Source organism: Bifidobacterium sp. M0353 (assembly GCF_016100645.1).
In the GTDB taxonomy this organism is placed as follows: domain Bacteria; phylum Actinomycetota; class Actinomycetes; order Actinomycetales; family Bifidobacteriaceae; genus Bombiscardovia; species Bombiscardovia choladohabitans.
The window spans coordinates 1,115,947-1,231,289 of the sequence record NZ_JACFSB010000001.1; the positions used below are offsets into that span (position 1 = coordinate 1,115,947).

Sequence of the window (115,343 nt, forward strand, 5' to 3'; positions counted from 1 at the left end):
TTTAAACGAGAGACAAATACCGTGCTCTGTCTTACACCAAAATTGGGTCTGACGTAGTTCAAGCTACTGCCCTTCTTCCTTGTAGCCTACGGAACCACATCGGTCTTCATCAATAGTCTGAATTACTCCACCTCATTCGGGAGGAACCCGACAGCCAACATAGGTCTGCTGGCATTCTTCAACATGCTGCCGGCCCTGCTTATAGCTGTAGTTGGATACGGGTATTTCTTCGTCACTGGAGTCAACGGCCTGTTCGGTAACAACACACAGATACCGGATTGGATGCTGACACCCTTGGTCCCGCTGGCTGTCATGCCTCTGGTGTCCCGGGCGATCTACCGTCACACCAGAAATCCCTATCTGGGTGGCATCATTACCGCGATCATTGTCACCGTGATGACCTGCATCAACTCACAGATATCATTCCCCGCCTGACGGGGAGACCACACCTAACCTAAGTCCTTCCTGCCCCTGTCTACAAGCAAAACTTCGACAAGGACAGGGAGGATCAACTTATTGGACCACCAGTTCACTCGGCGTTGCCGAAGACCTGGTTGCGCAATTCGTTGCGCTGGGTCTCGTACTGGGTGAGCTGACCAAGAAGGTCGAACTTCTCCTGACCGTCGGGCAACTGATTCATCCGGTGCCTGGCCGAGGCAATCAGCCGCATGTATGTGGCGTCCAGCAGTCTTGCCAGCAGCTCGGAGGCATACTGACGCTCCTCCGGGCTAGGCTGCTTCAGCTGAACATCCGCGTCCTCGGAGCCCACGCCCTGATTGTCCCCGTTGTCACTTTTCTTGGAGCCCGGTCCTGTGCCCCTCTGCCTATCCTCATGCTTATCCAAATTCAGCGGCAAGGGCATGACGGCCAGCTCGTTGATGGCTGACTCCAGCATGGGCCCGCCTGCCTTGGTCAAATTATGCATCCACAATCCCTGGGGCGTCTTCCTGTCGGGCAGCCCTCCGGCGGCCTGCACAGCCCGATAGAGCGAGCGGAAGATCGGAACCTCGAAACTGTCCGGACTCAGCTGGCCGAAGGCATCCGACCCGACCGCTCTGGGAATCTGGATAAGCACGCCCATGAACTGCTGCTCGCAAATGAAGACCGAATCATCGATGTGATGATAGCCCTGTCGGAGGGCATCCTCACGCTGTACCCTGCGGCGTCGCATGGCATCGTCACTGCCATGGCCCGCGCGACCCTCCGATTCGCCCGCACCGCGGTGAGGAGTGCGGACCGCATAAGCATCCTGGTCCTTCACATGCAGCTTGCGACGGGCCCTGTTGACCTCCTGGCGCAGCAGATCCAGATCCACGCCGATTTTTCTGGCGGTCTTGCGGGTATAGGCCCCCACCAGGGAGCGATCCCTGATCTGGGCCAGGATGGGTGCAACGGCCTTGACCGCACCCATCTGTCCGGTGGTGTACTGGGTGTCGAACATGGCCACAGCGGTGTCGATGACGAAGTCGTACAGCGGTCGGGCATGCTCCACCAGGGATCGCACGGCCTCATCGCCATATTGGATGCGCAGATCACAGGGATCCAGATTCTCCCGGGCCACCGCCACGAAGGTCTGCGTCAGAAAGCTCCCGTCAAGGCCGAAGGCGTGCAGGGCGGCCTTCTGTCCGGCTGCATCCCCGTCGAAGGTGAAGACCACCCGGGAGCCTTGGACCGGCCCCACCAGCTGGATGGCGCCAAGGGCGTCGTCGGAGATGAGCCGGCGGACGATCTTGGCATGGTCCTCGCCGAATGCGGTACCGCAGGTGGCTACAGCCGTGTCGACGCCGGCAAGGTGACAGGCCATGACGTCGGTGTAACCCTCAACGATGACAACCTGCCGCTTTTTGACGATGGCGTCCTTGGCCAGATCGATGCCGTAGAGCACCTGGTTCTTGCGGTAGAGCTGGGTGTCAGGCGTGTTGATGTACTTGGCGTTGATTCCGTCGTCCTCGTAGAGCTTGCGAGCGCCGAAGCCCAGGGTCCGGCCCGTGGAATCCCTGATGGGCCAGGTAACCCTGCCCCGAAAGTAGTCGTAGACTCCCCGCTGCCCCTGCCTGGCCAGCCCGGCATCCAGCATCTCCTGCTGGGTGAAACCCTTGGTGGACAGGTGGCGAACCAGGTTGTCCCATCCGCGTGGGGCGTATCCGCAGCCGAAATGGGCGCTGTCAGCCTGGGAGAAGGTCCTGCCCGCCAAGAGCTTTCGCGCGGCCAGCGCCTCCTTGCTCATGATCTGCGAGACGAAAAACCGCTGGGCCTCCTCGTTGGCCTCCAGCAACCGGGAACGTTTGGACCCGCGACGCTTGTCCTGACGGGAGTTTTCGTAATGCAGCTCGATCTGGTACTTGTCAGCCAGGATCTCGACGGCATCGCCGAACTCGACGTTCTCCTCCTGCTCAACATAGGTGAAGACATCGCCGCCCAGACCGCAACCGAAGCAGTGCCAGACCCCCATGGAAGGACGCACCGAGAAGGAGGGCGACTTTTCGTCATGGAAAGGGCACAGGCCCATGTAAGTGCCGGAACCGGAGGGCTTCAGGGTCACGCTTTCGGATACGATCTCATACAAATCGGCCTTGGCTCTGACCTTCTCGATGTCTTCCTTCTTGATCATTCCGGACATGACACCCAGCCTACCGGGCCAGGGCGATGTGTTGCGCCCGGCATAAATGCCGCTGGCCTAGGGGCAGACCAGGGAATGCAGGGCCAGCGCCGAACCGTCGGTCAGGGAGGCCACCTGGTCGATGGCCACCCTCAGACGCTCCGCATCCGAACCCGCCTGGCGCCAATCCTCCAGGAAGACATCCTCCAAGGCATCAGAGGGGGCTGGCGAGTCGGCCATCATCACCTCGACCAGGTCGGTCACGATTTTCAGCTGCTCAGCGTGGAAGGGCTCCTTCTCACGAGGAGCCATGACGAAGTAGACAGCGATCCCCTTCAAGGCCACAATCTCATAGGAGGTCCGGGGAGGAATGACCAGCCCCGCCGAGTACCTGGTCAGAGGACCTTGGCCGTGGCGGCTTCGGGTGGCCTCCTCTACAGAGTCGGCAAAGCGGCCAATCAGATAGCTGGTTGTGTTCTTCAAAGTAGCCAGGGCCCGGCGTGAACCATCGAAGCCCGTCGGCAACATGCCACGGACAGCCTCCAGGGCTCGGACCAGCTGGTCGGCATCCCAGCGGTCGCCATACCAGGATCGGGCGGCCCGGACCACGCCATCGATGATTCGAGGCTCAGCCAGTCGCTCAGGCATGAAGGAGCCGACTACGATGGCATCCTCCACGTCGTGGACGCTGTAGGCGATGTCATCAGCCAGGTCCATGACTTGGCACTCCATAGGCGTGCTGGCCTGAGGCGCCCCCTGCTTAAGCCAATGGAAGACCTCCCGGTCGTCGGGATAGACGCAGAACTTGGCGGTCCTCTCCCCCTTGGGATGAGCCGAGGCCTCGGCCAGGGTCCAGGGATATTTGACCGCAGCGTCCAGGGCGGCCCTCGTCAGGTTGACTCCTGCTGAACGTCCGTCCGGATGGAAGACCTTGGGCTCCAGTCTGGTCAGCAGTCGGAGGGTCTGCGCATTGCCCTCGAACCCCCCAATATCCGAGGCCAGCGAGGACAGGGCACGTTCGCCGTTGTGGCCAAAGGGCGGATGACCCAGGTCATGGGCCAGACAGGCGCAGTCCACCACATCGGGGTCGCAGCCCAGCATGGTCCCAATCTGCCGACCGATCTGGGCCACCTCCAAAGTATGGGTCAGCCGTGTGCGGGCAAAGTCGTCAGTGCCGGCGACCAGGATCTGCGTCTTGGCCCCCAACCTACGGAGCGCCGAAGAATGGACCAGACGCGCCCGATCCCGTTCGAAGGGAGTCCTGCCGCTGGTCTTTGGAGGCTCTGGAGCCCACCGTTCCTGATCCCGGGCGGAGTAGCCCTCGGCCAGCAGGCGGGATCCGCCCTCCTCGTCAGTGCCCATCAGGCCCGTCCGCTCCGTTCAGTCCAGATTGTCCACGACCACCACTTCAGTGGGCACATTGCCCGCCGTGGCCTTGGAGTAGGGGCAGAGCTCTTGGGTGCGTTCCACCAGGCGGGTGGCCAGATCACGATCGACGCCGGGCAGGCAGACCTCGATCAGAGCCTTGATACCGAAGGACTCGCCTTGGTCGCCAAGGGAGATATGGGTACGTACCCTGCTCTGGGCCAGCTTGGTGGCCGGCACGCGCAACTCCTTGCCGGCCAGTCCCATGGCTCCCTGGAAGCAGGCGCCCCAACCGATGGCGAAGAGCTGTTCGGGGTTGGTGCCCTGGCCCTTGCCCCCCATGGCCTTGGGTGTGTCCAGGTCCAGGGAGAGATCGGGCTCGTGGCTGTCCGCATGGCCCTCACGGCCACCGGTGATGTCAGCTACGGCTGTGTATGAGATATTGCTTGGTTCATTTCCTGAATATGTAGTCATAACCTCATCTCACCACTTATATTGCCCCTTGACAAGGCCCCAAGCCTGGGTTCGACCTGTGATAGTGGTCTCAAAATCGTGGTCTTAAAGAATCGATTCAGAGGCAATCAGGTGCAGGTCGGAGGGGTTGACCACCTCATGCACGCCCAGGTAGAGCCGTGGAATCCTACTACGCAGGCAAGTGAAGACCTCATAGCTGATGGTGTCGGCGGCCCGGGCCCAGTCATCAGCAGTTGGCTCAGCCCGATTCTCCCCCTGGCCTGGCCCAAAGAGAACAACGGTATCGCCCTCGCGCACTCCCAAGTCAGAGGCCATGCCTTCTAGATCAAGTACACACTGGTCCATGCAGACCCTTCCAGCGACGCGAACCAACCTGGGCCCTTGAAGAGTCATCAGACGGACGGGGCCGCCCAAGTGGTCCCGGCCTATAGCACCCTCCCGGTCGAAGCCCGAGGCTGACCGATGGATTCCGTCGGCGTAGCCCAGGGGCATGATGGCCGTGCTTGTCGGCTGCTGTGTCAGATAGGTGCGTCCATAGGATACGCCATGACCGGCCGGCATGTCCTTGACGGTGCCGAGCTGGGCCTGAAGGGTCATTGCCGGACGCAGACCATAATCGGCCGAAACCCCCATGGAGGGATCGGGCTCGTATCCATACAGGCCGATGCCCGGACGGGTCAGGTCGTAACGTATCCCGGGACGGGTGAGTGTGGCGGCGGTATTGGCCAGATGCCGGATTTCGGGTTTCATACCTGCGGCCGTCATCCTATCGGAGAACTCCTCGAAGAGGGCGATTTGCTCGTCAGTGGACGACACGAACTCGTCCACGCCAGGCATGTCGGCCACCGCCAGGTGGCTGAAAAGCCCCACAGGCTCCAACAGACCCTGGGCGGCCAGACGGGAGAGCTCGCGCAGGGCATCCCCGAAGGTTTCGGGAGTAAAACCGTTGCGTCCGAAGCCGGTGTCCACCTTGATGTGGACGCGGGCAGGCCTGCCGACCTGATCTGCCGCCTGCGCCGCCATGTCCATGGTCTTCAGGGAACCAACACCCAGGTCGATGTCAGCCTGAATCAGCTGATCGAAGGGGGCGCGATCCCCGTTGAACATCCAAGACAGAATCCGGGAACGGTCGGGGCCGATGCCTGCACGACGCAGACGCAGGGCCTCGCTGGACTGGGCCGTGCCCAGCCAGGTGGCCCCGCCAGCCAGTGCAGCCAGGGCAACAGGGATGAGCCCATGGCCGTAAGCATCGGCCTTGACCACACCCATGACTGCAGCACCGGGGTTCGTGGAATGAACCAGCTTAACCAGGGTGGCCATATTGGCCTTCAAGGTCCGCAAGTCCACGATGATCTGCCCAGGATAGGCCCGAAGAGCTTGCTCGTAATGCCGCTGGCCCTCGGGCCCGGAGAACTGCCATGCCGGTGCTGCACTCAAAGTCATGGCTCCATTGTGCGACGGCGCTGCGACGGTCGGTACCCGCCCTCAGACAGTTACCAAGCGCTTGGCAGCCCTTTCGCGCTCAGCCAGGTCAAGGGGACGATCGTGTCGCTGGTAGGCCACCCGCACGTTCTCGATCTCCTTGTTCTCGGGCATGATGATGTTGCCGCAGCGGGTGAAGCCGTGAGTCTCCAGGATGTGCTGCATGGCATAGTTCTTCAGTCCCGTATCGGCGCGGATGTTCTCGTACCGGCGCATGCTCCAGTCAAGCAGGTCCCCGGCCGCGTGACGCCCCAGTCCCGAGGCAGCCACCCGATGGATGGTGGTATAGGGCCGGTCGTCAAGCCAGCTGCCATCAATGACCTTATAATCGGGTTCCGGGTCATGGAAGAGAGCAAAAACACCGATGATGCGCTCGTGACTGCCCTTATGCTCGTCCAACTCAGGTTCAGGGTAGACGGGATCCTCAGGGATTTGATCCATACCAGCTGCATCGTCAACCAAGAGCATGGTGTGACCCCCGGCGATGTCCTCGCGGATGCGTTCGGGCAGGGGGTACTTGTCCCCCCACTGACGGGGGTTGCCGGTCTCGGCCATCCGCTTTCTGGCGTAGGCGTAGACGGGCATGATCGCCTCAAAGTCGTCCATGGTGGCATGACGGATCCAACGTGCAGTTTCCATCGCGTACCTGCTCACTGTGGCTACCTCTTTCTCGACCGATGCGGCAGGGGCAAAACCCGCCCCCGCGATTGCCGAAGTACGAGTGTATCCATCAGGAAGCTGTCACGAAGTGAGTACGCATTGAGCGAATCGGGGAATAGTTTGGGCTATTGTGCGGTCTCTTGAACCCGACTTTCCGAGCGCAGATGACGGGCACGGGTCAGATTGACCACGCTGTGTCGGCTGACCAGTCGAGTTGGCATGACCACATGCCGCTGGAACTCCTTGCCTTGGCGTGCATCAAGAATCATTCCCACCGCCATCCTGGCCATCAAATCAAATGGCTGGTCCACCGTGGTAAGTGAAGGCATCAGATAAGCGGATGGATAGACGTTGTCGAATCCGACCACAGACAGGTCCCGCCCGGGCTCCAGTCCACGTTCGCGCGCTGCTCTGTAGATATTGACGGCTGTCAAGTCGTTGCATGCCAGAATCGCAGTCGGACGATGAGCACGGTCCAGCAGATCACAGGCAGCTTGGTACCCTCTGTCAGGCAGATAGTCTCCCTGCTGAACCATACCCGACGGCAGGCTGGCACCGATGGCTGCCAGTGCTGCTCGGTATCCTGCAAGTCTGGCTTGCGCGGATTGCACATTCGCCGGTCCAGCGATGACGCCTATGCACCGGTGTCCGGCGTCCAGAAGACATTTGGCCGCTTGGTATCCGCCAGTCCAATTGTCGAGCGTTATGCTCATGTCCTCATCGCTGACCAAGTCCACCGGATCGACCGCCACCAAGGGGATGCCCCTTGCTTTGAGCACGTTCTTGCCCTCCTGGTCTATGGAGGACATCTGAGTGATCACACCCAGCGGGTTTCGATCAATGATTCCCCTCAGACATTCCTCGGCACGCCGCTGGTGGTCAGTCTGTGTCACCGTCAGAGCCAGACCGGCATCCAAAGCCCACTTTGAGGCATAGCGTATCATCTCGATGGTGCCATTGTTGGCGATATAATCCACCACAAGTTCAATGGTCTGGGCGATTTTGGTACTGACGAGCGGATGCGCATAGCCCTGATCGGCTAAAGCCTTTTCGACTCTCCGACGGGTTTTTGCCGCCACACCCGGTCGACCGTTAATCACCTTGGAGACGGTCGACGCTGAGATGCCGAGCTGCTCGGCTATAGCGCCGACGTGCGGATTGCCGGGTTCCTGTCTGGCCATGTGCATCCTTTCCATTACCCACTTATCGTAACCAACGAAGCTGCAATAGTACCCACGCTGGATTTAGAATTTTTATATTCTTAATTTTCAAATTTCTATTTCTGCGCCTATACTGACGTATACGTTCACAAGATTGGCAAAGGAGCCACGATGAGTACTATCACTGCGGTGAAAACGTATGACTTTCGTTTTCCCACTTCTCTGACCCTGTCAGGATCGGATGCCATGAACAAGGACCCCGACTATTCAGCCGCCTATGTGGAAATACACACCTCGGCTGACGACGGGATCAAAGGCTGTGGTTTGGTCTTCACCATCGGACGGGGCAACGATGTTGTTTGCAGAGCCATAGATTCCATAGGAGAGACTCTGCGCGGCCTGGAGGTTGAACGTCTGCTGGACAGCATGGGTCTTGCCTGGGATTTATTGGTTCATGATTCACAGCTGCGTTGGCTGGGACCCGAAAAGGGAGTCGAGCACATGGCCATCGGCGCACTGCTGAGCGCCCTTTGGGATATGAAAGCCAAAAGGGCGAGAAAACCCCTATGGCTGCTGTTGGCAGAAATGGACCCCGAAGACCTGGTCAACACCCTGGACTTTAGATATCTGTCCGATGCCCTGCGCCCCGAAGAGGCCATAGACATCCTCAAAGATGGGCAATCCGGTAAGAAAGGGCGCATCGAGGACATTCGCCAGCACGGATACCCCGGCTACTCAACAGCACCAGGATGGCTTGGCTACAGCGACGAAAAAATGGTGGAGATCGCCAAACGGGAGACTCAAGAAAAGGGCTTCAAGCAAATCAAGCTCAAAGTAGGCCAGAACCTCGATGATGACATACGCCGCCTGGGACTGGCCAGGGATGCCGTCGGCCCCGACATCCGCCTGGCCGTCGACGCTAATCAGGTCTGGGATGTCCCTCAAGCCATTGATTGGATCAACCATTTCCATGACTTCGACCTGGCTTGGGTCGAAGAGCCCACCAGCCCCGACGACATCATCGGCCACGCAACCATTGCCAGGGCCATCAATCCCATCCCCGTGGCAACCGGTGAACAGATGCAGAACCGCATCATGTTCAAGCAATTCCTGCAGGCCAACGCCTTCGGCATCATGCAGATCGACGCCACCAGAGTGGCGGGCCCACAGGAGATAGTTCTCGAATACCTGCTGGCCCGTAAGTTCCACAAGACAGTCTGCCCCCACGCTGGCGGGGTCGGACTGTGCGAGATGGTCTGCCACTTCGCCATGTTCGACTACGCAGCCGTCTCCTGTACCACACAGGGTCGGATGATCGAATACGTCGACAACCAGCATGAATATTTCGTGAACCCCGTGCGTATCAGCCAGGGCATGTATCAGGCACCGACCGCTCCCGGCAATGGGGCTGAGATGACCGTGGAGACTGCACAGCGCTACCTCCACCAGGAATGACTTCAGGCACCGTCAATCAAAACTCGGTCCAATCACTGGACCTCAACAAATCAACCATCCATATAGACAAAGGAGTTCTCATGGATCTGCATCTCAAGAACAAGGTATTCATCATCACCGGTGGCTTCAAGGGCATCGGCAGGGGCATCACTCTGCAACTGGCCCAGGAGGGCGCCATAACCGCAGTCATAGACCGTGACGAGTCAGCCAGGGGCCAGTTCTGCAAAGACATCGAGGCCTATACCGATACCTATCGGACTTTCATCCTGGATCTGAATGACACCGACGGCATAGCCCCCATTGTGGAGCAGGTGCACAAGGAATTCGGCCATATCGATGGCATAGTCAACAACGCTGGAGTCAACGACAACAAGGCCTTGGAGACTACTGACTGGCGGGAGTTCGAACATTCCGTGCATGGCAATCTCACCCACTACTACGAACTCATGCATGCCTCTTGTGCCTACCTCAAGGAAAGCCACGGGTCCGTCATCAACATCACCTCCAAAACCGCTGTGACCGGTCAGGGCAAGACCAGCGCCTATGCGGCTGCCAAGGGCGGGATTCTGGGCCTGACCAGAGAATGGGCTGCGGCTTTGGTCCACGATGACGTACGAGTGAACGCCATTGTGGTCTCGGAATGCTGGACCCCGCTCTATGCTGACTGGATCAAGACCTTTGGCGATGAAAAGGCCCAGCAGGCCCGCCTGTCGGTCATCACAGACAAGATTCCTCTGGAGCATCGCATGACCACACCAGAGGAAATCGGGAACACCGCCACCTTCCTACTCTCCGATCGCGCATCACACACCACCGGCCAATGGGTGTTTGTCGATGGCGGATACGTCCACCTGGACCGGGCACTGAATTGAGCTCTGACATGGAAAATACAAATACGCAAAACAAGGGCGGCTCCAAAGCCACCGTGGCCATAACCCTGGTCATCGGACTCTTCTTCATCTGGGGACTGACCATGAACCTGGTCAACGCCCTCAACAGTCCGTTCAGCAACTACATGGAACTGAATAGCACCCAGGCGTCACTGCTGCAGGTGGCCTACTACGGAGCCTACTTCATCATGGCCATCCCAGCTGGAATCATATCCAAGCGATTCGGCTACAAGGGCGGGGTCATCTCCGGACTGATACTGTTCGCGGTTGGAGCATTCATCGTGGTGCCGGCCACAAATATGGCCAGCTACGGACTCTTCCTGTTCGCCATGTTCGTGGTAGCGCTGGGAGCCTCCTCTCTGGAAACCAACTGCAACCCCTACGTCACCAAGTTGGGCGACGAAAAAGGCGAATCCTTCAGACTCAATCTGGCACAGAGCTTCAACGGCGTCGGCAACGTTGTGGGACCTCTGATTCTGGGCGGAGTCCTGTCCAAAACCCTGACCCCAAAAGATCCAGGCTTTGAGCAAGCCAAGGTCAAGTTCCTGTCTGATACCAGAATGATCTATATCGTCATAGGCATCGTCCTGCTGCTGGTGTTGGCTGTTTTCATCGTCTTCAAACTGCCAACACCCCCTGGCGATGACGAGCAGGAAGGGAACACCGGCACCGATTCGGGCACCTCAAGCCTGCTGAAACGCCCTTACTTCGTACTGGGCGTGGTAGCCGAGTTCATTTTTATCGGTTTGCAGGTGGCGGGCATGGCCATGTTCTCCGCTTATGCTCTCAAGCATTGGGGCGCTGGCATCACCGCCGGCCTGGCCGCCACACTGTTGGCATTGCTGTCGCTACTGTTCACCCTTGGCCGGTTCCTGACCACTCCGTTGATGACCAAATTCGATGCCGGCAAGATACTGGGCATCTATATGTGCATCACTGCCGTGCTGATGGTTCTGGTATTCCTGGGTCTGGGACGATTCTCGGTCATTTGCTTCCTGATCGCCTATCTGTTCATATCGATCGGCTACCCCACGATCTTCTCGCTGACGCTCAAGGGCATCAGAGGCAACGACGCCAAGACCGGATCTTCGGCGCTGGTCATGAGCATCGTCGGAGCGGCTCTGATTCCACTGCTGCTGGGTGTCATCCAGGATGCCATGGGCATCGAAATCGCCATGCTGGTGACCGTGCCCGGATTCCTCTACATCGCCTGGTATGCCTTCCGTGGGTGCCGTATAGGCCTTAAGCAGGGAGCCTGATATGACGAGACAATTACAGGTCATTGATGCTCACTTCCATATGTGGGATCTTGAACGGCAACATCTACCTTGGCTGGACGGGATGCCATCACTGAACCGGAGCTTTTCTCTTCATGAGCTGGAAGACGAGTACGGGCAGTTGGGAGTGGAATTTTTGGGCGGAGTCTACGTGGAAGTTGACTCGGATGACCCCTTATTAGAGGACCGCTTGGTCTATGAGGACAATGACCCGAAAATCCTTGCCCGAATGCTAAGAGCCCAGGTAGGCCCCTATACGAGGGTGCCCATCAATGCTACGGGCATCAGAGAGCCGTTGCATACTGACTCTGCCCCGCGCGGCCGTTGCATGGAACCCTCTTTCATCGCCGGGCTCCACGCCATGGCTGATAAGGGCCTGCCTTTCGAGCTATGCAACAGGGGGGCAGAACTGCCGGACATGGCTCAGGCATTCTCTCAGGTTCCTTCCCTGACTGTCATCATGGACCATATGGGCAATATGCCCGACTTGTCGCCGGCCTGCAAAAAAGCCATGCAGGCCATGGCAGCCCTGCCACACTGTTATATCAAGGTGTCAGGCGACTTGCCGGTCAATCGAGACATCGTCGCCTTCGTCAGGGACACATTTCCCCCGGACAGGATCCTTTATGCCTCCAACTGGCCGGTAGTCACCGTGCACTCCTCACTCAGGGAACACTGGCAACTGATGCTGGACACCTTTGGCCCTGATGAGGACTTCTTCAAGCACAATGCCATGAGGGCCTATGGAATCGATGCCGATATGCTTACTGTGGAAGGGTGAACATGAGCACATCATCAGCCAAATTCGAGGGAATTTTCTGCCCGTCGATAACCATCAGCGACGATCAGGGAGCCATCGACACTGACCTGTGGGGACGACACCTGAACCATCTGATCCAGGCTGGCATTGATGGGGTGCTTCTGTTTGGAAGCATTGGCGAATTTTATGCCTATGATCTTCAAGAGAAGCACTCAGCCCTGCAATTCGCTGTCGACCATATACGAGGGCGCATGAAGATCTTCGTCGGGGTAGGCGATACCGACATGGACCGGGTCATGGAGCTGACTAGGTTTGCCGGACGAATCGGCGCCGATGCCGTGGTGGCTGTCAGCCCCTATTATTTCGGCCCTTCGGAACCGACCGCTTACCGATATTTCACCAGCATCGCCCACGCCTCGGCTGTACCGGTGATCCTCTACAATTTCCCGGCTCGTACAGGCAACGACTGCTCTCCGGAGTTGGTCGCGAAACTGGCCCAGGAATGTCCGAATATCGTTGGTATCAAAGATACCGTGGACACGATCAGCCACACACGTCGAGTCGTATCGGCAGTCAGACGTGTCAGCCCTGAGTTCTCGGTGTTCTCCGGATTCGACGAATACTATATGGTCAATCGCATCTGCGGAGGCAACGGTGTTTTATCGGGCCTGACCAACGTGGAACCGGAAACCTTCGTGGCCATGCATCAGGCCTATCAAGAGGGTGATTACCAGACTGCGCTCGACAAGGCCCGACGCATCAACCACCTGATGGCGATTTACGACACTGCGGATTTGTTCGTGTCGGCCATCAAGGGGGCCGTGCGACTGCAGGGTCTACCCATCAGCACACGCATCCGAGAACCGGCTATGCAGATTGATGACGACCAGATGAAACAGATCGAGACCATACTGCGCAGTTGAGATTTCACCTGTTGCATCGAACGGGGCCTGAGAAAAGGAATTTACCCTTCCTCAGACCCCATTGTTTGTCTGTCAGCGCTCAGACCAGCTTGCGTTCGTAAGGATCGGAGCTGATGCCGGCTGCTACGATGTCGCGGCTCCACTGCTTGGCCGAGAAGAGCGAATGGTCGCGGTAGTTGCCGCAGGAAGTGATCTCGGTGCCAGGCACATCATCCCAGGTGGCCTTTTCGGCGATGAACTCCAGCGACTCCTTGAGAGCCTTGGCCACATCCTCGGTCGAATGACGACCCCAGGCAAGCAGGTGGAAGCCCGTCCGGCAGCCGAAAGGCGAGCAATCGATATAGCCGGGGATGCGCTCGCGCAGAAGTACGGCGATGGTGTGCTCAATGGTGTGCAACCCGGCAGTCGGAATGGCGTTCTGGTTGGGCTGAACCAGGCGCAGATCATAGTTGGAGATGATGTCTCCCTGGGGGCCCTTCTCCTCGTCGATCAGACGAACGTAGGGCGCCTTGACCTTGGTGTGATCCAGCTGGAAGCTCTCCACAATAGGTTTGTCAGCCATTGTTATTTCCTTTCCTGTCGGGCGCCCGGTATGAAAGGCAACCTTGATGAAGTCATGTATATCTCATGGTAGGCCGACCTGCCTATCAGATCAGGCAGCGCCCATGACCACATTCGCTCCTTTTCTGGCCGAGAACTGGGAGATGACCCCCATGAACTGAGGTCCATACTGCTCCAGCTTGTGCTGTCCCACCCCGTTGACGGCCAGGAAGGTCGCATCATCGGCGGGCCGAAGGCGACACATATCGCGCAGGGCCTTGTCGGAGAAGACGATGTAGGGAGGCTTGCCGATCTCGCGGGCTATGCTGGTCCGCAGTGCGCGCAGTTTCTGGAAAAGTTCCTCATCCTCTGGGCTGGCATCGCTTGCACCGGCCTGCTCGAGACCGTCATCGTCGAGTGTCGAAGAAGTCCCGCCACCAAAGACTTTGCCTGAAGCACTCGGACGTTCCGTTCGTTTGATCTCATAATGAAAGTCCGGACTGACCGTCTGCGCGGCCTTGGGCCCGAAGTGGACCATGGGCAGCCGTCCTTCGGTGATGTACAGATACCCGTCCGAGGCCATCTGGTTGAGCACGTCGCGGATTCGCGCCTCTGGAACCTGGGCCAGAGCGCCATAGCTGGGGCACCGATCCAGCCCTCGTCGAAGAAGGTCCTGCGAGCGTGAACCCCGGAGGATCTGGGCGATCTTTCCGGAGCCGAACCCCTGATTCACATCATGCACGCACCTGCTGATGGCACGGGCCACATCGCTGACGTCGATGGTCTTAAAGGTGCTCAGACAGTTGGAACAGTTCCGGCAGCCGCCTCTGCCCGTGTCGGGATGCCCGACCGGGACGGATTTACCCTTGTCGGCCTCGGCAGGAGAAAGGCCCGCGGCAGCCTGGTCCACCTCCTCACCAAAGTACCGCAACATGTACTGGTGAAGGCAACCCGTGGTCCGACAGTAGCCAATCATGACATTGAGCAGACGCCGGTGTTCGGCCCTGACCGCTTCGGCCTGTTCACCGGTCAGTCTGTCGTTGCCGTTGTCCATGTCCAGCAGGCGCCTGCGGGTGACGATGTCGCTCTCGTTCCACAGCAGTGAGCATCTGGCGGGCTCGCCGTCACGTCCCGCCCTGCCAGCTTCCTGGTAGTAGGCCTCGATGCTCTCGGGCATGTTGTGATGGATGACATAGCGCACGTTGGACTTGTCGATGCCCATGCCGAAGGCGTTGGTGGCCACGACCACCTGCACCTTGTCGTTGACGAAGTCCCGTTGCGCCTGCTCCCTGTCCTGGGCATCCATACCAGCGTGGTAGCTGACAGCGCTGACGCCGGCCTTGAGCAGATCATCAGCCAGGGCTTCGGTCTCCTTGCGGGTGGCGCAGTAGACGATGCCTGAGTCATCGCCGTGCTTCAGGGCATACTGGACCACCCAGCGATTCTTGTATTTGCTCTCCAGCTTGATCACATCGAAGAAGAGGTTGGGCCTGTCGAATCCCGTCACCGCCACGTAAGGGTCGTTCAGGCCCAGCATGTGTACGATGTCGCGCCGAACCTTCTCTGTCGCCGTAGCAGTGAAGGCCGCCACCGTGGGCCGGTTGGGCAGGGATCCGATGAAGTCGCCGATGCCCAAGTAGGCAGGGCGGAAGTCCTGACCCCACTGGGATACGCAGTGGGCTTCGTCCACAGCCAGCAGGGAGATCCTCGTATGCTGGGCGAACTCCCTGAATCTGGGGGCATCCAGCCGCTCGGGAGCCACGTAGAGGATCTTGCTGCGTCCCTGGGCGGCCTGAGCCAGGGCCAGGGACTGCTCATCCATATCCTGGGTGGAATTGACGAAGGAGGCCTGGATGCCGGCATCCTCCAGCCCGTCCACCTGGTCCTTCATCAGGGAAACCAAGGGGGAGATGACGATGGTCTGACCGTCCAGGAGGGTGGCAGGTATCTGATAGCAGATGGACTTGCCGGCACCGGTCGGCATAACACCCAGGCAGTCCTGCCCATTAAGGATGGCCTTGACCAGATCCTCCTGACCCGGGCGAAAGGACTCATACCCGAAATACCGCTTCAACGCCTGTCCTGCATCCTGGATGTCCACCATGGTTCCCCAGTCTATTGCCCCGGCAGGAGTCAAGCAGTGGGCGAACGACCATGTGGTCGATCGTCTCCGAGCTTCACGATTCCCCGGTAGCCAATCCAGAAGGTCGTATCCTTGGATCACGGGCAGCTATCGATGACTGGTATTCCGATCGCCTGACAAAGACGGATACCTACAGGGTTGCAGCTGCCAGCAACTGCCGGGTATAGGACTGCCTGGGATGATTGAGGATGGCTTTCACCGGACCCTCCTCCACCACCTTCCCCTGGACGAGCACCATGACCCTGTCTGCTATGTGCTGGACCACGCCCAGATCATGGGAGATGATGATCATGGACATGCCACTTGACGAATCACTCCGCTGCCTGGACTGGGTCATGATGGATTGAAGGGTATGGAGGATCCCGACGCGTGCCGAGACATCGATGGCGCTCATGGGCTCATCGGCCAAGAGTATCCGGGGCTTGACGATCAGGGCCCGGGCTATGGCCGCCCGCTGAGCCTGGCCGCCTGATAGATCGGAAGGATAAGCCGTCATGAGCCTGTCGGGGTCAAGCTGAACCGCTGACAAGACCTTGGCCACCTGATCGGCAAGACCCGTCCCATCCTGACGACGATGCCATAGGTGCCCGCTCCCCCTGCGTCTGGCAGCCAGAAGAGGCTCAGCGACTGACCGGCCAATGGTCCACCGGGGATCCAGGGAGGCAAAGGGATTCTGAAAGACCAGAGCAGAGTCCCGGGCAAGCGCCTTGGCGGCCGGAGAACCGTAGAGAACCGGTCTGCCCTGATACATCACCTGTCCGCCATCAGGCCTCAACTGCCCTAGAAGCAGGCGGGAAAGCGTGGTCTTCCCTGAACCGGACTCCCCTATGATCGCCAGGCACTCCCCTGGCAGGAGGGAGACATCGATTCCGTCAACCGCGGCCTTTCGAGCCATGCCGCTTCCGGCGGGAGCATAGACCTTGGTCAGGCCCTTCCCGACCAGGATCGGGTCGACCTGTGCACCATCAGTCGTTCTCATGCTTGCCTCCATCCGCGCGCAGCGTCAATTCTCTGGCCGCCCTCACCAGGGTCCTGCCCTGTGGACTGGATGGGTCGCGCAGAATGCTCTGCGTCTGCCCGCTTTCCACCACTCGGCCCGCGTCAAGGATGTAGCAGTAATCAGCAACCCGGGCCAGGACGGAGAAGTCATGGGTGATGAACAGGAGGGAGGCCCCGCTCTGGTCGACCAGGGAGACCAGCAAGTCCACAATCTGCCGCTGGGTGATGGCATCCAGGGCTGTGGTGGGCTCGTCTGCCAGTATCAGTCTGGGCTTGGTGACGAGGGCCGTGGCTATAGCCGCCCGCTGCTGCTGGCCCCCGGACAGCTCATGCGGATAGGAGCCAGCCAGATCCGCATCCAAACCGACCTGGGCCAACATCTCCATGACCCGTCTGTGCCTTTCCTGGGCACTCAGGCGGTAGTGGCGGCGGAGAGGGAGCTCCACCTGGCTGTAGACCTTCTTGACCGGGTTCAGGGCCGTGGAAGGATTCTGAAAGATCATGCCCATCCGGGAACCGCGCAGGTCCGCCAGGGACCGGTCATCGGAGCCGAGAATCTGAAGCCCGTCCACCAGAATGGAACCGGACAGGGAGGCCGTCAGCGGTACGGTGCCCAGGACGCTGCGGGCGATCATCGACTTTCCGGAGCCTGAGGAGCCGATCAGGCCGACCCGTTGTCCATCCGCCACCCTGAGGTTCACCCGGTCAAGAATGGTGCGACCACCGATGGACAGACCTAGGCCGTCAATAACCAGCGACATCATCGACCTCCTTCGCCTGTATGGATCGCATTCTCGACGTGATGACCGGAGTCATCCGATTGCGCAGACGTTTCCTGGCGCTCCCCAGACCGGAGAGCCGACCGTCCGGCGGCAGCCACGGCGGCCCTGAACCCGGGGTTGGTGACCGGATCGATGGCATCACGCAGGGCATCACCGAACAGGTTCAGCGCCACCACCACCATGGTGACCACCAGGCCTGGCCAGAGCACGGTCAGCGGAAAGACGTTGATGAACTTGACCGAGGTGGTCAGCGAGTGCCCCCAGGAGGGCAGGCCGGAGGGGACGCCAACCCCAAGGTAGGTCAACCCAGCTTCAGCCAGAACGGAGGTCCCCGCCGACATGGAAAGCTGCACGCACAGGACCGGAATGACATTGGGCACCAGGTGCGTGCAGAAAATTCTGAAGGACCCGACCCCGCTGTGCCGGGCGGATTGCACATAGTCTGATTCCGCCGCCAGGAGCGCCTGGGGCCTTACAATCCGGGCCAGGTTGAGTCCGTAGCCGAATCCGCAGGCCACGACGACCACGGCGATGCTGGGTCCCAGGGGGACGGCCAGAATCAGGGCCAGCAGAACCGTAGGCAAGGAAATCAGGGCGTCTACCAGGACCACGACCGTCTGCGATACTCCAGAACTGCGCGAGACCATGGCCATGACCAGGAGAAGCCCCAATACGCCCGACAGGATGACCGCCAGAAGGCTGATGACCAGGTTGGTTGCCGACCCCGCCATCAGCCAGGAGAGGATGTCTGCTCCGGTACCATCCGTTCCCAGAAGGTGGGCGCGGCTGGGGGCCTGCCAGATGCGGTACCCGTCGGTGGTCCAGATAGGGACCGGGGTCCAGAACCTGGAGACCAGGGAGACCAGGATCCATATGGCCAGAACAATCAGCGAGTACCGCCCCGAGCCCTTGCACCACATGCTGGCCAGCACCACCCGCATCGGCCCGAAGAATCCCAGTCGGCCGGGGAAGGCGGCCTTCAATCCCAAGCGAGGCCTGTCTGTATGCTCCCAGCTCATCAGTCAGCCGCCTCCTGCCTGGCCACACCTCGAAAACGCGGATCGATCAGCCTATGGACAACGTCCACCAGCAGTCCCAGGAAGAGGAAGAAGGCCGCCAGAAGAAGTAGCTCGGACTGAACGGCCGGAAGATCCCGGTTGCCCACGTCAGTGACCAGCATGGAGCCAAGTCCCGGCAGGGCGAACAGGTTCTCGCTGACCATGACCCCGGTGATCATCTCGGCCATGGTCAGCCCAATCACCGAGACCAGCTGGGGGGAAGCCAGCCGCAGACCGATCCGCAGGGCGGCCTGGGTTCGGGTCATCCCGCAGGCCATGCCCATGTCCACATACCCAGAAGAAAGCATGTCGCCCAACAGAGAGCGGGTGTACCGCATGATGCCGGCGCCCACGATGATTCCGGTGGACAGAGCAGGCAGAATCAAAGCCGCCAAGGCCTGCCCAGGCTGAGCCCAGCCGAGAGCAGGAAAGCCCTGGGAGGGCAGCAAACCAATCAGGCCGCTTCCCTTGGCGAAGAGCATGATCAGCAGCAGTCCTGACCAGAGGGCCGGTACTGATCCGCCCACGATGGCTGCCATGTGACTGAAGGACTGCATCCGCGGCGAGCGCGCCAGGGCGGCTGCGCAACCCAGGGGGATGCCCAGCAGCAGGGCCACGCCCAGTCCCAAAAGAATCAGCGGGAAGGTGATCTGGGCCCGGATACCCACCTGGGAGGCGATGGAACGGTTGGTCAGAATGGACCTGCCCAGGTCCCCTTGCAGAAAGCCGCTGATCCAATCCAGATACTGCCGGGGATAGGAGCGGTCCAGGCCCATCTGCCGACGCAGCCGGTCGACCCGCTCAGGCGGGGCATCCAGCCCGGCCATGACGGCGGCCACATCCCCTGGCAGGATACGCAGGGCCAGGAAGATCAGCAGGGAGATGCCGATCAGCGCCAGGATGAAGAGCACCAGGCGCCGCATCAGGAATCTGGCCATGGTCATGCCCGCCTATAAATCACGTCGGACAAGGGCATGAGGGACTGGTTCAGGTCGACCGGGAAGCCCTCCAACCCCGTCCGCCAGGCCGTGGTCACCCGGTAGTTGAAGAGCCAATCCGCCGCCGCATCGCTGCTGACAATCCGTGCGGCCTGGGCCAGAAGCCTGCCGGAGTCATCGGCGGAGGTCGTGGCCATGGCCTTCTGGTAGAGATCCTGGACCTGACGATTGTCATAGTTGTAGTAGTAGTTAGGGTTGGCCCACTGATGGAAGTCGTGGCTCTCGCCATGATCCACCAGAGACAGGTCGTAGTCCTTGTTGGCATGCACGTCCTGCAGCCAGACCGAGAACTCCACCACCCTGACGTCCAGGTCGATGCCCACCTGACGCAGCTGCGAACGCAGCTGATCGCCCAACTCGCTGCCATAAGTGTTGGCGTAGGTCAACCGCAGCTTGAGCCGGTGCTCGGGACCGTACCCGGCCTGGGCCAGAAGCCGCCGTGACTGCTCCGGATCGTGGGGGTAGAGCCCGGTCAGATCCCGATAGCCGGGATCCAGGGAGGGTATGGGGCCGCCTAGGGCCCTGTCCGATCCTCCCCGGGATGCAATCAGCTGCCGATGGTCGATGGCATGGCGGATGGCCTGCCGCACCCGCGGGTCGGATGTGGCGGCACCCTTGCCGTTCATGGCCAGGACGTACTTGTCGGTGTCGTCGCCCGCCTTGACCTGGAAGTCGGGGTTCTCGCGGAAGGGACTGGCCAGGTTCTCGGTGATCGGAGCCAGCACCTGCACATCCCCGCTGCGCAGGGCGTTGACGGCGGCGTTGTCGTCATTGAGATAGCGGATGACAATTGTTGGCGTCTTGGGCTTGTCGCTGCCCCAGTAATGCGGATCGGCCTTGAGGGTGACCGAATCGTTTGGCCGAAAGTTTTCCAGCAGGTATGGGCCGGATCCCACGGCCTGGGTCTTCATGTCGTAATGAGCCCGCTGGTCAAGGACCAGGCCGGCCCGGCCGCTCAGCTGCCAGAGCAGATCCTGGTAGGGCCTGGAAAGCGTCAGGCGCACCGTCAGCGGATCTGCGGCCTCAACGCCCTGGAAGCCCTCCAGCATCTCGCTGCCCTGATAGTGGCCTTCCATGAGCCCACGAATGGAGTCAACCACGTCCTGGGCCCGAAGAGCATGACCGTTGGAGAAGCGGATGCCCTCATGCAGGTGGAAGGTGTAGACCAGGCCGTCCTCGGAGACATCCCAGGTCCTGGCCAGGCCCGGACGCACCCGGTTCCGGGAATCCCGTGACACCAGGCCCTGATAGACGTTGCCGATCAGAAGCTGATCCAGCGCTGTGCCCGACTGGTTGCGGATGTCCAGATTGGTGGGAGCCAGCTTGAGCCCCACCGTGACCGTATCCGCCACGATTCCTCCCTGAGCCGGACCGGCGGATCCACGATGTCCGGTCCACAGGGAGAGAGCCAAGGCCAGAGCCAGCAGGAGGCTGAGCAACTTCCAGGGCAGGGTGTTGCCACCCGACCTCATGGGCCTGATTCTGGCGTTGAGTTCGGGATCGGTGCTGGGTCCCGGCTCCTGGGCCGCGTCTGTATCTGTTGCGGTCACGCTGCCGTGGGCATGCGTGCCGTGTCGATCTGCATTCATTGACGAATCCTTATGCTGCGGTTGACCGCCGTTCTGGTCGATCACCGCCCACCAGCATACTCCCTGAAGCCATCACCTGGGCTTATGCGCTTAGCATGGATTCGGAAAGCGCCACGCGCCCGGACGACGGCAGGGAGGAAAAGACATGCTGCTGGCCATCGACATCGGCAATACCAACATCGAGGTCGGATTCATGGAGGGCGACCGGGTCGCCGCCTCCTACAGACTGACCACAAGGATCGATCACACGGCCGATGAGTTCGGGCTTCTGTTGGGACAGCTCATGGCCCTGGCCGGCTACAGGACTGCGGATGTGCAGGATGCCATCATCTCCTCAGTGGCTCCTGCGGTCATGCACGCCTTGAGGTCCTGCTTGATCCGTTTCTTTTCCATCGACCCCATGGTGGTCGGCCCCGGCGTGAAGACAGGCATGAACATCCGATTGGACGACCCGCGCTCCCTGGGCGCCGACTGCCTGGCCGACTGCGTGGGCGCCTTCCACCGCTACGGAGGGCCGGTCCTGGTCATCGATTTCGGTACAGCCACCACCTTCAACTATGTGGATGCCAAGGGCGCCATACGCTCAGGCCTGATCGTGCCGGGCATCCGCTCAGGGGCCCAGGCCCTTGCCGGTCAGACCGCCCAGCTGCCCCAGGTGGAGATCACCCGTCCGCAGACCATCATGGCCACGGGCACCAGGACGGCCATGCAGGCCGGGCTCTACTACAACTTCCTCGGCGGCCTGGAGCGGATCATCCGCCAGTACCGCAGCGAGATAGGCCGGGACTTCCACGTAGTGGCCACGGGCGGCATGGGTCGTACCTTCTCAGAGGACACCGACCTGATCGAGGTCTACGACCCCGAGCTGATCTTCACCGGCATGTACAGGATTCACCAGCTCAATGCCGATGGCCGACCACACGCTGCACCAGCGCACCATTGACCTGCAGATCGGCCTGCTTGCCGTCCCCGGCGATGCTGGCCAGCGAACCCACCAGGACCTGGCCTTCCAGCTGAACCTGCACCGGATGCCTGGTCCGGTTGAACAGAAAGACGAAGCGCGTCCGATCATCCTTGCTGACCCGCTCCACTCTCAACAGATCGGGATTGCCCTGGGCCGACCTCATATCGGCCACATCCAGGGCCTCCAACAGGGCAGGAAGGACCTTGGCCAGATCCCGGGCATCCAGACGGCAGCCCAGGTAGGCCGCCTTGCCATGACCCCAATCATGGACGGTCATGGCCGGCATGCCATCCATCCCTGTCCAGGGATCGGCCCGGTAGCCTGCCAGGACCTTGGTGTCCTTGTCCAGATTGCCGATGACATCGGCCCAATCGTGTGCGGTGACCCCGTCGGTCAGGTCCAGATGGTCCTGCAGACCGGGCGTGCCGGGAGCCATGGGTGCGAACTCCTCGACCGACAGCCCCAGCAGGTCCCGAAGCGGCCCCGGATACCCACCGGTCCAGACGCGGTCCTGCTCGTCGGCGATACCGCTGCCCCAGGTGACAATCAGCCGCCCTCCACTATGGACATACTTGTGCAACCGTTTGGAGAGATCGGTGTCAATCAGGTAGAGGGCTGGCAGGACCACCAACGGGTACTCCTCCCAGGCGGCCCTGACCGGCAGGACATCAGGCCGGATGGCGTTGTCCAGAAAGGCCCGGTACCAGACCGGCGGCTCCTGGCCATGTTCGACCCGGTCGCTGGGCGAGGACGCGTGGGAGCTGGCCCACTGGCTTGCGTAGTCGAGGATCAAGGCCACCGGCGCCTTGGCCAGCGAAGTGCCAGCCAAACCAGCCTGCGAGAGCCCCTGCAGGTCCCCACCCAGCTGGCAGACATCGCGGAAGACAGCCGTGTCCTCGCCGGCATGGGGCAGCATGGCCGAGTGGAACTTTTCCGCGCCGGCCCGGGACTGCCTCCACTGGAAGTAGCAGATGGCATCAGCACCGAGTGCCAGGTGAGCCAGGGAGTCGCGCTCCAGTTGTCCAGGCTCCTTGCGGGGATTGACCGGCCGCCAGTTGACCGCCGATGTGGACTGCTCCATAAGCCACCAGGGACGTCGGCGGGCAATGGCGTCCACCAGGCTGGAGGAATAGGCCAGCTCCTCCAGATGATCCCTGCCTGGCGTCGCGTAGTGGTCATTGGCCACAAAGTCCACCTGGTTGCCCCAGTCGTCGTAGTCCAGGGTAAATCCGCCGGCGCTGACCATGAAGTTGGTGGTCAAGGGTATATCCGGGGTGATCTCAGCCAAAGTGTCACGCTCGGCCATGTAGAAATCCTTGAGGGCGTCGGAACTGAACCGCTCGAAGTCCAGCATGCGGCCCGGATTCTGGAAATTCCCCTGGCCGATGAAACGCGGGGGCAGAATCTGCGAGAAGTCGCTCAGCTTCTGTGACCAGAAATCCGTGCCCCAGGTGCGGTTGACGGCGTCGATGTCCTTGTAGCGGCGACGACACCAGCGTTGGAAGGCCCTCATGGCATCGTCGGAATAGTCGAAGCGATTGTGACAGCCATACTCATTGCCAACATGCCAGGCCACCAGATAGGGGTTGTCCCGGTAGTGCTCGGCCATGGCCCGGCAGAGCTTCAAGGCGTAGGAGCGGAAGATCGGCGAGGTGGGCCGCCAGTGCTGCCGGGCCCCGGGCCAGACCGTGTCGCCTCGCTCGTCCCTGAGCAGGATTTCGGGATGGGCCTGGGTCAGCCAGAGCGGCGGCGAAGCCGTGGCCGAGGCCAGGTTGACCCCGATGCCGGCACGACCAAGCTTGTCGATGATCCGGTCCAACCAATCGAAGTCGAAAACGCCCTCGCTGGGCTCAATACGCGACCAGGAGAAGACCGCCAGGGCCACCACATTGACCCCTGCCTTGGTCATCAGCCTGACATCCTCATCCCATGTATCCTCGGGCCACTGGTCGGGGTTGTAGTCGCATCCGTACCAGAGGGACTGCTGACCCTTGAGATGCTTGGGCCATCGATAGGCCCGCCTTGTCGGTTTGCTCATGGGTAGAACCTCCTGGTCCATCTCAACCCTCGGACGGGGATGCCTGCCGCGTCCACGTCGTCCCGCGGCTCCGGTATCCCCTGACCATTATGTCCCACCAGGCTGACTGTTCAGGCTTCTTCTTGAGAATCGAAGGGAACGGAGGAGGTGAAGATGCGTTTAACTCCGGTGAAGGGGTCGGTGAACTCCAGACGACGGGCCACCAATTGCAGTGGCCGGGAGAAGTCCTCGTAGGCCCGGGTCTGGATTCTGGGGTAAAGATCGTCGCCCACGATGGGCAGGCCCAGAGCGTTCATGTGCACACGAAGCTGATGGGTCTTGCCCGTCTGCGGATAGAGGGTGTAAATGGCCAGACATCCACGGCCTGCCGTCAGCTCGACCCTGGTGACGGCATTGACCGGTCCCCGCTCCTCCCAGGCCTGGAGAATCCCTCGGCGTTTGATCACCCTGGAGCGGCGCTCCAGCGGGAAGACCCGGGGCGGATCCAGGCGTCGCACAATGCCGGTCCGCGGGCGAACCATGGGTCGCACCGGCGCCAGGCACTGGTAGACCTTGCGCACGCGATGCTCCTGGAAAAGCATCTGGTAGGCCCGCCTGGCAGCCGGATCTCGCACCAGGACCAGCACGCCCGCAGTGGCCCTGTCGAGCCTGTGGGCGGGTATGATGTCGGGCTCCCCATACAGCTGGCGCATTCGAATCAGTACGGTGCCCGCGTACCACATCCCCCTGGGCATGGTAGCCAGAAAGTGGGGCTTGTCGACCACAATGATGCGACGGTCCTCGTAGATGACTCTGGGCTCGAAGGGAATCAAGGGCTCATCCAGAACGATCCGATGCCCCCGCTGCTCGGACCCGACGACCATGGACAGCCTCTATTCCACAGTGACCGACTTGGCCAGATTGCGGGGCTTGTCCACGTCCAGACCCTTGAGCCTGGCCATGTCCAGGGCGAACAACTGCAGGGGGACCACATCCACCAGAGGGCTGAGCAGGGTCGGGCAGGGCGGCCGCCAAAAGACCACGTCAGCATAGCGGTCGGCATCCGGATCGCCCTCCTCGGCTACGACGATGGTGAAAGCGCCGCGGGCCTTGACCTCCTCGATGGCCGAGATGACCTTGTCGTGCAGCACATTACGGCCCCGGGCGCTGGGGACGATGACCACCACGGGCTCACCCGGCTCCACCAGGGCGATGGGCCCGTGCTTGAGCTCGCCGGCGGCGAACCCCTCGGTGAAGATGTAGGCGATCTCCTTGAGTTTGAGCGCCCCCTCAAGTGCCACCGGATAGCCCACATGTCGCCCCAGGAAGAGGAAGGAGCGGGCCTTGGACATACGCTGAGCCGTCTGGCTGATGACCTCGGCCTGGCTGTCCAGCACCTTTTGGATCTTGGCAGGCATGGCCTTGAGGTTGTCGATGGTCTGGTGGATCTCGTCCCGGTACATGGTTCCCTTGACCTGGGCCAGGTAGAGCCCCAGCAGGTAGGCCGCCACAATCTGGGCCAGGAAGGCCTTGGTGGAGGCCACAGCCACCTCGGGGCCGGCGTGCGTGTAGAGCACGGCATCGGACTCCCTGGGGATGGTCGACCCCTGGGTGTTGCAGATGGCCAGAACCCGTGAACCCTGTTCGCGTGCATGCCGAAGCGCCATCAGCGTGTCCATGGTCTCCCCGGACTGGGAGATGGCCACGACCAGGGTGCGCGGGGTCAGAATGGGATCACGGTAGCGGAACTCGTGGGCCAGCTCGACCTCCACCGGGATGCGGACCCAATGCTCGATGGCGTACTTGGCCACCAACCCTGCGTAGGAGGCCGTTCCGCAGGCCACGACAATGATCTTGTCGATCTGGCGGAAGACCTCCTCATCGATGTGGACCTCATCCAGATCCAGGTCGCCCGACTCGTCGTACCGGCCCAGCAGGGTGTTGGAGACCGCCGCAGGGTCCTCGTGGATCTCCTTGTCCATGAAGGAGTCCCATCCGCCCTTTTCGGCAGCCGAAGCATCCCAGTCGATGGTGTAGCGTCGGGGATGCTCCACAGGATGCCCCTGGAAGTCGGTGACCAGGACCTGGTCCGCGCTGATGCAGACGGCCTGGTCCTGCCCCAGCTCCATGGCCTGGTGGGTATAGGCCACGAAGGCCGCTACATCGGAGCCCAGGTAGTTCTCCCCGTCCCCCAGGCCGACCACCAGCGGTGAATCGTGTCGGATGCCCACCACCAGATCGGGCTGCCTTGAGTCCACGGCCAGGATGGTGAAAGCTCCTTTGAGCATGCGGGCCAGCCGCCTGATGGCTTCGAAGATGTCGGGCTGGCCGGTGGCATCGATAATCTCCTGGGCGATCTTGCCCAAAAGCTTGGCGGCCACCTCGGTGTCCGTGGAGGATACGAAGGTGTACCCCTCGGCCTCCAGGTCCAACCGCAGCCTGGAGGCGTTCTCGATGATCCCGTTGTGGATCAGCGCGACCTTGCCGTCACGGCTGATGTGGGGATGGGCGTTGACGTCAGTGGGTTCGCCATTGGTGGCCCAACGTGTGTGGCCGATACCCACCGTGGCCTCGGGCATGGGCTTGGCCTTCAAATCTGCAATCAGGTTGCCCAGGCGCCCGGCCTTCTTGCGCACGGCCACCCGCGCCATCCCAGGGGCAGCCAGGGCCACTCCGGCCGAGTCATAACCCCGGTACTCCAAGCGTTCCAGACCCTTGAGGCAGACCTCCAGGGGCCTGCCGCAGGCCGTCCGTACCGATCCCGCATAACCGACGATTCCGCACATGGGCCCCAGTTTAGCCATGGGAATTCCGCCGCTGCCCGTCCGAAAGGCTTCTTGCCGGAATTTCTACAACCTGAACCCTGCCTGCTTCTAGAGCACGGTATGCAGGAATTCAGCGAACCTCTCGGTATGAGGATGGTCGATGATGTCAGGGCCTCCCTGTTCCACCACGACGCCCTGGTCCATGAAGACGATCTGCTCAGCCACCTCGCGGGCGAAGCCCATTTCGTGGGTGACCACCACCATGGTCATGCCCTGTTGAGCCACCTGCCGCATGACCCCCAGGACCTCCCCCACCAGCTCCGGGTCCAGGGCCGAAGTGGGCTCGTCGAAGAGCATGATGTCGGGGTGCATGGCCAGTGCTCGCGCGATGGCCACACGCTGCTGCTGGCCGCCGGAGAGCTGGGCGGGATAGTAATCCATCCTGTCCTCCAGCCCCACACGTTCCAGCTGGGCCTGTGCCTCCTTGCGGGCATCGGTCTTGGGAACCCGGCCCACATGGACCGGCGCCTCCATAACGTTCTCCAAGGCGGTCATGTGAGGAAAGAGGTTGAAGCGCTGGAAGACCATCCCGATCTTGGAGCGCTGCCTGGCAATGGCCTTGTCGTCCAGGGTCTGCAGCACAGGGCCCTTGCCGGTATCGATCTTCCGGTATCCGGTCAGCTCGCCGTCCACATAAATCTCGCCGGCTGTGCGGGTCTCCAGCTGGTTGATCAGCCGCAACAGCGTTGACTTGCCCGAACCGGAAGGTCCCAGGACTGCCGTTACCGTGCCGGGCATGACTTCCAGGTTGATTCCCCGCAGAACATGCTGATCGCCGAATACCTTGTGCACATTCCTGATGACGATGGCCGGATCCTTGCCGCCTTGACCGTCCTTCTTGGTCTGCCTGTCCTCGTCCATGATTCTCCTCCTGCGCTCAGGCATTCAGCCCGGCCATCATGACCTTGTTGACCTTGTCAGTCTCCTGACGGGTCTGCGGGTCCTCGCCATCCTTGCCGTCCTTGGTCCCCGACCCGGCCAGGGGCCGCGAGTCGAAGCCCTTGCCATAGTGCTTTTCCAGCTGGGCCTGGATGACCATGAGAACGGAAGTGATGACCAGGTACCAGATGCAGGCCACAATCAGCAGCGGGATGGTCTTGTAGATGCGGTTGGCGATGGCGTTGGTGGCGAACTGAAGTTCCAGGGTGAAGGGCACGGCAAGAGCCAGGGATGTGGTCTTGAGCATGCCGATGGTCTCATTGCCGGTGGGCGGCACGATGATGCGCATGGCCTGAGGCAGGACGATCCGCCGCATGATCATGGACGGCGGCATGCCCAGTGCCTTGGCTGCCTCCTCCTGGCCGGGGTCCACAGCCTCGATGCCGGCACGGACGATTTCGGAAAGATAGGCGGCCTCGTTGAGTCCCAGACCCAGCACCGTGGCCACGGTGGCGTTCAGCACGGTCTTGGTATCGATGCTCCAGAATTCGGGACCGAAGGGGATTCCGATGGCCAGCTTGGGAATCAGCACGGAAAGCAGGCCCCAGAAGACCAGCTGGGTATATACAGGAGTACCGCGGAAGAACCAGATGAAGAACCAGCTGACCCAGCGCAGGACCGGATTGGACGATTTGCGCATGACCGCCAGGATGATGGCCAGGATTGTGGCCAGGACCATGGCGTAGACGGTCAGCAGAAGGGTCCACTTGATGCCGTCCAGGACGTGCTCGTTGAACAGGTACTTCCAGACCGTGGGCCAATCGAAGTTGGGATTGGTCACCATACCGTGGATCAGCATGGCCACGAAGATGGCCACGATGACGGCAGCAACGATCGGCCCCGGCTTGCGCACCGGCCTGGCATGTATTCTGCCGGGGATCTGAATCTGGTCCGTCCCCTTCTTGGTATGCATCTCCTGCTTCCTTCCGCACTGCTGTACTTGTTGAGGCCTGATCTACTGCCTAACCACCTGCTGAGGCGCGGGTCGCCCGATATGACGACCCGCGCCTGGCCTTGCCTCAGTCAGAGACCGCAGGGTTGATCTCGGCTTTTTCGATCGCACCGCTCTGGACGCCCCAGTTCTTGAGGATCTTGGCGTAGACGCCGTCGTCAATCAACTTCTGAAGAGCCGCCTGGGTGGCTTCGGCCATGCCGCTGCCCTTCTTCAGAGCGGCACCTTGCAGGACGATGTCGGTATCCTTGCCCAGCTTCTCCAGCTGTCCATCGGTCTGCTTGATGGCATACCCGGTCACCTGTGAATCGGCGTAGAAGACGTCGATCTTGCCATTGACCACTGCCGTGGCGGCATCGGTCTGCTGCTTGTAGGACTGCACATCCACCGGCTTCTTGCCCTTGGCCTTGCACTCAGCCGAAATCTTGTCGGCTGCCTGCTGCTCTTCGATGGTCCCGGTCTGCACGCCGACCTTGACGCCGCAGATGTCGTCAGGATTGATCTTGGAGGGGTTCCCCTTCTTGACGGCAAAGGCCGTGCCCGCCTTGAATGTGGTGACGAAGTCGACCGACTGCATCCGCTCCTTGGTGATGGTGAAGCTGGAGATGCCCGCGTCATACTTGCTGCCGATGGCCGGGATGATGGTATCGAAGGAGGCGCTGACCATCTCCCCCTCGAGCCCCATGACCTTGGCAATGGCGTTCGACAGGTCCACGTCATAGCCGATGGGGGTCTTTCCATCCTCATTCATGAACTCGCCAGGCGCATATGAGGTCTCCATACCCACGGTCAGCTTGCCGTCCTTGGAAACCGACTCGGGCACCTTGGCCGCAATGGCCGGATCCTTCTTGATGCCACTGACGTCAAAAGCCGCTGGATGGGAGCTGGTGGTGGCCTTGCCCGACGCACTGCTGGTGTCCGCCTCGTCAGTGGTTCCGCAGGCTCCGATGGAGGCCAGCAGGGTGATACTCAGAGCCGCCGCCAGCACCGCCTTGATCTTGCCCATGTCTTCTCCTCTTCCGGACCGCCCCGAAGCGACCCCTCATTGCTCTTGAGTGACATGCACTATTATGCACACATTTGTATTTTTATGCATACAGATGAAGGATAACTAGATATTGCAGACCGCTTACCCTGGTGTTTTTGGCTCTATAGCAGGCCAAAGGCGCTATTCGACACTGTCGATCACCATCAGCCCCGGGCGTGTCGAGCCTGCATAGCGCAGGCAGACTTAAACGGGCGACTGTCGGTTTGTTGAGGAATTGGAAAATTGATCTGTGAACTCAGCCGCGCCTGTTGCGGTAGCTCATGGCCCTTTGGGCCTCGCGGCGATCCTGCTCCTCCCGAAGAGACTGGCGCTTGTCATACTCGCGCTTTCCTCGGGCCACAGCGATCTCGACCTTGACCTTGCCGTCCTTGAAATACAGACTCAAGGGAACGATGGTATAGCCCTTGGCCTGAATCTGCCGCTCCAAGCGAACAATCTGCCGGGCGTGGAGGAGCAGCTTGCGCTTGCGCTTGGGTGCGTGGTTGTTCCAGGTGCCATTGAGGTACTCGGGGATGTTGGCGTTCTCCAGCCAGACCTCGTGCCGCCGGTCAATGCTGACGAATGACTCGGCCAGGGAGGCACGCCCCTCTCGCAGAGACTTGACCTCGGTCCCGGTCAGCGCGATGCCGGCCTCGTACCGATCCTCAATCTGGTAGTCATGACGGGCCCTGCGGTTCTGAGCGATCATCGACGTGCCGGTTTCCTTAGCCATAATATCCTCCTCCTGATCGCGCCAAGGAGGCTACCTGGCACTCCGGACAGCGATAATATCGTTCCAAGTGGCGGACCTGGCCCGCATCGGCATCAGTAATGAATGTATTGGTAGTTGCCTGCCCCATAGACCGTTTCATAGGTGGGGAAGGCGGCGAAGCCGGTGCCCCCTTCGGAGATGAGCACCGATCCATCCGCATTGACCCGCTCGACCACAGCCACGTGGCCATAGGTCCAGTTGGCGTTCCAACTAGTGACCCGCTGGCCACGGGCGAAGACCATGACGGCACCGACATGGGGGGTGTTGTTGACAAAATAGCCCAGGCTACGAGCCTTACCGGCCCACTCAGCCCCATTGCCCAGATATGAGCCCACAGGCAGAGCCAGCTGCGAACGGCGTATATAGGCCCAAAGTGTGCACTGCCGTGCGGGGTAGGCGCTGCCACCCACTGTATTACCGGTGCTATGGCCATAGCAGAATCCGGAACCTGATGGGCAGCTGCCCGGCACTGCATAATTCATGCCGGAGGCGCCGCCACCGCCACCGTTGCCTCTACCGCTATTACCACCGCCGCCATTGTTACTGGGCGGGGCAGGCCGTGGATTCCGTGCCGGACGGGATCCGCCGCCATTGCTGATCTGCTGGGCTCCTCCGGCATGCGGGTCGGCGCTGCCGCCCGGATTGCCGGTGTTCAGCGAGTCGATCATGGATTCGGTGGCCACGATATCTGCGGCTTCACGTGCCGACTGTGTGGTCAGGGCAGCCTTTTGACTCTCCAGCTGCTTGCGGGCTGCGGTCCCCTGGTCACGCAGGGCCTGCAGGTGGTCCTGCTTGGCCTGGGCCGCCGCTACAGCCTGCTGGGCTACCGCCTGCTGTTGGTCAGCCTTGGCCTTCAGCGTGCTGATCTGCTCCTCGATGGCCTCCAGACGCTGCTTACGGTTCATGGAGGAGTTGAGGGTGTTGGCCGCATCATTGGCCGTATTGGCTTCGGACCTGGTCACAGCCGCATCGGACTGCATCTTGTCTACAAAGTCCTGGGTGCTTGAAGACTTGGTCACCACGTCCATGATCTGAGAAGTCTCGGACCCGTGGAAACTCTTTCTGGCCATCTGAGCCACGCCAGCCTTGGCATCGTCATAATCGAGGCCGGTCTGACGTATCTTGGCCTCCAGATCTGCGCGATCCTTGCGGGCCGCCTCCAGGCGATCGTTGGTGGCCTGGACCAGGCTGTCGGCCTGCTCGGCCTTCTGCTGGGCATCGATGGCACTCTGCTGCGCAGCCGGAATCTGATTGGAGGTCAGATCATCGAGACTCAGTATCTGGTTGGCAAGTTGGGCGCTGACACCAGCCAGCTTGCTCTTCAGGGCCGCGTGGTTCTGGACTTTCTGCTGGTAGCTGCTCCAGTCGGCACGCGCCGGTTCAGGCGCTACGGACAGTCCGAGGATTCCGCCGCCCAGCATCATGGCCAACGATCCGACGAGGCCGCAGATAGCCTCCCACCGTTTGGTACGATTCATGGTCAAGTCCCTCACTATCACTATCCATGCTAGTCATCATTATGACAGAGATTGCGTCCCAAATCGATTGGCCGGTCGCCACAAATCAGGTCCGCAAATACCGTCGCAGGGAGATGGAGGAGGCCAGTGCGGACAAGAGCATGGCCCCCAGAATCAAGGCTGGGGCTATGAGCAGGACCGTGGACTGGTCCACGTAGGGCATCCATTGGACCGTGCGAGCCAGCCAGTCGGTAATGAAGAGCTTGACGATGGCGCTCAGGGCTCCGACAGCCAGAAGCGAACCCAGCAGGGAGGCCACCACGCCCTCCAGGATGAAGGGCAGCCGGATGGTCCAGTTGGAGGCTCCCACCAGTCTCATGATCTCCGTCTCGTTCCGACGTGCAGCAGCGCTCATTCTTATGGTGGTACCGGTCAGCAGAATGGCTACAATCACCATGACCACGGCCAGGACCAAGGTAACCGCCGTGGCCCTGTTGAGGATTTTGAAGACGGGGTCGAATATCTGACGCTGGTCGGAGACCTCCTCCACCCCATCGCGTCCGGACAGCACCTCGGAAACCACCTGGTACTTGGTCGGGTCCTTGAGCTTGAGCCGCAGGGAGCCCTGCATGTCCGCCGCGGTCATGGTCCTTCCCTCGTAGGTACCGTCAGGGTACTGCTTGAGGAAGGTGTTCTTGAAGAAGTCCTCACGGCTCTGATAGGTGATCTTGGCCACGGAGTCGCTCAGCTCGGTATTGATGGTGTTCTCCAGCTTGACGATCTCGTCATTGGTGGGCGCCTTGCCGGTCGCGCACGAGGCCGCCTGGCTGGTGCCGTCCGGGCAGAGCCAGACCACCACCTCCACCTGGTCGTACCAGTCTCCCTTGGCCTTGCTGATTTGAGCCTGCATGAGGCCCGAGGCACCTATGAACAGAAAGGAGATGAAGGTGACCAGCATGACCGAGAGGATCATGGACCCGTTGCGGCGCAGGTTGTCCCAGGTGCTGGAAAGGATGAACCGCAGTCTCATCGTGCCGCCTTCTTCTTGTCATCATGCTCATCCCGAACCTGTGCTTCGTTCTCTCGACGGGACTTCCTGGCCGCCTTGGGGGCTTCAGGCGGAGCAGGAGGAGCCGGCGGGGCCCCCATGGGCTCAGCATCATGATGATTTTCGCTCATTGAGACCTTTTTATCGGCCCTGGCCTTGTTGGAGGACTGTTTTGAGGGTTTGGGGACGTCCTGCTTCTTCCGGCCTGCAGTCTGATCTGATTTGCCGGTCGGCTCTGCCGGGCTGGAGCCATCGGACTCCGAAGACTGATCGGGCCTCTTGAACCGTTGTCCACTATCAGAGGTCTTGGCAGAAGAACCTTTCATCGATCGTCGGTCATTGGCCTTGTCGTCCTTCTTGGGCGCTCTTTGACCTCGATCACGATTGCGTTCGTCATGCGCGAGACCCTTGCTGTCATCGCCGCGTTTCCCGTCCCGCTGCCTGCTCCCCGATTCTTCGGTCTGCCGATCCTGGGGCCTGCCTTCAGCGGTCGCCTTGGGCTGAACAGCATCCGAACCACGGGCAGGATTGGGGGATTTTCTGGAAGCTGTACGTTCTGTATGGGCATGTCCTGCCTTGTCGTGGTCCCTGTCCCTGGAACCGTCACTCGATTGACCTGACCGACCCTGGCTGCCCTGGGCCGCAGGCCTGCGGAACCGCTCATCCGAGTCAGACCCTGCAGCTGTGTCTTCGTGCTGGCTGGAATCTTCCTGCGCGGACTCAAGGCTGCCCAGACCCTTGCCCCAGGTCAGGGTGTCCTCCACCGAGGTAAAGACCTGTCCATAACGCCCGGTTCTGCCCGAATGCATGGACTTGGCCAGACGCGCGATCCCCTCGTCGCCATACTGACCCTGGTTGACGGCCTGTGCAACCGCTTGGACCACCTGCTTGGCCCCCTTGGTCCCATCCGCGATGGGCTCGGTGGCCGAGCTGTTCCCATCCTGCACAACGACCTGCACCGGACGGCGCCCTGCAACTCCAGCCTTACGCACACGATCCAGGGCATCGCCATCAGCGGGATCCCCGATGGCATGATGGGAGCGTGCAGCCACTTCTGCATCGGGGAAGAAGCGAGAAGAATCATAGGAGCCGTGGGCCTCATCACGCATGATCCGACCTGTATGCAGCTCCACCACACGCTTGCGCATGGAGTTGACGATCTCCTCGTTGTGGGTGGCCATGACCACGGTGGTACCGGTCCTGTTGATGGCGTCCAGGACCTCCATGATGCCCAAGGAAGTGGTGGGATCAAGATTGCCGGTAGGCTCATCCGCCAGCAGAATTTCCGGGTTGTTGACGTAGGCCCGGGCCAGAGCCACACGTTGGGCCTCGCCGCCGGAGAGCTCGTGGGGGTAGTTGTGCTCCTTGCCGGTCAGCCCCACGGTCTTGAGCACCTGAGGCACCAGGGTCTTGATGGTGGACCGACGGGCACCGATGACCTCCAGCGTGAAGGCCACGTTCTGCCATACGGTCTTGTTGTTGAGCAGCTTGTAATCCTGGAATACGAAACCGATGGAACGCCGATACCCTGGGATCTCGCGGTTGCGCAGACGTCGCAGGTCGTTGCCGGCCACGCGGATCTCCCCCTCGGTGGCCTCCTCCTCGCGCAGGAGCAGCCGCAGCAGAGTGGTCTTGCCCGACCCGCTGGCGCCCACCAGAAAGACGAAATCCCCGCGATTGACATCCAGGCTGATGTTGTCCAAGGCTGGACGGGACCCCTTGGGGTAAATCTTGGTCACGCCCTTGAGCGAAATCAACGCCATTTACACTCCGTTCCTCGGTATTCCCATACAGAGGCTATCAAGAAGACCGACACTACTCACCCATGAAACACCGACCGGACCTGAGCCGGACGAAGCTCTACTTGTCGGCTTCCTCCTCGCGGGCCTGGACCCGCTGCTGGTGCCGCCAGCGAATTCCGGCCTCGATGAAGGCATCAATGTCACCGTCGAAGACCCCCTGGGTATCCGAGGTCTCGTATCCGGTGCGCAGGTCCTTGACCATCTGGTAGGGATGCAGCACATAGGAGCGCATCTGGTCGCCCCAGCTGGCCTTGATGTCGCCGGCCAGCTCCTTCTTCTTCTTGGCCTCCTCCTCATGCCGCAGAACCAACAGCCGGGACTGCAGAACGGCCATGGCAGCCGCGCGGTTCTGAATCTGGCTGCGCTCATCCTGCATGGTGACCACGATGTTGGTCGGCAGGTGGGTGATGCGCACAGCCGAATAGGTGGTGTTGACACCCTGGCCGCCGGGGCCGGAGGAGCAGTAGGTATCCACTCGGATGTCCGAGTCGGGGATGTCGATATGGTCGGTGGGCTCCACCAGGGGGATGACCTCGACAGCAGCGAAAGAAGTCTGCCGCCTGCCCTGGTTGTCAAAGGGCGAGATCCGCACCAGACGATGGGTGCCGCCCTCCACCGACAACCGCCCATAAGCATAGGGGGCGTCCACCTGGAAGGTGGCCGACTTGATGCCGGCCTCCTCCGCGTAGGAGGTGTCCATGACCTTGGTAGAGAAGCCGTGCCGTTCAGCCCATCGCATGTACATTCGCAGGAGCATCTGGGCCCAGTCGGCCGCATCCACCCCGCCGGCGCCCGAGCGGATGGTGACCACGGCAGCGCGCTCGTCGTACTCCCCGTCCAACAGGGTCTGAATCTCCATGTCATCCAGGTCGGACCTCAAAGAGTCGATCTCCTTGCGGGCCTCCACCAGGGTGTCCTGATCATGCTCCTCCTGGCCCAGCTCCTCCAGTGCCTGGACATCGTCCAGCCGTGAGGAGGCGGACTCCAGGTGCTTGAGCTGGGATTGCAGGGCCGAGAGCCTGCTGGTCACCTTCTGCGCATTCTCCTGGTCGTCCCAGAGTCCGGGCGCGCTGGCCTGACGCTCCAAATCAGCAATCCGCGAGCGCAGACCCTCCGGGTCCAGCGCCTTGGAAATCATCTCGTACTTGGCCTTGGCCTGCTCCAATGCTTGAGCAAAATCCATTTCTGCCATACCGTCTCACCGCTTTCCAGACCGGCTCCGCACGAGCCGGCCACCGTCTTCATTCCTGTTTGCCTTTGCCTGTGACGGCCGAATTCCCGCCGACTGGACGGGCCGGGTCAAAGGCCGCTGAAGATGGCAGGGATGACGAGACTGGCCAGCAACGCCACGGCGATGACCAGGCAGACCGCCCTGGCCGTATTGCGACGCCGGCGCTCCCGGCGCTCCCGCTCATGACTGTAGGCACTCATAGTTGATGATTTTACCTATCGGCTGGGACCTGGCTGACGACGATCCAGACCCGGCTGTCGGACGGACCGCCCGTGTTTGAGCATCGACCGGTTTATCCTGTAAGACAACTTGATGTCAACACGACTGCACCGCCTGAAGGAGGAACGATGAGCACAGCACGCACCGCATGGGGTTGGGGCCTGGCCAGCCAGGACGAACAGGGCCGGACCCTGGACGTCTGGTACCCCAAGGCCGAGATCTCCACACCGCCGACCCCGGCGAACCGTCCCAACCACGACTTCGGCGACCAGGTTCACAACCAGCCCGACGCCCGCGGCATCCGCAGGGTGCCTGTCTTCACCGTGGCCGATCTGGATGGCCCGATAGCCGATGCCGCCGACGCCTATCTGCGGCTTCACCTGCTCAGCATGCGCCTGACCCCGCCCAACAGTATGAACCTGGATGGGATCTTCGAACAACTGACCACGGTGGTCTGGACCAACTACGGACCCTTCGCCGTGGAGGACTTCGCTTTGCGTAGGTCAGGGGTCATGGATGCAGCCAGCCGGTCCATGCCAGGTGTCCCCGTGACGCAGGTAACGGTGCTGAGCGTGGACAAGTTCCCCCGCATGGTTGATTACGTGGTTCCCGAGGGAGTCCGCATCGGCAATGCCGATCGGATTCGGCTCGGCGCCCACCTTGCGCCGGGAACGACGGTCATGCATGAGGGCTTCGTCAACTTCAACGCCGGAACCCTGGGCCATTCCATGGTCGAAGGCCGGATCTCACAGGGGGTCGTGGTCGGCGACGGTTCGGACATCGGCGGAGGAGCCTCCATCATGGGCACCCTGTCCGGCGGAGGCCGCCATCGGGTCTCCATCGGTCAGCACTCCCTGCTGGGGGCCAACGCCGGCATCGGTATCTCACTGGGCGACGACTGCGTTGTCGAAGCCGGGCTCTACGTCACCGCCGGCACCAAGATCGGCCTGGGCGATCAGGTGGTCAAGGGGGCGAAGCTCAGCGGACGGGATCATCTGCTCTTCATCCGCGACTCCCGCACTGGCCAGGTCAAGGCCCTGCCCCGCAAGAAGGGGATCGAGCTGAACGAGCGGCTGCACGCCAACTGATCCGGCGGTCATGGGGCTCAGCGCTGCTCCATGGGCAGGTAGTCGCGTGGGCCCTGGCCGGTATAGACCTGCCTGGGACGACCGATTTTCGTGTCGGGATCGTCCAGCATCTCCCGGTACTGGGCGATCCATCCGGGGATGCGTCCCAATGCGAAGAGCGTGGTGAACATCTCCGGGTCGAAGCCGATGGCGCGGTAGATGAGCCCTGTGTAGAAGTCAACGTTGGGATAGAGGTGGCGTTCGACGAAATAGTCGTCGTGCAGTGCCAGGTCCTCCAGCTCAAGAGCCACGTCGAAGAGCTCCGCATCCTCGGCATTCCTGTCCTGGTCGGGTTCGTCCATGAGCTTGTAGAGCCACTGCTTGGCAATGGCCGCGCGCGGGTCATAGGACTTATAGACCCGGTGGCCCAGACCCGCGATTTTCCGCCCCTCGCTCTTGGCCTGGTCCACATACCCCCGCACTCCCAGACCGGAATCCCGTATGCTCTTCAACTGACGCAGCACGGCCTCGTTGGCCCCGCCGTGCAGGGGACCTGACAGGGTATTGATGCCGGCGGCCACTGCCGAATACAGGTTAGCCCGGGCCGATCCGGCAATCCGCACCACTGAGGTGGAGCAGTTCTGTTCATGGTCGGCGTGGATGATCAGAAGCTTGTCCAGGGCCTGCACCTTAAGAGGATCGGCCTGATAGGGCTGGTAGGGCATGGCGAAGCTCATCCGCAGGAAGTCCTCCACATAGCCCCAGGTCCTGTCCGGGTAGAGCAGCGGCTGGTCACGGCGACGACGGTGAATCAGGGAGACGATGGTGCGCACCTTGGCCATGATGATGGCGCTGGCCTCATCCAGCTGATCGGAATCGTCAACATTACAGGTATCCGGGTGGAAGCCGGCCAGAGCATTGACCGCCGCAGCCAACACACTCATGGGATGCGCCTGGCGGGGGAAGGAAGAGAGCAGATGGCGGAAGTCCTCCCCTACGACCGTGTAGCCCAGGACATGGCTGCGGAACCGCTGGTACTGCTCGGCATCAGGCAACTCACCGTGGGACAGCAACCAGGCCACTTCGAGGAAATTGGACTGGGCACATAGGTCCTCTATGGCATAGCCTCTGTAGCGCAGTATGGACCGCTTGCCGTCAATGAAGGTGATTCCCGAGACGCACTGGGCCGTGGTCTGGAAGCCGGGATCCAGCGTGACCCAGCCGTCGTTGCGCAGGGAGGAGACCAGAATGCCGTCGGGCCCTTCGGTGGCGCGAACCAGGGGAAGATCAACCTGTTCGGAATCGATGGACAACCGTGCTGTGGACACCACGCACCTCCTGTCAATCAACCAGTGAGGTGCCAGTGAGAGTCGACGGCCATGCCGGATCAGGCTACCGGCACCTGTACCGGCGTGGAATTGCCGACATGCTAGCAGAAACAACCACGACTTCGATTACCGGCTTGTAACCACAAGCATGAATCCGTCACCTCCACCCACGACGCGCAGGTCCAGGCCAGTGCCGTCCTCGTTCCCACACCAGCCTGCGGGCACAAGGCCAGGAAAGAAAGGGCCGGTGTCAAACAGGGCAGGTATCAAAGAGGGACCCATGAGCATCCACATTGTGAACATTCCTGGGTCCCTTATAGTCCTAGCTCGGCCGCGAGCAACCTATGACTCAGTCCCTGGTCGTCAGGATGACAGGCCCCTGCTCGGTGATGGCGATGGTGTGCTCGCTGTGGGCACCGCGCGATCCGTCTGCAGAACGCAGGGTCCAACCATCCTTGGGATCCTGGTAAATCTGATCGGTGGTCGCCAGGAACCAAGGCTCAATGGCGATGACCAGGCCCGGGCGCAGCTTGTAGCCGTGATGAGGCGTGCCGTCGTTGGGCACATGGGGATCGCCGTGCATAATCCGCCCTACTCCGTGTCCGCCGAACTCCAGGTTGACGCTGTATCCGTTTTTATGGGCAACCTGACCGACTGCAGCGGAGATGTCACCCAGGCGGTTGCCGGGCTGAGCCTGGGCGATGCCCGCCTTCAGGGCCTCTTCCGTGGTTCGAATCAGGCGCAGATCCTCTGGATCTGCATGCTCGCCCACCACGAAGCTGATGGCCGAGTCGCCCACCCAGCCGTCCACGTTGATGGCCAGGTCCAGGGAGAGCAGGTCGCCATCCTTGAGGTTGTAGTCATATGGCACCCCGTGCAGGACTGCATCGTTGACGGACAGACAGATGTAGTGGGCGAAGGGGCCGGTGCCGAAATCAGGCGCGTAGTCCACGTAGCAGGAGGTGGCTCCCTTACGGGAGTTGATCCTGTCCTTGACGTAGTCGTCCAGCTCCAGCAGGTTGACCCCGGGTTTGCTCATGGCTTTGAGCTCCTTGAGGATGCTGCCGACAAACCTGCCCGCCGGCTTCATCTGTTCGATCTCCTGCTTGGTTTTGAGCTCGATCATCCTCTGCGTCCTTTCATAATTGGTGCCCGCGGGTGCCACCCCTCAGAATCCTGCCCAAGTACTACCACTCAGTATTATCGGGTCGGTCGGACGAGTCCGGCTCTCAGTTCCGACCGAAGGTGAAGGCCCTGATGATGGAGACGACTCCCAGCACCAGAAGAGCACACCCGCTGAAAATGACCAGGAAAATGACGGAGCTCAGCGGGTAGATCATGACGATGATTCCGGCGATGATGGAGACGATGCCCGAGAAGATGGCCCAGCCTGAATGCGGGAGCCCCCAGGATGCTGCCAGACTCATCACGCCCTCCATGATCCAGCTGATGCCCACGATGATGGTGACCAGTAGGGTCAGCGCTGAAGCGGACAGGGCCGTGTTCCTGACGATGACAATGCCGCCGACGGCGATCAGGGCGCCAAAGAGGACACCGAGCACCCGCCAACCGCCAGGAAGCCCCTTGGACACGATGGAGGTGGCCAGACGGACCACGCCGGAGATGATGAAGTAGATGCCCAGCACCACAGTCACGGCAATGAGGGTCTTGTCCGGTCTGAGCAGAAGGGCCAGGCCCAGGATGACGCCAATCACGCCCATGACGCCCATAATGATGCGGATGGCCCGCAGGGTTCTTAATCCCAGATCCTCTGCGATCATGGAGAATGGATCCATCCGTGGCGGGCGCCCCTGGTAGCCGGGGTATTGCCCATACTGACCATAATTATTCTGTCCGTAATAATTCTGGTATTGGCCGTTATTCTGCGAAGAATCCTGACCACCGTACTGATTGGGCTGACCGCCCTGCATGGGATCCGTCATACCGTCCTCTTTCGCTCGCTCAGGGCGACCGAGCGGCCGTCCTGTTACCGTCTACCAAGTTTAAATCACCAAGGAGGCAATCGTGGCTTTTCCTTCGGCGGATGGTTCGCCGGTCCGCTGATTCCCGGCGACCCCGGGGCATGGCATGTCACCAAAGATGGCTAGGCTTGTGGCATGGCACAATCTACAGAATCCACGACCTCCTCCGGACTTGATCCGGCCTCCTTCTCCTCGGTCATTCGCCCCCAGGACGACCTCTTCCGCTTCGTCAACGGCCCCTGGATCGACACCTACAGTCTGCCCGAGGACCGTTCCCGGTTCGGTTCCTTCGACAAGCTCGCCGAGGATGCCGAGGCCCAGATCCATGAAATCCTCGAGGACCCGGAATCCCCGGCTGTCAAGTCAGCCCTGCTCTATCGCAGTTTCCTGGACACCGAGGCCATCGAAGCCGCGGGAATGGAACCCATTCGCCCAGACCTGCAGGCCATTGATGCCGTGACCGACAAGAAGGCACTGACCAGCCTGCTGGGCCGGCTCAATCCCACTGGCGGTCCCGATCTTTTCGGCATTGCCATCTATGGCGACCCGGGCAACGCCGGTGTCAACGTGGCCCATATGGAACAGGCCGGGCTGGGGCTTCCCGACGAGGCCTACTACCGGGAGAAGAGCTACGTTCCAGTCCGCCAGGCCTACACCGACATGGTCGCCTCCCTGCTCAGGCTCTCCGGCTACGCCGACGACCAGGAGGATGCCCACAGGCAGGCGGAGTCCTTCCTCGAGATCGAGACACGTATAGCGGCACGCCACTGGGACAACGTGTCCACCAGAGATGAGGATCGTACCTACAACCCCACCACCCTGACTGACCTGGAATCAACACTCGCCGATTTCGACCTGCACACCTGGATCGAGTCCTGGCAAAAGGCATACGCAGCCAGCCCTGTCGCCAATCTGCAGCCGGTCGATCTGAGCTCAGCCCTGTCCAGGACCATCGTGCACGAACCCTCCTTCCTGCAGGGTTTGAACGAGCTCTGGAAGACCAGCGACCTGGAGGATCTGAAACTCTGGGCCCGCGTGCACACCCTGATCGAGTGGGCAGGTCTGCTCAGCGGCGACTTCGATCAGGCCAGGTTCGACTTCTATGGCAAGGTCCTTTCAGGCACGACCAAGATGCGTGACCGCTGGAAGCGAGCAGTCTCCCTGGTCAACGGCATTTGCGGCGAGGATGTCGGACGCGAATATGTTCGTCGGCACTTCCCCGCCTCCAGCAAGGCCCGAATGGAGGCTTTGGTCTCAGACCTGATCGACGCCTATCGGGTCTCCATCACCTCCAGCGACTGGCTGGGCGAAGAGACCAAGGTCAAAGCTCTTGCCAAGCTGGACAAATTCTCGCCCAAGATTGGCTACACCGAGCACTGGCGCGACTATACGGCACTGGCTGTGGATGAAAAGCTGGGTCTGGTCGACAACGTGCGGCGGGCCAACCTCTACGAGTCCGGCTACCAGTTCGGCAAGGCCGGTAAGCCTGTGGACAAGGAAGAGTGGCTCATGAATCCTCAGACGGTCAACGCCTACTACGAGCCCACCCTGAACGTCATCGTCTTCCCCGCGGCCATCCTGCAGCCGCCCTTCTTCAACCCAGAAGCCGACGATGCCGTCAACTACGGAGGCATCGGGTCAGTCATCGGCCACGAGATCGGCCATGGATTCGACGATCAGGGCTCCAAGTACGACGGCGACGGGCGTCTGCAGGACTGGTGGACCCCGCAGGACCGTATGAACTTCGAGCAGCGGACCAAGGCACTCATCGAGCAGTACAACGGGTTCGTCCCCCAACAGCTCGCCGAGAAGTACGCCGACAAGCCCGAGCAGGCACCCCATGTCAATGGAGCACTGACCATCGGCGAGAACATCGGAGATCTGGGAGGCGTCAACATCGCCATCAAGGCCTATGCACTCTCCCTACAGAAGAAGGAGGGCGGCACAGCCAGGACAGACGATGCGGCTATGGACCGGGCACTGGCCTCGGCTCCTGTCATGGACGGCTACACCGGTCTGCAACGGTTCTTCCTGTCCTATGCCTCCATCTGGAGGACCAAGAACAGGGATCAATTGGCCGAACAGTATCTGCAGATCGACCCCCACTCCCCTGCTGAATTCCGCACCAACGGCATCGTCAGGAACGTGGATCGTTTCTATCAGGCCTTCGGGGTCACCGACGACGACGGCATGTGGCTGGAACCAGACGCACGGGTCAAGATCTGGTAAACCGGTTCGATTGAGATCGTTGGTTGGTTGACGGTTTCAATCAGCCCGCTGATCAAGGCGGTAGGTCGACGGGAATCAGTTGGCCTCCCGCCTTCGTCTTGCTCGGCCTCAACAACTTTTGCTCATCCGGCATTGGAATTCTTCACCGAAGTCCGATCGGCTGCAGATGACACAGATGAGGCAGGAGCCGATCCAGTTTCGGACGATGAAGATGATAGCGGCGTGGTCCAAGGATCCGGACCGTCGGCCTCCTCATCAATAGGCACAACACCCGATTGGTTCCTGGTGAAGGTGTCCTGTCCCCGGGCCAGGTCGTGACCGATGCCATCCGCCACCAAGACCAGACTGCTATGCGGCTGACCATCGCTGGTCCATTCCTCCGTCACCAAGGATCCTGAAACAATCACCGGATCACCCTTGTGCAGACAGACCAGGGCATTGACCGCCAGAGTCCTGAAGGCTTTGACTGTCAGCCAGGTGGTGGATTTTCGTTTCCACACCCCAGCCGCAGCATCGTAATAGGCCGGCGTGGAGCCCAGCCTGAAAGAGCAGACGGGTGTAGACCCCGGCTGTCCCAAACGCGTTGGCTGGGTCCCCATAAAGCCGAAGACGGTCGTTTTTATTTCATTGATGGACATACCGGAACCTCTCTGTTGATGTTGTGAATCCGACGCTGTAAATCTGCCAGTCGATTCCTGATCTTGCGCGGTGAGGCCATTCGACGGAGGATCCCCGACCGGAGCGCGGATAATCGGAGCGGGGGAAGGTACTGGCCCCGGCCAGGAACCCTCCGTCGAACGGTGAATTAATCCTGCCTCCGCCCACGTCCCCGCACCTGACCCGCAGACCAATGTGGTCGAACGGGCTCGGTCTGGTTCCCGTGGTGGACAAGCCGCCCCCATGGCTGGGTTCCGAATGCCCCTCCACTGTCCAGAACCATCGCACATTGGTCCTGGGCTAAACTGTGAGAGCAGATACATCGGCACGGTTTGGAAGGACCCGCAGTCATGGTTCACACGCTGGTCAGTTGGAATATCGATTCGCTCAATGCCGCCCTGCTCGGCAAGAGCAGCCGCAGCGCTCTCTCTCTGAAGGTGGTGGAGACCATACGGGATCTGGACCCCGATGTCGTAGCCATCCAGGAGACCAAACTCAACGGCGACCAGAAGAAATCCGCGGGCATCCTTAAGGCGCTTATGCGCTACTTCCCCGATTACCAGGAGGTGGACCGCCGCTCCGAGCCCCCGGCCCGCACAGGCTACGCAGGCACGCTCATGCTCTACCGCAAGAGCCTGCCGGAACCTACAGTGACCCGCCCCCGCATCGGCGCTCCGGACACCATGGACGACGAGGGCCGCATGCTCACTCTGGAGTTCCCGGACTGCTTCGTCACCACGGTCTACACCCCCAATTCAGGATCGGGACTGGTCAGGCTCAAGCCGCGCGGCGTCTGGGACGATCGCTACCGTCACTACCTGCAGGAACTGGATGCCCGCAAACCGGTCCTGGCCTGTGGCGACTTCAATGTCGCCCACGAGGAGATCGACATCGCCAACCCGGCATCCAACCACCATTCCGCCGGCTTCACTGATCAGGAGCGCGAGAAGTTCGGCCTTCTGCTGGATGCAGGCTTCACCGACACCTTCCGAAAGATCCATGGCGATGCCGCCGGCTTCTACGATGACCACCGCAGCATCTACACTTGGTTCGCCCAGCGGGCTCCAAAAAGCAAGATCAACAACTCCGGTTGGCGCATCGACTACTGGCTGACCTCCAACAGAATCGCTGACCAGGTCAGCACCAGCGAACCCGTGGACACAGGCGAGCGCCAGGACCACCTGCCCATCCTGCTGCGCATCTGACCGGATAGGTTCCCGAACCAAAAACCGATGCAACCAAAAGGGTGGGGCCTTGGTCGCATAGATCATGACGCGGCCAAGGCCCCACCCCTCTATATTTATATTGGTTGCGGCAGGCAACTATAAGTGCGGCATATCCTACTGCAGAGCTGCAATCCGATCCACGATTACCTGAGCGGCCTGATCGGCAGGAACTGCTTGCACCTCCGAGCCGTCGCGGTTGCGAATCTCGATGGTGCCGTTGGCAATGGTGTCGCGACCGGCGATGGCGACCAGGGGGACCCCGATCAGCTCGGCATCCTTGAACTTGACCCCTGGAGACACCTTGGGCCGGTCGTCGTAGAGGACCTCCACGCCACGGTCCTCCAGGTCGGCAACCAGCTTCTCGGCGGCATCGAAAGCCTCCTGCTTCTTGCCGGTGGCCACCACATGAACCGCAGCAGGGGCGACAGCCTTGGGCCAGGCCAGACCCTTGTCATCATGATGCATCTCGGCGATGCAGGCCAGCACGCGAGAGATGCCGATGCCATAGCAACCCATCCAGACCGGCACCGCCTTGCCATTGCGGTCCAGAACCTTCAGACCCAGTGCGTCAGAGTATTTCAGTCCGAGCTGGAAGACCTGGCCGATCTCCACGCCACGCTCGAAGCTGAGCGGCCCTGATCCGTCAGGGCTCATGTCACCGTGACGGACCTCAGCGGCCTCCACCACTCCGTCGGCCTGGAAGTCACGACCGTAGACCGCATTGGCCAGGTGCACGCCTTCGGCATCAGCACCGGTCACCCAGGCTGAGCCAGACGCCACATGGGCATCGAGGAAGTAGCGGATATGGGCGGCAGACTCGCTGTCCGAGCGCTGAGGACCCAGAACACGGGGACCGATATATCCCTTGACCAGCTCGGGGTGTGCAGCCAGGTCAGCCTCATTGGCCTCCTCGATTTCGGCCGGGGCGAACTGGGCCTCCAGCCGCTTCATGTCCACCTGACGGTCGCCCGGAAGGCCGACGGCCACCAGCTCCCGCCAGCCTTCGGGATGGTCATCATCCGCAGGGTGTTTGACGGCCACAATCAGGTTCTTCAAAGTATCGGCAGCGGTCCAGTCACGACCGTCCTCACGAGGATGCAGCTGGTTGAACCGCTCTACCAGGGTGTCGATGGTGGTCGAGTCGGGGGTGTCCAGCTCCTGCATGGCCGGGGTCTCGGCATAGTCGACGGGCTCAGGGCTCGGGGTGGTCAGCGCCTCCACGTTCCACGCTTTCCCCGAGGGAGCCAGTGCAAAAGTGTCTTCGCCTATGGGCAGCGGAGCCAGGAATTCCTCGGACTCGGATCCCCCCATGGGTCCGGAGACCGCATGGACGATTACGTAATTGACACCCAGACGCTTGAAGATTCGTTCATAGGCGCCGCGCTCATCCTGGTAGGCCTTCTTCAGCCCCTCCTCATCCACGGTGAATGAGTAAGCATCCTTCATAATGAATTCGCGACCCCTGATCAGCCCGGCGCGGGGACGGAACTCGTCGCGGTACTTGGTCTGGATCTGATAGAGAACCACCGGCAGGTCCTTGTATGAGGAGTACATGTCCTTGACCAAAAGGGTGAACATCTCCTCATGGGTGGGAGCCAGCAGGTAATCAGCGCCGTGCCTGTCCTGGAGGCGGAAGAGATTCTCGCCGTACTCCTCCCATCGGTGGGTGGCCTCGTAGGGCTCGCGAGGCAGCAGGGCCGGGAAGTGAACCTCCTGGGCGCCAATGCGGTCAATCTCCTCCCGAACCACGGCCTGGACCTTGTCGAGGACTTTCAGACCCAGTGGCAGCCAGGTGAAGATGCCAGGGGCCACCTTGCGGACGTATCCTGCCCGCTGCAGGAGTTTGGCCGAGTCCACATCGGCGTCAGCCGGATCCTCCCTGAGGGTCCGCAAAAAGAGGGTTGACATGCGCATGGCTTTGGTTCTCATACCTCCTAAAGATATGCGCGCAAAGGGACAAGCAGCCATAGAAGATGACCTGGGACAATTTGCTGCAGGAGAGCCCGAAATCTGGAAATTATTGATCGCGCCAATCATACATAGTTCTGGCGGCCACGCCTCGGATCATCTCTTGAGATCAATCGAGACGCTGCGGAATACGGAGACCGCAACTTCTTAGAACAATTCCGAATACCGTTCATGCGCTTTGTCAAGCACACCGATTTGACTCGGGCAGTTGTGTAATGTACAATTAAATGAATTTTGAAGTAAAATTAGTTCAATCTTTTTATTAGTTTGGTTCAATGGTGACTTATCAAGTAGACGTTTCTCTCTCGCACGTGTCTTTCTCATACGGCCGTAAACAGGCGTTGTCGGATGTGTCCTTGAGCTTCGGCAATGGCGTATTCGGGCTCTTGGGGCCCAATGGTGCCGGCAAGACGACACTGATGAATATTGTGACCACCTTGTCACGTCCTTCCTCGGGCAGTGTAAGGATAGCCAGGGCGAATGTGCTGACAAGCGCTGGACGACGTCGGGCCAGGAGCCGAATCGGATATTTGCCGCAATCGTTCGAGTTGATGAATGCTTCCAGCCTGATGCGCAATGTACGGTACGCCGCATGGGCGCGCGGTCTGTCCTGGAAAGCTTCCTGTGATGCAGCGATGTGGGCCCTGGAGCAGGTGGAATTGTCCGGGGAAGCTCGCCGCCCGGTGCGCAGCCTGTCCGGTGGCATGCGTCAACGAGCGGGCATCGCTTGCGCGATTGTCGCCCGTCCCGACGTGCTTGTCTTGGACGAGCCAACCGTTGGCCTCGATCCGGTGCAGCGCATTGAGGTGCGTAAATTCCTCGATGCCTATGCCGACAGCCACACAGTGCTTGTAAGTACGCATTTGGTCGAGGACCTGGCCGCAGTTGCCGACCGTGTACTGGTGCTCAACCACGGGCGTCTGCTCCTGGACGGACACATGGATGATCTCGCCTCCCTGGCCGATCCTGAGGACTCAATGGCATCGCCTTGGGAATCCGGTTATCGACAACTTCTGACGCGGACTGAACACCTGCCATCCAACCAGAATGAGGTCTCATAATGGCCCGGCTGCTCAATCCCTTGTCACCAGTGAGCTCATTGGTGTTCTTCCTGTCAATGATGGTATATCCGGCCGCATTATCTGTGCGCAACTACGGAGTCGGCCGATCAGACGCGTCCCCGTGGGTACTGACAGATGCGGCCTTGCAGCTTGACCTGACTTGGATGCATCTAATGACGGATGTGATTGCCTGCATATTTGGTGCGTGGAGTGCCTGGAAGGCATGCTCCCCGCAGTCCATGGTCGCGCCGCCCTGGATCGGAGGCTCGGCTGTCCGCAGGTACGGCGTGCCTGTCCTCAAGGGCGCTGCATTGTGCTCGCTGGCCTATGCGACAGGCTGTCTTCCCGCCATTGTCCAAACTCTGCAATCCACAGGCGGATTGGCTCCCTTGGGAGCCTTGCTCATGGGTATGGCAGTGCCGGCGGCAATGTTCGCCCTCGGTTATGCACTCGGGGCCATCATGGGCAGCCGCTGGTCCCTGGTACCGGCCACGCTTTTGCCTGCCGCCCTGTGTTGGGGCAGCGTATTCCTGCTGATGCCACGCACTCCCAAGGGTGACGTGTTCCCACGAGCGTGGGGGTCGCCACTGGCCGTGGCAATGCCGGTGATGGACACGGGCATCGGTGCCGAGCCGGGACTCAGCATTAACCCTTCAGCGGTGACAGTGCGCTGGGTACTAGTCGCTGTAGTGCTGACCGCGTCCACAGCGGCCTGCATTCTGACCGCGCACTGGTGGCGGCCCGGCCTATCATGGATAGTCGCCCCATTGGCGGTGCTTCTGCTTGTTCCGACTGCTGCCGGGGGCCTGGTCGCCATGTCCGGTCCGGCAGAATGGCGCCGGTCCGCTCCGTTCACCCCTGTCTGCAAAAGCATAGACGGTGTGCCACTGTCGGTGTGCGCCCACCCGGATGATGGTGCCCAGCTGAGACGCTACATACGGTATATGCATTCGGTCGCCTCATGGTTCCCCAAGGACAGTGTGGAAGGCAGCTCGGGTCTTGTGCTTTTGCTGGGCAACGCCTTTACGCCTACATCCCACGGCCAGGCATGGAATCTCACCGACCGGGGCCTGACCGAATTGCAGCACCTGGGCGGCAAGAAGATACAGGTAATGACCGACACAGTCACTGAACGCACTGGACAATACAGCGACCTAGCTGATATCACAGAGACCATCGTGAAAGAATTCATTCATGCAGACTGCTCGGCTATGGCACTTAAAAACGTGTACAAACAACGAACACTAGATGACGGTGCCAGCGTGTCCGCCTTTGTGCTGGAACAGCTGCCCCAGCGCATGAGAGAGACCGCCTACGAGGCGTTGGGCGGAGGAAACGGGAGCTCTGGGATGGGAAGCGCCAGAGGCCCTGCCGCCGATCTACTTAACGACGCCACTAATGAAGAGTTTCATGCCTACGTGCGTCGCAACCTCTCTGAGATCGAACGCTGCGCCGTCACGCCGTCCGATGTCATCGATGATCTGGGGAAGAACCACTGATGGGCGGTCGGCATCGACGTGGTTCCATGAAAGGCGGAATCTCAGTCGGATGGTTGGCTGGGCGCCACTCATGGGCGGCCTTGGCATTCATCGCGCTGGCTGCGGCCGTGCCCTTCCTGCTCGCCTCCGTCTCCGCTTCCGCTACCGGCGGAGAGATCTATGCTCGGCCAGCCTATTATGGGTACGTCTGCGTTCCTGACCCACATGCAGCGGTATTCAACGGCGCCGTACATACCCAATGCCCACAAGGCAAAAGCGCCGTGCCCAGTATGGTGCCCATGGCCGAGCTGGCCTACGCGGCGTTCAGCGCATGCGCCTTGGTCATGCTTGCCCCGCTTATGCCCACCTGGGAGCGCCTGAACCTGGCACGCGTCCGTTGGCGAGCCCTGGCTGCCGGGACAGGCGTGCTGATGCTGCCGTTTCTTTTCAGCCTCCTCCTTACCATACCTAGCTCCCACGGCGACCCGACCAACGCGCAGTCGCTACTTAGGCTGGCTTCCTGCAACGGCCTGGTCGACGCATCATTGGTCATGCTCGGCATCGCATTACTGGGCCGTTTCTACGGGCTTGGGCTGGGCGTAGGGCTGGCAGTGATCAATATCGCCAGCCAAGGTATGCAGGTAGGCATGGGGCTGACGCTTCGTCTATACCCCGAGGACATCAAACCGCCAGTTCCTGGACAGGGGATCTGGCCGGCGATTGCCACGGTCTTGACGGTCTTCGCCGTCATACTCTGGACGGTCACCGGAGGCCGGGGAATGATCATGGACAAGAAATAAAGAGCCAGCATAGCTGCTTTTGAGAGGTGCAAGAACCTGCCGGCCTTAACACTGCAGGAGTTTGTCCGAGTCCACCTAGCCGTCAGCCGAACCCGAAACCAAACGGCGCATGCAGGAAAAGGTCAGTAAATCCGCAACCTGACATCTGGCATCTATCCAGATCTACCCTCGGCCATGAGGACAGCCAAGATATGATGGTTATGTACGAACAGGTTTTCTGCTTTTACAAGGACAAGGCGGGCACCTATGTCATCAGAGCCAGGTGTGACCATCCAGACCTTCACCGACCTTGACGCAGAGCACATGACGCTCCTCCTGGAGGCCGATCCTTCGGAACGGATAATCCATGACGTTTTCACCCATTCCCGCGCCTATGAAATCCGAGTGGGACAAGCTCTGGCCGGTGCCATGCTGCTTATCAGACCTGTTACGGACGCCTTGGAAATCGCCGATATCAGCGTGAACCGCGCTTTTCGCAGACAGGGACTTGGAAGCAGATTAATAGAACGAGCCAAGATGGAAACTGTCGGTCTGGGTCTGAGCAGACTGGAAGTAGGCACCGGATCCACCAGTTTTGGAGCCCTTTGCTTCTACCAGACATGCGGATTTCGCATGGACCGCATTGTGCGGGATTATTTTGTAGACCGCTACCAGCAGCCCATTGTCGAGAACGGAATCACCCTTAAAGACATGGTCCGTCTGTCATGGTGTCTCTAGCGACCCGAACGACCGTACCGAGCCAAGACAAGTAAGGCCGACCCTTCAGAACAGCTCGTCCTGGCTGAATTCGTCTTCTGGTTCCTGACCGACGGCACGCTTGGTAAAGGACTCAGCACCTTCATCCTTCAGACGGGCACAGGCCACCTTGGACTCAGCCCTCAAACCAGCATCCAGAACGACAGCATCGGGAGAGACCAGAAAGGCGTGCTCATTGATGCCTGTCAAGTAGAGCCCATCCAGACTTTCCACACGGGAGAGGGCCACGTATCCCATCCCTGGCGCAAAGGTCCGTCTCAGGTCCATGACCGCCCTGTCCAAGGTCATCCCCTGGGATTTGTGGATGGTGATCCCCCAGGCACAGCGAAGAGGCACCTGGTTGACGGCGGCCAAGACCGTGTCCCCGTCCATGGTCTCCCAGGCGGCCGGCTTCATGGTGACCACGTTGCCGTTCTGGAAGGAGACGATCGGCCATCCCCCCTTGGCCGAGCTGGTGAATCCGCTGACTGTACCTATAGAGCCGTTGACATATTGATGATCCTGATCGTTGCGCAGGGCCATGACTGCGGCTCCGGTCTTCAGGGCCAGATCCTCGGGGGCCAGCATGTTCTTCTTCAACCGCTCCACCAACCTGGCCTCGCCACGGGATGTGGCCTGGTAATGGTGAGCCTCTTCGTCAATGGAGGCCAGGCGTTTGTCGTTGAGCGTGTCGGCCTGCTTGTTGACCGGGAAGAGGTGGACCGCCACCTGGCCAGGAGCGGGCACTACGCCCACACGGGCGGCCAGGACCTCATGGTCCTCCTGGGTGACGCCGCCCTCCCTGATATCGGTCAGGACGGTCAAGAGCTGGCCATCGTCCTGGCGGTGCTGCTCGGTCAGGTAACAGATGACCGGGTCCAGGTCCTGCCAGACCAGTGATTCTGTCACGAACCCGTCCGGGTCCTTGCCTGCCCGGGCGTAGCGTTCCCGGGCAGCCTGGAATTCAGGGCTGGGTAGTATTCCTGCAGCCCGGTTGGACCGAGTCACCGGTGGCAGCTGGAAGAAGTCCCCGGAAAGGACCACCTGGATTCCTCCGAAGGGTTCGGGGCTGTGGCGAACGGCTCGACAGGCCTGGTCCACCATGTCGAAGAGCCAGGCGTGCATCATGGAGACCTCGTCTATGACCAGGATGTCGGTGCCCTCGATCTGCCTGCGACGGCGGGTCTTGATCCGCTTCAAGAGCGATTCGGTCATGCAGGTGGCGATGCCTACTCCGCTCCAGGAATGGATGGTCTGGCCGTTGATGTGCGTGGCGGCGATGCCGGTCGAGGCGGTCACCGCCACTACCGCCCCGGCCTGACGGGCCTGGGCGACGAACTCATTGAGCACAAAGGTCTTGCCTGACCCGGGGGCGCCTGTGATGAAGGCATTGGCCCCCGCACTCAATATGGTCAAGGCTTCGGATTGCTGCATGCCTTAATGGTGCCACGTCAGAGGTACATGGCCGCGCCTGTCAGTAGTCGGTCTTCTCGGGCTTGTTGGCATCCTCGACCGGATTGCCGGACTCTTCGTAATGGCGCAGCAGGCTGGTCTGCTCAATCTGTTCCGCACCGGCCTTGGACTGGGCCTGGTCGGGCCCGGGAGCCGGAAGGAAGAACATGGAGCGGTAGTAGCGCAGCTCGTCCATGGACTCGATGATGTCGGCCAGGGCCCTGTGGCCGCCATGCTTGGCCGGCTTGTTCTTGTAGACGTCTGGGTACCAGCGGCGGGACAGCTCCTTGAGGGTGCTCACGTCAATGACCCGGTAATGCAGAAGAGCCATCAGGTCAGGCATGTACCGGTCGAGGAACTTCTTATCGGAGCCCACGGAGTTGCCTGCCAGATGGGCCTTGCCGTTCTTGGGCAGGAAGGGCTTGACGTACTCGATTACCTGACGCTGGGCCTCCTCAAGGTCCAGGCCGGTTTTCATCTCTTCGATCAGACCGGAGGAGGTGTGCATCTTCCTGACGAAGTCCCCCATATGGTCCAGGGCCGCCTGGGAGGGCTTGATGACCAGATCGATGCCCTTGTCCAGGACCTTCATGTTGAAGTCAGTGGGCACCACGGAGACCTCGCACAGCTCGTCATGGAAGATATCCAGACCGGTCATCTCGCAGTCTATCCAAATCATGCGGGATTCCTCCGCCGAGAAAGTCAGATCATTCTTATCGCTCATCTGTACGCCTTTCAGATCCGGGTTGCCTCCCGGATCGCTCCTTCCGCCGCCTTGGACGGAACATTACAAGATACCGCCAGCACGTGACCGGCGGAGGGGTCGTCAGCCCGGCCGTCCGGACCGTAACTGACATGAGATATGCAATCGGCGCAGGTCCTGATGAGATCCTGCGCCGATCACCTGCCTATGTAGGGCTCAGTTGTGGAAGCCTGAGTAGTTGGGGGCCTCCTTGGTCATGACGATGTCATGGGGATGTGATTCACGCAGACCGGCATCGGTAATCCGAATGAACCGGCCCTTGCGCTGCAGCTCGGGGATGGTGCGGGCACCGGTGTAGAACATGGTCTGGTGCAGGCCGCCGACCAGCTCGTAGAGCACGTAATTGAGCGGACCACGGTAGGGCACCTCGCCCTCGACGCCCTCGGGCACCACCTTGTCGGAACTGGTCACGTCGGCCTGGAAGTAGCGGTCCTTGGAGTAGCTCTTCTTGCCGCGCGGGGCCATAGCGCCCAGCGAGCCCATGCCCCGATAGACCTTGTACTGCTTGCCGTGCAGGAGGACCTTCTCGCCAGGGGCCTCCTCAGTGCCTGCCAGCAGACCGCCCAGCATGACCGAATCAGCTCCGGCCACGATGGCCTTGGCGATGTCACCCGAGTAATGAATTCCACCGTCGGCCACCAGAGGAATACCGGCAGGGCGGCAGGCCAGGGCGGCATCGTAGACGGCGGTCAGCTGGGGCACGCCCACGCCAGCCACCACGCGGGTGGTGCAGATGGAGCCTGGGCCCACGCCGACCTTGACCGCGTCAACTCCAGCATCGATCAGTGCCTGGGCGCCCTCGCGGGTAGCCACATTGCCGCCGATCACATCCACATGGTCGAAGGCGTGATCAGCCTTGATCCGGCGAATCATATCCAGCATGAGCTTGGCGTGGCCATGGGCGGTGTCCACTACCAAGATGTCTACCCCGGCATCGGCCAGGGCGGTGATGCGCTGCCAGGCGTCACCGAAGAATCCGACGGCGGCGGCCACGCGCAGACGGCCGCGCTCATCCTTGGTAGCCTCGGGGTACTGCTCGGTCTTGACGAAGTCCTTGACGGTGATCAGCCCGGTCAGCTTGCCCTCGTCATCGACCAGGGGAAGCTTCTCCACCTTGTACTTGGCCAGAAGCTGGTGGGCATCCTCCTTGGTGATGTTGGACGGACCGGTGATCAGGTGATCCTTGGTCATGATGTCGCTGACCTTGAGCCGGTCGAAGTCGGCGGGATTGACGAAGCGCATGTCACGGTTGGTGATGATGCCCACCAGCCGCTGCCGACGATCCACCACAGGCAGACCGGAGACCTTGTAGGTGGAGCAGAGCTTGTCCAGGTCGGTCAGCGTGGCATCCGGGGTGACGGTCAGGGGGTCGGAGATCATGCCGGACTCGGAGCGCTTGACGATGTCGACCTGATTGGCCTGATCTTCGATGCTGAGATTGCGGTGGAGGACGCCGATGCCGCCGTTACGGGCCATGGCCACAGCCATGGCGGCCTCGGTGACCGTGTCCATGGCGGCCGAAAGAACCGGGGACCTCATGGTGATGTTCCGAGTCAGCCGGGTGGTGGTGTCTACCTCGGAGGGGATGACATCGGATTCGTTGGGCAGCAGAAGGACGTCGTCATAGGCCAGACCGATTTTCTGGAAGGCGTCGGGCAATTGAGTGTAGGAGGAGGGTTCGCTTTGTGGGTTTTCCATAGCCATAGCACCATGCTACAAGTGCTTCTTGACCGTTAAGAGTATCGTGTCCGTACTGTTTCATCCAGCGAATCAGCTGTCCTCATTGTTATCGTGGCGGCTCCTGCGATGCCAAGGCGGTCTGGCAGCATGCTGCGAGCCCTGGGCGGCGAGAAGGGCGTTCTCGCGCCTGATCTCGGGAAGTCGACGGCGGTAGTAGGGGTAGAGGGTGGCGAAGGTCAGCAGTATGGCGGCCAGAGCCAGACCGATCAAGACATATCTCAGTCGGAAGAAAAGAATAAAGAGTGAGCCGAAGGCGATCAGGGCGGCCCAGCCCCAAAGAATAAGGACAGCGGAACGAACCGTGTGGCCTATGCGCAGCATACGGTGGTGCAGGTGCATGCGGTCGGGGTGCATGGGTGATTGCCCGTGGCTGAGCCGCCGGACGATGGCCAGGCACATGTCCAGAACAGGCAGGAAAAGCACCAGGATGGGCAGAAGAATGGGCATGAAGGCCGGCAGATAGATGCTGGCATGAATGGTGGCCGGATCCAGCCGGCCGGTGACCACAATGGAGGCGCAGGTGATCAGGTATCCCAGCAGCATGGATCCCGAGTCGCCCATGAAGAGCTTGGCCGGATGCCAGTTGTGCAGGAGGAATCCCACGCAAATACCCACCATGGCCACGTCGATCAGGGTGGCCAGGGAGGCGTAGTCGGGCGAGATGCGGGCGATGATATAGGAGTAGATGGCGAAGGCGATGCCCCCGATGGCCACGATGCCTGCAGCCAGGCCGTCAAGTCCGTCCACGAAGTTGACCGCATTGATGGAGGCCACGATCAGGAATGCCGTGATGGCCATGGACAGGCTGGGCGAGGCCGCCACCAGGGATCCCAGCGGCAGGGAGATGATCTGGATACCACCCCAGGAGACGAAGACCGAAATCAGCAGCTGGCCGGCCAGCTTGAGCATCCAGTCCAGGTCCCAGAGGTCGTCGGCTATGCCCAGCAGGCAGATGGCTACGGCCCCGGCCAGGATGACCCAGGCCTGATGGCCGGACTGGAAGAGGCCTGTGATGAAGGGAATGCGGGAGGCGAAGCACATGGCCACGGCAAAGCCGATCAACATGCCCAGGCCGCCCATACGAGGGGTGGGCACCTTATGTACGTCGCGAGCGCGGACCACGCCTACGGCGCCAACCCTGATGGCGAGGTGACGAACCATGGGCATGACCAGCCAGGTGGCCCCGCCAGCGATGGCGGCAATGAACAGGTATACCCTCACTGGCCCTCCCCTCCGCTGGACCGGCCCGACAGAAGAGCACGGACCCGGGCCTCGCCGATGACGCCCTGCCGCAGCACGTGTATTCCGTCAGGATCGGTCCTGTCGGCTTCCACCACCGTGCTGGCCACTGAGCCTGGGGTCGGCCCCCCGTCCAGGTAGAGATCGACGCTGTCACCCAGCTCGGCTCTGGCCTGCTGGACGGTCTCCACACTTGGGTTACCCGATCGATTGGCGCTTGAAGCAGCCAAGGGGCCGGTCACCTGCAGGAGTGTCCGGCAGATGGGCGAGTCGGGTACTCTGACGGCCTGGGTAGGACCCTCGGGCTCCATCCGAGGAGTGCGCAAGGGGCAGGACCTTCCTACCAGGGCAATGGGCGAAAAGGGACCGGGCAGCAGCTCGTCAGCCAGGCGATCAAGAGGAGCAGGCAGGCTAAGATCCAGCCGGTCCATGGTCTCGACCCCATCCAGCAGCACCTGGATGGACTTGGTCCTGGGACGGTGCTTGGCCTGGAAGAGCCTATCGATGGCCGCATCATTGCATGGATCACAGACGATGCCATAGACCGTGTCGGTAGGAATGACCGCCAGCCCTCCGGCGGCCACCACCCGGGCCAGCAACTGCGGCGACCGACTGTCATAGGTCATCACCCGGCTCATACCCTGCATCACAACCTTTCGGCTCGACATGTTCATGCGACCAGCTACCAATCTATCCCAGGACCAAGGCAGGCCGCCAGGCTGTCAGGTAGCGGTCTCGACCAGCCAGATCCTGATGAGTACGTGCCTGAACATACCCCCGCTCCAGTGCAGCAGCAACCATGGCCGGCCCCTGGGAGGCATCATGCTCCATGACCAGCAGACCGCCAGGAGCCAGCAAGACCATGGCCCTGTCCAGAATGCGGCAAGGCAAAAGGCACCCGTCAGGCGAACCGCCATAGAGGGCCAGGTTCGGATCCCAGTCGCGTACCTCGGGTTGGTCAGGAATCGCATCCAGGGGGACGTAGGGAGGGTTGCTGATGACCAGATCCACCCGGGCATCCAAATCAGAGAGTGTGGCGGGATCCGTGGCATCGGCCTGCAGCAGCTGATAATCCGACCCAGCCTCACCGATGGCAGCCTCCTGAGCGGCGGCATTCAAGGCGCCCCACCGATACGCCTGCTCGTCTACCTCCACGGCCCTGACCCGCGCTCCTGGAACCTCGGTGGCCAAGGACAGGCCGATGGCCCCGCTGCCTGAGCACAGGTCCACAGCCAGCGGATGATTCACTCCGGTCAAGGCGTCCACTCCCGCCTGGACCACCGTTTCGGTCTCAGGACGTGGGATAAAGACCCCCGGCCCCAGGCGGAGATCCAAATAACGAAAGTAGGCGTGGCCAAGAATGTACTGCAGGGGTTCGCGTCCGGTTCGCCTCTGCAAATGGGAACGATAACGTTCCAGGGCCGCCGATTGAAAACCACCAGCCTGTCTGCGACCACCTTCATTCGTCAACAGTTCCTCAGCTGTCCGGTCCAAGAGCAGAGCCTGATCCAGCTGATGCAGATCGCACCCAAGGGCATCGGCCAGCAGCAGCCTGGCGTCATTGAGCGGAGTAGGCACACCGGCCTGGGCCAGCAAGTGATGACCCATGTCAACCAGCTCGGCCAGACTGGTCCCATGCTCCTGCTGATTCACCCCTGTGAAGCCATTCTGCGGGCCTCATCGGCCTGGATATCGGAGTCGATGACGGCTTGCAGGTCGCCATCCAGCACCTGTTCCAAGTTGTAGGCCTTGTAGCCGGTGCGGTGGTCCACAATCCTGCTCTCGGGGAAGTTGTAGGTCCTGATGCGCTCGGACCGGTCCAGGGAACGGACCTGGGAATGACGCATGTCGGCGGCCTGGGCGGCCTCCTCCTCGTGCTTCATGGCCAGCAGACGCGACTTGAGCACCCGCAGGGCAGCCTGACGATTCTGTATCTGGGATTTCTCATCCTGCATGGAGACCACGATGCCGGTGGGAATGTGGGTCATGCGCACAGCGGAGTATGTGGTATTGACGGACTGTCCTCCCGGGCCGGAGCTCATGAAGATGTCGACCTTGAGGTCCTTGGGGTCGATCTCGATCTCGTCGTCGTCCTCGTCGGCCTCTGGAAAGACGATGACTCCGGCAGCTGAAGTTTGAATGCGGCCCTGGGACTCGGTGACGGGAATGCGTTGGACCCGATGGACACCACCCTCGTACTTAAGGGAAGCCCAGACACCGTCGGCCGGTGCCACCTGGCCGCGAGCGCGAATGGCCAGCTGGGCATCCTTGACCCCGCCCAGCTGAGTGCGGTTCTCACTCATGATCTCGGTGGTCCAACCACGTTTTTCGGCATAACGCACATACATGCGCATCAGATCGCCAGCGAAGAGGGCCGCCTCCTCGCCGCCACTGCCGGCCTTGATCTCCATGATCGTGTCGCGGCCATCATCTGGGTCGCGCGGGATAAGCGCGGTACGCAGGGTCTGCTCCAGGTCCGGTATCCGGTCAGCCACGGCCTTGGCCTCTTGCGCGAAGTCAGGATCCTCCCGTGCCATCTGTTCGGCCGCCTGGCTGTCCTCCAAGGCGCTTTGATAGGCCTTATAGGCTTCAACGATGGGAGCGAGCTCAGCATGTCTGCGGCCCAGCTTGCGGATCTGCGCCGGATCTGAAGCCGTTTCGGGCTGACTCATCTGCTTTTCCAGGCGACCGTACTCCTCGACGGCAGCCACCGCCGCCGGAAACTGCTCCTCGCTCATCTACACCCTTCCCGTCCGCTCATCCGCATGGTTCAAGTCATAAAAAACGCCAGTCCCCACCGGGCATAGCAGAGCGACCCGGAAGGGACTGGCGTTGGAAGTGCTACTTGGTCCTCTTGCCGTAACGGGCTTCGAACCGAGCCACGCGACCACCGGTGTCCAGAATCTTCTGCTTGCCGGTGTAGAAGGGGTGGCAGTGCGAGCAGACATCAACCGTCATATGATCGCCGGGAGCGGTCGAACGGGTGATGAAGGTATTGCCGCACGAGCACGTGACCTCAACGGGATGATAATCGGGATGAATTCCCTGCTTCATGGTTACTCCTAGATCCAAGGGCCCCGGGTCGACCGCCCCTGTGGCGGACGTGAACCGGCAACCGCATAATAGTCTAGCGCAACCCGGAGAGAATACGGCACCCTTGCGCCACACGCCGAATCAATCAACCAAGGTGGCTGGTCGAGCGTCCTTTAGAATCGAACAGTCGGGCCGACCGGCCCGGCGAGGCGACAAAGGAGGGCAGCAATGCAGCAGGAAGTGGCGTTCGTTACAGGGGCGGCTCAGGGGATCGGCGAGGCCATAGCCCGCCGTCTGGCCAAGGACGGGTTCGCCGTGGCCGTAGCGGACATGAATACAGACAAGGCCCAGGCCGTGGCAGACTCCATCAAGCAATCAGGCGGACAGGCCATGGCCGTCACCCTGGACGTGACCGACCGTGTCCAGGTGCGCTCAGCCGTCGAGAAGACCGCAACCAAGCTGGGCGATTTCAATGTGATTGTCAACAACGCCGGCCTGGGACCGACGACCCCCATCGAGTCCATCACCCCGGAGTTGTTCGACAAGGTCTACCACGTCAATGTGGCAGGAACCATCTGGGGGATGCAGGCCGCCGTTCAGGCCTTCCGCGATCGGGGCCACGGAGGCAAGATCATCAACGCCACCAGCCAGGCCGGCGTGGTGGGCAACCCCAATCTGATGCTCTATTCATCCACCAAGTTCGCCATCCGTGGCCTGACCCAGGTGGCTGCACGCGATCTGGCCAAGGAGGGCATCACAGCCAATGCCTACGCCCCCGGCATTGTCAAAACACCCATGATGATGGACATCGCTCATCAGGTGGGGGTCAACGCCGGCAAGGATGACGAGTGGGGCATGTCCACCTTCTCGGACGGCATCGCCCTGGGACGGCTTTCCGAACCCGAGGATGTGGCCAATGCCGTGGCCTTCCTGGCCGGGCATGATTCCGACTATGTAACCGGACAGACCCTGATCGTGGACGGCGGCATGCAATTCCAGTGATTCTGTAGCAAGGATTCGCCCGCATACGATGGACCCTCACCGATCGGTTCCGCCCGACAGCGAGGGTCCATGATCATTCAGAAATCATTCAGGCGTTGAAGACGTACTTGTCCAGACGGTCCATGGCCTCCCGGACACGGCTCAAAGGCAGGGCCAGGTTCATGCGGATGGCACAGGGAGCCTTGAACTGTCGCCCGTCCTGGACGGCCACGCCCACATCCCAGGCCCGCTTCAGCAGCTGATCCAGACTCAGATCATGGTCCTTGCACCATTGCGTGCAATCGAGGAAGAGCATGTAGGTGCCCTGGGGCTTGGAAAGCTCGACTCCCTTAAAATGCTGCCGGAAGTAACCGTAGGCGTAGTCCACATTGCCGGTCAGGACCTGCCGGAGTTCATCCACCCATTCCTGGCCTTGGGGCTTGTAAGCTCCGATCAGGGCATGCATGGACAGCACGTTCATGTCGTTGTAGTGGGCCTTGGACCCCTTGGCCACAATCCTGTCGCGCAGGTACTTGTTGTAGATGATGTGGTAGGAGCCGACCAGCCCGGCCAGGTTGAAGGTCTTGCTGGGTGCATAGAAGGCAGCCGTCCTGTTGCGGGCATCCTCGCTGACCGACTGGGTGGGGATGTGCTTGTGGCCCGACAGGATCAGATCCGACCAGATCTCATCGGAGATGACCACGCAGTCGTTCTCCTTATATACCTCCATGGCCTTCTCGATCTCCCACTTCTCCCAGACGCGGCCGCAGGGATTGTGCGGGCTGCAGAAGACCGCCACATGGATGTTGTTCTCCTTGAGCTTGCGGTCCATGTCTTCGAAGTCCATCCGCCAGACACCCTGCTCGTCCTTCTTCAAGGGGCTGTGCACGATGTGGTAGCCGTTGTTCTCGATGCAGGAGGTAAAGCCGACATAGGTCGGGCTGTGGAGCAGCACCGCATCACCCGGAGCAGCAAAAGCAGTCAAAGTCGAGACCACACCGCCCAGGACCCCGTTCTCATAGCCGATGGCCTCGGCCGTCAGGCCCTCCACACCATTGCGGGTGCGCTGCCAATTGATGATGGCATCGTAGTACTCGTCAGTGGGATTGAAATAGCCGAAGGCAGGATGCTTGGCACGCTCGATGATGGCCTCGGGTATGGTCGGCACCGTAGGAAAATTCATATCGGCCACCCACATGGGAATGACATCGAAGCCCTCCTTGGGAGGTTCGGGGGCGAATCCAGGCTCGGCACCCAGGCCGTCTACAGCAATGGCGTCCTTGCCGTGCCTATCCATGATGCTGGTGAAATCGTATGTCATTAGTCAACCTCTCATCCGGTGCAGATGCGCTCGCAGCGACCTTCCGCCAGTCTACAGCCGTGGGCTCCGCCCGAGTGTCTGCGTCCAATACCAGAGCAGCGATGGTACTATCTGGCTTTAGTCAGTGGATGGGGTGACAGAATGAGTGCATCAAAGCCCGTTTCATCTTCTCTGCAGCTTTTCGTCCCGCTAGTGGACTTCCTGGGCAAAATCCTCGGGCCCAAGACGGAAGTGGTGCTTCAGAATGTCAAGGATTTCTCGCATTCGGTGGTTGCCATCGCCAACGGCAATCTGAGCGGACGCACCATAGGCAGCCCAGCCACCGACCTGGTCCTGCATATCTGGCAGAACCACGAATACGACCGGCATGACTATCTGACCCATTATGCTGGCTACACCATCCAGGGGCATCCCGTGGTCTCCTCCACCCTGTTCGTGCGGAATTCCAGAGGACGGGTGATCGGCTTTCTCTGCATCAATTTTGACAATTCCGCCTTCCGACAGGCCAGCCAAGAGCTCAGGCGGGCAAGCGCTTATCTGGACGCTCTGGGACTGGCCGATCCCACTGCCGAAATGAAAGACAATGAGGCCACGCCAGAAGAACCGGAGGCCGAGACCGGAACCGACCAATCTGTCCATGAAGTCCTCTCCGTCAACGCAGACGAAGTGGTTACACATAATATCGCCAAGTTCGCCACAGAGCTTGGTATTTCTCCGGCAAGGATGAACCGGCAGGAGCGAATGCAGCTTATTTCGCGACTGGACGGGTCAGGGGTCTTTCTGGTCAAGGGCTCAGTGGACACGGTTGCCCAGGCTCTCGGGATCTCTTCCCCCAGCGTCTACCGCTATTTGCATACGATACGCAATGCCGCTGTAGGCCCTGATCAGAGCACCTAGGCTCGCCCTGCTCAGCTTTGACACACCCCCTCCAGGGTGTATGATTGAAAACAGATATACGGGGGACGTATACACGATGGACCTACAGGGGCTGAACTATTTTCAGTTCCAGAGGAGATGTACATGCGTATAGTTTCCCGGCATATGCCGACGGCTCCCACTCGAGCTCGTCCCGTATTCTTTTCCCTGATAAATTCTCATACTTAGCGGTTCTACGGAAACGCTTCCGGATCATTGTAACGTGCGCAGATCTTATGGCTGTCTACGTATGCACGTTTGGGGCACTGAAAAGTGGATATACACCGAGGATGCCCTATGATCCGACATAAAAAACGCGCCTAGCTCTTTTCCCCCGGCTTACATGTGAAGCCGTACATTTTGCATCGGTGAATCATGGATGCTAGAGCTAGGCGACGAGAGGATGGCCCCGACAATAGCCGGGGCTGTCCTTCTACTAAGACTATCAAGAAAGTTCGGGGCTCAAAACCCTCATGGCTTTTGCTGGCAATCAGCAAAGATGCATGATTGCGATGGCCAAATCATATGCTGAGTTCACTGACAAATACCACGTCCACGTCCTATTCGATGATCGGACCTATCTCTTTGCCTACACAACTTCGAGATACTTGGTGATAGATCTAGCGTATTTGAAGCATAAGCGAGGAATTAAAAAATATAAATGAATATCGTTGTTCTTACGATCTTTATTCTTATAACACGCGATAGAACAGAATTGTTCAATTCACTAAAACTAATCAATTGACTAGGCTCCCACACGTTTATTTGTGAGCTCATTCAATGATTGGTGTCTTACGCCGATAGTGCAGGCAAAAATCACCTATCTATATAGAGACATCAGAACATCAAGAAGAAGATTTTTTTAACCTAAAAAGAGACCAGTTGCATAACTCTCTCGAAAACCGGAACGCATGCAATTCGATGCCGCTTTTCAAAATGCCAGCGAGTGTAACAGTGTAACTCCAAAAGCTGTATTCTAAATATATGCAACTGCCAAGATGAGAACACATTCATATCACTACCGCTGGTAATATAGAAAATTGAAAATACTCATTATGATTGGATAGAAAATCCTTACATCTTTAATTGAGATGATTGGAAGGACTCCGACATGGCCTTCTGCGCAATCTGCGTTTATCTGTTTTGTACATCTTTGTCAAAGCTAGTTATCTTTTCGGTGAACTATATATGGGTACGACCAAAGTGCATTCCCGCAAGAGCAAAGGTCAACATTTGCGATTGAGTGATATTCTCAAGAAGCCAAGTCAGCAAGTGATTTATATGTGCAAAGACAAATGTCGTGAAAGGTTTCTGAGCATGCGAGCCTTTCAGTGCTTTACTCTAGTAGTGTGCTGCGCGTGCGGTCATCGATGATTGTACCTAGGAGCGATCATAGATATGCATAAACAAACTAGCAAGCTCTTTCCTGCTGATACCGAGGAAGGTACAAGCGCATTGACTCCAGTTAAAGATATAGCGTCAACAGATTCTGCCACTCCTCCAGTTCCGCCTCCCGACAGCGGCAACACTAAACCTACCAAACACCACACCCACAAAGGCAAACCTGGTAAATCTATATGGAAGACAGCTTTCATAGCTTTGCTCGCCTTCTTCATCGGCTTGAGTTTCAGCGCATGTCGCAGTTCCGACCCTAAAGATTCTCAGGACTACAAGAATCTGCAGTCGGATTACTCGAAATCACAGGCTGATCTGCGTAAGACTCGTAGGGAATTGCTTGACGCGCAAGACCAAATCAAGAAAGTCCAGGACAAAGCCGATAAGTGGGACAAGGAGCAGGCTGACAAGAAGGCGGCCGAGCAAAAAGCCGAACAAGACAAGGAGGACCAGGAGAAAGCTGCAGCAGACAAGGCTGCACAAGAGAAAGCAGCCGCAGACCAAGCCTTACGAATACAAGCTCAACAGCAACAATCACAAACCCAAAAGCATGTCCAACAGCAGCAGGTGCAGCCACAACTCCGCTCGCAAAGCACCGTACACCGTGGGGCATTCTGTTCTGGAGCAGGATCCACTGGAGCGTCAGACCAAAATGGCGCCACTCTGACCTGCAGAACTGCCAAAGATGGTCGCCTGCGATGGATGAACTAGCAGGAAGGAAAAGTGTTGACCCGCAATATAAGAATGCCCGACATAGCAAGTACGATTATTATATGGGTACATACACCTTCAAATGCCTAAAAATAGGCTCCCATCCCTGTCTATGAGAAGAAACACCAAGCTGTCGTGTAAACCAAACGATAGGATTTACCAGATGAGCGTTTAATTTCTATACTATTTTCAGATAAAAGTGTGAGACGATTCTTTTGGACCTAGGAGGGCCCGTTGGTTTTCACACGAAACCAACGCTCCGTTCCACTACTTATCCTGGCGCAGCATAAAACCTCCACAGGCTTTGTGCCTGTGGAGGTTTCGTTTGGTGGGGCCTCAGGGGCTTGAACCCTGGACCGAACGATTATGAGTCGTTTGCTCTAACCGACTGAGCTAAGGCCCCGCGCCGAACATATCGGCCAGAGTCATGGTATCAAAACGACTCGTCATCAGCCAGGTCCGGGTCGTCGGACCTACTTGGTGACCTGGTTGTAGACAGGCAGACCCATATATCCGAAAGGAGCCTGGCGAACCTGCTTACCGGCCACTGCCGAGACCTTCCTGTACCAGAGGGGCAGCACCGGCAGATCCTTGAAGAGGACGGACTCGGCCCGGCGGTATTCCTGCATGGCTTCTTCCTGATCGGTCTTGGATGCGGCGCGGGAAAGAATGGCATCATATTCCGCGCTCTTGTAGTCCCCGTTATTTAGCCCCTTGCCATCGGCCTGGCTGGAGGCATAGCCCTGAACCAGGTAGCCTTCGGGATGGGGATAGTCCGAGGTGATGCCCGAATTGAAAATACTGTTGACCTGACGGTTATGGACTGCCGTATTGAATTCCTTGCCCGTCGGGAAGATATTCGGTGCCGTCTTGATGCCCAGAACCTGGGTGTACTCATGCAGAACCGCATCAACCCAGTCCTTGTCGGTCCCGTCGGCACTGTAAGCGATGCGAAGCGTGCCCTCCCAGGGAGCGATGGCGTCAGCCTCCTTCCAAAGTTTACGAGCCTGGTCCGGATCGTGCTTCAGCACCTCTTTTCCTTTGATGTCGGAGGCATTCCCCTTGATGGTGGGGGCGAGGAAATCAGTGGCCGGCGTAACTGTACCAGCGAAGACCTTATCAGCTATTTTCGCGCGATCCAGAGCATACGACAGAGCCTTCCGGCGAAGAGCGCCCTCCTGCCCCTTGAAATGCTGCAAGCCCTGCGGGATGGTCAGGGACCGGAAGGCCGGCCCCGGCTTGATCAAGGGCTGCAGGCCCGAATCGGTATGGAAGGTTTTCAGCCGGGAGACCGGAACCGTATCGAGCACGTCCAGGTGGCCGGCTTGGACATCGGCATAGGCGGCATCGAGGCTCTGGTAGTCCCTGAACTCCAGGCTTCCGTTCCGAGCCTTGCGAGGTCCCTTGTATGCAGGATCCTTCTCCAGCTTGATCCCCTGATTGGGCACCCATGATTTGAAGCGGTAGGGCCCGTTCCCGATTGGCTTCTTGCCGAAGGCCTTGATGTCCTTGTAGGCGGATGCCGGCAGCGGCAGGAAGGCCACATCTCCCACCTTGTAGGGGAAGGAGGAATCCGGCTTGTCCATGGTCACCTCCAGGGTCAGGTCGTCAACCACCCGAAGACCGGATAGAGGGGCCTTGGGGTCGCCATGCTCATCCTGCACCTGCTGGTACCCGGCGATGGTCGAAAAAGCCGAGGCCCCCAGCTGTCCATTGGCCGCATTCGCCGCAAAGGACCAGGAATCCGCATAGGTCTTGGCTGTGATCTTCTCCCCATCGCTGAAGGTAAGCCCCGGCTTGAGGACAATCGTGTACCGGCTGGCATCCTCATTGGGAGTAATCGATTTGGCCTGAACCAGGGTCATCCCGCCCTTGGCATCGAAGGTGACCAAACCATCGAAGAGCTGGGTCACCACCTTCCAGCCTGCGGTGTCATTGGTGCTGGAGGGAATCAGGGGAGCTGTAGGCTCGGCATTGTTGACGCTGATGGCGGCCTGTGGGTCGACCCGGTCTTCCTGGGAAGCCTGGGAGGTGCCACAGGCGCCCGCTGCCAGGACGAGCGGAAGCACCACTGCCGCAATGTAGGAACGAAGCTTGGTCATGATAGGACCCTTCCTGCCCGGTGTGGGCCTTGTCACAGCTACACGAAAAACACCGAGTCGATAAGCATATGGTCAATACAGTCGGTTGGGGAGGATGCCGATATTCAGACCTGCCTGACATCCTGCCCGGATGCAAGCCGATCCAACGCACCGGTGCTGCCGATGGCCCGGAAGAGGAACCAGCTGACCAATCCAGCCAGGACCACCCCACTGATCAGTTCGCAGATGGTGCCGATGATCCCCCTCGGGCTGAGGAGGGATACCCCCTGATAGTAGAAAGCCAAAAGAAAAGCGTTGTAGACCAAGGCTATCAGGATACCCCCCAGAACGGTCGTTCCCAGGGTCCACCGGCGGTAGCGGAATATTCCGAAGGCCAGTTCTGCGCAGAGGGCCTCAACGATGGCCTCCACCAAAATCATCGGCACGTTATAGGCGTTGCCAGGCAGAATCTCGACCAGGACGCTAATGATGCCGACATAGACGGCCGCGCCGGGCTTGCGCAGTATCAACAGGGACAGGGTACAGGGAAAGTAGAAGACCCCATGCAAAAGGGCCGCCGCCCCGGGAAGAAGGGCCGTCATCAGCGGGAATATCCACGAGGCGAGCAGGCTGGCCAACCAGTAAATCAACCCCGACACCGCGCCCAGGCCGGCGCCGACCGCAATGTCAAGCGGCCTCCAGCGCAACCGATGAGATGCGGAAACCCGACCCTGTTGCTGTTTTACCGTCATTGATACTCCCTTACGACCGTCATAGAGCCGACGGCCCGTTCCTCATGCGCACAGCCGATAGGAAGGGACCCGCCCAAGCCGGCAAAGGCCCGTCCGGCGTTCCTTGACCTGCGCATGCCGGGCGGGAACGTCGACTCAAGGCTACCCCGACTACGGCGGCAGAACCAGGGTCTTGTCATAGGTCTTGTTTATAGGCGGCCATCCGCCTGCCTCACCTTGCTTATCAGCCCGGCGCATAAGTCAGAAGTTCCCACTACCATGAATGCAGTTTGCACTGTCTTTTCTATGGTTCTGTGAGGTAGCTTCTTGGCCGAATTCATTTATCAGATGATCAAGGCGCGCAAGTCCTTCGGCGACCGCGTCATCCTCGACGATGTAACCCTGAGTTTCCTGCCCGGCGCCAAGATCGGCGTGGTGGGACCCAACGGCATGGGCAAGTCCACCCTGCTACGAATCATGGCCGGTCTGGACACTGTCAGCAACGGCGAGGCACAGCTCACCCCCGGCTATACGGTAGGCATCCTCCAGCAGGAGCCGCCGCTGGACGAGGACAAGACCGTCGGCGAGAACATTCGCATGGCCTTCGGCGACATCATGAGCAAGGTGGACCGCTTCAACCAAATCGGCGAGCAGATGGCAGACCCCAACGCCGATTACGACGCCCTCATGACCGAGATGGGTCAGCTTCAGGAGCAGATTGATGCCGCCAACGGCTGGGACCTTGACTCCCAGCTGGACCAGGCCATGGATGCCCTGCAGTGCCCCGACCCGGACACCCCGGTCTCGGTCATTTCGGGAGGCGAGCGCCGCCGCGTGGCTCTGTGTCGGCTGCTGCTTGAGGCCCCCGACCTGCTCCTGCTGGACGAGCCCACCAACCACTTGGATGCCGAGTCCATCCTCTGGCTGGAACAGTACCTGCACACCTACAAGGGCGCCGTCCTGGCCGTGACCCACGACCGGTACTTCCTGGACAACGTGGCCGAGTGGATCTGCGAGGTGGACCGTGGCCACCTCTACCCCTACCAGGGCAACTACTCCACCTACTTGGAGACCAAGGCCAAGCGTCTGGAGGTCCAGGGCCAGAAGGATGCCAAGCTGGCCAAGCGTCTCAACAGCGAACTGGAATGGGTCCGCTCCTCACCCAAGGCCCGGCAGGCCAAGAACAAGGCCCGTCTGGAGCGCTACGAGCAGATGGAGAACGAGGCGCGGAACAACAAGAAGCTGGACTTCTCCGAGATCCAGATTCCGCCGGGGCCCCGCCTGGGCTCCAAGGTGCTGGAGGCCGAGCACATCCACAAGGCCTTCGGCGACCGCGTCCTGATCGACGACCTGAGCTTCACCCTGCCTCGAAACGGCATTGTGGGCGTCATCGGCCCCAACGGCGTGGGCAAGTCCACGCTCTTCAAGACCATAGTGGGCCTGGAACCGCTGACTTCGGGCACCCTGGAGGTCGGCGACACGGTCAAGATCTCCTACGTGGATCAGAACCGCGAGGGCATCGACCCCAACAAGAACCTCTGGGAGGTGGTCTCCGGAGGGCTGGACTTCATCGAGGTCGGCGGCGTCGAGGTGCCCACCCGCGCCTATGTGGCCTCCTTCGGCTTCAAGGGCTCGGACCAGCAGAAGCCGGCTGGCGTCCTCTCCGGCGGAGAGCGCAACAGGCTGAACCTGGCACTCACCCTCAAGCAGGGCGGCAACCTGCTCCTGCTGGACGAGCCCACCAACGATCTGGACGTGGAGACCCTGGAAAGTCTGGAAAATGCCTTGCTGGCCTTCCCCGGATGCGCTGTGGTCATCTCCCACGACCGCTGGTTCCTGGACCGTATCGCCACCCATATCCTGGCCTGGGAGGGCACGGACGAGAATCCGGCCTCCTGGTACTGGTTCGAGGGCAACTTCCAGGCCTACCAGGAGAACAAGGTCAAGCGTCTGGGCGAGGAGGCCTCCAGGCCCCACCGCATCCACCGCAAGCTGACCCGCTGAACGAAATACACCACGAGGGATCGAGGGCCGAGGAGAAGCATGAGCACCGAGGATGAAGCACTGGCCCAGGCCATCGCTGGGCTGAACCTGCAGGAGCAGCAGCCCGCCGATGGCCGTTCCCGTTTCCTGGGCAAATCGCTGGACTTCCCCACTGGCCGCCTCTACGGAGGCCAACTGCTGGGCCAGGCCATCATGGCCGGCGGGCGGACCGTGCCCGAGGGTCGACTGCCTCATTCCATGCACGCCTATTACCTGCGTACAGGACTCCTGAATCAGGATGTCCATGCGGAAGTGGAGACCATCCGTGACGGACGTTCCTTCTCCTCCCGACGGGTTGACCTGCACCAGGGGGAACGGACCATCCTTAACGCCCTGCTCTCCTACCAGCAGGTCGGCCAGGAGGGCGTCCGCTATGCCGACCCCATGCCGACGGGGCTGCCTGATCCCGAGGACCTGCCTGATTCCCGGGAGCTTATGGAACCCTATGCGGACAAGTCCCCCTTCGCGGACTACTACGCCCATCAGAGCCCCTTCGACATGCGCCATGTCGGCGGCACGGTCCTGCTGGACGACGCAGATGATGCAGAAAACAAAGATTCCGAGGATGACAGCAGGAGCCGCCAGGCCGTATGGAGCCGCACCCAGGGAAGGGCCGACATGGACCCGCTGATGCGCCGGGCCCTGCTGGCCATGGAATGCGATCAGATCATGATGGAGCCTGCCCTGCGCCGTGCCGGGCTGAGCATGACCACCCCGGGGATCTCCTTCGCCTCCATCGATCATGCCATGTGGTGGTATCAGGACCTGGATCCCTGCGACTGGCACTGCTTTATTCAGGAGTCCCCAGTAGCCGACCACGGTCGCAGCCTATGCATGGCCAAGGTCTACAACCGCCAGGGTGACCTGGCCGCCTTCATGGTTCAGGAGGCCATGATCAGGGTGCCCAAGGGCTGAGCGGCCACCAGATCATCGCGTTTCCCTCAAGCAAAGGGTCAGCGGCCAATTCGACAGCAGCCGACCGGATTCAGGAATTTCTCAGCGACGCCCTTGAACGCCGATCAGCCATGTCTTTCACTGGAATCGGCCTTTGTCTCCGCCCTATCAGCGGTATCGGCCATGGGTCTTCGCGAGGACTTCTTGCGCCGGTCGGGGTTCTCAGGCCCGTCATCCGGGGGCAACTGGCAGAGCCACTCCCCCACGGCTCCGGCCACCACATCGAGCAGACAGACCAGGGAGGCGACCAGGCACTCCTGCATGACCCGTGTGTAATAGGGCGCGCCTGCATGACCCATGCTGATCAGGGCCTGACTGCCGTACCAGCCCAACAGGGCAGCACAGGCAATGCCCAGGGCCTTGCTCATGATCAGCACGTTGACCGCGAAGCGCAAATCCATCTGCTTGCGGTCCCCCTTGGCGTAGCGATGCACCTGGAAGGCCATGATCAGGATGGCCAACCCCAGCAGGAAGAGCAATACACTGACCAGCCAGGGAACCCCCATCAGGTCCGTCCTGGTTGACATGCCCAGTTCCGAGATGCCGGCGCCTCCCATCAGGCCCAGAACCAGGGCGACCAGATAGTGCACGAGCGGTGTGCGGCGGGCCCTCATGACAAACCGTCCAGAATCCAGTCCTCCGAGACCAGGCTGATGCGATCACGGTCAGGAGCACGGTTGGCCAGGCTGGCCAGACAGGACCCGTCAGCCCCAGGCAGGCAGTGTTCCGGCTCCAAATAGGCCCAGGGAATCAAAATGCGCGATGGAGCATCGGCGGCCAGCAGAGGGGGGCGGTCCCGGGAAGACAGAACCGAACCGTCCGAGGTCTCCACCTCCACCACATCGGCATCCAGCCCGCCCATCTGCCTGATTGGAGCTGCCACCATGTCCAGGGCCGACCGCAACTCCTCCAGATTCAGCGGCGTCTGCAGAATAACCACAGCCGATAGACGCTGATTCCCCTGATCATCCCGGTAGGCATATAGGGGCGAGATGCCGACCAGCTGACTGCCGGGGATTCCGTCAAGGGCTGCAAGAGCACGGAGCATGGTCAACCGGTCGGTTCCCGATGCCCCTTCCAGCGCAATCACATCACGCATCAGAAGGCCCTGTGGCTTGACTCCTCCAACAGACGGCTGAGTGGACGCTTCGTTATCACTATCCGGATCCGAGGACAGGCCGCTCTGGATGGAGGAGGTCAGGGGGTGACGCAGCCGGGCCTGTGCCGCATGGCCAGAATCAGCCTGACCAGACAGCAGGAAGGAGGGATGCCCTAAAGAAGCATTCCCGCCGCTGCTAACCCGCCCGGATTCCATGCTGGCAGGGTTGCCTTCCACCTGATCGTCGGCTGCACGCTCAAGGGTGACGCCCACCTGAAAATCGACCCCTGTTCCCTGGTCAGCGCCCAGACGGGTGACCGTGACCCGGGTGCGGCGAATCTGGTGGGAGAGCAGGATGGCATCAGCCACCTTGGCGGTCAGGGATTCCAGAATCTCGTCAGCCGGCTCGCTTTGAATCAGGTTGACGATCCGACGGACAATCTGCACATAGTCCACGGTCTGAGTGCCGTCGTTGAGCCTGCCTGCCTCACTCAAATCCAGGTAGAGGACGGCATCGACCTGGTATCTGAACCCTGGCTTCTGCCGGCCATGCAGGGGTGCGACCTTGATGGAACTAAGACGGATGGAATCCATGATGTACGCTCCTCCCTCGCCTTGGAACATTCACTGCCGCACGGCCCGGCAACATGTATTTCACCGAGCCGATCCGGAATTCAGTGCTGGTCCGTTGCGGACGACCCGTTCACGCTGCGCCTGAGCTCCTCGGGGATCTCCACCGGGGGCTGCTCGGAGTCCGGCCGATCCGGCGCAGACAGCCAGAGCTGGCGCTCGGGAGCCTTGCGCAGACCAGCGAAGACCGCAGCCAGCTCGTCCTTGTTCAGGGTCTCTTTGACCAGCAGCTGTCGAACGAGCTCGTCCAGCACGTCACGGTTCTCGGTGATGATCCGCCAGGCCTCTTGGTGGGCCGTCTCGATAAGATTGTGGACTTCCTCATCGATGGCCTCGGCGGTTTTCTCCGAATAGTTGTGGGGCTTCAGGGCATCGAGTCCGGCATCCTGGTCGTTCTCATCAGCCCACTTGATGGCCCCCAGCTTGGATGAGAATCCATACTGCAGGACCATCTGCCGTGCGATGCTGGTGGCCTTCTCGATGTCGTTGGAGGCACCGGTGGTCGGGTCGTGGAAGACCACCTCTTCCGCCACGCGACCGCCCATGGCGTAGGCCATCTGGTCCAGCAGTTCGTTGCGGGACTGCGAGTAGCGGTCTGTGGTGGGCATGACCGCGGTGTAGCCCAGGGCCCGTCCACGAGGCAGAATGGTCACCTTGGTGACCGGGTCGGTGTGGTGCAGGGCCGCAGCAACCATGGCGTGGCCGCCCTCGTGGTAGGCGGTGTTGCGCATCTCAGCCAGGGCCATGCCCTTGGTCCGCCGCCGAGGTCCGCTCAGCACACGGTCGATGGCCTCGTCGATGGCCCGGTTGTCGATCAGCTGGGCATCGGAGCGAGCGGTCAGCAGGGCCGCCTCGTTGAGCACGTTGGCCAGGTCGGCGCCGGTGAAGCCGGGCGTGCGCACGGCCACAGTGTGCAGGTCCACATCCGGCACGAAGGGCTTGCCCTTGGCGTGGACCTTCAGGATGGCCTCGCGACCTTCCAGGTCTGGGGCCTCCACGGCCACCTGACGGTCGAACCGGCCGGGCCTGAGCAGGGCCGGATCCAGAATGTCCGGACGGTTGGTGGCTGCAATGATGATCAGGTTGGTGTCGTTGTCGAAGCCGTCCATCTCGACCAGCAGCTGGTTCAGGGTCTGCTCGCGTTCATCGTGACCGCCACTCATACCGGAGCCGCGCTTGCCACCCACTGCATCGATCTCGTCGATGAAGATGATGGCCGGCGCATTTTTCTTGGCCTCGTCGAACAGGTCACGCACCCGGGAAGCGCCCAGACCGACGAACATCTCGACGAAGTCGGAGCCTGCCATGGAGTAGAAGGGCACGCTGGCCTCACCGGCGATGGCCCGGGCCAGCAGGGTCTTGCCGGTTCCGGGGGGACCATAGAGCAGGACGCCACGGGGTATGCGGGCGCCCAGGGCCTTGTACTTGGAGGGATCTTTGAGGAACTCCTTGATCTCCTCCACCTCCTGGACTGCGGCCTCCTCGCCGGCCACGTCCGAGAACTTGGTCTTGGGGGTCTGCCCGTCGCTGAGCTTGGCGGAGTTCTTCTTGCCGCCCATCCCGAACATGCCGCCGCCGGCCGCCGAGGACATGCGCGAGAGCAGGAACCAGAAGACCCCCAGAATGATCAGCATGGGCAATATGGAGGAAATCAGGTAGCTCATCATGCTGGTCTGCGGCACCACCGAGTTGTATCCCTCGGAGGGCTTGGCCTTCTCGACGGCCTTGACAACCTGCTCCCCCTGGGCTTCCACGTAGTAGAACTGTACGTCCTTGCCGAAGTTCTTGGAGGTGCGGTTGCCACGGAAGCCGGGTACATCCTTGACGAAGTCGCTGTTGAGCTTGAGCTCGACGACCTGCATCTTCTCGGTGATCTCGGCCTTCTTGATCATGCTGCTGCGGTCGTTCAGCAGCTCCAGACCATCCTGGGTATTAATGGTCTGAGCGCCGTTCTGGCTGCTGAAGAAGCCGAAGATTGCCAGGATGATGACCACGGCCAGAATCCCCCAGAGCCAGGGGGAACGCCAGAAGGAGCGGTTGCCCCCGTTGGGGCCGGAACCGTTGTTGCCAAGGTTGAAGTTGAAGGGGCTGTTGCCCTTGTCCCCGTTGTCCCTGCCTCCGTTGGGCGGACCCTGCTGCGGTCCCTGCGAGTAGCTCATGACTGCTCCCCCTGATCCTGATGATCCTGTTCCTGGGTCGGGTCCATGTATTCCTCGGACCTGAGTACGGCTATCGAGTCAAGATTACGATACTGCTCGTCGTAATCCAGCCCGAAGCCCACAACGAATTCGTCGGGTATGGCGAACCCCGGATACTTGACATCCACCTCGACCTCGTGCCGCGAGGTCTTGTCCAGCAGGGTGAAGATCTCCACCGATGCAGCTCCTCGCTCCTTGAGATGCTCAACCAACCAGTGCAAGGTGTAGCCGGAATCGATAATATCCTCAACGATCAGAATATGCCGTCCGCGCACATCGCAGTCCAGATCCATCCTGATGTCCAGGTCCCCCTTTGAAACGCTAGTTTTGCCGGCCGGATAGCTGGAAATGCTCATGAACTCGATCTGAACCGGTATGGTGACGGCCTGCGAGAGGGCGGCAAGCGTGTTGAAAGCCCCCTTGAGCACGGCCAGCATGATCGGGTTCTTACCCCGGTAATCCCGGCTGACCTGCTCGGCCGTCCGGTTGATCAGCTCTTCTATCCGTTCCTTGGACACCAGTTCATGGTCGATATGGGATTGAATATCAGCGATGCGCATGGTCTCCATCATTGCATATGAGAATGACTTGACCCTTACGGATTGCTGTATGGGAGCTGGGAAAGCGTGGCCCTTGCTGACCGTGCCATCGGCAGACCAAATCATCCAGGACCCGGACCTGCACGGCCGTGAACCGTATGCCCAGCCTGGTCAGCACCTGGGCCAGCAGGCGGGTGCGCAGGGCCGGGTGGCAGTCGGCCAATCCGCGGGCGTCCAGGCGGGCCAGCACCCCCTCGGCTCTCTGGTCCGAGTCAGGGCGGGCGACCAGCCGCTGGAACAACCCATCCACCTGGGTGTCCAGATAATCCTGATCCAGACGGGCCATATCCGCGCCCAGGGCCAGACGGCGGACCATGTCCCGGCCAGCAAAGCGATTCAAGGCGGGCAGCAGGTCGTGGCGGATCCGCGAGCGCAACGGCAGCGTCTCGGGAAGCGTGGAACCGGCCGGCTGATCGTCGCCGTTGGTGGGATCGTCCCACCACTGAATCCCCTGCTGGCGGCAAATGGCCGTGGTGTCCTTCCGGTCCAGGTCAAGGAATGGGCGCAGGTAGCGCATTCCTCCGCGTTCCACACGGCGGGCCATGCCGGTGATGGCCTCCAGCCCCTGGGAGCGGATCAGGCCGATCAGCACCGTCTCGGCCTGATCGTCACGGGTGTGCGCCAGAAGGACGGCCCTGGCGCCCAACTCGAGGGCCTGCTTGGAGAGGGCCTGGTAGCGGGCCGCACGGGCGTCAGCCTCAGGGCCGGCCGAAGTGACGGGTACATCCACTCTGGTGACGCGGACAGGATCCAATCCCAGCCCCCTGCAGGTTCCAGCCGCACGTTCGGCGATCCGATCCGAATCCGGCACCAGGCCATGATCGATCAGCAGTGCCCCACACCGTAGCCCGGTCATATCGGCTACCAGGTGGGCTACACAGGCCAGGGCCAGGGAGTCCCGCCCTCCCGAGCAGGCCACCAGAATCAGCGGGGCATCCGAATCGGGCCGATGCACCCCGTGATGGGCGAACCGCCGATCCTGCAGACCCAGGCCCTCCCGGTCCAGGTTCGAGCGCAGGAGCCCCACCGCCTTTTTCATCTCCGCTGAATAGACCATGGTCCAGGCCGCTTCCTACTTAGAGCCGATCCAGGGATCCGACCAGGGTGTCCACAGCGTGCCGGGCAGCAGCCACATCCTCGGGATCGTTGACAACTACGGCAAAGACCAGAACACCGCCGGAGCGTCGAATCACGTTGCCTGCCAATGAAGTCACATGGTCCAAGGTGCCGGTCTTGACCCGGATCAGCCCATCAGCCTGATTGTCTATTTTCCGCCTGGCTGCTGTGCCGGTCAGCCCCACCACCGACAGACCCTTGACCAGGGGGGTGAGCCCCTTCTCGGACAGGGCCAGCTGCTGGACGTCCGCCAAGGTGCCCACCTTGAGGCTGGAGCCAGGGGTCAGCCCCGAGCAGTCGGCCATGTTGAGGCCCGTGGTATCTACGCCCAGCTTGTTCAGCGTGCTGGTCACGGCTTTCACAGCCCCGGCCGGGCTGTTGGGCATGTTCAGGGCCAAGGCGGTCAGACGGCCGAAGAGCTCGGCCAGGCTGTTGTCGGAGTTGCGCAGCATCAGCGACATGATCTCGCTGAGCCGTGCCGAGCGGATACGGGCCACAACCTTGCCCTGGGCATGGTCGGTCCGATCAGGACTCTGGGCATTGTCCACCTGGATCCCGGAATCCTTCAGGCGACTGGCAAAGGCTGCCGCAGCAGCCCCTGCGGGGTTTTGGACCCTGGGCAGGTAGACCCCGCCCGCGTCCGGATAGGCAAAAGGCTCGGCCCGTCCCTGCCTGGCCTCATCCACGGCCATAGCGACAGGTTCCTGGAAGTAGATTCCATCAGCATTGTTTGCTTCAATTCCCTTCGGCGACCGATCGTCGCCGAAGAGCGTGTCCTGGTAGGCCAGGGTCACTCGGCTGATCCCCTGCTGGTGCAGGGCTTGGGCCGTCTTCTCGGCCAGAGTCCCCAGACCGGCCCGGCCATTGACGTGCAGAGGGTCGTCCTTGCCGACCCCCAGCAGCATATCGCCGTGACCGCGCAGGGTCAGCGTCGCCTGCGAGGAGTAAGAGGAATTCAGAACCGCCTCAGTATCCAGTTGTGAGGACATATCCAGAACGGATGCTGCGGCGGCTGCTGTCAAGGTCTTCATGGTGGAGGCCGGCTGGCGCGCCTGGTCGGCATTCTTCTGAGCAAGCACGCGCCCATCAGCCTGCCGGACGACCAGCGAGTATGCATTGCCCAGGCCCGGCGTGCCGGCGAAAGTGTTAACCAACTGCTGAACCTGACCGGCATCCACTGCGGACCCAGGCTTGTCTGCGACCAGGGTCGGCGGCTCGCCCATCAAGACAGCAGGGGGGACCGAAGAATGACTGGTCTTTGCCAAGGTCAGAGGTCCGGGCAACAGATCGGCCAAGTCCATGCATGCATAGCCGACGACAAGCACGACAGCCACAAGCATGGCCAAGGCCACCCGCCAGCGTCGCTTGATCCGACGACGGCGTGTCATGCGCAGCTGATGTCTGTCACCCAATTGCTCACTCCCGGACTTGCCTTCGCCAACCGGGTTCGGCTCGGTCGGCATCATCCAACTAGCCTAGTACTGGTCCTGTCACTGTCTCAGGACTGCAGAGAGGCATATCGATCCAGAGTCAGCAGTATGGCCGACTGACGACGATCGAAGATTCGAGACCCTATAGCGACACCAACGGCAAGCACAATCAGACCGTTCGCCAGTGCGACAGGCATGGGCAGCCAGAGCGGAAGAATCCCGACCGTGGTCATGGCCAGTAATGCCACCAGGAAGGTGGGCAGCATGATCACCAGGCTAGCCAGCAACTGCAGCAAGGGCAGGAAGCCCTGGGCAACGGCTCGTCCCTGTGGTGAGGCGAAAGGTTGGTCCATGGAGGGTACCGGATAGATCAGCAGAGCCGAGAAGACCTGGGCAACTCCCAGCCCAGACAGGAGCAATCCTACGGTCACAGCCAGCATATTCAGGGAGATGACCAGATCTCGTCCCCCTTTCATCGCCCCGGAAAGCGCCAAAGTCACCAGTCCAAGCAGGAGTATGCAGGGCATGGCCACGCTCAGATGGCTCCGGACACGCGAGAGCCGGTCCTCACGACCCTTCACTCCCGCCGCTATCTCCATGCGCAGGGCAAGCCCATCGTAGGCCAATGCGTTGCCCTCGGGAACTTCCAGCACCCAGGCGCCCACAACCGGCCCCAACCATAGCATCATGGGCATCTGGCGGAAGATTACCGCGTATAGAATCACCACAACAAGTAGAAGCGGATAGCTAACAAGCCTGCGGGGGTCCTGACGAAGATAGATCAGCAATCGCGCGGCCATGGCATCCACAGCGTCCCGGGACCGGCCCAGCATCCCCAGCCCCTTGGGGGCAACCGACCGTTCAGCACTCGCCCCAGCATGCAAACGGTCATGACGCAGGCACAGCATGCCGATCAGGAAGCAGAGAGCCAGGGTGGCCAGCTCCATACACAGTCGTCCGACCAGAGCCCACCATGATCCGGAAATGAAGTCCTCCGGCAGACGGACAGCAGCGCCCAGTGGCGTCCAGGCCAATGTGTCGGCCAAGGACTTGAGGGAGTCAGTGTCGACTGCAATGCCATCCATAATCCCGCTGTCCAGCAGAGAGGGCAACATGCACAAAAGCATGATCACCATGGTGACCAGCAGGTAGAGCCCGGATCGAGTGCGCTTGGAGACCACCAGGGTACCGACCAAGTCCAAAACAGCCCGGGACAAGGCCAGCATTACCAAGACAGCCAGCAGGGTTGCGATCAAAGCCACGATCGCAGCTCCGACACCCATGCGGGCATAGATGGCCGTCAGGGCCAGGAAGCAGACAAACCCCGTCAATCCCGCAGGCCCGGTCAGCCCAGCCAGGTAGAGCCCCACCTGCAGCTGGCTGTCAGGAATCCCGTACAGAACGAATCGCGAAGGGCTCAGGTTCGACCCCTGGCCCAGAAAGGCCAGTTGAATCAGGATCACTCCCAGAGTCAACCCGACCAGGAACAGGACCAATATGGCTCCCATACGCTGTCGGTCCCCCGGACCGGCACCGGGCAGCCAGCTCCCCAGTGTCAGCGCACCCTGCCATGAGGCCAGGCAGATGCCTATGGCCATGAGCAGGCTGATGATGGCGCCGACCATCTGCCAGGAGGAGCGCTTGGTGGTTCCCCAGGTAATGGACCAACGCATGGCGATGATGGTGGATGCCGCGCTCATTGCGTCTCCTGGTCTTCCTCGGACCCGGAGCCGTTCAACCAGGCGATTCGCTTAGCCTGGTGACGGCCGCCGACAAGCTCCAGGAAGCGATCCTCCAGATCCTCGCCGGAAGCGACCTGGGCCACCGTACCATCAGCCCGAACCAGACCATGGTCGATGATGGCCACATGGGTGCACATCCGCTCCACCAGGGCCATGACATGCGAGGAGATGACCACTGTTCCTCCGGTATCGACATACTCGGCCAGGATGTCCTTGAGATTGGCGCTGGAGACTGGGTCGACCGATTCGAAGGGCTCATCCAGCACCAGGAGCCTAGGGGAATGAATCATGGCTGTGGCCAGGCAGATCTTCTTGGTCATGCCTGATGAATAATCACAGACCCGCTTGCCGCCGGCATCAGTCAGGTCGAAGGCCTCCAACAGGTCCCTGGCCCGCCCCAGCGCCTCACTGCGCGGCATCCGTCGAAGCATGCCCGAGTAAACCAGCAGTTGCAGACCCGTCAGCCTATCGAAGATCTGATCGGCCTGGGGCATGACGCCGATGACCCGCTTGGCCGTATCCACGTCCGACCACACGTCCCTGCCCAGGATCATGACATTGCCGGAGTCGGGCACCAGGAGACCGGTCATCATGTTCAGCGTGGTGGTCTTCCCCGCGCCATTGGGGCCGACTATCCCATAGAAGGATCCCCTGGGAATATCCAGAGAGAGGGCGTTGACAGCGGGCCGACCCTGATAACACTTGACTAGGGCACGGATGGAAACCGCTGCCTGTGGATCTGGCGGAGGGACCGCTGCCGTCTGGGCGGTCATGCTGGTTGCTTGCGCTTCATCAGACATGGCCTTAATTCTAGCGTATCCCTATCTCGCTGCCGATTATGGGACTACCGTCCTTAATGCCCTGAGTGCTCGATGGGCTTCCATCCCGGATTGGCGAAAATGGCCTGGAAGGAGATGGGCACGTAGCTGAGCATGAAGATGGGGAAGCTCAGGCAGTAGGCAAAAAGCTCCTTGTTGGATGCGCCGATCTTGTCCCGCTCGGCCAGCACGGTCAGGGCAGCCAGGCCCATCATGGCCAGGAGGCCCAGAATCCCAGCTGCAATGCCATCGATCAAGGTGGTCACCTGGCTGGTCCAGGTCACAAAACCCAGAGCCGGGAAGAGCAGGCCGAAGAAGCAGCGGACCAGGCCCAAGACGGTCAAGGGACAGATCAGGATGGTCAGGTCCACGGCTGAGAAGTCGCGTTCACGGAAGGCCCGGGAGATCAGGGCAGGCCCGTAGTAGCGGAAGACCTGGAGGAAGCCCTTGCTCCAACGCAGCCGCTGTCGCCAGCTCTGCTTGAAGGTGACCGGCTGCTCGTCATAGAGGATGGCGGTGCCGCAATAGCCGATGCGCTCGCCATGCAGAACCGAGTCCATGGTGAACTCCAGGTCCTCGGTCAGCAGATGGAACTTCCAGCCGTTGTTGCGCTCCATAACCTCCCTGGAGAACATGAACCCGGTGCCACCCACATGGCAACTGGAGCCGATGACCATCCTTGATGTGTTGAGGAACCGGGATTCGCGGATGAACCATAGGGCCGAGCCTGAGGAGACCCAGTTGTCCGAGAAGTTGACCGAGTTCCGGTAGCTGGTCAGTATGCGGAAGCCGGACTGGAAGGCCTTGTTCATCTCTTCGATGTAATGACGGTCCAGGATGTTGTCCGCGTCGAAGACGAAGTAGGCATCATAACGGGAGTCAAGACCCCGATCGAGTATCTGCTCCAGCAGGAAGGTCAGAGCGTAGCCCTTGCCCACCCGGTCCGGATCCTGCCGCTCGACCACATGGCAGCCCAGGGATCTGGCCAGCCCAGCGGTGTCGTCTGTGCAGTTGTCGGCCACCAGCCATATGTCGACCATGGAGAATGGATAGGTCTGCTCCTTGATGGAGTTGATCAGATGGCCAACCACGTTCTCCTCGTTGCGGGCGGAAATAAGGACGGCGAACCGCTTGTCGAAGGGGGCCTCTGGAAAGACCACCGGCTTGGAGACGAAGGAGATGACGATGCAGATGGCCTGGTAGACGATGCCCACCCCGCCCAGCAGCATCATCAGAACGTCCAATACTTTGAGCAGGGCCATCAGCGCCACTCCTTGCGGGGGTTGTCCTCCCCTTCGGAGGTCTCGTCCCCGGTCTCGGTACCCTTGAGCGGTCTGTGCTTTACCGGGGCCGAGGCGGACTTGGGTATGGGCACCGTGGCCGACTCGTCCAGGTCCTTGGCCGTCGGTGAGGATGTCGGGTAGAGCTGGCTTGCAATGGTCATGACAGGGTCCTCCACTCGAACCCTGGCACTGGTTCCCTTTGCGGACCGGCTGCCCACATGGCTGGCCACCGGCTGGACCACGTGCTCGTTGAAGGCCTCGACACCCTCGACCACCTTGGACTTGCCGACCGGCTTGGGATCCTGCATAAGCGGTGAGTCAATCAGCTCGTAATGCTTGACCGAAGCCGAGAAGATGGCCTGGAAGCTGGCCGCCAGAGGCAGGGCCAGGAAGGCGCCCAGGGCGCCGAATACCGCGCCCAGTGCCAGTACGGACAGGAAGGCGATGGCCGGGTTGAGATCCATGGTCCGCTGGGAGATCTTGGGGGCCAGGATCATGTTTTCGATCTGCTGGTAGATGATGATGTAGACCAGCACAATCACAGCCATCAGCAGTCCGCGGCTCCCCCAGGCCACCACGATGGGGACGGCCCCGCCTATGTAGGTGCCGATGGTGGGCACGAACTGGGACACCAGCCCGCAGAATAGGGCCAGCGGCAGCCAGTAGGGCACCTTGAGGATGACCAGGAAGACCGACATGCAGGCCGCGGAGATGAGCGCCAGGATGGTCCTGCTGAACAGGAAGCTGGAGATCTGGTCCTGGGCGATGGTCCAGACGAAGAGGAAGCGGCGCTGGCTCCTGGGGGCCAGCCACTGGCAGAGGCTGCGGCGCAGCTTGGGGCCTGCGGCGGAGATGTAGTAGATCACCAGCAGAACTGTCATGATGTTGATGAAGGACCCTGCCAGCCCCACGGTGGTGTTCAGGGCCTGCCCGGCGAAGTCAGTCACCCAGGATGTCTGGATGTTCTTGACGATCTCCCCGCCCAGATCCTGCATGGCCGGCAGGTGCCAGGGGGTGCGGCTGGCGATGAATTCCGCCACCTGCTCATAGAGGGCCGGCAAGCCGTTGGCCATGCCGATGACCTGCTGGACCAGCAGGTTGCCGAACATGCCCAGGAGGACAATCACGATAATGATCAGGCCTATCAGGGTGACCGCCGAGGCCGCTCCCCGCCGCCAGCCGTGCTTGACCAGTCTGAGCACCAGGGGCTCCATGGCCAGGGCAACGAAGATGGCGATCACCACGTCCAGAACCAGGAATTCGATCTTCCACCAGGAGGAGTAGGCGAACCAGGCCAGGAAGACGGCTATGACCACGTAGAGGAGGCCGCGGCCGAACCATTCCGGAGGTCGGCGCGGGTCCCCCTTGGGCGGGAAGACCGTCGCGAAATCGAAGCGCTGCTTTTGCTCGTTGGCCATATGTTCCATTATCCCAAGATGGCTGACATGGCGGGCTATTGGGCGCAGGTTGAGCCGACGGTGTATCCGGGCACACGTATCCTGAGAGGTATGTTGACCGTTTCCATAGTCATACCCGCCTGGAATGAGGAAGAACGCATTGAAGACTGCCTCCTGAACGCTACCAGGCAGAGCCAGGCACCCAAGGAGGTACTGGTAGTCGATAACCACTCCACGGACGCAACGGCCTCCATCGTCGAAAAATTCATCGATCAGCACCCTGACCAGCATGTCAAGCTCCTCCATCAGGACAGTGAGCAGGGGTTGATCCCCACCCGCAATTACGGACTTGACCGGGCCACCGGCGACGTGTTGGGCCGGATCGACGCGGACTGCATGCTTCGTCCCAACTGGGTCGAAGTGGTCTCCGGCATCTTCACCCGGGACCCAAAGGCCATGGGCGCCACCGGGCCAGTGGCCTACTACGACATGCCGGGCAAGCGGATCGGACTCAAGGGCGACAACACCATTCGCCGGGCCATCTACCGGGCGGACGACGGGCAATACTTACTCTATGGCTCCAACATGGCCCTGCGCGCCACAGCCTGGCGAGCCATACGCAACCAGGTCTGCAGGGACAAGGAGGACATCATGCACGAGGATGTCGATATCTCCCTGCACCTGATCGACCAGGGGTTCAAGACGGTCTACTGCAAGGACATGAACGTGGGTATCAGCGCCCGCCGGATGGACACCTCCTTTACGTCCTTCCGCCACTACATGCAGCGTTTCAAGAACACCTTCGACGCCCACCCGCAACACACCAGGGAGCAGAAGCCCGAGCACACCCTCTACGCCATCTACCCCATCCTGCGAGCCTTCTATCCCGTCTACCAGAAGTACCTGGAATCCGCCGACATCAACCCTGCGGAACGTGTCTGGATCCGCGAACAGATGGAGCTCTTCCACCGGCGCGACCAGGAGCTGGACCAGGAGGACCACTGACCAGCGGACGGCACACCAGGCTTGCCTGGTCCATAGGGGGCGGGTATCATGGGCACGTTCGCCCCCGTCGTCTAACGGTTAGGACACCAGACTTTCAATCTGACAGCGAGAGTTCGACTCTCTCCGGGGGTACAAATCACTGCGAAAGCAATCAAACCTGTTGCCATCATTAGGCCAGCCTGAATCGTCCTCGCCAGCCACGAGCGACAACTGCATCTGATGGGCACCTACCGGAGGGAATCCAAAGCCGGATACAGCCGCCGGAACCGGTCGTAACCGGCATCGTACACATGGCGGTTTGCGTCGTCAGGTGAATAGACCCGTCCAACAAGATTCGCTTCCACCAACTTTTCCAAGGCCTGCAGATCGGGCCGGGAAGACGAGCCGGTCTGTTTGCCAACAGAGACCAGCTCGGCCAAGGCCACTGCAGGCATGAGATGGGCATCGTCAAGCACCTGAACGGTCGCGTCAAGGATATCCGCCAGCATCTGGCACCATTGGGTCTCACGGGTGCCACCACCAATCAGGGTGACGCGTTCGATGGGCGTGCCCAGCAGGTCGAGCCCCTGGCGAATCGAATAGGACACGCCTTCCAGCGCCGCTCGGGCAAGGTCGCTTGCCGTGGTCTGGAAAGAAATACCGACAAAGGCTCCACGAATCGAAGGATTCATCATCGGGAAGCGCTCCCCCACCAGATAGGGCAGGCATACCACACCGCGCGCTCCTGCCGGGCTGGATTCCAGCAAGTGCCCCATGCGTCGATAGGGGTCGCCGTCGCCCTCAGTGGGACCGCCCCCTGCAAAGACTCCGGCGGCCCAAGCGTGCACGTTTCCGGCATTGAGGAATGGCACCGTGTTGACGATGCTGTCCGTACCCAGATAGGCCAGATTGACCATTCCAGGGCGGTCAGCTACAGCCCGGTCTGTCACTGTGGCAATCCACCCGGATGTGCCCAGGTTGATATTGAACTGACCAGGATGGAACACCCCGCCGGCCAAGGTGGATGCCCCGGCATCCCCCATACCCGCATAGACCGTGGTTCCCGGAGCAAACCCCGTGGCAGCGGATGCGCCCGGCGTGCTGGTGCCAACGCCTTCCCATGGCCAATGGAGTTCCGGGAAGATCGCGGCATCCACGCCTGCTGCTTCCAGGATGTCCCTTCTCCACGTCCGCGAGCGCAGATCCATGGCACCTGCCGTCGAACAGGCCGTCACATCGCCGCAGTAGACACCGGTCAGCCACCAAATCAGATAATCCTTGGCATCGATGAGCACATGGCGAACCTGGGCATACCGGTCCGACTGATGTCTGGACATCCACATCAGCTTGGATACAGGCAGGGACCCATCGCACGGGTTGCCCACGTGGGCGCGGAAGGACTCAGCCCCATAGGTTTCAGTCAGCTCAGCAGACTCTTCTTGAGCCCTGCCATCCGCATACAGGATCGCCGGCCCGACTGGCTGCCCCTGTGCATCCAGAGCGATCAGGTCCTGCATCTGCCCACTCATGATGATGCCGGTGACCTGGTCGCTCCTGAAGTGCTTGATGCTCCGCCCGGCCCTGGCCAAAAGGTCACGGGACACCTCGATGAAGGCCTGCAACCAATCCTCGGGATTCTGTTCGATACGCCCGTCACCTGTGTCAATCGGCAGGAGACCGCTGGATGCACACACCCTGACAGAACCCTGGTCGTCCACAAGAACGGCCTTGACCTGCGTGGTCCCCACGTCAAATGCGGCTGTATAGGTCATACCGGCCATCCTAGGCTTTCCCGACTTTCCGAAGGCTGGCATGATCCCGTATGTGGACCGACACAGTTACCCCTGGGCTCCTGACCAGTCCACCACTGCTTCGACATTGTTCCCGTCCGGGTCCAAGACGAAAGCCGAATAGTACCCGGGATGATAATCTCGCAGACCTGGAGCACCATTGTCACGGCCACCGGCAGCGAGCGCCTCCCTGTAGAAGGCATCCACCATTGCAGCATCGGCGGCCCTGAAAGCTATGTGGGTCACCGGCGAGCCGGTCCCGTCCCCGCTCGGTGTCAGATAAAAGTCCGAGTGGGCCCCATCATCCTCTGCACCGAACCCAATGGTGGGCTCATGGTGGGCCTTGGCCACGTACCCCAATGGCGCCAGGGCTTTCCTATAGAAATCGATGGAAGTCCGGACGTCGCGAACCTTCAGCGTCAGATGATCGATCATGTCCGTAATTCTAGGTGAATCATCAACCGACAACGACAGACCGCCCAGAATGTTCCTTCCCCCGTGCCGTTCGATGCCTGGAATCACCAAGCGCAAATCTCAGAGCTACTTTTTAGATGTACTGGCCGCCGGGCAGGTGCATGAAGTCCTCCACCTTGTTCCATTTGACCGGGTATCCTGCTCCATGGGCACAGAAGACCGAGTCAGGGGTGTTCTCCAGGTCGGACTCGGGGTCATAACCGATGGAGTCCACAAGAACAACCTGGTCCTGGCAGGGACGATACCCGTTGAAGAAACAGGTCAGATGTCCGCTGCCGTGAGTGTAGGTGCTGACCTCGATGGCATAATCACGCATCTGTGATACCGGCGCATCCCCTTCCAGTTCGACAGTATCCCCGTCTGCCTGCGGCTCCGAGAAACCGCCCTTCATCCGGTAGATGTCCGACATGGCCCTGCCCAAATTCTCCTGGGGAACGGTGAGTCTGAAATGGTACCAGGGCTCCAGCAGTATATTGCGGGCCTTCATCAGCCCCTGCCGGACGGCCCGGTAGGTGGCCTGGCGGAAGTCCCCGCCTTCGGTGTGCTTGATATGCCCGCGGCCGTCCAGCAGGGTGATGCGCATATCGGTGATGGGCGACCCCGTCAGAACACCCAGATGCTCCTTCTCCGCCAGGTGGGTCATGATGAGCCGCTGCCAGTTCCCTTCCAGGCGATCCAGACTGCATGTCGACGCAAAACTGAGACCGCTGCCCGGCTCCGTAGGTTCCAGGAGCAGGTGGACTTCGGCGTAGTGGCGGAGGGGCTCAAAATGTCCGACTCCTTCGACGGGGGCAGCAATGGTCTCCCTATAGAGAATCCCGCCCTGGCTGAAGGAGACCTGCATGCCGAACCGCCGCTCCAACTGAACCTGAATCACCTCCAACTGAACCTGGCCCATGATACGTAGGTGGATCTCCTGGAGCCGTTCCTGCCAGAGCACATGCAGGAGGGGATCCTCATCCTCCAGGATGCGCAAGGCGCTCAACAAGTGGTGCGGGTCCACCCCTTCGGCAGCCACTGCATAGGACAGCACCGGCTCCAGCACAGGAATCAGATCCTTCTGCTCGCACCCAAGCCCCTGCCCCGGACGTGTCAGGTCAAGGCCGGTTGCCGCCACGATGCTTCCGGCCTGGGCGCAGTCCGTCAACGTGTAGGAAGCTCCCGAATAGACACGAAGCTGATCAACCGTCTCCCTGGTCTCACCGTGTCCGTTCCTCCCCATATCTCCGGCTGTCCCGTACGCCTCCGCAACAGAACCCGACGCTTTGCCGGCGTCATCTCCATGACGCAGTCCGGTGGTCAAAGAGGATTTGACCGGCAGGTCGCCACCGGTCACCTTGAGCCAGGTCAACCTGGCACCCTTGTCATCATGCGACACCTTGAACACTCTTGCGCCGAACTGTTTGTCGTACACAGGCGAAAGGGTGTACCGCCCCAGCCCCTCCAGGAGGACGTCGACCCCGTCCAGGCGCAGGGCAGACCCAAGGAAACATGGGAAGAGACGGCGACCTACGACCAGCCTTGCCAGACTCTCATCCGATATATCCTCGGTCTTGAGGTACTCGTCCATGACATCCTCGTCAAGCAGGGCCACATCCTCCATATCGCCATGTTCAAGTCCACGGCTCAAATCGAAGCAGCCTGGAGACCACCGCTGCTTGCAGCTTTCAAGAATGCGGGAGGCATCAGCTCCAGGGGCATCCAACTTGTTGACGAAAATGAAGGTGGGTACCCCGTAGCGCGCCAGAAGTCGCCAGAGCGTGTCGACATACCCTTCCAATCCAGCTGTGGCATCGACGACCAGAAGGGCATAATCCAAGACCGACAGGACCCGCTCCATCTCGGCCGAGAAATCCACATGGCCGGGTGTATCGATGAGGGTCAGGTCGACATCGTGATAGGTCAGCCGGGCTGGCTTGGAGAAGATGGTGATACCCCGCTGCCGCTCCAGATCGTTGGTGTCCAGATAGGCATCGCCATGGTCCACCCTGCCCAGACGGCGAATTTCCCCTCCCCGGTAGAGCATGGCCTCCGAGAGCGTGGTCTTGCCGGCATCCACATGGGCCAGCATCCCCGCCACTATCCTCTTGACCATCGGGGCCTCCCTCGCTCTTCATGCCTATGCGCAACTCTACGGTCAGTCTGCCGAAACCTGATAAGTCAGGTCGTGAATGGCCCGGCCGGCCCGAATCCCCTTGCGCTCGAAGTTGGTTACGATTCTGCCTTCGAACCGCTCCGACTCCATGAACATGGCATGAGGCAGGGATTTGGCCTGATCAGCCGTCCCTTTGCCGACATGCCGGGTGGGCAGACTGACTGGCAAGGTGCCCAGGTTTGTGAATTTCGGGTTGCCATCCATCACCTCGTGCACATGCAGGGCGTAATCCTCGATGTCGGTTGCGATTCGCCAGATGCCGCCTGGCACCAAGCACTTCGCCAGATCTCCAGCCAGAGCCGGCTGGACCAGACGACGCTTGTGGTGCTTCATCTTGGGCCAGGGGTCGGGAAAGAAGGTCCAGACTTCGTCAATCAGTCCAGGAGCCATCAGGGCCAGAAGGTCCGGGGCGTTGACCTGGGCAAGCCGCAGATTATCCAGGTCGGATTTACCGGCCATCAGCATGGTATGGGCCAACCCCGGCTGATAGACTTCCAGGGCCAGGTAGTTCCGATCGGGGTGCTCCCGGGCGCTGGCCACGACGTTCTCCCCCTGGCCGGATCCGATTTCGACGATCAGCGGCGCATCCCGTCCCCAAGCCGACCTGACCATTGCTGCATCACAACGCAGATTTCCGGCAACCGTCAACGAACCCTCAGCCTGGCCCAAATCGAGTAGGTATCTGGGGGAATACTGAGCCCAAGCCCTCGCCAGCCGGTCGTTCAGCTTCTCGGACCGCCTCACATAGGAGACGATTGACCTCATGGGGGCCTTGCTCTGTCTTTCTGCACTCATCACAGCTCATATATATCCTAGGAAGCGGATACAAGCGGGTACAAGAGTCACATGTGCCCGTGATATACTCAATCTAGAACAAAAAACAACAAAAGATTGCAAAACCGAACAAGCTCGTACGTCCGGTTTCGACAGGAAAGGCATGCAGATGTCAGTTTTGGTTACAGGTGGCTGCGGATACATCGGCGCCCATGTGGTCCACGCCCTGCAGGAGGCCGGCAAGGAGGTCGTCGTGGTCGACGACCTCAGCTATGGCAAGCCCAGCCGGATCGGTGATGCCCGTCTCTACGGCGCCGACGTGGCCGCACCGGGGACCGACCAGCGTCTGGCTGAGATCATCAAGGAAAACAAGGTCGACTCGATCATCCACTTCGCAGCACGCAAGCAGGTGGGCGAATCGGTGGAGAAGCCCATCTGGTACTACCGGCAGAATCTGAACGGCATGATCAACGTCCTGTCGGCCATGGCAAAGACCGACGCCAAGAAGCTGGTCTTCTCCAGCTCTGCCGCAACCTACGGAGAACCTCCGGTCGACGTGGTCCCCGAGGACGTGCAGCCCATGGTCCCCATCAACCCCTACGGCCAGACCAAGCTGGTCGGCGAGTGGATGGCCCGGGCCTGCGAGCAGCCTTACGGCATCCGCTTCTGCGCCCTGCGCTACTTCAACGTGGCCGGCTGCGGGCCGGTCAGCCTGGAGGACCCGGCTGTCCTCAACCTGATCCCCATGCTCTTCGACAGGCTGCGGCAGGGCAAGGCACCCGCCATCTTCGGCGACGACTACCCCACCCCCGACGGCACCTGCGTGCGCGACTACATCCACGTCTCCGATCTGGCAGACGCCCACATCGCCGCCCTGGACTATCTGGACCGCGACCAACGCCGCTACGATGCCTTCAACGTGGGCACTGGCCAGGGCACATCCGTTCGCCAGATCGTGAACGAGGTCAGGAAAGTGACGGGTCTGCCCTTCACCGAGGCCATCAAGCCCCGCCGCGCCGGCGACCCGCCGCACCTGATCGGCGACCCCACCCGGATCAACACCGAGATGGGCTGGCATGCCAAGTATGGCGTCGAAGAGATCGTCGAATCAGCTTGGAAGGCATGGCAGGCCAACCCCGCCCACCACATCGACACCGATGGCTGGCAGCAGCAGGACTAGTTAGCGACGCGCCGGGGCTTGCATTCCTCCGGCGCTCATGTAAACTTTCCTCTTGGCTGTTCGAGCAGCCTCGGCTCCGTAGCTCAGTTGGTTAGAGCGCCGCCCTGTCACGGCGGAGGTCACCGGTTCAAGTCCGGCCGGAGTCGCTGGGAATGGTCTGGCCCGGTTTGTCCGGGTCTTTTCGACTGTTCATGGCTCTGTAGCTCAGTTGGTAGAGCGAGCGACTGAAAATCGCTAGGTCAACGGTTCGATCCCGCTCGGAGCCACCAGTCATTAAGCCCCTGGGATTCATAAGGAACCCAGGGGCTTAATTGATATTTGCATTCATCCATCGTTCAGGACAGCTGACGGACCACCCAGTCGACGATGTACGGCGCAGTGTGTTCGATCTGATCGATGGCCACCTCAAACTCACGGGGGCCGCCATACCAGGGGTCCACCAGGTCGATTTGGCTCTCCCGGCCCGGCGCCGGCCTGGGCAGATCCGGGTCGAAGCTACGGTACAGATGAACGGCGGATCGCTTGCCTGCGGGCAGCAGACGCAGCAGAGCGCGCATATGGTCGGCCGTCATGGGCAGCAGCAGGTCGGCGTCTTCGGCCTCCTCCCGGGTGATCCGGTGGGCGAAGTGGTCGGGCGGCACCTCATAGCCCCGCTCGCGCAGAACCTTCTGGGCACGCCGATCTATGGGGTTGCCGAATTCCTCGTCGCTGACCCCGCTGGATTCCACTCTGACCTGGTCCTCATCCAGTCCGCGATCTTGGAAGAACTTGCGCAGGATGACCTCAGCCATGGGTGACCGGCAGATGTTGCCGGTGCAGACGGTCATGACGTTGTAGGGACCCCGTGAGGCCTTTCCTTCAGAATCCCGGCCCATCAACGCACCTTCCCATAGGTGACGTACCGGAACCGCGGGATGGCAGCCGCCTGGTCTGGTTTGGCCGGGGTCATCCACCGGGTCTTGTCGCGCACCTGCCAGAACCGCTTGCTGACCAGCTCCTCCATATCGGGCACAAAGACGTCGGCCGGAGTCTGCAGGTCCAGGTCGGTCACGTAGGCTGCATCAGCCAGCGGAAAGAAGGTACTGAAGACCCCCGCACCGCCGATGACCCAGATTTCACTACGATCCATCCCATCGTCGGGAATGGCTTCCTGCCTGGCCAGCTCCAGGGCATCATCGGCCGCGGATACCACAGTGGCGCCTGGTGCCCGGAACCCTGGGTCACTGGACAGAATGATGTTGTCCCTCTTGGGCAGGGGCCGCTCCCCCATGGAGACCCAGGTCCGCCGCCCCATGATGACAGGATGGGATACGGTCAGCTCCTTGAAATGCCGCATGTCCTCACTCAGATGCCAGGGCAGGGCATTGTGGTAACCGATGGCGCCGCGCCGGCCGTCGGTGGCCCGTGCCTGCGCCCAGATCATATTCACCGATGAGCGGCGGCCTATCTCTTCTTCCTGATGCCGCCATTCCTCATCGCCTAGAAGCCCGGCCTGACCGGGCTCGGGTTCGTGATAGCCGCTTCGACTATTGTCATGCTCCATCTGTTGTGTTCACTCCTCATAGTGAGTAGATATACGAGTACATTCTAATCTTCGGATCCGACGGTGCCCGTATTAGGCTCAGCGCACCATCAGACCGCCACAGGGGCCTTGATGGCGGGGTGGCATTGATAGTCCACCACCTCGAAGTCTTCGTACTGATAGGAGAAGATGGAGTCGGCCTTGCGGATGCGCATGGTCGGGTAAGGGTAAGGCTTGCGCGACAGCTGCTCCAGAACCTGCTCCACATGGTTGTCGTAGATGTGGCAGTCGCCGCCGGTCCAGACGAACTCCCCAGGCTCAAGGCCTGCCTGCTGGGCCATCATCAGGGTCAGCAGGGCGTAGGAGGCGATGTTGAAAGGCACCCCCAGGAACATGTCGCAGGAGCGCTGATAGAGCTGGCAACTCAGCCTGCCATCGGCCACATAGAACTGGAAGAGCGCATGACAGGGCGGCAGGGCCATGCTGTCAATCTGGGCTGGATTCCAAGCGGTGACGAGCATTCGACGGGAGTCCGGGTGGGTGCGTATCAGATCCAGCACCTTGGCGATCTGGTCGATGGTGTGATGGGGGTCCTCTGGGGTCGGAGCGGGCCAGCTGCGCCACTGGACCCCATAGACCGGACCCAGATCCCCGGTTTCCGGGTCGGCCCATTCATCCCAGATATGCACGCGGTTCTCCTGCAGCCAACGCACATTCTGCGATCCCTTCAGGAACCAAAGCAGCTCGTAGGCGATGCCGCGGAAGTAGACCTTCTTGGTGGTGATCAACGGGAAGGAATGCGACAGGTCGAAGCGCATCTGCCGCCCGAACAGGGATATGGTCCCTGTGCCCGTCCTGTCGGACTTCAGGGTGCCCTCGCGCAGGATGGTGCGCACCAGGTCCTCGTAGGGGGTGGGGATGTCAGAGTCGGGACGCTCGGGGATGCGTGTGCGAATACGTTGCAGTTCTTCGGAAGTCAAGGCCATGCGGCCATACTATCAAGTCCTCGGTCAGCTGAGCGCGCCCCGGTGACGAATCGCCGAGTCCGGGTTAGATTGGAGGAGCAGGTCCGGCCACAGGGTCGGATCCGAATGACGCACCCAGCCGGGTGTGGACAAGGAGGAACAGATGGGCAAGAGACTTTGGGTCGAACGCGACGAGGACGGCACCTGGAACGCCTATGGCGACAACGGTGCCCACATCACCTTCGGCAAGGGCGAGGATCAGTTCAACCCCGGCGACCTGATGAAGATCGCTCTGGCCGCCTGCGGAGCCCTTTCCAGTCAATTCGCCGTGGAGAGCGCCCTGGGCAAGGGCAAGGGGGCGAAAATCGTGGTGGACGGCACCTATGACGCCGACGATGACGCTTACCTGAGCTTCGACGAGCAGGTGGACGTCGATGCCACTTCGGCCAGGCTGGCCCAGGATGATGCAGACAAGCTGGAGGAGCGGGTCCGTCGCCATATCGCCAAGTCCTGCACCGTGGCACACACCTATCAGCGGGAGACCCCGGTAAGGATCTCCGTCAAGGTTCGCCACTGATCCGACAGGACAAGAAGAGAGGAGCGGGGACCCCCAGGTTCATGGAACTTCGTGGGTCCCCGCCCCTTGCCCTTACTCCTTGTGTTCGGGGTCGATGGTCGACTCCAGGTCAGCCAGCTGCTCGGGCTTGGCCGAATCCACAGAGACCTGCTCCACGCCGGTGATCTCAGCCACGTCAGTGCTTTCAGCCGCCTCGGCTGCGGCCTTGAGCCCGGACTCCTCGGCCTCCACGTACTTGCGCGGCACCACGTAGACAGGACTGACGGCATGCTGCAGGAGCCCCTGGCTGGTCGATCCCAGCAGGAGCCCGGTGAAGCCGCCGCGGCCACGCGAACCGACCACAACCACGTCGTGTGTCTTGCTGGCCTGGGTCAGGGCCTCCACAGCCGACCCCGGCACCACGGTCTTGTTGATGCGCAGATCGGGATAGGTCTTCATGAGAGGAGTGATTCGGGTATTGAGGTCATCCAGGTAGGAGTCCATGACGCTGCGCTCCTCGGCCGAACCCGTGCCGGTCAGTCCGGAGATATTGGGCACTGCCGACATGACATCCAGTTCTGCATTCCAGCTGTCGGCGAAGGCGGCGGCGATCTGCAGGGCCTTGAGCCCCCACTTGGACTCGTCGGAACCCACGGCGACCCGCTTGATGTCGTTGCTCAGATGCATCAGTTTGCCGTCGTCGTCGGTATAAGGAACGACCACGATAGGGCAGTAGGCATAGGCGGGCAGGCTGGAGCTTGTGGTGCCCAGCAAACGCTCAGCCAGGCCGCCTTTGCCCCGGTTTCCGATGACAATCAGCCGGTAGTTGCGGCTCAGTTCCACGAAGACCGATGAGGGATCCCCTGTCACAATCAGTGTGGCTGCACCGACACCTTGCTCATCGGCGATGGCCTTGGCCTTGGAGAGAATCTCCTGGGCGTCGTTGTGAGCCGCAACGTCGTCTCCCATGGTGGTGTAGGTCGCATCGAAGGAGACGGCCGCATACGAGGGCAGGGAATATGCGCAGACGATTTGCAGGGTCAACCCTGCATGCTTAGCGTAGTTGGCGGCCCACCACGCCGCCTTGTAGCTGGCGTCCGAGCCATCGACGCCTACCAGAACAGCCTTGTCGTTGCTCATCCGACGACCTCCTTTAAACTTGGCGATGACAAACCGACATCGCTCTTTCTGTCAGAATATCGCATGCAGTCCTGATCAATAAGTTGACAAGGGCCAACACGCGAGGAACTTCGACGCTGAATATGCAAAACGCCCCCGTAGGGGCGTTGAACCTGCACAACAACTATGCCTTAGACCAGACGACGATACTCGAAATCCCGATAAAGCTTCTGAACTGTTACGGTCCGACCGGGACGCGGGGCATGAATCATGCGGCCACCGCCGACATAAATGCCCACATGACTACCATCAGAGGTCACCAGCAGGTCGCCAGGAGCAGGATCCGTGACCGGTACACCCACTGAACGTTGCGCATCGGCCGTGCGGGGCAGGCTGATGCCGAAGTGGGCGAACACATACTGGGTGAATCCAGAGCAATCGAAGCCCTTGGCTGGATCGGTCCCGCCAAACACATAAGGAATCCCCTGGAACTGAAGCGCGTAGTTGACCACATCGGCACCCGTGCCGGAGACCGGCGCATCAACGACTGTGCTGGCGGTGCTGGCACGAGCAGCCGAACGACTGACCTGCTGTGCGGACTGACGCCGGCTGGATGCAGCCTGGGCCTGCTCCTGCGCCTGCTCCTGGGCCTGCTGGGCCCTGGCTTCAGCATCCTTCTCGGCCTGAGACTTGGTGGCAGGAACGTTCAAAGACTCAATGCCACCCCAGCTGCTGTCCTTTTCGACGGTGGTAGCCGTCGACTCGGTCAACAGGTCGGCACGCACCTTGCTGCCGGGAGTGAATGAACGCGACGAAGTAACTACGGCTTCACTGCCGTCACTGGCCTGGGCCACGGCGGGTATACCGATGGAGAGCATGCCACAGATTGTGGCTGCTGCCATCATGCTCACATACTTGCGTGTTTTTTTCATCGGGCACAATTCTATCACGTATTAGGAACAAGAATTAACCAGCCAGGAATCAGTAGTGGATGTAGCTGAAGGCGTGCACATTGGACAAGGTGCGAGAGTAGGTCTTTCCGTTCATGATGGCACCACACTCCGAGGTGACGATGGAGCCGTCGGGATTGATCTTCTCGACGATGGCCACATGGCCATAGGTGGAATCCGAGCCCTCCTGGCCGGCCTGGAAGACCACGATGTCGCCGACATTGCGCGGCGTGTTGTCCACCCAATAGCCCAGGGAACGGGCAGAGCCGGACCAATCCTTGGCATTGCCCATGTGTGAGCCCACCGGCAAACCCAGCTGGTGACGCCGGACGTAGGCCCACCAGGTGCACTGGCTGAACTCGTAGACATTGCCCGCATCCCCAGTGGCATGGTTGGGATTGAACCCCGAAGGCAGGACCGATCGGTTGGCATCCATCAGCACAGCCACGACCGGATTGTTGGCCAGGGATTTGGACATCTGTCCGGCATCGAGTTCGGATTCGCCCAGCTCCCAGCTGCCCTCATTGCGTTGAGAAGCCGTCGGCAGGGGCTGACGGTAATCAGAGCGGGAGACCCTTGCACCACCATTTGCGTCAGAGGAGCCGGCAGAGGAGGAGGGGGTGACCAAATTGATTGCGACACTGTCGGCCAAAGGCAGGGACCAGTCGTTGCGAGCCTGATTGACCGCCATAGAGGAAGCGGCAGCACCGACCAGGACAGTCAGGGCCGAACCGGTCATGATATGGGAGCGACGGGCTGAGGCCTTGGCCGCCAGACGAATGGAACGACGGGTTCGAGGGGCCACCTCGTTGAGCTTGGCCGCCAAGGCATCATCAAGACCCTCAATGCCCTCTGCCTGGGTTACGCCTGACGATCGGCCGGTCGACCAACTGCCGACACCTGCGCCTCGCTTGGCCGAAGCCCTGTGCGCAGCATGCTTCATCTAGAATCACTCCCGTTTATGTTCCGACGCGACTTTCGTGCCGTATCACGAACCATCACAAGGGAACACCATAACGCAAGTGAGAACCCGGGCCAAATAACCTGGATTGTCCATACTGGTGTACTCAAGCATGGCTTCGGTGGTCGCTCATCTTCGACAACCACGGAATACGCTAGGATTATACGGACATGAGGCGGACATGAGCAAACCGGCATGCGTGCCGACCGCCACGGCGTGTCCCCCGGTTTTGAACCCCGCCTGGTCCACCCTGAGCGAACCATGCTCACACGAGGTCAAACCGGGGTCGAAGCCAGGAGGAAGGACCCGCCAGCCTCGTCGGAATCTTCAGGCATGGTGATGTCGACACGACCGTCCTCGGAAGGAATGAACAGGGCCTGTCCCTGGTCCAGCAGGCAGGATTGGTCGGCGGCTGCACAACGGATCCGCCCATCAGTGCAGACGATGATGCGCGGTCCCCTGCGGGGAATCATCAGGTGGCGAGGCCCCAGGCGCTCTATCAGATCCCCATAGCGCTGCTGAAGCCTGTTGAGCAGGGGCCAGGTGGCGCCACCCTCCTGTACATGCCCGTAGACCAGCATGTACTCGTTGATCTTGGGCCGGTAGGTCACCATATTGTGCATGATCAGGGTGGCGATCATGGAGCTGGACGGATCGATGGGGGCTGAAGGCTGGCAGTCCAGGCTGCGCAGGAGGTTGGGAATGTCCCGATGCTTGAGGGTCATGCCGGCCCTGAGCACATTGTCGGAGTTGGTCATGATCTCTGCCGCAGTGCCATGGATGTATGCATGAGGAGTCCCGGCGGGGATATAGACAGAATCACCTTCCTCCAGGTCCACGGGATTGAGCATGAGCAAGCAGAGCACGGCGGGGTCATCCGGAAAGGCCCGGGCCGCACACAGGGCATGGTCCAACACAGATCCCGCCCGCCTGGAACGCAGCCGCCCGGCAGCAGCCTCCAAGGCTTCCTCCAGGCCTCGGGCCGCCTCTGGCTCGGCAGTCACGGCGGCGTGGAAGGCCCGGAAGATACGTCGGCGGGAATCCGGCCAGATCAAGGAGGAGACCGGCATCATGGCATCCGCCGAAGCGAAGCGGGCCGGAGGGACCCCTAGGTGGAAGGTGCGGGCGGTCAGCGCCTCGGTCATCAGCTCGGCCAGGGGGTGATCCACGGCGCGCAGGAGGGTCAGCTGCGTGGAGATGGTCGCGAAGCCTACACAGGCCTGGAAGGGCTCCAGGGCCACCACCATCTCGTTCTTGGCCAGACTGTCGTGAAAGGAGCGGCTGGGATCGTCGTCAGGCACCCCCAGGGCATTCTCACGGTTGAAACCGGCACGGGCCTCGAAATCCAGCGGATGCACCTGCAGGGACAGGGGAATACGGGCCGAGATGATCTTGAACAGGTAGGGCAGGGTGGGACCGAAGAGACGGGAGTCACGCTCCCCCAGCATGGCCATGGGATTGCGGCGTATGGCCTCGGTCAGCGGCATGAGCGAGCCGTCGGGCAGGGTCAGGGGTGAGGGTGATTCGGTGTGCCCGCTGAACCACATTTCCGCCAGGGTATCCGCCTGGCCTTCGTCTGACTCATGCAGATGGAACATGCGCTGCAGTCGGCCATGTGAACCCCAGGCGTAGTGCTTCTCCACAGCTTGGATCGGATACACGCACTCCCCTTTCCACGGGAAATCCCTCCATGGGCCGGTGCATACGAACCCACCAATCCCCGTCATGATAAGACAAGGGCCGAGGCCCAGGCAAGGCGAGGGGGTCGCCGCATGTCATTGAGAACGGTACAGTGGGGGTATGAAGCTGGCTCCCATTTTCGACCCGGATGCCCGCAGGCCATCGCCTCGGCCCGTGCAGGTGGACCTGCGACGCATCTTCCTGCTCGGCACTGGCGCCTGGATTCTGGCCCTGGCCGTGGTGGGCATTCTGGCCCTGACCGGAATGACGGTCACCAAGCCTCTGATTGTCTGCCTGTCCGGGATAGGCGTGGGCATCCTGCTGATGATCTGGGAGCATTTCAATCGCTGGGATTATCGCCGCCTTGCCCAGCAACCGGACCCTGAGCCAGAGGAAGCATCAGCGTAAATGTGCTCCCCTCTCCCGGCGCACTCCAGACCGTGACCGAGCCATGGTGGGTCAGGGCCACATGCTTGACGATGGCCAGTCCCAGGCCAATGCCCACGGCAGTCTCCTCGCTCTGGTTGTCGGCGCGGTAGAAACGCTCGAAGATCCTGCCCTGGTCGGCCTTGGATATGCCTCGGCCGTGATCGACCACCCTGATGATTCCGTAGTGCCCATCCTTGGAGGCCTGTGCCACCAGGGAGACTGTAGAGCCTGAAGACGAATAGGCGATGGCGTTCTCCACCAACTTGGCCAGGGCCACTCTGATCTGCTGCCCGTCGCCATGAATCGTCAGCGGCTGGTCGCATCGCCACCGCAGGGTCACATGAGCCTGGTCGGCTCTATCCTGCTCCCCCTGCACCACTGCACGTATCTGCTCAGCCACATCAAGCACGTTCTCCCTGCTGGGTTTGATCCGCTCCTGAGCCCGGATCAGCAGAAGAAGATCCTTGAGCACATGCCCCAGATATGCGCTGTAACGCTGGACCGAGGAGGCATCCCTGGAGACGCTGCGCAGGTGGCTGCGAAGCAGTTCCGGATCATCCCCCTCCAGGTGGGAGGTGGTTTTCAGCTGCGCCGCCAGCTCCTCCAGTGCCTGGACCGGCTTGAGCATCTGCTCGGATACATTGGTCATGAAGGCGTCCCTGGTCCGAACAAACCTGACCGAATCGCTCACATCATCGATAAGCACCACCACCAGGGACTGGTCGATGCGACCCAGGGTGACCTTGAGCCAGTTCCTCCTGGACACCGCCTGGGCCTGGCTAATCTCCCAATCATCGGATTCCCTGCTCTCAGCTGCGGCATCCAGAGCGAATTCGGTGGGCGTTCTAGTGACCAGGTTAAAGCTGCGTCGACCGCCCGAGCGGCGCACCTGCGCGATGGCTTCGATGATCCTCGGATTGGAGATCTCGTCGTTGCTGACGATTCCCAGCCTGTAGGCATCCGGGCTGGAGCGGACAACCTCGTCATCGCCATCGACCACAACCGTAGCGGCGGGTATCAGCGCCAACAAGGCCTGGGTCGAGCTCTCCAAAGCCTCGCCATCAGCCTGTTCGCCATCCCTGCTTCGGTTGCCCACAAGGCTGCGTAGGCGGTCCATGAACCGTCTCATAAGGACTTCCCTCCAGTCCGGCGCCGACCCCGGACACTGCTACATCAACCAAGTCTCATCGGCCGTTCCGGCTTTATTCTCGCATATCCGACAGTGATTGGCGCTCCAAAGGCCCGACATTCTTCGGGTCTGACTTTTTCTTGCCATCCTGGTCACATAGACTGGAGTCATATCGTTGACCGAGGCCGAAAGGGAAGAACAATGCGTGTGATTTTCAACGAGGAGCTGGGGCTGGTGGCCGACGATCTGGATCGGATGGCCGCCAAGGTTCGCGATGCCATCAAAAAAGCCGGGCGATCCCTGATGGACTGCGACGTGGAGACGGCCCAGGAGGTCATCGATGGGGATGCTGAGATAGACAACCTCCAGGCCAGCATCATCGATCAATGCATCAGGCTCCTGGCCAAGCAGAGCCCCGTGGCCACTGATCTGCGAGTCGTAGTCTCCACGTTGAGCCTGTCGGCGACCTTTGAACGCATGGGGGACCTGGCCAGGCACATCGCCGAGACCGCAAGGCGCTCCTATCCCGAACCGACCCTGCCCGACGAGGTCATCCCCCTGTTCAAACAGATGCAGGACTTTCTGGATGTCATGGCCGATCGTCTGGTCGAGATGCTCTCCGACAGGGACACGACCATAGCCGAACAGATCATCGTCAGCGATGACCAGATGGACAAGCTCCATCAGCAGACATTCGGCTATGCCCTCTCAGACGACTGGAAGGGAACCAGGCAGCAGCTGATCGACCTGGTCCTGGTGGCACGGTTCATGGAGCGTCTGGGAGACCATGGCGTTTCGGCGGCCCGGCGCGTGGTCTACATCGTCTCGGGCTTCGACCCCTCCAAGGATCCCAAGGATCTCGACCTCGATCTGGACTGAACGGACGGCAACCGTGCGGCCCGTGACCTGACCGTCAGTCAGGTGACAGGCCGTTTTTTACTTCTCCAACGGCCAGGAATAAATACAAAAGGCGGTGCCTTCCACAAAGGGGGAAGACACCGCCCAATCAGCTTGGGATACTCTGCATCCAAAACCCGATTCACATCATCGGATAGATCTATCCAAGGAATCTCACTTCTGGCCCTGGGCCGCCACAGCAGCAGCACCGGCTGCGGCTGCCTCCGGATCCAGGTACTCGCCGCGAGGCTTGATGGGCTTGAAGTTCTCGTCCAGCTCGTAGACCAGTGGGATGGCCGTGGGGATGTTGACCTTGGCGATCTCGTCCTCAGTCAGGTTGTCGAGCATCTTGACGATGGCCCTCAGGGAGTTGCCGTGGGCGGCAATCAGGACGGTCTTGCCGGTCTTGAGCTCAGGAACAATATCGCTCTCCCAGTAGGGGGTGACGCGCTTGACCACGTTGGCCAGCGCTTCGGCGCGGGGCACAGGGGCTCCGGCATACCGAGGGTCATGGGACTGCGAGTATTCGTCGTCAGGATCGATCTCGGGCGGCGGGGTGGCATAGGAACGACGCCAGAGCATGAACTTCTCGTCGCCGTACTTCTCGCGGATCTCGGTCTTGTTCTTGCCCTGCAGAGCCCCGTAGTGACGCTCGTTCAGCCTCCAGTCGCGCTTGACGGGGATCCAAAGGCGGTCAGCCTCGTCCAGGGCGATGTTGGCGGTGTTGATGGCGCGGCGCAGCAGCGAGGTGAAGACGATGTCCGGCAGAACACCCTTATCCTTGAGCAGCTTGCCGCCCTTACGGGCCTCCTGCTCGCCCTGCTCGGTCAGCGGGACGTCCACCCAGCCGGTGAACTGATTGGTGTTGTTCCATGCGCTCTGGCCGTGCCTGAGCAATACTAGTTTGTAGGTCATAGTGAAAATTCTAAGACCTAAGAGGGACTGTTTGGCGGACCTACGGCTCCCCCTGTAGAGCGGCCACTCAAAGCAGACAGACACCCAGCCAGCAGAACCCTGTCAGCAGATCCGTATAGCCCGATAGCGCGAACGCCCTGCTGAACCGGTTCCGACAGCTGGCTACTGTGGTGGCGATAGCCAGGGCCAGGACGGGCAGCAGGCAGAGCAGGCGGGGCCAGGCGTCCGCAAGGGATCCGTCAGACAGGGACCACGACTCGAACACGCCCAGAATCACAGCCAGGGCATAGCAGGACCCCATCAGAATCAGCGTGCCTTTGGCTCCGATGAACGAAGACAGCGTGTACTTGCCGGCCAGAGGATCCGCATCGATGTCCCGGTAGTTGTTGATCTCCAGGACGGGAATGCAGACAAGACCGCCGACCAGGGCGCCGATGAACCCGTGACGGTCGATGCCACCGGTCTCCAAGTACTGGGTGGCCAGCACGCCCACCAGCCCGAAGAAGATCATGATGCTCAGCTCGCCCATGGCCCTATAGCCGTAAGGATGCCTGCCTCCCGTGTAGAACCAGGCTCCCAGCAGACAGAAGATGCCGACCAGGATCATCCACCAGTGGCCAGTCACCCAACAGAGGATCAGACCGGATATGCAGGCCATAAGGATGTTGAGATAGGCAGACAGCAGGACCTTGCGAGGCTCCACGCCGCCGGCCACCCCTCTTCTGGGCAGATCAGGCACCGAGCCGTCAGCGCCGGCGCCCGAAAGGCTGCTCCGGCCCTCATCGGTACCCCTGATGCCGTCGAAGTAGTCATTGGCCAGATTGCAGGTGCTGTGGATGAACACAGCCGTCAGACAGCATAAGAGGGCTATGAGCCAGAAGCGCGCATCCGGCCCAAGTCCTTGGCTGAACAGCTGCCGCAGGGCCACCGCCGTACCGATCAGAACCGGCGTGGGCGAGCAAAGCAAGGCCGAGGGTCGCAGTGCGTCCTTGTATTCCTGAAGTGTGATGAACATGATTGCCTGATTATCCACCAAATCGCTCGAAAGTCGGACTGCTCTCTTAGGAGAGTATCAGGATTTTCACAGCTGCAGGAGCAGGCCCGCCGACCAGCATAGGGCGGAGACCAGGGTGCCCTTGCCTGCCATACCGAAAGCCTTGGGCACCTGGCCACGGGCAAAGGCTCGACAGATCAGCAGAAAGACAGCGGCCACAGGCAGGAGGACCAGCACAAGCGGGAAGCCAGGCAGGCCACGTCGCATGACAGCCGGAACGAACTGGATCAGGCCCAGAACCAGGCTCAGGATGTAGACCGAGTAAATGGAAATAGCCGCTGCGCGCGCTCCCACCAGAACCGCGTATGTGTGCTTGCCGGCACGGCGGTCGTCCTCCAGATCCCGGTAATTGTTGAGCATGAGCAGGCCCACGGCATTGAGCCCACAGACGCAGGCACCCAGGATACCGGCAACGTCTACCCTGTTGATGAGGAAGTACTCGGTGCCCAGGGTGGCCACCAGACCGAAGAAGATGAAGACGCTGACCTCACCCAGCCCGTGGTAACCGTATGGATGCGTGCCGCCCACGTAACACCAGCCGGCAACCAGGCAGCAGACCCCGACCAGGATCATCCACCAGTGACCGGTCAGTGCCATGACTGCCAGACCCATCAGACAGGTGAAGCCCGCCGAGATCATGGTGGCGTAGAGCACCTTCCTGGGCGACACACCGGCGGCCACCAAACGCCTCGGTCTGCCGGAGGCGGCCTCATCGCCTCCACGGCCGGAGTCGGTGCCGCGAACACCATCGGCATAGTCGTTGGCGAAGTTGGCTGCGATCTGCATGGATAGGGCGAGCAGGACAAGCAAGACCACGATCAGGGCCAGCCGTCCAGGCGTGGCAGCCTTCAGGGCGGGATCGACAGTCGTGGGCGAGCACGAGCTGGTGCACTGTTCCAGAAGCCGTGACCGCTCCAAGAGTGCAGCCGAAGCGCCTACGCAGACAGGTGCCACCGAGGCGGGCAGCGTCCGGGGACGCATACCATCCATCCACAGCCTGATATTCATGACCGTCCCTCCCCTGTTATCTCAGGCTAACGGCTTGACCAGGGGGAAGGTGATGGTCTCGCGGATGGATGCACCGGTAAGGGCAATCAGCAGACGATCGATACCCATACCCATGCCCCCAGCCGGAGGCATGCCTACGCCCAGGGCCTCCAGGAAGTCCTCGTCAATGTCCATGGCTTCGGCATCGCCGCGGCTGGCCATCTTGGCCTGCTCGACGAACCGCTGCCGCTGGACCACCGGATCATTGAGTTCGGAGTAGCCCGTCGCCAACTCAAACCCGCGAACGTAAAGGTCCCATTTCTCGACCACACCCGGCTTGGTGCGGTGGGCCTTGACCAGGGGCGAGGTCTCGACCGGGAAATCACGCACGAAGGTCGGCTCATACAGCTTGTCCTGCCAGAAGTGCTCCCAGAGGTGCTCGACCAGCTTGCCATGGTTTTCGGCAGGCTCCTCCTCCAGGCCCAGTTTGTCAGCGATGGTCCGCAGATGGTCCACGCCGGTCTGCGGGGTTATCTCCTCGCCCAGGGACTCGGAAAGTGACTCATACATGCTGATCTGGCGCCAGTCCCCGCCGAAGTCGTACTGGCTGCCATCCTGCAGGGTCACCTTCAGCGATCCCGACGTGGCCAGTGCAGCCTTCTGGATCAGCTCCTTGGTCAGCTGCCCGATGGTGTCATAGGTGCCGTAGGCCTGATAGGCCTCCAGCATGGTGAACTCCGGAGCATGGGTGGCATCCACGCCCTCATTGCGGAAGTCGCGGTTGATCTCGAAGACCCGCTCAATGCCGCCGACCAGGCAGCGCTTGAGAAAGAGCTCAGGGGCGATGCGCAGGTAGAGGTCGATGTCGAAGGCGTTCATATGCGTGGTGAATGGCCGGGCCGCGGCGCCGCCATGCACGGTCTGGAGCATGGGGGTCTCGACCTCCATGAAGTCGTGGTCCTCGAAGGTACGCCTCAGGGAGGAGACGGCCTTGGAACGGCGGCGGACCATGGCCCGCACATCCTCATCGGCGATCATGGCCAGGTAGGGCTTGCGGGTGCGCTGTTCCTCGGTCAGTTCCTTGTGAAGGGCGGGCAGGGGCTGCAGGGCCTTGGCCGCGATGTTCCACTCGGTGGCGAAGACGGAGAGCTCGCCGGTCTTGGAGGCAACCACGCGGCCGCGCAGATAGAGGTGGTCGCCCAAGTCGACCAGCTGCTTGAACCGCTTCAGGGAATCAGCGCCAATCTCACGCTTGGAGATCATGCCCTGGATGCGGGTGCCGTCACCCGCCGCCAGCTGGACGAAGCAGAGGCCGCCGCCATTGCGCAGGAAGAGGACCCTGCCGGCGATGCCAACCACGTCCTCGGTCTCCTGGCCTGGCTCAAGGCGGTCCTGATACTTGCGACGCACATCCTCGATGCGGTCGGTCACATCCAAATGGACCGGGTAGGGCTCAATGCACTCCTTGAGCATGAGCGCCCTCTTGGCCACGCGCATGCGCACCTGTTCGGGATGGCCTTCAGCGCTCTCCGCTAGGTTGCCGGGATCAATGGCGTCATCCAACTGGGCGCCCTGATCGATCTTCTCCGTGATGGCCATATCCTGGTCAAGCAGTGCCTGAGCGCGTTCGACCGTCGTCAGGCGAGGGGTTTCTTCCGATGAGTCATTCATAAATCGCTATTTTACGCATGAGCCAGTACTTGGCCTGGGGTACCGCCGAGGGGCAAGCGGTTGAACGGTCGCGCCGCGCAGACGATGGCGTTTGGCCGACGGTACGTGTACTATATAGAACGTTGTCACGGGGTATAGCGCAGCTTGGTAGCGCGCTTCGTTCGGGACGAAGAGGCCGGGGGTTCAAATCCCCCTACCCCGACAGATGCAAGAAGAGGCCGGCAATTTCCGTCGGCCTCTTCTTTATTCCTTTGCTTCGTGTAATCACCAGGCTGCACGATGCAGTGCCTGACCCATGTCAGCTCATATCGGCCAGGGTGGGGAAGACCTGATGATTGCCTACACGACTGACCTTGATGGCAGCCGCCTTGTTGGCAAAGTTCACCGCCTTCAGGAAATCACCGTGCTGGGCATAATTGACGGCAAGGGCGCCGGCAAATACATCACCGGCACAGACGGAGTCCAGTGCGTGGACCTTGACTGAGTCGATTTCGTAGATCTCCCCCTCGTGCAAAACCACGCTCCCATCGGCACCCAACTTGACGATGACGGTCTTCGGCCCCATGCCGGCTATGGCTTTGGCAGCCTTGACCGCCTCCACCTTGTCGGTCACATGAATACCGGTGATCCGCTCGGTCTCCTGCTGGTTGGGCGTGACACAATCAGCATAGGCGAGCGCCTCGGGGAAGAAGCCGTCAGCCGGAGCGGGATCAAGGATGATGTACATGCCCTTGCGTCTGCCGGCCTTCAAAGCAGCCACAACGGACTCGCGACTGGTCTCCAGCTGCATGAGCAGAACCGGAGCCTCCATCTGATCCAATGCTGTATCCACTTCTGCGGCCGTGATGGTGTCATTGGCGCCAAGCGTCCCCACCATGGTGTTCTCGGAAGTCTGATCCACCTGGACGATGAATGTTCCGGTCCCCTCATTGCCATTGCGCATGACAAACTGGGTATCGACTCCCCAATCGCTTAAATTGTCAAGCATCTGCTTGCCTGCGCCGTCCTCACCGACCGCGCCCAGCATGGCCACCTTGCCGCCCAACTTGGCTGCAGCCACGGCCTGATTCGAACCCTTCCCGCCCGGCAGCATGGTGATGCTCCTTGCTGTAGCCGTATCCCCGCGTCTGGGATAGCTGGTCACCAGGGCCTTGACATCCAGATTGATGCTGCCCAGTACTATGACGTCATAATGCATGATAATCTCCTCAAAATTGGTATGAATTTGCCGCTATCAGGCAAGGCTTCGCCTCACGCAGCGGCTCTCGGCCTTAGCGTGTGATGTGTTTTACAACTGGTTTGGACTCAGTCGGCAAGCATGCTGATGCGCAATAATCGGCTCATCAGTAACCGATTGAGAACAAGAAACGGATGTCAGACCTCTTGCGGGCCCACCGCCTCCTTGAAGAGTTCGCGCGTGGCACGGACATTCTCACCCAGGCTGCGGCCTTTGCGGAATATGGCGCTGGTGCCTCCGATGAATCTGGTGGCTCCTCTGCGCACGCATTCAGGAATGGTCTGCCGGCCGATGTTCCCATCCACCTCAATGGGGATATTCATGCCTCTGTTGCGGATTCGATCGGCCAAATCACTGATTTTGCCGTACATGGGTTCAATGAATCGCTGCCCTGCGAAGCCGGGATTGACCGTCATCAGAATCACATAATCCGTGACGTCGTATACGTAGTCCAACACGTCCAGCGGCGTAGCCGGGCTGATGGCCACACCGGCCTTGAGACCTGCCGTATGGATTGCCGTCAGAGTCCCCTGCAGGTTTCTGGTGGACTCTGCATGAATGGCGATTCCGGAAGCCCCGGCCAGAGCGAACATGTCAATATAGCGTTCCGGCCGCTCCACCATCATGTGCAGATCCAGCGGCTTGTCGGTAATGGCCCGCACCTTGTGTACGAAGTCGGGACCAAGGGTGAAGTTCGGAACGAACGATCCGTCCATCACATCGATATGGTAGAAATCAACACCCGCCGCATCGAGCTCCCTGACATCACGTTCCAGATTGCCCAGATCGGCGCACATGAGCGATGGCCCTATTTCCAGCATTACATCTCCTATTTACGCGCCCCTTGTCTGTGAGCTGTCACGAATGACAAGGTGCGGTTCGATTGAACGTTTCTGTGGCTTCCCCTTGGTGGACACGGTGCTTTCGAACAGATCCATGATCTGCTCGCCTATGTCCCCGGGAAGCTGATTGACCGTGCTCAGACGCGGCACGGAATATTCAGCCAGTTCAATGTCGTCATAGCCAAAGACCCGCATATCCTGGGGTATCCGGATTCCCAGGTCGGCACAGGCCCTCATGGCTCCGATGGCCAGAATGTCATCAGAACAGAAGATGCCATCCACGGACCCTGGGTGATCCTCAAGGAAGCCCTTTGCTGCCTGGTATCCTCCGGCCAGGGAGAAGGAAGCCGTCAGTTTGGCGACCGGCTTCACCCCTGCCTCGGTGATCGCCTTCAGGTACCCGGCATACCGATCCTCAGAGCTTTTTTCCTGCTCAGGTCCCGATATGAACATGAGATGACTGCAGGAACCCTGTTGGATCAGATACCTGGTGGCCTTGTACCCTCCCGCTCGGTGGTCCACATATAAGGCCGAATACGGATGCGAGAAACATGCCCGGTCCATCGTGAGCGTGAAGATTCCCAGGTTGTTGAGCTTGGTCAGATCTTCTTCATCAACAAACAAGGAGCTGATGATGGCCCCGCGGACTCGGATGCCCTCCATAAACCGCAGATAATAATTGACCTTATCGCGTTCATCCCTGCTGTTGCATAGATATATATGGAGTCCTCGCCGGTCTGCGGCCTGTTCTATCCTCCCTGACAAATCAGCAAAGTAGGGATTGCCCAGGTCGGGAACCAAGAGAGCGACCAAATCCGATGACTGCTCGGACAGGGTCCTTGCCACGAAGTTCGGCTGATATCCAAGCTTTTTGACTATGGCGTTGACCTTGCTTACCGTCGCATCGCTGGCCCCTCCTTTCTTGTTGAGAATGCGCGACACGGTTGCTGTGGAAACACCGCTCAGCTCCGCAATATCCCTAATCGTCACCATCAGTCGATCCTTATATCTTTTGCGATGGAGGGCCCTGCATGGGATGGATTCCCCGGGCCTAACCGGTTACTTCAGGTTAAACCGGAGACGTGATTTCAGCGATGTTTCCAGGACTTCTATAGACCGGAGGCATCACCCCCGACTCCAGCTCCTTCCGGCTCGCCCGAGCGCCTGCCGGTAGGAGGCAAAGAAGGTGATGAAGTTTCCTCGGCTGCGGCGACTCCACTCTGTGTGGCTACCGAACCAGCCCTTGGGTCGGCATCGAGCTGGTCAACAGCAGCCGAACCGACACTGATTCCTGTCGCCGCCTCCCTGCGAAGCCTCCTGATATACCAGGCAAAAAGTGCGATGTAAGCCAGCAGAGCCAGCAGAGCCAGGCCGATGGTTTTCAGATCGAGTGTACGAACCGCATTGCCGATCAGCATGGCCAGCATCTTCTCCAGCGGATCTGAATCCACGGCCGAGAACATCTCGTTCTTGCCCAGCCCGGCGGGGAAGACTCCCATGGCCTTCGAAGTCTGGGTCAGGAAGGGCGAGATCAGGCTTGCGGCCCAAAGGAAGAGGGGAATCATGATGGTCCCTATCAGGGTCATCCTCACCACCTTGCCCCTGGCTCCTATGAGGAGCGAGGGCGCCAGTACGGTGAGGATGATCCCTCCGAGAGGCAATACCGAATTGCCTGGAAGGATCATGGCGATCAAGAGCAGAATGGGCGCCAGGATGTTGGCCACAGCCCAGAGTTCGGCCCGGGAGGCCAGGATGGGCCAATCAATGGCGATATACAGCTTGCGCCCCTTCATGCGACGCTCCATGAAAGAGGTGACCCCCTGGGATAGAGGACCGATAGCGGGAGCGAACCAGTCCCCTACGACTCCGAATAGCTCCAGGCAGACACCGGAAGAGAATGCCAGTGCGCAGATATGGGCGGCATCTTGGCGACCCAGAAGACCCACGAATACGCCCAAATATGCGCCTATGGCCCCCTTGCTTCCCAGGAATCCGATCTTCTTGTTCAGAGTCTCGGCGTCGAAGTCGAATCGATCGATGAAAGGCAGGACCTTGCTGATCAGACGGTCGAGGAGGACAACCACTGGAGTGACCAGCAGGGCAGGGTGTGCCGTGGTGGTGATGTTGTCCTGATCATAGCCAAGCAGATCATCAATGGTGGGCTTCATGGCATCAGCGTTGAAGAGCATCAAGGCGTAGATGAAGACCACGAAAACTGACATGAGGAAGAAGTTCCCGCCGGCGCTCCAGTTGATGAGAAGGCCGAGTATGGATACATTCCAAATGTTGAACAGATCGACATTCAGGGTGTTGGTGAGTTTCAAAGCCAGCATGACCAGGTTGGTCACGATGCAGATAAGAGCGAAATAGAGCGTGTACAACGAGCTCCAGGTGATGACGGCGATGGGTGCCCAGCCCAGATCCGTGACCGACAGCTGAAGGCCGGTATAACGCACGAAAGCCTTGAGAGCCGGGCTGAAGGTGTTGGTCAACAGCCCAATGACCGCACTCATGCCGGTAAGGGCCATGGCCATTCTCAAACCGCCTTCAAACGCCTTGGACAGTTTGACGCCGAAGGCCAGCGACAACAGGGTGATGATGAAGAACATCATGGCCGCGCCGCCCAGACCTATGAACCAATTGAAACCGTGGTCCAGGGCCTGCACAACTGAATCGAGATTCATGGTGCTGCAATACCTCCTTGTACGACAACGATTGCGTAACCGGTTACTCAAAGTCTTATACCATTTACCGCAATCGCGCAAGCAGCTGCAAGACAAAAACGTCAATCACAACTGACTCAGAACTTGGTTTTTTGTTGTTATTCCAGCGTTTTTGGATATCAAGAAAATCACGACCGCATTTGGACAAACAGTCGACTCCGCCTTTCATATCCTTACATATGCCACTAGGCGACGAAACCGATTACTCTTTGTCCGTAGATAACGGATGTCGCTGACTGTGAGCAAACCGACCCGGATCCGCAGACCCCAGCAGAAGTTCAAGCCGTAGAATGTATATGAATAATTGACGCATCGTATGATCACGTGCATCACGATTCCATCATTGATGACGAGCGGAGGCCACATGGACGAGGTCGGTTGGCAGGACGGCAAGCAGAAAGAATCCCAACAGTCCTACATGCAACCGGATGGCAGCTTCGACACCCAAGCCTTCCTGGACGGGCTGGATGCCATCTTCAACGCCGGCAAGGCCCGCGATCAGGCCGAACCATACCTGCAGGAGGCGCTGGTGGATGCGGAGAATGCGGGCGATGACGCCGGACTACTGACCGTGCTCAACGAAATCATGGGCTTCTACCGGTCACAGGGTCGCCACCAGGAGAATATGTGGATGATCCAGCGCGCCATCGAACTGGCCACGCGTATGCGCATCGAAGGGTCCGAGGCCTGGACGACCACCCTGATCAATGCAGCCACAGGTCTGCGGGCAGCCAAGAAGTACGACCAGGCTGAAGACCTCTACCGGCAGGCGCTTGCCTCCGCAGCCAAAACCCTTGGGCCCAAGGACCGGCGGCTGGCCGCCCTGCACAACAACCTGTCCATGCTCTACAGCGAAACCGACCGACCCGACCAGGCCGAGCAGGAGCTGCGCCAGGCCATGGACATCCTGGAGAATTCCAGTACTGATCCTTCCCGTGATCTGGATCTGGCCTCCACCCACACCAATCTTGCCCTCCTGCTCATGCAGCGCAAGGACAATCCGCAGGCCCTGCAGGAGGCCTGGGACCAGGCCCGCACAGCCCTGGACATCTATCGAACCGGCCACCTGGAAAACAGCGCACACTATGCCTCGGCCCTGGCTGGCTTCGCCCAGGTCTGCTACATGACCGGGCGCTTCAGCCAGTCGGCAGACACCTACCGCAAGGCCCTGGCCATCATCGAGGATCGGTACGGCCAGGGCAGTGACTACTACCAGATCACCAAGGCCAATCTGGACCAGGCCCAGGCCGCCGCCCAAGAAGCCGGGGACAAGGACCAATCCAAGCAGGCCGACGAAGCAGCATCCAGCCAGCCGAAGACCAGGAACCAGAACGATGACAACAATCAGCGTGATTCCCGCCCGGATATTCAAGGACTGGACCTGGCCAAGGCTTACTGGGAGCAAGTGGGCCGTCCCATGCTGGAGGAACGCTACCCCCAATATCGCGGCCGGATCGCCGCAGGCCTGATGGGCCATGGATCGGACTGCTACGGCTTTGACGATGCCATCTCCCGGGATCATGATTTCGGCCCCGGCTTCTGCCTGTGGCTGACCAGCGAGGATTATCAGGCCATCGGGGACCAGATGCAGAAGGACTACGAGGCCCTGCCCACCGAATTCATGGGGTTCGGTTCGAGAACCGACAGCGTCAGAGCCAAGGGAGCCAACCGCCGCGTGGGCGTCTTCGAGATCGGCGCCTTCTTCGAATCCCTGACCGGCTACCGTCAGGCGCCCCCGGAAGATCACCCACACGAGTGGCTGCTCCTGGACGAGGCCACGCTGGCGGCGGCCACCAACGGCAGGGTTTTCGCCGATCCTTTGGGACAAATGCTGGCCACCCGGCAGGGGTTCAAGGCCATGCCCGACGATGTGCGCTTCTGCCTGATCTCCCGCCGGCTGGGCATGATCGCCCAGGCTGGCCAGTACAACCTGCCTCGGAGCCTGCAGCGGGGCGACGGGGCTGCAGCCATGCTGTCGATCAACGAATTCGTGCAGGCCTGCGCCTCCCTGATCTTCCTGATCAACAATCCGTTGACCGTCGGTTATCTTCCCTATTACAAGTGGACCTTCGCGGCCCTGCGGCGGCTGAGCGGACGAATGGCCACCAGGCTGGCCGACCTGACCGAGCAACTGGAGGACATCCTGCGCCTGGCATCGACTGCCTGCTATGGGGGACAAAGCTTCGGCGAGGGCGGAAAGGGAGCCCGGCCGGCCGCCGAACGCGTCACCGAGCTTGTGGAGTCCATCTGCGCAAGAATCGTAGAAGAGCTTCAGGCGGAGGGCTTGACCAACAGCCCGGAAACCTTCCTGGAATGGCAGCGCCCCTATGTCGAGGCCCACATCTCCAGCGACAATCCGGTTCTGCACAGCATCTGAAAGGAGCCAAGGATGGCAAACGACGAGCAATGTCAGGATGAGGAATCCCTGCGCGAGCGGATCGTCCGCCACGAATGGGAGCAGTTCCAGCAGGTCAACAACGAGGGTGGTCCGGCCAACTGTCAGGGCAATTGGCCCATGTTCCACCAGATGCGCCTGAGCCAGTTCCTGACCTGGCCGCATCCCCTGCTGACCAGCTATGCGGACGACCTGGACCAGGCCGACAAAACGGGGCGCAACCTGTTGACCGAGAAGTACGGGCGGATGATGGAGTCCACGGCCCCGGACCTGTATCACAGCAACATCGCCCCCTACCTGCCCAGGCTGGGCCTGGATCGCCAGGAGCAGCAGGAGCGCATCATCGACCGGCAGGTGGCCTGGGCCAAGGACTTCCGCGAGCGCTACCCCCGCCTGGGTCAGGAGATGCGGGTCCTGCGCACCAGCGAGGACACGCCGGAGGCCACCTCCTTTGAGACCTATCTGCGTGGCGAACTGGGCACCTACTCAGCCAAGACGCTGGATCTTTACCAGTCCATGGTGGACCGGATCGAGGCACGAGGCGGCAACCTGACCGAGGAAACCATCCTGGCCACGGTGCAGATGAACGGCTTTGAGACCCTGGACGAGGCCCAACAGGCCCAGGACTGACACCCTGAACCACAATCATGAGGTCCATCTGACCAACCAGTCGGGCGGTCGGGTAGAGTTGACGGGTGCAAAAGCTGAAACGGGCGGGATTCACCGCCGCCTCCTTTGTGGTCATCCTGCTGGTCATGCTCCTTTTGGGTCAAGCCATGACGCCGGACTGGCAGGTGGAACCCTACCGCGACCATCTGCAGGTCTCGACCCGGTCCACTGCCATCGCTTCGAGGCTGGGAACCACCACTCCTGAGGGCACCCACCCAGTCAGGGAACGGAAGATCAGCATCACTCTGGATGGCGGAGTCCATATTCAGGCCATCGTCAGGGAGCCAAGCGACCGAAAGGGCACTGGACCAGCCTGCCTGTTCATTCATGGTGCCGGAACCGGCAAATCCTCCGAAGTATACGGCGACCTGGCTTCTGCCATGGCCTCGGCCGGCATCACCACCCTGGTGCCCGACAAACGTATGGACACCTATACCACCTTCCACCGTGACTATCAGGCCATGGCCGCCGACTACGGGCACTCCCTTGAACGTCTGCGCTCCTGGCCGGGCGTGGATCCGACCAAGGTGGGCCTGTACGCCGAGTCCGAGGGCACCTGGATATCGACCATCATGACCGCCAAGGATCCCGGCATCGCCTTCTCCATCCTGACCTCGCCGCCCGTCTACCCGGGACGGCGGCAGATGGCCATGGCGGCCACCAGCTACCTGGACCTGATCGGCGCACCCAAGGGGATCCGTAACGTGATACCCCGCCTCATGGGCATGGATCTGTCCCTGCTGGGCCTGGAGTACGCCGACTTCCCCTCCCTGCCCTATCTGGACCAGCTGCGGATGCCGGTCATGATCAACTTCGGGACCATGGACGTCTCCATGCCGGTCGAGCAGGGTGCGCGCGAGATCATCAGCAGAACCCATGCAAGCGGCAACGACAACGTGACCCTGCGCTACTATCCCACCAACCATCAGATCCGCACCGGCAGCAGGCTGGCCAAAGCCGGGTTGCCCCTGGAACCCAGATACACCCATAATCTGGAAGACTGGATCAACGCCGTGGCACTGGGCACCCAGGCCAACCAGTGGTCCACTCCCATGATTGCCGGCAGCCAGCCCCGCCAGCTCAATCAAGTGCCCGATCACACGAATACAGGGTTGATATCTTCGCTGACCGCCCTGGTGACGCTGATGGCCTCTGGCCCCATTCTGCTGGCTGCCGCCCTGGTATCTGCCCTGATTGGAGCCATGAACTCACATCTGCGGGCTCGAGGTAATCACGGCCGACAGTCAGGTTTCAGCAAAGGTCTGGCCGGACGTCTCTGGTCCCTAGGTCTGCTGGCCGCAGGACTTATGGCTGCCCTGCTGGCCTATGCCTTCACTGTGGTCCGCAAGGCGCTCGGCCTGACGCATCTGTCCTCGATGATGACATCATGTTGGCCCCTGTTGTCCGTCCTGTGTCTGGCACTCATCCTGCTCTTGGCGAGCACTCTGACCTCCATCTTCAGCCGGCCTGACGGCGAGCCAGCCGTGGCCGGGGCTGGCCACTGGCTGACGCTGGCTTTGACTCTGCTGGGCTCACTGGCCATCCTGGGCAGCTTGATCTTCTGGAACATCTTGGCCTTTTGAGTCCTGGCGGGCACGCCTTGCTGATGTCAGCCAAGTTAATATAGCCACACCAATCAACACCACGCCCAGGGCAGCAAAAACCAGGGGAAGGACCCGCTGCCAGGGTACGACTATGGTCAGATCCGTACCGTAACGCAGAAAGACCAATCCTAGAGCCAACATGGTCAGAGCTAAAAGTCCAACCAGGGCGCCAAAAATGATGGTAGGCAGGCTGGGTCCGCTAGGACGGACCGGCTCCGGCGGCTGCATCCGAACCTGGTATATCGGGGGTGGGGATTCAACCGGCATGGCCTTGGTGATGCGTTCCTGACCATCCATCGGCTGGTCTCCTTCTGGTTGCTGCGTATCAGTCATCTTCCTGATCCTCCCCAAACTGCCATGGATTGTAGCTGTAATCCCAATAATCATTGACCAAGCCGCTGTAGATCTGCGCCCGCTTCGGCTGGGTAGCACTCCCCTGGGCTTGCACGGTGACCCGTGCACCGGCCATGAGATTGGCTTCGACGATCAATTCGGGTTCGTCGGGCATATGCCACTGATCCTCCTTGGACGCTCGCAGGGCTTCCTCCCAATCGCGTCGTTCAGCTGATGACGACGTATTGCCCCACCACATCCAGTTTCCTTGTTCCGTCTCGGTTATCCAGTCAGCCGCCCCTGATCCCAAGACCCTGTAGAGGTCGGCGTGTTCCCTATAGGACAAACTGCATCCCTTAGGTATGAGCAGGCGAACGTCAGCATAGGCCACAGCCAGGCGGACGGTGCCCGTCGGGCAGCCTGAGACCGTACTCACCGCATCATCCATAATCTGAACACGATGGGTGCCGTGTTTCTGCTCATAACCAGTCAGGTCAATGACGGCACTTCCCTGATCATGCTGGTCTCCGACAAGCTTGATACCGCGGCGATAACGCCTCATGTCTGCACTGTCCGCCCCCAACAAGCGCCCGTGGTTATTGCCGTTAACCTGAACTGTGGCGTAGTCGGCCAAGACCCTGCGGTTCTGGGTTTGCTCAATGCCTGGTATGGCCGAACCGGTAGCCAGAATCAGGACAACCAAGCAGGCCATCAAGGCAATGGGGGTCAACCCTCCAGA

The 115,343-nt window shown here is 60.6% G+C and carries 100 protein-coding genes, 5 tRNA genes and 1 pseudogene (1 of these 106 running past the window's edge); 32 read left to right on the forward strand and 74 right to left on the reverse strand.

The genetic code is table 11. The annotated features are described in order from the left end of the window. Positions 1-183: 183 nt before the first annotated feature. On the forward strand, positions 184-435 hold the full coding sequence (locus H3V04_RS04590; protein WP_198187357.1) for a hypothetical protein: 252 nt from the start codon (positions 184-186) through the stop codon (positions 433-435). Positions 436-529: 94 nt separating this feature from the next. Here the strand turns inward: H3V04_RS04590 and dnaG are convergent, their stop codons facing one another. The 6 genes from dnaG to H3V04_RS04620 form a co-directional block, all read right to left on the reverse strand. Next, positions 530-2,620, reverse strand: coding sequence for a DNA primase (gene dnaG, locus H3V04_RS04595; protein WP_198187358.1), 2,091 nt, complete (start codon positions 2,618-2,620; stop codon positions 530-532). Between the two features lie 57 nt (positions 2,621-2,677). Next, on the reverse strand, positions 2,678-3,961 hold the full coding sequence (locus H3V04_RS04600) for a deoxyguanosinetriphosphate triphosphohydrolase (protein ID WP_198177426.1): 1,284 nt from the start codon (positions 3,959-3,961) through the stop codon (positions 2,678-2,680). An 18-nt stretch (positions 3,962-3,979) separates the two neighbouring features. Next, the gene (locus H3V04_RS04605) at positions 3,980-4,438 is read right to left on the reverse strand and encodes an Ohr family peroxiredoxin (protein ID WP_198177425.1); all 459 of its coding nucleotides are present in this window, start codon (positions 4,436-4,438) and stop codon (positions 3,980-3,982) included. A gap of 84 nt (positions 4,439-4,522) precedes the next feature. After that, positions 4,523-5,881 carry an alanine racemase gene (gene alr / locus H3V04_RS04610; protein ID WP_198187359.1) on the reverse strand — a complete coding sequence of 453 codons (1,359 nt, stop codon included), beginning with the start codon at positions 5,879-5,881 and terminating at the stop codon, positions 4,523-4,525. Between the two features lie 42 nt (positions 5,882-5,923). After that, positions 5,924-6,559, reverse strand: coding sequence for an N-acetyltransferase (locus tag H3V04_RS04615; RefSeq protein ID WP_198187360.1), 636 nt, complete (start codon positions 6,557-6,559; stop codon positions 5,924-5,926). A 146-nt stretch (positions 6,560-6,705) separates the two neighbouring features. Beyond that, positions 6,706-7,761, reverse strand: coding sequence for a LacI family DNA-binding transcriptional regulator (locus H3V04_RS04620; RefSeq protein ID WP_198187361.1), 1,056 nt, complete (start codon positions 7,759-7,761; stop codon positions 6,706-6,708). 150 nt (positions 7,762-7,911) lie between these two features. Here H3V04_RS04620 and H3V04_RS04625 point away from each other — a divergent pair, with 150 nt between their 5' ends. From H3V04_RS04625 to H3V04_RS04645, 5 genes are all read left to right on the forward strand, one after another. Further along, a complete protein-coding gene (locus H3V04_RS04625) occupies positions 7,912-9,195 on the forward strand; it encodes an enolase C-terminal domain-like protein (RefSeq protein WP_198187362.1) in 1,284 nt (427 codons plus the stop codon). Between the two features lie 80 nt (positions 9,196-9,275). Beyond that, complete coding sequence (locus tag H3V04_RS04630; RefSeq protein WP_198177420.1) at positions 9,276-10,067, forward strand: SDR family oxidoreductase; 792 nt, start codon at positions 9,276-9,278, stop codon at positions 10,065-10,067. Positions 10,068-10,075: 8 nt separating this feature from the next. Further along, the gene (locus H3V04_RS04635; RefSeq protein ID WP_198177419.1) at positions 10,076-11,344 is read left to right on the forward strand and encodes an MFS transporter; all 1,269 of its coding nucleotides are present in this window, start codon (positions 10,076-10,078) and stop codon (positions 11,342-11,344) included. Between the two features lies 1 nt (position 11,345). Continuing rightward, positions 11,346-12,143: an amidohydrolase gene (locus H3V04_RS04640; RefSeq protein WP_198187363.1), complete on the forward strand. Its 798-nt coding sequence runs from the start codon at positions 11,346-11,348 to the stop codon at positions 12,141-12,143. Positions 12,144-12,145: 2 nt separating this feature from the next. Beyond that, positions 12,146-13,045: a dihydrodipicolinate synthase family protein gene (locus H3V04_RS04645; protein ID WP_198187364.1), complete on the forward strand. Its 900-nt coding sequence runs from the start codon at positions 12,146-12,148 to the stop codon at positions 13,043-13,045. Between the two features lie 79 nt (positions 13,046-13,124). On the opposite strand, the gene H3V04_RS04650 is transcribed toward H3V04_RS04645, so the two are convergent. From H3V04_RS04650 to H3V04_RS04680, 7 genes are all read right to left on the reverse strand, one after another. Then, complete coding sequence (locus H3V04_RS04650; protein WP_029678668.1) at positions 13,125-13,607, reverse strand: S-ribosylhomocysteine lyase; 483 nt, start codon at positions 13,605-13,607, stop codon at positions 13,125-13,127. Between the two features lie 90 nt (positions 13,608-13,697). Next, the gene (locus tag H3V04_RS04655; RefSeq protein WP_198187365.1) at positions 13,698-15,689 is read right to left on the reverse strand and encodes a RecQ family ATP-dependent DNA helicase; all 1,992 of its coding nucleotides are present in this window, start codon (positions 15,687-15,689) and stop codon (positions 13,698-13,700) included. A 169-nt stretch (positions 15,690-15,858) separates the two neighbouring features. Then, the gene (locus H3V04_RS04660) at positions 15,859-16,707 is read right to left on the reverse strand and encodes an ATP-binding cassette domain-containing protein (RefSeq protein ID WP_198187366.1); all 849 of its coding nucleotides are present in this window, start codon (positions 16,705-16,707) and stop codon (positions 15,859-15,861) included. Beyond that, positions 16,694-17,488 carry an ABC transporter ATP-binding protein gene (locus tag H3V04_RS04665; RefSeq protein WP_198187521.1) on the reverse strand — a complete coding sequence of 265 codons (795 nt, stop codon included), beginning with the start codon at positions 17,486-17,488 and terminating at the stop codon, positions 16,694-16,696. Before H3V04_RS04665 ends, H3V04_RS04660 begins: the two co-directional genes overlap by 14 nt. Further along, a complete protein-coding gene (locus tag H3V04_RS04670) occupies positions 17,488-18,450 on the reverse strand; it encodes an ABC transporter permease (protein ID WP_198187522.1) in 963 nt (320 codons plus the stop codon). Before H3V04_RS04670 ends, H3V04_RS04665 begins: the two co-directional genes overlap by 1 nt. A gap of 77 nt (positions 18,451-18,527) precedes the next feature. Continuing rightward, positions 18,528-19,505, reverse strand: coding sequence for an ABC transporter permease (locus H3V04_RS04675; RefSeq protein ID WP_198187367.1), 978 nt, complete (start codon positions 19,503-19,505; stop codon positions 18,528-18,530). Positions 19,506-19,507: 2 nt separating this feature from the next. Continuing rightward, on the reverse strand, positions 19,508-21,154 hold the full coding sequence (locus H3V04_RS04680; protein WP_198187368.1) for an ABC transporter substrate-binding protein: 1,647 nt from the start codon (positions 21,152-21,154) through the stop codon (positions 19,508-19,510). Positions 21,155-21,299: 145 nt separating this feature from the next. Here H3V04_RS04680 and H3V04_RS04685 point away from each other — a divergent pair, with 145 nt between their 5' ends. After that, a complete protein-coding gene (locus H3V04_RS04685) occupies positions 21,300-22,097 on the forward strand; it encodes a type III pantothenate kinase (RefSeq protein WP_198187369.1) in 798 nt (265 codons plus the stop codon). On the opposite strand, the gene H3V04_RS04690 is transcribed toward H3V04_RS04685, so the two are convergent. From H3V04_RS04690 to ftsX, 9 genes are all read right to left on the reverse strand, one after another. Beyond that, positions 22,054-24,156 carry a beta-galactosidase gene (locus tag H3V04_RS04690; RefSeq protein WP_198187370.1) on the reverse strand — a complete coding sequence of 701 codons (2,103 nt, stop codon included), beginning with the start codon at positions 24,154-24,156 and terminating at the stop codon, positions 22,054-22,056. The genes H3V04_RS04685 and H3V04_RS04690 overlap by 44 nt on opposite strands. A 110-nt stretch (positions 24,157-24,266) precedes the next feature. After that, positions 24,267-25,019 carry a pseudouridine synthase gene (locus H3V04_RS04695; protein WP_198187371.1) on the reverse strand — a complete coding sequence of 251 codons (753 nt, stop codon included), beginning with the start codon at positions 25,017-25,019 and terminating at the stop codon, positions 24,267-24,269. Positions 25,020-25,028: 9 nt separating this feature from the next. Further along, on the reverse strand, positions 25,029-26,921 hold the full coding sequence (gene glmS, locus H3V04_RS04700; RefSeq protein ID WP_198187523.1) for a glutamine--fructose-6-phosphate transaminase (isomerizing): 1,893 nt from the start codon (positions 26,919-26,921) through the stop codon (positions 25,029-25,031). Between the two features lie 87 nt (positions 26,922-27,008). After that, on the reverse strand, positions 27,009-27,821 hold the full coding sequence (locus H3V04_RS04705) for an amino acid ABC transporter ATP-binding protein (protein WP_198187372.1): 813 nt from the start codon (positions 27,819-27,821) through the stop codon (positions 27,009-27,011). Positions 27,822-27,837: 16 nt separating this feature from the next. Continuing rightward, positions 27,838-28,812, reverse strand: coding sequence for an amino acid ABC transporter permease (locus H3V04_RS04710; protein WP_198180262.1), 975 nt, complete (start codon positions 28,810-28,812; stop codon positions 27,838-27,840). Between the two features lie 106 nt (positions 28,813-28,918). Beyond that, on the reverse strand, positions 28,919-29,857 hold the full coding sequence (locus H3V04_RS04715) for an ABC transporter substrate-binding protein (protein WP_198177407.1): 939 nt from the start codon (positions 29,855-29,857) through the stop codon (positions 28,919-28,921). Between the two features lie 277 nt (positions 29,858-30,134). Beyond that, positions 30,135-30,611, reverse strand: a complete 477-nt coding sequence (smpB, locus tag H3V04_RS04720) for an SsrA-binding protein SmpB (protein WP_198187373.1) — start codon at positions 30,609-30,611, stop codon at positions 30,135-30,137. A 92-nt stretch (positions 30,612-30,703) separates the two neighbouring features. Further along, positions 30,704-32,128 (reverse strand): CHAP domain-containing protein, encoded by a 1,425-nt coding sequence (locus H3V04_RS04725; protein ID WP_198180281.1) that lies wholly within the window; start codon positions 32,126-32,128, stop codon positions 30,704-30,706. Between the two features lie 85 nt (positions 32,129-32,213). Further along, positions 32,214-33,137: a permease-like cell division protein FtsX gene (ftsX, locus tag H3V04_RS04730; protein WP_154312669.1), complete on the reverse strand. Its 924-nt coding sequence runs from the start codon at positions 33,135-33,137 to the stop codon at positions 32,214-32,216. A gap of 75 nt (positions 33,138-33,212) precedes the next feature. On the opposite strand from ftsX, the gene H3V04_RS10535 reads away from it, so the two are divergent. After that, positions 33,213-33,272 (forward strand): hypothetical protein, encoded by a 60-nt coding sequence (locus tag H3V04_RS10535; RefSeq protein WP_367379055.1) that lies wholly within the window; start codon positions 33,213-33,215, stop codon positions 33,270-33,272. 613 nt (positions 33,273-33,885) lie between these two features. Here H3V04_RS10535 and ftsE read toward each other — a convergent pair. The 3 genes and pseudogenes from ftsE to H3V04_RS10420 all read right to left on the reverse strand — a co-directional run. Next, positions 33,886-34,918: pseudogene (ftsE, locus tag H3V04_RS04740) on the reverse strand (cell division ATP-binding protein FtsE); the annotation flags it as partial. A 97-nt stretch (positions 34,919-35,015) separates the two neighbouring features. Next, positions 35,016-36,149 carry a peptide chain release factor 2 gene (gene prfB, locus H3V04_RS04745; RefSeq protein WP_198177402.1) on the reverse strand — a complete coding sequence of 378 codons (1,134 nt, stop codon included), beginning with the start codon at positions 36,147-36,149 and terminating at the stop codon, positions 35,016-35,018. A gap of 107 nt (positions 36,150-36,256) precedes the next feature. Continuing rightward, positions 36,257-36,388: a hypothetical protein gene (locus tag H3V04_RS10420; protein ID WP_255297770.1), complete on the reverse strand. Its 132-nt coding sequence runs from the start codon at positions 36,386-36,388 to the stop codon at positions 36,257-36,259. A 147-nt stretch (positions 36,389-36,535) separates the two neighbouring features. Between H3V04_RS10420 and dapD the strand changes: the two genes are divergently transcribed. After that, the gene (gene dapD / locus H3V04_RS04750) at positions 36,536-37,495 is read left to right on the forward strand and encodes a 2,3,4,5-tetrahydropyridine-2,6-dicarboxylate N-succinyltransferase (RefSeq protein WP_198187374.1); all 960 of its coding nucleotides are present in this window, start codon (positions 36,536-36,538) and stop codon (positions 37,493-37,495) included. Between the two features lie 17 nt (positions 37,496-37,512). On the opposite strand, the gene H3V04_RS04755 is transcribed toward dapD, so the two are convergent. The 3 genes from H3V04_RS04755 to H3V04_RS04765 all read right to left on the reverse strand — a co-directional run bounded on the left by H3V04_RS04755 (position 37,513) and on the right by H3V04_RS04765 (position 40,745). Further along, on the reverse strand, positions 37,513-38,802 hold the full coding sequence (locus H3V04_RS04755; protein ID WP_081709080.1) for a citrate synthase: 1,290 nt from the start codon (positions 38,800-38,802) through the stop codon (positions 37,513-37,515). 349 nt (positions 38,803-39,151) lie between these two features. Next, a complete protein-coding gene (gene map, locus H3V04_RS04760) occupies positions 39,152-39,928 on the reverse strand; it encodes a type I methionyl aminopeptidase (protein WP_198187375.1) in 777 nt (258 codons plus the stop codon). 103 nt (positions 39,929-40,031) lie between these two features. Then, positions 40,032-40,745, reverse strand: coding sequence for a DUF308 domain-containing protein (locus tag H3V04_RS04765; RefSeq protein WP_198187376.1), 714 nt, complete (start codon positions 40,743-40,745; stop codon positions 40,032-40,034). Positions 40,746-40,919: 174 nt separating this feature from the next. On the opposite strand from H3V04_RS04765, the gene H3V04_RS04770 reads away from it, so the two are divergent. Further along, entirely contained in the window at positions 40,920-43,013 is a 2,094-nt protein-coding gene (locus tag H3V04_RS04770) for a M13 family metallopeptidase (protein WP_198187377.1), read from the forward strand. 122 nt (positions 43,014-43,135) lie between these two features. On the opposite strand, the gene H3V04_RS04775 is transcribed toward H3V04_RS04770, so the two are convergent. Further along, on the reverse strand, positions 43,136-43,651 hold the full coding sequence (locus tag H3V04_RS04775) for a single-stranded DNA-binding protein (protein ID WP_198187378.1): 516 nt from the start codon (positions 43,649-43,651) through the stop codon (positions 43,136-43,138). 369 nt (positions 43,652-44,020) lie between these two features. Between H3V04_RS04775 and H3V04_RS04780 the strand changes: the two genes are divergently transcribed. Beyond that, entirely contained in the window at positions 44,021-44,875 is an 855-nt protein-coding gene (locus tag H3V04_RS04780; RefSeq protein ID WP_198187379.1) for an exodeoxyribonuclease III, read from the forward strand. Positions 44,876-45,010: 135 nt separating this feature from the next. Here the strand turns inward: H3V04_RS04780 and H3V04_RS04785 are convergent, their stop codons facing one another. Then, on the reverse strand, positions 45,011-46,825 hold the full coding sequence (locus H3V04_RS04785) for a proline--tRNA ligase (protein ID WP_198187380.1): 1,815 nt from the start codon (positions 46,823-46,825) through the stop codon (positions 45,011-45,013). Between the two features lie 314 nt (positions 46,826-47,139). Between H3V04_RS04785 and H3V04_RS04790 the strand changes: the two genes are divergently transcribed. From H3V04_RS04790 to H3V04_RS04805, 4 genes are all read left to right on the forward strand, one after another. Continuing rightward, positions 47,140-47,925: an ABC transporter ATP-binding protein gene (locus H3V04_RS04790; protein WP_198187381.1), complete on the forward strand. Its 786-nt coding sequence runs from the start codon at positions 47,140-47,142 to the stop codon at positions 47,923-47,925. After that, positions 47,925-49,424, forward strand: coding sequence for a hypothetical protein (locus H3V04_RS04795; protein ID WP_198187382.1), 1,500 nt, complete (start codon positions 47,925-47,927; stop codon positions 49,422-49,424). Before H3V04_RS04790 ends, H3V04_RS04795 begins: the two co-directional genes overlap by 1 nt. Positions 49,425-49,504: 80 nt before the next feature. Next, on the forward strand, positions 49,505-50,203 hold the full coding sequence (locus H3V04_RS04800; RefSeq protein ID WP_198187383.1) for a hypothetical protein: 699 nt from the start codon (positions 49,505-49,507) through the stop codon (positions 50,201-50,203). Between the two features lie 246 nt (positions 50,204-50,449). Next, entirely contained in the window at positions 50,450-50,920 is a 471-nt protein-coding gene (locus H3V04_RS04805; protein WP_198187384.1) for an N-acetyltransferase, read from the forward strand. A 45-nt stretch (positions 50,921-50,965) separates the two neighbouring features. Here H3V04_RS04805 and H3V04_RS04810 read toward each other — a convergent pair whose 3' ends face one another. The 8 genes from H3V04_RS04810 to rpmE all read right to left on the reverse strand — a co-directional run bounded on the left by H3V04_RS04810 (position 50,966) and on the right by rpmE (position 59,186). Then, positions 50,966-52,372, reverse strand: a complete 1,407-nt coding sequence (locus H3V04_RS04810) for a PIF1 family DEAD/DEAH box helicase (RefSeq protein ID WP_198187385.1) — start codon at positions 52,370-52,372, stop codon at positions 50,966-50,968. A gap of 40 nt (positions 52,373-52,412) precedes the next feature. Further along, positions 52,413-53,114, reverse strand: a complete 702-nt coding sequence (gene orn, locus H3V04_RS04815; RefSeq protein WP_045935639.1) for an oligoribonuclease — start codon at positions 53,112-53,114, stop codon at positions 52,413-52,415. Between the two features lie 195 nt (positions 53,115-53,309). Then, entirely contained in the window at positions 53,310-54,857 is a 1,548-nt protein-coding gene (guaB, locus tag H3V04_RS04820) for an IMP dehydrogenase (RefSeq protein ID WP_198187386.1), read from the reverse strand. A gap of 66 nt (positions 54,858-54,923) precedes the next feature. Beyond that, positions 54,924-56,114, reverse strand: coding sequence for an MraY family glycosyltransferase (locus H3V04_RS04825; protein WP_198187387.1), 1,191 nt, complete (start codon positions 56,112-56,114; stop codon positions 54,924-54,926). Beyond that, positions 56,111-56,770 (reverse strand): L-threonylcarbamoyladenylate synthase, encoded by a 660-nt coding sequence (locus H3V04_RS04830; protein ID WP_373564668.1) that lies wholly within the window; start codon positions 56,768-56,770, stop codon positions 56,111-56,113. The genes H3V04_RS04825 and H3V04_RS04830 overlap by 4 nt, the downstream gene beginning before the upstream one ends. 52 nt (positions 56,771-56,822) lie before the next feature. Further along, entirely contained in the window at positions 56,823-57,740 is a 918-nt protein-coding gene (prmC, locus tag H3V04_RS04835; protein ID WP_198187524.1) for a peptide chain release factor N(5)-glutamine methyltransferase, read from the reverse strand. 41 nt (positions 57,741-57,781) lie between these two features. Beyond that, the gene (gene prfA, locus H3V04_RS04840) at positions 57,782-58,870 is read right to left on the reverse strand and encodes a peptide chain release factor 1 (protein ID WP_110413257.1); all 1,089 of its coding nucleotides are present in this window, start codon (positions 58,868-58,870) and stop codon (positions 57,782-57,784) included. 103 nt (positions 58,871-58,973) lie between these two features. Next, positions 58,974-59,186 carry a 50S ribosomal protein L31 gene (gene rpmE / locus H3V04_RS04845; protein WP_015022244.1) on the reverse strand — a complete coding sequence of 71 codons (213 nt, stop codon included), beginning with the start codon at positions 59,184-59,186 and terminating at the stop codon, positions 58,974-58,976. A 207-nt stretch (positions 59,187-59,393) separates the two neighbouring features. Between rpmE and H3V04_RS04850 the strand changes: the two genes are divergently transcribed. Beyond that, positions 59,394-60,167: a (S)-acetoin forming diacetyl reductase gene (locus tag H3V04_RS04850; protein WP_110413258.1), complete on the forward strand. Its 774-nt coding sequence runs from the start codon at positions 59,394-59,396 to the stop codon at positions 60,165-60,167. 88 nt (positions 60,168-60,255) lie between these two features. Here H3V04_RS04850 and H3V04_RS04855 read toward each other — a convergent pair whose 3' ends face one another. Further along, positions 60,256-61,467: a MalY/PatB family protein gene (locus H3V04_RS04855; RefSeq protein ID WP_198187389.1), complete on the reverse strand. Its 1,212-nt coding sequence runs from the start codon at positions 61,465-61,467 to the stop codon at positions 60,256-60,258. Positions 61,468-61,608: 141 nt separating this feature from the next. On the opposite strand from H3V04_RS04855, the gene H3V04_RS04860 reads away from it, so the two are divergent. Next, positions 61,609-62,364 carry a transcriptional regulator gene (locus tag H3V04_RS04860; RefSeq protein ID WP_198187390.1) on the forward strand — a complete coding sequence of 252 codons (756 nt, stop codon included), beginning with the start codon at positions 61,609-61,611 and terminating at the stop codon, positions 62,362-62,364. Positions 62,365-63,780: 1,416 nt separating this feature from the next. Further along, on the forward strand, positions 63,781-64,488 hold the full coding sequence (locus H3V04_RS04865) for a hypothetical protein (protein WP_198187391.1): 708 nt from the start codon (positions 63,781-63,783) through the stop codon (positions 64,486-64,488). Positions 64,489-64,814: 326 nt separating this feature from the next. Here the strand turns inward: H3V04_RS04865 and H3V04_RS04870 are convergent. From H3V04_RS04870 to H3V04_RS04880, 3 genes are all read right to left on the reverse strand, one after another. Continuing rightward, positions 64,815-64,891: transfer RNA gene (locus H3V04_RS04870), tRNA-Ile, on the reverse strand. Between the two features lie 70 nt (positions 64,892-64,961). Then, positions 64,962-66,590: an ABC transporter substrate-binding protein gene (locus tag H3V04_RS04875; RefSeq protein ID WP_198187392.1), complete on the reverse strand. Its 1,629-nt coding sequence runs from the start codon at positions 66,588-66,590 to the stop codon at positions 64,962-64,964. Positions 66,591-66,694: 104 nt separating this feature from the next. After that, positions 66,695-67,321, reverse strand: coding sequence for an ECF transporter S component (locus tag H3V04_RS04880; protein ID WP_198187393.1), 627 nt, complete (start codon positions 67,319-67,321; stop codon positions 66,695-66,697). Between the two features lie 306 nt (positions 67,322-67,627). Between H3V04_RS04880 and ettA the strand changes: the two genes are divergently transcribed. Next, positions 67,628-69,304: an energy-dependent translational throttle protein EttA gene (gene ettA / locus H3V04_RS04885; protein ID WP_110413267.1), complete on the forward strand. Its 1,677-nt coding sequence runs from the start codon at positions 67,628-67,630 to the stop codon at positions 69,302-69,304. Between the two features lie 39 nt (positions 69,305-69,343). After that, a complete protein-coding gene (locus H3V04_RS04890) occupies positions 69,344-70,258 on the forward strand; it encodes an acyl-CoA thioesterase II (protein ID WP_198187394.1) in 915 nt (304 codons plus the stop codon). 104 nt (positions 70,259-70,362) lie between these two features. On the opposite strand, the gene H3V04_RS04895 is transcribed toward H3V04_RS04890, so the two are convergent. The 10 genes from H3V04_RS04895 to H3V04_RS04940 all read right to left on the reverse strand — a co-directional run bounded on the left by H3V04_RS04895 (position 70,363) and on the right by H3V04_RS04940 (position 82,630). After that, the gene (locus H3V04_RS04895) at positions 70,363-70,911 is read right to left on the reverse strand and encodes a DUF3180 domain-containing protein (RefSeq protein WP_198187395.1); all 549 of its coding nucleotides are present in this window, start codon (positions 70,909-70,911) and stop codon (positions 70,363-70,365) included. After that, the gene (locus H3V04_RS04900) at positions 70,908-71,990 is read right to left on the reverse strand and encodes a dihydroneopterin aldolase (RefSeq protein ID WP_198187396.1); all 1,083 of its coding nucleotides are present in this window, start codon (positions 71,988-71,990) and stop codon (positions 70,908-70,910) included. Before H3V04_RS04900 ends, H3V04_RS04895 begins: the two co-directional genes overlap by 4 nt. Before the next feature lie 80 nt (positions 71,991-72,070). Next, positions 72,071-74,185, reverse strand: coding sequence for an ATP-dependent zinc metalloprotease FtsH (gene ftsH, locus H3V04_RS04905; RefSeq protein ID WP_198187397.1), 2,115 nt, complete (start codon positions 74,183-74,185; stop codon positions 72,071-72,073). Then, positions 74,182-74,784 carry a hypoxanthine phosphoribosyltransferase gene (gene hpt, locus H3V04_RS04910; protein ID WP_024626706.1) on the reverse strand — a complete coding sequence of 201 codons (603 nt, stop codon included), beginning with the start codon at positions 74,782-74,784 and terminating at the stop codon, positions 74,182-74,184. Before hpt ends, ftsH begins: the two co-directional genes overlap by 4 nt. Further along, on the reverse strand, positions 74,771-75,880 hold the full coding sequence (gene tilS / locus H3V04_RS04915; protein ID WP_198187398.1) for a tRNA lysidine(34) synthetase TilS: 1,110 nt from the start codon (positions 75,878-75,880) through the stop codon (positions 74,771-74,773). The genes hpt and tilS overlap by 14 nt, the downstream gene beginning before the upstream one ends. Positions 75,881-75,899: 19 nt before the next feature. Continuing rightward, the gene (dacB, locus tag H3V04_RS04920; RefSeq protein ID WP_198187399.1) at positions 75,900-77,351 is read right to left on the reverse strand and encodes a D-alanyl-D-alanine carboxypeptidase/D-alanyl-D-alanine-endopeptidase; all 1,452 of its coding nucleotides are present in this window, start codon (positions 77,349-77,351) and stop codon (positions 75,900-75,902) included. An 86-nt stretch (positions 77,352-77,437) separates the two neighbouring features. Beyond that, the gene (locus H3V04_RS04925) at positions 77,438-79,069 is read right to left on the reverse strand and encodes a hypothetical protein (RefSeq protein ID WP_198187400.1); all 1,632 of its coding nucleotides are present in this window, start codon (positions 79,067-79,069) and stop codon (positions 77,438-77,440) included. Beyond that, positions 79,066-79,911 (reverse strand): ABC transporter ATP-binding protein, encoded by an 846-nt coding sequence (locus H3V04_RS04930; RefSeq protein ID WP_198187401.1) that lies wholly within the window; start codon positions 79,909-79,911, stop codon positions 79,066-79,068. The genes H3V04_RS04925 and H3V04_RS04930 overlap by 4 nt, the downstream gene beginning before the upstream one ends. Before the next feature lie 53 nt (positions 79,912-79,964). Continuing rightward, positions 79,965-81,191, reverse strand: a complete 1,227-nt coding sequence (locus tag H3V04_RS04935) for a glycosyltransferase family 2 protein (protein WP_198187402.1) — start codon at positions 81,189-81,191, stop codon at positions 79,965-79,967. Continuing rightward, complete coding sequence (locus tag H3V04_RS04940) at positions 81,191-82,630, reverse strand: AI-2E family transporter (protein WP_198182822.1); 1,440 nt, start codon at positions 82,628-82,630, stop codon at positions 81,191-81,193. Before H3V04_RS04940 ends, H3V04_RS04935 begins: the two co-directional genes overlap by 1 nt. Positions 82,631-82,720: 90 nt before the next feature. Here H3V04_RS04940 and H3V04_RS04945 point away from each other — a divergent pair, with 90 nt between their 5' ends. Both H3V04_RS04945 and H3V04_RS04950 read left to right on the forward strand, forming a co-directional pair. After that, complete coding sequence (locus H3V04_RS04945) at positions 82,721-83,614, forward strand: glycosyltransferase family 2 protein (RefSeq protein ID WP_198180355.1); 894 nt, start codon at positions 82,721-82,723, stop codon at positions 83,612-83,614. 60 nt (positions 83,615-83,674) lie between these two features. After that, positions 83,675-83,746 (forward strand) — tRNA-Glu (locus tag H3V04_RS04950). A 95-nt stretch (positions 83,747-83,841) separates the two neighbouring features. Here the strand turns inward: H3V04_RS04950 and H3V04_RS04955 are convergent. The 4 genes from H3V04_RS04955 to trmB form a co-directional block, all read right to left on the reverse strand. Next, on the reverse strand, positions 83,842-85,365 hold the full coding sequence (locus tag H3V04_RS04955) for an FGGY-family carbohydrate kinase (protein ID WP_373564669.1): 1,524 nt from the start codon (positions 85,363-85,365) through the stop codon (positions 83,842-83,844). 66 nt (positions 85,366-85,431) lie between these two features. Then, the gene (locus H3V04_RS04960) at positions 85,432-85,818 is read right to left on the reverse strand and encodes a VOC family protein (RefSeq protein ID WP_198187404.1); all 387 of its coding nucleotides are present in this window, start codon (positions 85,816-85,818) and stop codon (positions 85,432-85,434) included. A gap of 112 nt (positions 85,819-85,930) precedes the next feature. Beyond that, on the reverse strand, positions 85,931-87,952 hold the full coding sequence (locus H3V04_RS04965; protein WP_198187405.1) for a translation factor GTPase family protein: 2,022 nt from the start codon (positions 87,950-87,952) through the stop codon (positions 85,931-85,933). Between the two features lie 42 nt (positions 87,953-87,994). Next, positions 87,995-88,807, reverse strand: a complete 813-nt coding sequence (gene trmB / locus H3V04_RS04970; protein ID WP_198187406.1) for a tRNA (guanosine(46)-N7)-methyltransferase TrmB — start codon at positions 88,805-88,807, stop codon at positions 87,995-87,997. Positions 88,808-88,955: 148 nt separating this feature from the next. On the opposite strand from trmB, the gene galE reads away from it, so the two are divergent. From galE to H3V04_RS04985, 3 genes are all read left to right on the forward strand, one after another. Then, the gene (galE, locus tag H3V04_RS04975) at positions 88,956-89,966 is read left to right on the forward strand and encodes a UDP-glucose 4-epimerase GalE (protein ID WP_198187407.1); all 1,011 of its coding nucleotides are present in this window, start codon (positions 88,956-88,958) and stop codon (positions 89,964-89,966) included. A 72-nt stretch (positions 89,967-90,038) separates the two neighbouring features. Then, positions 90,039-90,112: transfer RNA gene (locus tag H3V04_RS04980), tRNA-Asp, on the forward strand. A 47-nt stretch (positions 90,113-90,159) separates the two neighbouring features. Next, positions 90,160-90,235, forward strand: a tRNA-Phe gene (locus H3V04_RS04985). A gap of 66 nt (positions 90,236-90,301) precedes the next feature. On the opposite strand, the gene H3V04_RS04990 is transcribed toward H3V04_RS04985, so the two are convergent. From H3V04_RS04990 to H3V04_RS05000, 3 genes are all read right to left on the reverse strand, one after another. Continuing rightward, positions 90,302-90,841: a low molecular weight protein-tyrosine-phosphatase gene (locus H3V04_RS04990; protein WP_198187408.1), complete on the reverse strand. Its 540-nt coding sequence runs from the start codon at positions 90,839-90,841 to the stop codon at positions 90,302-90,304. After that, positions 90,841-91,509 (reverse strand): dihydrofolate reductase, encoded by a 669-nt coding sequence (locus H3V04_RS04995; protein WP_198187409.1) that lies wholly within the window; start codon positions 91,507-91,509, stop codon positions 90,841-90,843. Before H3V04_RS04995 ends, H3V04_RS04990 begins: the two co-directional genes overlap by 1 nt. Positions 91,510-91,598: 89 nt before the next feature. Continuing rightward, positions 91,599-92,474 (reverse strand): thymidylate synthase, encoded by an 876-nt coding sequence (locus H3V04_RS05000; RefSeq protein ID WP_198187410.1) that lies wholly within the window; start codon positions 92,472-92,474, stop codon positions 91,599-91,601. Between the two features lie 142 nt (positions 92,475-92,616). Between H3V04_RS05000 and H3V04_RS05005 the strand changes: the two genes are divergently transcribed. Next, entirely contained in the window at positions 92,617-93,030 is a 414-nt protein-coding gene (locus H3V04_RS05005) for an OsmC family protein (protein WP_198177367.1), read from the forward strand. 72 nt (positions 93,031-93,102) lie between these two features. On the opposite strand, the gene H3V04_RS05010 is transcribed toward H3V04_RS05005, so the two are convergent. The 4 genes from H3V04_RS05010 to manA all read right to left on the reverse strand — a co-directional run bounded on the left by H3V04_RS05010 (position 93,103) and on the right by manA (position 97,700). Continuing rightward, on the reverse strand, positions 93,103-94,149 hold the full coding sequence (locus tag H3V04_RS05010; RefSeq protein WP_198177366.1) for a universal stress protein: 1,047 nt from the start codon (positions 94,147-94,149) through the stop codon (positions 93,103-93,105). Between the two features lie 170 nt (positions 94,150-94,319). Beyond that, positions 94,320-95,060: a C40 family peptidase gene (locus H3V04_RS05015; RefSeq protein WP_198187411.1), complete on the reverse strand. Its 741-nt coding sequence runs from the start codon at positions 95,058-95,060 to the stop codon at positions 94,320-94,322. 49 nt (positions 95,061-95,109) lie between these two features. After that, the gene (locus H3V04_RS05020) at positions 95,110-96,021 is read right to left on the reverse strand and encodes a CHAP domain-containing protein (protein WP_198187412.1); all 912 of its coding nucleotides are present in this window, start codon (positions 96,019-96,021) and stop codon (positions 95,110-95,112) included. 293 nt (positions 96,022-96,314) lie between these two features. Then, positions 96,315-97,700 carry a mannose-6-phosphate isomerase, class I gene (manA, locus tag H3V04_RS05025; protein ID WP_198187413.1) on the reverse strand — a complete coding sequence of 462 codons (1,386 nt, stop codon included), beginning with the start codon at positions 97,698-97,700 and terminating at the stop codon, positions 96,315-96,317. A 139-nt stretch (positions 97,701-97,839) separates the two neighbouring features. Here manA and H3V04_RS05030 point away from each other — a divergent pair, with 139 nt between their 5' ends. After that, positions 97,840-98,127, forward strand: a complete 288-nt coding sequence (locus H3V04_RS05030) for a DUF2530 domain-containing protein (RefSeq protein WP_198177362.1) — start codon at positions 97,840-97,842, stop codon at positions 98,125-98,127. Here the strand turns inward: H3V04_RS05030 and H3V04_RS05035 are convergent. Further along, positions 98,060-99,277, reverse strand: a complete 1,218-nt coding sequence (locus H3V04_RS05035) for a cell wall metabolism sensor histidine kinase WalK (RefSeq protein ID WP_232342466.1) — start codon at positions 99,275-99,277, stop codon at positions 98,060-98,062. The genes H3V04_RS05030 and H3V04_RS05035 overlap by 68 nt on opposite strands. Positions 99,278-99,478: 201 nt before the next feature. On the opposite strand from H3V04_RS05035, the gene phoU reads away from it, so the two are divergent. Next, positions 99,479-100,156: a phosphate signaling complex protein PhoU gene (phoU, locus tag H3V04_RS05040; RefSeq protein ID WP_198180375.1), complete on the forward strand. Its 678-nt coding sequence runs from the start codon at positions 99,479-99,481 to the stop codon at positions 100,154-100,156. Between the two features lie 192 nt (positions 100,157-100,348). Here the strand turns inward: phoU and H3V04_RS05045 are convergent, their stop codons facing one another. From H3V04_RS05045 to lysS, 4 genes are all read right to left on the reverse strand, one after another. Next, positions 100,349-101,089 (reverse strand): phosphoglyceromutase, encoded by a 741-nt coding sequence (locus tag H3V04_RS05045; RefSeq protein WP_024626731.1) that lies wholly within the window; start codon positions 101,087-101,089, stop codon positions 100,349-100,351. Positions 101,090-101,156: 67 nt separating this feature from the next. Then, positions 101,157-102,104, reverse strand: a complete 948-nt coding sequence (gene menA, locus H3V04_RS05050; protein WP_198187414.1) for a 1,4-dihydroxy-2-naphthoate octaprenyltransferase — start codon at positions 102,102-102,104, stop codon at positions 101,157-101,159. A gap of 66 nt (positions 102,105-102,170) precedes the next feature. Beyond that, positions 102,171-103,151, reverse strand: coding sequence for a 1,4-dihydroxy-2-naphthoate octaprenyltransferase (menA, locus tag H3V04_RS05055; protein WP_198187415.1), 981 nt, complete (start codon positions 103,149-103,151; stop codon positions 102,171-102,173). A 21-nt stretch (positions 103,152-103,172) separates the two neighbouring features. Continuing rightward, positions 103,173-104,801, reverse strand: coding sequence for a lysine--tRNA ligase (gene lysS, locus H3V04_RS05060; protein WP_198187416.1), 1,629 nt, complete (start codon positions 104,799-104,801; stop codon positions 103,173-103,175). 128 nt (positions 104,802-104,929) lie between these two features. Here lysS and H3V04_RS05065 point away from each other — a divergent pair. After that, positions 104,930-105,003: transfer RNA gene (locus tag H3V04_RS05065), tRNA-Pro, on the forward strand. A gap of 96 nt (positions 105,004-105,099) precedes the next feature. Here the strand turns inward: H3V04_RS05065 and H3V04_RS05070 are convergent. From H3V04_RS05070 to H3V04_RS05085, 4 genes are all read right to left on the reverse strand, one after another. Then, positions 105,100-105,999, reverse strand: a complete 900-nt coding sequence (locus tag H3V04_RS05070) for a ribokinase (protein ID WP_198187417.1) — start codon at positions 105,997-105,999, stop codon at positions 105,100-105,102. A 176-nt stretch (positions 106,000-106,175) separates the two neighbouring features. Beyond that, positions 106,176-106,859, reverse strand: coding sequence for a ribulose-phosphate 3-epimerase (gene rpe / locus H3V04_RS05075; RefSeq protein ID WP_198187418.1), 684 nt, complete (start codon positions 106,857-106,859; stop codon positions 106,176-106,178). Positions 106,860-106,871: 12 nt separating this feature from the next. Further along, on the reverse strand, positions 106,872-107,873 hold the full coding sequence (locus H3V04_RS05080) for a LacI family DNA-binding transcriptional regulator (RefSeq protein WP_198187419.1): 1,002 nt from the start codon (positions 107,871-107,873) through the stop codon (positions 106,872-106,874). A 116-nt stretch (positions 107,874-107,989) separates the two neighbouring features. Then, positions 107,990-109,564: a PTS transporter subunit IIC gene (locus H3V04_RS05085; RefSeq protein ID WP_198187420.1), complete on the reverse strand. Its 1,575-nt coding sequence runs from the start codon at positions 109,562-109,564 to the stop codon at positions 107,990-107,992. 457 nt (positions 109,565-110,021) lie between these two features. Between H3V04_RS05085 and H3V04_RS05090 the strand changes: the two genes are divergently transcribed. The 3 genes from H3V04_RS05090 to H3V04_RS05100 all read left to right on the forward strand — a co-directional run bounded on the left by H3V04_RS05090 (position 110,022) and on the right by H3V04_RS05100 (position 114,250). Further along, positions 110,022-111,980: a DUF4037 domain-containing protein gene (locus H3V04_RS05090; RefSeq protein WP_232342579.1), complete on the forward strand. Its 1,959-nt coding sequence runs from the start codon at positions 110,022-110,024 to the stop codon at positions 111,978-111,980. A gap of 12 nt (positions 111,981-111,992) precedes the next feature. Next, complete coding sequence (locus tag H3V04_RS05095) at positions 111,993-112,628, forward strand: DUF4125 family protein (RefSeq protein ID WP_198187421.1); 636 nt, start codon at positions 111,993-111,995, stop codon at positions 112,626-112,628. 65 nt (positions 112,629-112,693) lie between these two features. Next, positions 112,694-114,250 (forward strand): acyl-CoA thioester hydrolase/BAAT C-terminal domain-containing protein, encoded by a 1,557-nt coding sequence (locus H3V04_RS05100; protein WP_198187422.1) that lies wholly within the window; start codon positions 112,694-112,696, stop codon positions 114,248-114,250. On the opposite strand, the gene H3V04_RS05105 is transcribed toward H3V04_RS05100, so the two are convergent. Next, a complete protein-coding gene (locus H3V04_RS05105; RefSeq protein ID WP_198187423.1) occupies positions 114,200-114,604 on the reverse strand; it encodes a hypothetical protein in 405 nt (134 codons plus the stop codon). The two genes, H3V04_RS05100 and H3V04_RS05105, sit on opposite strands and share 51 nt — an antisense overlap. Then, positions 114,597-115,343: the end of a PspC domain-containing protein gene (locus tag H3V04_RS05110; RefSeq protein ID WP_198187424.1), read on the reverse strand. 1,179 nt of this gene lie beyond the right edge of the window; 747 of the gene's 1,926 nt are visible here — the last part of the coding sequence; its start codon lies off the right edge, out of view; its stop codon occupies positions 114,597-114,599. Before H3V04_RS05110 ends, H3V04_RS05105 begins: the two co-directional genes overlap by 8 nt.

Coding starts and splice junctions, on each gene's coding strand:
- H3V04_RS04960 (WP_198187404.1), bottom strand. CDS start 85,818: ATGATCGATCATCTGACGCTGAAGGTTCGCGACGTCCGGACTTCCATC.
- H3V04_RS04645 (WP_198187364.1), top strand. CDS start 12,146: ATGAGCACATCATCAGCCAAATTCGAGGGAATTTTCTGCCCGTCGATA.
- H3V04_RS04635 (WP_198177419.1), top strand. CDS start 10,076: ATGGAAAATACAAATACGCAAAACAAGGGCGGCTCCAAAGCCACCGTG.
- H3V04_RS05020 (WP_198187412.1), bottom strand. CDS start 96,021: ATGAAGCATGCTGCGCACAGGGCTTCGGCCAAGCGAGGCGCAGGTGTC.
- guaB (WP_198187386.1), bottom strand. CDS start 54,857: ATGGCTATGGAAAACCCACAAAGCGAACCCTCCTCCTACACTCAATTG.
- H3V04_RS04605 (WP_198177425.1), bottom strand. CDS start 4,438: ATGACTACATATTCAGGAAATGAACCAAGCAATATCTCATACACAGCC.
- H3V04_RS04785 (WP_198187380.1), bottom strand. CDS start 46,825: ATGAGAACCAAAGCCATGCGCATGTCAACCCTCTTTTTGCGGACCCTC.
- H3V04_RS04620 (WP_198187361.1), bottom strand. CDS start 7,761: ATGGCCAGACAGGAACCCGGCAATCCGCACGTCGGCGCTATAGCCGAG.
- H3V04_RS05095 (WP_198187421.1), top strand. CDS start 111,993: ATGGCAAACGACGAGCAATGTCAGGATGAGGAATCCCTGCGCGAGCGG.
- H3V04_RS05005 (WP_198177367.1), top strand. CDS start 92,617: ATGGGCAAGAGACTTTGGGTCGAACGCGACGAGGACGGCACCTGGAAC.
- H3V04_RS04990 (WP_198187408.1), bottom strand. CDS start 90,841: ATGGGCCGGGATTCTGAAGGAAAGGCCTCACGGGGTCCCTACAACGTC.
- H3V04_RS04590 (WP_198187357.1), top strand. CDS start 184: ATGCTGCCGGCCCTGCTTATAGCTGTAGTTGGATACGGGTATTTCTTC.
- H3V04_RS04860 (WP_198187390.1), top strand. CDS start 61,609: ATGAGTGCATCAAAGCCCGTTTCATCTTCTCTGCAGCTTTTCGTCCCG.
- H3V04_RS04775 (WP_198187378.1), bottom strand. CDS start 43,651: ATGTCCATCAATGAAATAAAAACGACCGTCTTCGGCTTTATGGGGACC.
- H3V04_RS04670 (WP_198187522.1), bottom strand. CDS start 18,450: ATGCGGGTGGTGCTGGCCAGCATGTGGTGCAAGGGCTCGGGGCGGTAC.
- H3V04_RS04790 (WP_198187381.1), top strand. CDS start 47,140: ATGGTGACTTATCAAGTAGACGTTTCTCTCTCGCACGTGTCTTTCTCA.
- H3V04_RS04690 (WP_198187370.1), bottom strand. CDS start 24,156: ATGAGCAAACCGACAAGGCGGGCCTATCGATGGCCCAAGCATCTCAAG.
- H3V04_RS05030 (WP_198177362.1), top strand. CDS start 97,840: ATGAAGCTGGCTCCCATTTTCGACCCGGATGCCCGCAGGCCATCGCCT.
- H3V04_RS04625 (WP_198187362.1), top strand. CDS start 7,912: ATGAGTACTATCACTGCGGTGAAAACGTATGACTTTCGTTTTCCCACT.
- tilS (WP_198187398.1), bottom strand. CDS start 75,880: ATGGTCTATTCAGCGGAGATGAAAAAGGCGGTGGGGCTCCTGCGCTCG.
- H3V04_RS04940 (WP_198182822.1), bottom strand. CDS start 82,630: ATGGCCAACGAGCAAAAGCAGCGCTTCGATTTCGCGACGGTCTTCCCG.
- H3V04_RS05010 (WP_198177366.1), bottom strand. CDS start 94,149: ATGAGCAACGACAAGGCTGTTCTGGTAGGCGTCGATGGCTCGGACGCC.
- H3V04_RS04830 (WP_373564668.1), bottom strand. CDS start 56,770: ATGAGCCGGGTGATGACCTATGACAGTCGGTCGCCGCAGTTGCTGGCC.
- H3V04_RS05000 (WP_198187410.1), bottom strand. CDS start 92,474: ATGGCCTTGACTTCCGAAGAACTGCAACGTATTCGCACACGCATCCCC.
- H3V04_RS04675 (WP_198187367.1), bottom strand. CDS start 19,505: ATGGCCAGATTCCTGATGCGGCGCCTGGTGCTCTTCATCCTGGCGCTG.
- H3V04_RS04965 (WP_198187405.1), bottom strand. CDS start 87,952: ATGGTCAAGAGGATAGTGGCGGGGATGCTGGCCCATGTGGATGCCGGC.
- prfA (WP_110413257.1), bottom strand. CDS start 58,870: ATGAGCGAGGAGCAGTTTCCGGCGGCGGTGGCTGCCGTCGAGGAGTAC.
- H3V04_RS04865 (WP_198187391.1), top strand. CDS start 63,781: ATGCATAAACAAACTAGCAAGCTCTTTCCTGCTGATACCGAGGAAGGT.
- H3V04_RS04715 (WP_198177407.1), bottom strand. CDS start 29,857: ATGGGCAAGATCAAGGCGGTGCTGGCGGCGGCTCTGAGTATCACCCTG.
- ftsX (WP_154312669.1), bottom strand. CDS start 33,137: ATGAGACTGCGGTTCATCCTTTCCAGCACCTGGGACAACCTGCGCCGC.
- alr (WP_198187359.1), bottom strand. CDS start 5,881: ATGACTTTGAGTGCAGCACCGGCATGGCAGTTCTCCGGGCCCGAGGGC.
- H3V04_RS04665 (WP_198187521.1), bottom strand. CDS start 17,488: ATGTCGCTGGTTATTGACGGCCTAGGTCTGTCCATCGGTGGTCGCACC.
- H3V04_RS04780 (WP_198187379.1), top strand. CDS start 44,021: ATGGTTCACACGCTGGTCAGTTGGAATATCGATTCGCTCAATGCCGCC.
- H3V04_RS05035 (WP_232342466.1), bottom strand. CDS start 99,277: ATGAGACGGTTCATGGACCGCCTACGCAGCCTTGTGGGCAACCGAAGC.
- H3V04_RS05070 (WP_198187417.1), bottom strand. CDS start 105,999: ATGCATTATGACGTCATAGTACTGGGCAGCATCAATCTGGATGTCAAG.
- H3V04_RS04805 (WP_198187384.1), top strand. CDS start 50,450: ATGTCATCAGAGCCAGGTGTGACCATCCAGACCTTCACCGACCTTGAC.
- H3V04_RS04995 (WP_198187409.1), bottom strand. CDS start 91,509: ATGGAGCATGACAATAGTCGAAGCGGCTATCACGAACCCGAGCCCGGT.
- prfB (WP_198177402.1), bottom strand. CDS start 36,149: ATGGCAGAAATGGATTTTGCTCAAGCATTGGAGCAGGCCAAGGCCAAG.
- H3V04_RS04810 (WP_198187385.1), bottom strand. CDS start 52,372: ATGCAGCAATCCGAAGCCTTGACCATATTGAGTGCGGGGGCCAATGCC.
- H3V04_RS04615 (WP_198187360.1), bottom strand. CDS start 6,559: ATGGAAACTGCACGTTGGATCCGTCATGCCACCATGGACGACTTTGAG.
- H3V04_RS04655 (WP_198187365.1), bottom strand. CDS start 15,689: ATGGTGGACATCCAGGATGCAGGACAGGCGTTGAAGCGGTATTTCGGG.
- H3V04_RS04925 (WP_198187400.1), bottom strand. CDS start 79,069: ATGAGCGCGGCATCCACCATCATCGCCATGCGTTGGTCCATTACCTGG.
- H3V04_RS05015 (WP_198187411.1), bottom strand. CDS start 95,060: ATGAAAAAAACACGCAAGTATGTGAGCATGATGGCAGCAGCCACAATC.
- prmC (WP_198187524.1), bottom strand. CDS start 57,740: ATGGGTCATCACTTGCTGGCCCAGGCCGGTGTGCCTACTCCGCTCAAT.
- H3V04_RS05085 (WP_198187420.1), bottom strand. CDS start 109,564: ATGAATCTCGATTCAGTTGTGCAGGCCCTGGACCACGGTTTCAATTGG.
- H3V04_RS04680 (WP_198187368.1), bottom strand. CDS start 21,154: ATGAATGCAGATCGACACGGCACGCATGCCCACGGCAGCGTGACCGCA.
- H3V04_RS04855 (WP_198187389.1), bottom strand. CDS start 61,467: ATGACATACGATTTCACCAGCATCATGGATAGGCACGGCAAGGACGCC.
- map (WP_198187375.1), bottom strand. CDS start 39,928: ATGATCGAGCTCAAAACCAAGCAGGAGATCGAACAGATGAAGCCGGCG.
- H3V04_RS04660 (WP_198187366.1), bottom strand. CDS start 16,707: ATGAGAACGACTGATGGTGCACAGGTCGACCCGATCCTGGTCGGGAAG.
- menA (WP_198187415.1), bottom strand. CDS start 103,151: ATGAATATCAGGCTGTGGATGGATGGTATGCGTCCCCGGACGCTGCCC.
- H3V04_RS04630 (WP_198177420.1), top strand. CDS start 9,276: ATGGATCTGCATCTCAAGAACAAGGTATTCATCATCACCGGTGGCTTC.
- galE (WP_198187407.1), top strand. CDS start 88,956: ATGTCAGTTTTGGTTACAGGTGGCTGCGGATACATCGGCGCCCATGTG.
- H3V04_RS04770 (WP_198187377.1), top strand. CDS start 40,920: ATGGCACAATCTACAGAATCCACGACCTCCTCCGGACTTGATCCGGCC.
- trmB (WP_198187406.1), bottom strand. CDS start 88,807: ATGAGTGCAGAAAGACAGAGCAAGGCCCCCATGAGGTCAATCGTCTCC.
- phoU (WP_198180375.1), top strand. CDS start 99,479: ATGCGTGTGATTTTCAACGAGGAGCTGGGGCTGGTGGCCGACGATCTG.
- menA (WP_198187414.1), bottom strand. CDS start 102,104: ATGTTCATCACACTTCAGGAATACAAGGACGCACTGCGACCCTCGGCC.
- H3V04_RS04935 (WP_198187402.1), bottom strand. CDS start 81,191: ATGGCCCTGCTCAAAGTATTGGACGTTCTGATGATGCTGCTGGGCGGG.
- smpB (WP_198187373.1), bottom strand. CDS start 30,611: ATGGCTAAGGAAACCGGCACGTCGATGATCGCTCAGAACCGCAGGGCC.
- H3V04_RS04695 (WP_198187371.1), bottom strand. CDS start 25,019: ATGGTCGTCGGGTCCGAGCAGCGGGGGCATCGGATCGTTCTGGATGAG.
- H3V04_RS04705 (WP_198187372.1), bottom strand. CDS start 27,821: ATGGACGAGGACAGGCAGACCAAGAAGGACGGTCAAGGCGGCAAGGAT.
- H3V04_RS10420 (WP_255297770.1), bottom strand. CDS start 36,388: ATGAGTGCCTACAGTCATGAGCGGGAGCGCCGGGAGCGCCGGCGTCGC.
- H3V04_RS04650 (WP_029678668.1), bottom strand. CDS start 13,607: ATGGCTGACAAACCTATTGTGGAGAGCTTCCAGCTGGATCACACCAAG.
- H3V04_RS04850 (WP_110413258.1), top strand. CDS start 59,394: ATGCAGCAGGAAGTGGCGTTCGTTACAGGGGCGGCTCAGGGGATCGGC.
- H3V04_RS04875 (WP_198187392.1), bottom strand. CDS start 66,590: ATGACCAAGCTTCGTTCCTACATTGCGGCAGTGGTGCTTCCGCTCGTC.
- H3V04_RS04895 (WP_198187395.1), bottom strand. CDS start 70,911: ATGAGGGCCCGCCGCACACCGCTCGTGCACTATCTGGTCGCCCTGGTT.
- dnaG (WP_198187358.1), bottom strand. CDS start 2,620: ATGTCCGGAATGATCAAGAAGGAAGACATCGAGAAGGTCAGAGCCAAG.
- H3V04_RS04640 (WP_198187363.1), top strand. CDS start 11,346: ATGACGAGACAATTACAGGTCATTGATGCTCACTTCCATATGTGGGAT.
- H3V04_RS05080 (WP_198187419.1), bottom strand. CDS start 107,873: ATGGTGACGATTAGGGATATTGCGGAGCTGAGCGGTGTTTCCACAGCA.
- orn (WP_045935639.1), bottom strand. CDS start 53,114: ATGAGCGATAAGAATGATCTGACTTTCTCGGCGGAGGAATCCCGCATG.
- H3V04_RS05045 (WP_024626731.1), bottom strand. CDS start 101,089: ATGACCTACAAACTAGTATTGCTCAGGCACGGCCAGAGCGCATGGAAC.
- dapD (WP_198187374.1), top strand. CDS start 36,536: ATGAGCACAGCACGCACCGCATGGGGTTGGGGCCTGGCCAGCCAGGAC.
- H3V04_RS04795 (WP_198187382.1), top strand. CDS start 47,925: ATGGCCCGGCTGCTCAATCCCTTGTCACCAGTGAGCTCATTGGTGTTC.
- glmS (WP_198187523.1), bottom strand. CDS start 26,921: ATGTGCGGAATCGTCGGTTATGCGGGATCGGTACGGACGGCCTGCGGC.
- H3V04_RS04600 (WP_198177426.1), bottom strand. CDS start 3,961: ATGGGCACTGACGAGGAGGGCGGATCCCGCCTGCTGGCCGAGGGCTAC.
- rpe (WP_198187418.1), bottom strand. CDS start 106,859: ATGCTGGAAATAGGGCCATCGCTCATGTGCGCCGATCTGGGCAATCTG.
- H3V04_RS04765 (WP_198187376.1), bottom strand. CDS start 40,745: ATGACGGATCCCATGCAGGGCGGTCAGCCCAATCAGTACGGTGGTCAG.
- H3V04_RS04725 (WP_198180281.1), bottom strand. CDS start 32,128: ATGAATCGTACCAAACGGTGGGAGGCTATCTGCGGCCTCGTCGGATCG.
- lysS (WP_198187416.1), bottom strand. CDS start 104,801: ATGAATGACTCATCGGAAGAAACCCCTCGCCTGACGACGGTCGAACGC.
- H3V04_RS05090 (WP_232342579.1), top strand. CDS start 110,022: ATGCAACCGGATGGCAGCTTCGACACCCAAGCCTTCCTGGACGGGCTG.
- rpmE (WP_015022244.1), bottom strand. CDS start 59,186: ATGAAGCAGGGAATTCATCCCGATTATCATCCCGTTGAGGTCACGTGC.
- H3V04_RS04880 (WP_198187393.1), bottom strand. CDS start 67,321: ATGACGGTAAAACAGCAACAGGGTCGGGTTTCCGCATCTCATCGGTTG.
- H3V04_RS05105 (WP_198187423.1), bottom strand. CDS start 114,604: ATGACTGATACGCAGCAACCAGAAGGAGACCAGCCGATGGATGGTCAG.
- hpt (WP_024626706.1), bottom strand. CDS start 74,784: ATGCGCATCGCTGATATTCAATCCCATATCGACCATGAACTGGTGTCC.
- H3V04_RS04890 (WP_198187394.1), top strand. CDS start 69,344: ATGAGCACCGAGGATGAAGCACTGGCCCAGGCCATCGCTGGGCTGAAC.
- H3V04_RS04955 (WP_373564669.1), bottom strand. CDS start 85,365: ATGACCTATACAGCCGCATTTGACGTGGGGACCACGCAGGTCAAGGCC.
- ftsH (WP_198187397.1), bottom strand. CDS start 74,185: ATGAGCTACTCGCAGGGACCGCAGCAGGGTCCGCCCAACGGAGGCAGG.
- H3V04_RS04685 (WP_198187369.1), top strand. CDS start 21,300: ATGCTGCTGGCCATCGACATCGGCAATACCAACATCGAGGTCGGATTC.
- H3V04_RS04710 (WP_198180262.1), bottom strand. CDS start 28,812: ATGCATACCAAGAAGGGGACGGACCAGATTCAGATCCCCGGCAGAATA.
- H3V04_RS04945 (WP_198180355.1), top strand. CDS start 82,721: ATGTTGACCGTTTCCATAGTCATACCCGCCTGGAATGAGGAAGAACGC.
- H3V04_RS04900 (WP_198187396.1), bottom strand. CDS start 71,990: ATGGATTCCATCCGTCTTAGTTCCATCAAGGTCGCACCCCTGCATGGC.
- H3V04_RS04930 (WP_198187401.1), bottom strand. CDS start 79,911: ATGTCTGATGAAGCGCAAGCAACCAGCATGACCGCCCAGACGGCAGCG.